The organism is Winogradskyella sp. PG-2 (assembly GCF_000828715.1).
Classification (GTDB): Bacteria; Bacteroidota; Bacteroidia; order Flavobacteriales; family Flavobacteriaceae; genus Winogradskyella.
Window position 1 is genome coordinate 2,986,859 of the sequence record NZ_AP014583.1, and the last position, 115,343, is coordinate 3,102,201.

Below are 115,343 nucleotides of genomic sequence, written 5' to 3' on the forward strand. Positions count from 1 at the left end.
TAACGCATAGGAGTAATATGTAAAAACATTCCAACAATTAAGAAAATAAAAATCATAATATTGAAATTTAAGTCAAAGCCTTTCGTTGAAAAATGATAAACAATATAACTTAAACCCAATACAGCAACACTTATTTGTAACCAGCCTGCATTGTTTAAAGCATCAGAAACAGCTCTGAAAGGTAGCTTGTAGGATAAAGCTTCTTCTTTTACAGAAGTATCTATTTCGCTGTTATCTATTTTTAAATCACTTAATTCTTTGCCTTTAGAAGATTTTGGTATTAACAACCATATAATAAAAGGCGCTATAATAACAAATAGAACAATCATGGATAAGTTTAATGTTGAACCTAAGCTGTAACTTGTGGAAATGGTATCGTTTAAGATACCAGATTTTATTAAAAAATTATTTTCAGTATTTAGAAGTAAAGCGATAGAACTTGATAAGCCGCAGACCCAACCGTTAAAAGAAAAGTAAACACAGGCAATTAAAAAAGGGTAGTGGATACCTTTAATTCTTAAAGCAAGTTCTCTTCCTAAAATAGCAGTTACTACAACCATTCCAAAGCTTATTAAAGATAATAATGCGCCTAATGAGATAATGATTAGATATACTTGAGTTGGGGTTTTAATATATTTTGCAATTTTATCAATTCCCTTTTTTATTGGATTCGATTGCGCAATACAATATGCTGTAATAATAATTAATACGATTTGCATACCAAAAGACAAAAGTTTCCAAAAACCATTATACCAACCCTCTAAAATAGAAATAGGTTTGTTGTCTGTAAGAGTTAGAGCTAAAAGTACTGTTAATAGGGTTAATAATAATGCGAAGACATAAGCACTTGGCATATATTTGGTAAAGGCATCTGTAAATTTTTGTCCGAGTTTAGTTAGCATCTTATCTAGGTTAGTTGAGTCTAAGATAATTTTTTTCTAATTCTTAACAATACGTTAATTAACACAACTCTCAATTTCTTTAACAACTCCCTAACAGACCTGCTTCTTTAATGCTCGTAATATGTGGCTAACTAATCTAAATTCATATAAAAATGAAAACTACAATTACTTCTTTTGTATTGTGTTTTTTGCTTTGTGTTTCTTTCACGGCAAATGCACAATTAGAAACACCACGTGGAAGCCAAAAAGCCGCAGTTATGCAGCGTGTAGGAACAACTGATATTACAATTACGTATTCTAGACCTAGTGTCAATGACAGAGAAATTTGGGGGAAATTAGTGCCTTATGGTATGAATAACCTTGGATTTGGAACATCTAAAGCTGCTCCATGGCGAGCTGGTGCTAATGAAAATACTACAATCACATTTACACACGATGCTAAAATTGAAGGCGAATCCATAGAGGCTGGTACTTATGGGTTACATATTAATGTAAAAGATGCGGATAATGCTACCATAATTTTATCCAAAGATAAAGATGCGTGGGGAAGTTATTTTTATGACGAAGCTAAAGATGCCTTGCGGGCAGATGTAAAATTAACAGATAATGAACATACAGAATTATTGACTTTTGACTTTCATGATGTAAAAGCTAACTCAGCTATAGCATCATTAAAATGGGGAAAGAGAGCGATTCCTTTTAAAGTTGAAGTAGATGTTACGGAAGTGGTTCTTGAAGATATAAGAGCTCAATTTAAAGGACAAAAAGGCTTTACAAGACAGAATTGGGAGCAAGCAGCTAACTTTTCAATGAATAATGGTGGAGATTTAGATGAGGCCTTAGGTTGGATTAACTCAGCATTAGAGGGTCAATTTTTTAGTCAGAAAACTGTAAATGGTTTAGCAATTAAATCTCAAATACTTCAGAAGAAAGGGGACATGAAAGGTTATGGGAAAACTATGGACGAGGCAGCAGCTATGGCAAACCCTAATCAAATCAATCGAATGGGTTATGCTATGATTACTGCTAAAGACTTTGATAGAGCAGTGAAATATTTTAGTATGAATGTAAAAAGTGATCCTAAAAATGCAAATTGGTACGACAGTTTAGGAGAAGCGTATAAGGCAAAGGGTGATAAAAAAACAGCTATCAAACACTTCAAAAAATCATTAACATTAAATCCAGCTGCAAACGTAAAAGCAAATTCTGAAAAAAATTTGAAGGAATTAGGAGCATTATAAGGGTTTCATCAGCAAAACACGTATTGTTCTGTTTTGGAGGGTCTAGTTATAGTTGGTGCTAGGCCCTTTTTTTATTATGCTTTTTTAAAATTTTATAATAATAAGTGTTAACTAATATAATTCCAAATATTGCGATACTTACTCATTTGTCTATAGGTATTTAAAATGACTCTTTGCTCTGGTAAACCTAAACTTGGATCGAGTTTTAAAACACCTTTTGCATAATAACGTGCTTGCTCTAAGATATCTTTATCCTTAACAATATCTGCAATTCTAAGGTTCAATACACCGCTTTGTTGTGTACCCATAATATCACCTGGTCCACGTAGTTTTAAATCAACTTCTGCAATTTCAAAACCATCACTAGAGCGTACCATGGTCTCTAATCTAGTTTTACTATCCTGACTCAATTTGTGACTTGTCATTAGAATACAGTAACTCTGTTCTGCACCGCGACCTACACGCCCTCGTAATTGATGTAATTGCGACAAGCCAAAGCGCTCTGCACTTTCAATAATCATTACTGAAGCATTCGGAACATTAACACCAACTTCAATAACTGTTGTAGCAACCATAATATTAGTTTCTCCTTTAACAAAACGTTGCATTTCGTAATCTTTATCTGCAGGCTTCATTTTTCCATGTACAATAGAAATCTGATAGTTTGGCATCGGAAACTCTCTAGAGATGCTTTCGTAACCATCCATCAAATCTTTATAATCCATTTTTTCACTTTCCTGAATTAAAGGATAGACGATATAAATTTGTCGACCTAAAGCAATTTCATCTTTCATAAATTTGAAAACTTTTAGGCGATTATTGTCATAACGATGAACTGTTTTTATCTGTTTTCTTCCTGCTGGTAATTCATCAATTATAGAGATATCTAAATCTCCATAAACGGACATTGCTAAAGTTCTGGGAATTGGAGTTGCGGTCATCACAAGTACATGTGGAGGAGAGGTGTTCTTGTGCCATAACTTACTTCGTTGGGCTACTCCAAAACGATGTTGTTCGTCAATAATTGCGAGTCCTAAATTTTTGAATTTCACCTTGTCTTCAAGTAAAGCGTGTGTGCCAATTAGCAGTTGTAAACTACCATTTTCTAAATTTTCATGAATTTCTTTACGTGTTGAAGTTTTAGTTGAACCAATAAGTAATGAAATACTGATATTTAATGGTTTACATAATTCATATAATCCATTATAATGCTGTACTGACAAAATAGCAGTTGGAGCCATTAAACAACATTGAAAACCGTTGTCAAGTCCCATTAATATTGACATTAGGGCTACTATTGTTTTTCCAGAACCTACATCTCCTTGTAAAAGTCTATTCATCTGTGCATTACTTCCTAAATCTTGTCTAATTTCTTTTAAAACACGTTTCTGTGCGTTGGTTAATTCAAAAGGTAAATGGTCTTTATAGAAGGTATTAAAATAGTCTCCCACTTTATTAAAAGGAAAGCCTTTAATTTTAGATTTATGAATAAGATTTTTAAGAATTAATTGTAATTGAATATAAAATAATTCTTCGAATTTTAATCGGAATTGAGCTCTAGAAAGTAGTTCCGGAGTCTTCGGGAAATGAACATTAAAAAGTGCGTCTGATTTTGAAATTAATTTCAATTCTCCTTTTACCGAATCAGAAAGTGTCTCAACAAAATTGCCTTTGGTTTCTATAAACAACTGCTGCATTATTTTGGCAACAACACGATTTGTAATGCCTTTATTTGAAAGTTTCTCAGTAGAAGGATAAATTGCTTGCATCGCAGAACGTAAATTATTGTCGTGCTCAGATTGTAATTCTATCTCAGGATGCGGCATACTATATTTTCCACTAAACCAATTTGTTTTTCCAAAAATCACATAAGGTTGATTTATTTTAAGACTTTCTCTTATCCATTTCTGACCACGAAACCATACAAGTTCCATCATTCCGGTATCGTCTTTAAAATCAGCAACAAGTCTTTTTCCTCGTTTTTGGGCAACTTCTCTAAATCCGGTTATCACTCCAATGAGTTGAACTTCTGCGTTGTTCCGTTCAAGTTCTTTTACTTTGTAATACTTAGTACGATTTATATAACGATTCGGGAATAGGTTGATGAGGTCTTGATAGCTTTTAATACCTAACTCAGTACGTAACAAATCAGCACGATTTGGACCTACGCCTTTCAAATAATCTATAGGTGTTTGGAGGTTGGTATTCATTATCGCTAATATAATAATACAGTTTTGATGATTAAAAACTAATTTTTGAATTTCTCTAATCTTGTTATAGAATTTACGGTTTTACCGTAATAGTTTTGTGGTTTAACCACAAGATAATCAATTAATTAAGCTTTATTTTTAAGGGTTGGCTATTAATGATTCTAAAAACACATTTATTATGAGAAGATTATTATTATTGTTTTTTGTAATTCCATTTTTGGGAATTGCGCAAGTGCCATCGTATTACAACGATGTAGATCTATCACTAACTGGATTAGCTCTTAAAGACGAGTTAGCAGTAAAAGTTATTAGTACGCATTCAAATTTTTTGGTTTATACACCAGAAGTTTGGGATGCTTTAAAATTGACGGATTTAGACCCAAACGATGCGTCGAAAGTTTTATTGATTTATGGTTATGATGATAATGACGGTGTACCCAAAACCGATAGATCTCGAGGAGTAAATCAAAATGGTGGTAATGTAGGTGATTGGAATAGAGAACATGTTTATCCTAAATCACTAGGAAATCCAAATCTTGGAACTTCTGGACCAGGTTCAGATGCTCATCATTTACGGCCATGCGATACACAATGGAATTCAACGCGTAATAATAGGAAATTTGCGGATGGTACTGGTAATGCTGCAATTACAGGAGCATTTTGGTATCCAGGGGATGAGTGGAAAGGTGATGTTGCTCGAATGATGATGTATATGTATCTAAGGTACGGAACTCAATGCTTACCAATCAACGTTGGTGAAGGTAACCCAGTTACTATAGATACTGATATGATTGATTTATTCCTGCAGTGGAATGCAGATGATCCAGTATCATTATTAGAGGAGCAACGTAATCCAGTTTTGGAGGGCTTACAAGGAAATAGAAATCCTTTTATTGATAATCCTGCTTTTGCAACTGAAATTTGGGGAGGACCTCAAGCCGAAGATAAATTTGGATCGGCTCCACCAGATACTGAAGTGCCATCAACACCGACCAATTTGCAAGTTTCAAATGCTGTAGTATCGAGTTTAGACTTAAATTGGACAGCATCAACAGATAACGTAGGTGTTGTAAGCTATGATATTTATCAAGATGGAGTATTGATTGATGCTTCAGCTACAACTAATTATACAGCAACTGGTTTAGCTTCTAGTACGTTATATGCATTTACTGTATATGCATTAGATGCGGCTGGTAATATATCATTAGTTAGTAATTCAGCTTCAGGAACGACATTAAATTCAGGTTCTGGAGGTAGTTCGACTGAATTGTTTATTTCAGAATATGTAGAAGGTTCATCATATAATAAAGCTATTGAGATTGCTAATTTTACAGGTTCTTCGGTAGATTTATCGATATACGATTTAAGAAGAAATACAAATGGCGGCTCATCATGGGACACAGCACTTCCATTGTCAGGTAATGTAGTTAGTGGTGATGTTTTTGTGGTATCTCACAGTTCAGCTTCAGCAGCAGTTCTTGCTGAAGCAGATATAGCAACTGCAGCAAGTACTATGACATTTAATGGTAATGACCCTGTTGGCTTATTTAAAAACGGTGTTTTGATTGATGTAGTTGGTACTTTTAATAATGGAACTTCAAACTTTGCAGCAAATACAACATTAAGAAGAATTTCTTCAATTAATGATCCATCGACAATATATACCGCTTCAGACTGGGATAGTTTTTCCTCAGATACATTTGATGATATAGGTACACATACTATAGATGGTGAAAATCAAGGGCCAACGTCTGAAATTATACATGAGGGCTATTTTGAATCTGGTTTGGATGGATGGACTGATGGAGGAGGAGATTGTTATAGATACTCTGGATCTAGATCTTATGAAGGTTCGCGTTCAATGCGCTTAAGGGATAATTCTGGTACAGCGTCTTCAATGACATCTGAGACATTTGATTTGTCAACTTTTGATTCTGTGGATATAGAGTTCTATTTCTATTCTTATAGTATGGAAAACGGAGAAGATTTCTTTGTTAAATTTTATGATGGTAGTAGTTGGTTAGATATAGGTAATTATGCAAGAGGAACAGATTTTGAAAATAATGGTTTTTATAATGTGTCAATTTCTGTCGATACTTCCACTTATAATTTAGCGAGTAATTCACAGTTTAGAATACAATGTGATGCATCTGCTAATGGTGATCATATTTATGTTGATGAAATTATTATTACTGGTAATACCAATAGAGGAAATGAGGCTAGAAGTGTTGCAGCAAAATCCAGAAATTATATTGATTTTATATCTGCATTAAATACTGATTATGAAATAGACGAAACAGATACTGTTAAGTTGTATCCTAATCCAGTCAATTCAATTCTTAATATAGAATTAGATAATGACTATGTTAGTTATAGTATATATAATATGATTGGAAAAGAAATTCTTAAAGGAAACTTAACGAATAGAAAACTCAATGTGAATCAATTAAATTCGGGTGTGTATATAATTAAATTCTCAGATGGAGAAAATATTATAACTGAACGATTTATTAAAAAGTAGAGTTAATTAATCACAAAAAAAGCCGAGCATTGCTCGGCTTTTTTTATTTTGTCTGCTAAATGACTCAATGTCAATTTTTGGCGTTATCCTTGCATAGGTAAAATATATGAAAAGAGTTTTAGATTATTTTTGTCTTTTTTTTATAAGTCTTTCTTTTGGTCAACAAACTAATTTTGTTGACTTTAAGCATGTTGATGCTCTAATTGTATTTAATCAATTAGCAGTTGATAGTACAACTTACAATTCTTATGATATAGATTTTGAGATTTTAAATAAAACAGATTCTATTTATTTAGATGCTGTTAATATGAAATTTAAGCACGTAGCTCTTAATAATATTGCAGCTAAGTTTAAAAATGATGGTAAAAAACTTATTATCTATAATGATTTTGAAAAAGGTGAAAATCATAAATTAAATTTTATCTTTTTTAATGCACCTAAAAAAGCAATGTATTTTTTGGGTTGGGAAAATGAAGGTAGAAATCAAATATGGACTCAAGGACAGGGGAAATATACCAGTAATTGGTTGCCTAGTATAGATGATGTTAATGATAAAATTGAGTTTGATTTAAAGTTTTTAGTACCTAATGGCTATGAAGTTATATCTAATGGCAGGTTAAAATCTAAGTCCGATAATGCTGGGTATTTTCTATGGGAGTACAACATGGAACATTCAATGTCTAGCTATTTGGTGGCTGTAGCAATAGGAAAGTATAATAAGAAAGAAGAAGTTTCAAAAAGCGGAATTCCACTAAAGTATTATTACTATCCCGAAGATTCATTAAAAGTAGAGCCTACATATCGTTACTCTAAGAAGATGTTTGACTTTTTAGAAGCAGAGATTGGTTTTACGTATCCATGGCAAAACTATAAACAAGTTCCTGTGCATGATTTTCTATATGCAGGTATGGAAAATACAAGTGCCACTATTTTTTCAGATGCTTTTGTTGTCGATGCTATTGGTTTTAATGATAAGAACTATGTTAATGTCAATGCACATGAATTAGCACATCAATGGTTTGGTGATTTAGTGACTGCAACATCTAGTGAGCATCACTGGTTACAAGAAGGGTTTGCTACCTATTACGCGTTATTAGCCGAACGCGATATTTTTGGTGATGATTATTTTTATTTCAAGCTTTATGAATCCATGATAGAGCTAAGCAGACAAGATTTGTCAGGGAATGGAACATCGCTTTTAAATCCAAAATCGAGTAGTCTTACGTTTTATCAGCGTGGTGCCTGGGTTTTACATGCATTGCGCAAAAGAGTTGGAGATGTGGTCTTTAAAAAAGCAGTTAAAAATTATCTTGAGCGTTATAAATTTGGCACTGTAGAAACTGACGATTTCATTACTGAGGTAGAACGTGTTTTCGGAAGATCCTTAACAGCTTTTGTGAATTTATGGGTTGTAAAAAAGGCTTTTCCTTATGAGAAGGCATTTGAAATTTTGAAAGCTCAGTCAACTTTTATTAATGAATATGAACAGGTAGATTGCCAGGCAAAAACTTCTAAATGTGCTGATTATCTTAAATATTATGTGTCAGATGAAGCTAAAGTGAAGGTGATTTCTCAAGCACCAGAATTAGTCACTGTAGATGTATTTAAGAATAGTTTAAAAGTACGACAGGCAATTGCACAATATGTAACAAAGATTCCTGAGTCTTTAAAAACTGATTATGAATCATTACTTGATGATAAGTCATACATCACTATTGAAAAAGCTTTATATAATTTATGGGTTAACTTTCCAGAAGAACGTGCCAAATACCTTTCTAAAAGCAGAAACATAGTCGGGTTTAGTGATAAAAATATTAGGTTACTTTGGATAGCTCTAAATTTAAACACACCATTTTATCAAACGGATAATAAACAGGCATTATTTCAAGAACTTGTAGATTATACAAATGAAAAATATAATGCCGATTTGAGACGCAATGCATTTCAATATTTAAGTATGATGCAATCTTGTAATGAAGAATGTCAATCAAACTTAGAGAATGCAAAATCACATCATAACTGGAGATTGGTTAAGTTTGCAAAAGAATTATCTGAAAAACTAAAATAAAATTAATGCGAGCATTAGTAATTTCTGGTGGTGGAAGTAAAGGTGCCTTTGCAGGTGGAGTTGCTCAATATCTTATAGAGCGAGAAAAACGTGAGTATGATATGTTTTTAGGAACTTCTACAGGCAGTTTATTAGTGCCTTATTTAGCTGTAAATGATATTTCTAAGCTTTATGACATATTCACCAATGTTCAGCAGCAAGATATTTTTAGCGTAAGCCCTTTTGTGCAGCGTCAGAAAGGTGATCGTGAGTTTGTTTCTATTGATTTTGTGAATTCTTTATGGCAGTTTATAAAACGAAAGCGAACTTTTGGTGAGAGTAAAGCTCTAAAACGTAATATTCGAAAAAACTTCACTTTTGAAGAGTATCAAAAAATAAAAGCAACTAAGCAAGATGTTGTGGTTACTGTTTCTAACCTCTCTATGAATAGAGTAGAATATAAGTCTATTAACGATTGTAGCTATGAAGAGTTTTGTAATTGGATATGGATTTCATGTAACTATATTCCTTTTATGTCCTTAGCAAAAGTTAATGGTTATGAGTATGCAGATGGTGGTTTAGGTTGTGTAATTCCAATACGAGAAGCCATTGAGAGAGGTGCTACTGAAGTAGATGCTGTGGTTTTAGAATCAGAAAGCCTTAAGAAGCAAAAAATACTAGGGAAAAACCCGTTTTCATTAATGATTAATTTGTTCGGACATTTAATGGATCAGGTTGAGCGTAATGATATTGTTATTGGTAAACTCGCTGCAAAGAATAGAAATGTAAAGTTGAATTTGTATTATACACCAACAACTTTAACTGAAAATTCATTGATTTTCAGTAAACGTCTAATGGAAAAGTGGTGGCAACAAGGTTATGAGCATGCAGAGCAAAAACACGAATAATTAATTACCATATCTCTCCAACTTCTTGTTTTATAAATGATAATGCTGCGTTACTTGGTGATTGTTTATCCATTAACTCAGTTAACACAACTTCACGAAGTTTATCTGCAGAATCTGTTTTTTCAAGCATATTTGCTTTTCTAATGAGTTGGATTGTCGCATTTTTAGCCGCTAAAATTATGTTCCAGCATTCATCGCTTATATAAATTTGTTGTGCCAAATTATGTTCAAACTCTTGCTCTATTGTAGCGATTAGCAAATTTTCGTAATCTTCTTTATTAGATGAGGTAGGATTAATCCTTGTTAATAGTTTAGAAGGTGAAATTCGCTCTAATAAAAGCGACATACGCTCATAAGCTTGGAGTCTTACTGGTAAAGCTTCTTTTTGTAAATCTTTTGTAATTATAAAATTACGACGGTTATTTTCGTTATCTACATGTTCTCTAAAAAACAAATAGGCAATGGCTCCTGTTACTAAAGCAGGAATGGTGTACATTAAAAGATTGATGAGTTGTTGTTCCATAAAAATTAGTTATTCTTTATTCCGCCAAGATACTCACAATCCTTTAAATACTGCAAACTTTCAAATTTTACAGGTGATTTTTTATATCTAAACGTTTGATTAAAATCCTTAGTCAGATTATGGTCATCCACGTTCATTTCAATATCACTCATATTAAATTGACAAGGATGCTCATAGCCAGCTGCATGTGTAATTTCAATTAATTCTTTTCTAAATGTTTTAAAGTATTGCGCTAGGCGTTCAGACTTCAATGGCACATTAATTCCATTTTGTAACCATTTACTTTGGGTTGCTACACCAGCAGGACAGCGATTTGTATGGCATATCTGTGCTTGAATACAGCCAATACTCATCATTGCCTCACGTGCAACATTGATACAGTCTACTCCCATGGCAAAAGCCATCGCAGCTTTAGCTGGAAAACCTAATTTTCCACTTCCAACAAATACGATACGATCTGTTAAGCCACGCTTTTGAAATAACTTATAAATATCACTAAAACCGTAAATCCAAGGTAATGAGACATGATCTGCAAAACTCGGTGGAGCGGCTCCAGTTCCTCCTTCGCCACCATCTACAGCAATAAAATCTGGTCCACGATTTTCAGTTTTCATAATGTCAGCTAGTTCTTCCCATTGCTCTAATTTACCTATAGCTGCTTTGATACCTACAGGTAATCCAGTAGCTTCAGCAATAGCTTCAATAAAATCAACCAATTCAGGTACATTAGAAAATGCTTTGTGATTTGGTGGTGATAATACAGTTTTTCCTACTTTAACACCTCTAATTTTAGCAATTTCTTCGGTAATTTTTGCTCCTGGTAAAACACCACCTTTTCCAGGTTTTGCTCCTTGAGACAACTTTACTTCAATGGCTCTAACGAAAGGATTATCATTGACGAGTTTTATCATTTTTTCCATAGAAAAACCACCATCATCTGCACGCACACCAAAATAACCAGTTCCGAAATGAAAAACCACATCGCCACCATTGCTGTGATATGGTGATAAACCTCCTTCACCTGTATTATGATATGCTCCTGCGATTTTAACACCTTTATTTAAAGATTCTATAGCTTTAGCGGATAAAGATCCAAAGCTCATTGCTGATACGTTTATTATGGATGCAGGTCTATATGGACGCTTTCTTTTATTATAGGCTCCCATAACTTTTGCACAAGGCGCAAAAGTTTTATCTATTGCACTAGGATGATTATCTGCAACCTTGTATGGCATCATTGCATTGTTGATAAAAATATGCTGATGTGCATAGATATCTCTATCTGTACCAAACCCTTCGTAATTATTTTCATTTTTTGCAGAGGCATAAATCCAACCACGCTCAATACGATTAAAAGGCAATTCTTCTCTATTGTTGGCTACAAAATACTGACGCATTTCTGGTCCAATACTCTCAAGCCAATAACGTAGATGTCCTACAATGGGAAAATTATGACTTATAGTATGGCCTTTTTGAAAAAAAACATCTCGAATGGCTACAACTGCAAGAACAATAATAATCCAAAGCCACCACGAAATAGAACTTAAGAATTCTAAAACGGAGTCCATATTAGTTGTTTAAATAATCTAATGTTAGTCTTGTAAAGGCTTTTACACCAAGTAACATTCCACTTTCATCAATCATAAAGTCTGGTGTATGATGGGGAAATGCACCTTTTGTTTCTTCAGTAGGTCTCATGCCACCTAAAAAGAAATATATACCTGGAACTACTTCTTGAAAATAAGAGAAATCTTCACCTCCAGTAGTAGCTTTCATAACATGAACATTTTCTGTACCTGCTACCTTTTGTAATGACGGCAACATTTTATCTGTTAAATCTGGATCATTGAAAGTAATGGACGTTTGATTTCTGAAAGCAATTGTAGCTTCACCACCATAAGCTTTTGCTATAGTTTCTGTCATTTCTTTCATGCGTCGTTCAATCATGGAACGCATAGCTGGATCTAAAGTTCTTACTGTTCCAATTAATTGTGCAGTTTCAGGAATAATATTAAATCGTGTTCCTGCAGATATTTTACCAACGGTAATTACAGCAGCTTCATCCGTTAATTTAGCCTCTCTACTAATAATAGTTTGCAAACCATCAATAATTTTTGCTGAAATCATGATAGGATCAACACCAGACCAAGGTTGTGATCCATGGGTTTGTTTTCCTTTTACATCAATTACAAAACGTTCAACAGAGGCCATAATTCCCCCTTTTTTATATTTTAAAGTTCCTACAGGAGTGCCAGCATTAATATGGAGTCCAAAAATGGCATCAACTTTTGGGTTTTCTAAAACCCCTTCTTTAATCATCAATTTAGCACCTCCTTCTTCACCTGGTGGTGGTCCTTCTTCCGCAGGTTGAAAAATAAATTTTATAGTGCCTTTTATTTTGTCTTTATGTTTTGATAATACTTCTGCAGTGGCCATCAGAATAGCAGTATGCGTATCGTGACCACAAGCATGCATAACACCAGTTTCTGTACCTAAGAACGTGGTTTTAACTCTAGATTTAAATGGTAAATCATTACGTTCCGTAACTGGTAGTGCATCAATATCAGCTCTGAGCGCAACAACTTTTCCTGGTAAGTCCCCTTTTAATATACCAACAACTCCTGTTATTGCAATTCCAGTTTTAACCTCTAAATCTAATGACTTTAAATGTTCTGCAATTTTTTCAGCAGTTTTAAATTCTTGATTTGAAAGTTCTGGATTTTCATGAAAATGACGACGCCATTCAATTAATTTGTCTTCTATATCAATAATATCTTGATCCATAGCGGTTTGAGCGAAAGAAAAAGAGCACGCAAATAAAACTAAGGCTAAAAAGATCTTCATAAGATTTATAATTTGTACTAAGGTATTGAAATTTGGGAAATTTTAAAGCTTAATATATTGTTTATAATTAATGTCAATTCTGTATGGTAAAACCTAGGACAATTCTTAATTTCACATTTCGAAAAAAATAGTCCTTGGAAAAGTATCTCAGTCAACTTAACGATGCACAATTAGCACCAACTATTCAAAAAGACGGCCCAATGATCGTCATTGCTGGTGCTGGCTCTGGTAAAACACGTGTTTTAACCTATCGTATTGCTTATTTAATGAGTCAAGGTGTGGATGCGTTTAATATTTTGGCATTAACCTTTACCAATAAAGCTGCTAAAGAGATGAAAGGTAGAATTGCTGATATCGTTGGTGATGGTGAAGCAAAAAACCTATGGATGGGAACGTTTCATTCCGTTTTTGCTAAAATTCTTCGCTTTGAAGGTCATCATTTAGGTTTTCCAAGCAATTTTACGATTTACGATACTCAAGATTCACAGAAATTAATGGGTTCTATTATAAAAGAAATGGGACTTGATAAAGATATTTATAAAACCAAGCAGATTTATAGTCGTATATCATCTTACAAGAACAGCCTAATCACTGTAAAAGCATATTTAAGAAACCCTGAATTAATGGAAGCTGATGCCATGGCACGTCGTCCAAAAATGGGCGAAATATATAAAGAATATGTAGATCGTTGTTTTAAAGCAGGAGCAATGGATTTTGATGATTTATTGCTAAGAACTAATGAGTTGTTAACACGATTTCCTAATGTCTTAGCGCAATATCAAAACAAGTTTAGATATATTTTAGTGGATGAGTATCAAGATACCAACCATTCGCAATACTTAATTGTAAGAGCTTTGGCTGATCGTTTTCAAAATATTTGTGTTGTTGGTGATGATGCACAAAGTATATATGCCTTCCGTGGTGCTAATATTAATAATATTCTCAATTTTCAGAAAGATTACGATGATGTAAAAATGTATCGACTGGAACAAAATTATCGCTCTACAAAAATGATAGTAGGTGCTGCTAATTCTGTTATAGAACACAATAAAACCAAGCTCGATAAAATTGTATGGACTGCAAATGAGAATGGTGAAAAAGTAAAAGTACACCGTTCCTTAACTGATGGTGATGAAGGGCGTTATGTAGCAAGTACCATTTGGGAAACCAAAATGAATAATCAATTGCATAATAGCGATTTTGCAGTATTGTACCGCACTAATGCGCAATCACGTGCTATAGAAGATGCTTTGCGTAAGCGAGATATTCCTTATCGCATTTATGGTGGATTATCGTTTTACCAACGAAAAGAAATTAAAGATGTTACTGCTTATCTGCGTTTAATATTGAATTCCGCTGATGAAGAAGCATTAAAGCGCGTTATAAATTATCCTGCAAGAGGTATTGGTCAAACCACAGTAGATCGCCTTGTTGTTGCGGCTAATGCAACCGGAAGAACTATTTATGATATTATGAAAGACATTGATAGTGTCAATATAAATATTAATAATGGTACAAAAAATAAACTCAGAGATTTTGTAACGCTTATTGAAAGTTATAAAGTGATGAATCAAAAAGCTAATGCTTTTGATCTAGCTGAGCATGTTACAAAAACTAGTGGTTTAATAAGAGAACTGAATAAAGATGGTACTCCAGAAGGTGTAACTCGAATGGACAATGTTCAAGAACTTTTAAATGGTATTAAGGATTTTGTAGAAGGACAAATTGAACTCGCAGATGCTGGAGACTCACTAGCTGAATTTTTAGAAGATATAGCATTGGCAACAGATTTAGACGCTGATAAAGGTGATCCAGATCATGTTGCTTTAATGACCATTCACTTAGCTAAAGGATTAGAGTTTGGACATGTATTTATCGTTGGTATGGAAGAAGATTTATTTCCAAGTGCAATGAGTATGAATACAAGAAGCGAATTAGAAGAAGAGCGTCGATTATTTTACGTAGCTTTGACAAGAGCAGAAAAACAAGCGTATTTAACATATACGTTATCACGTTATCGATGGGGAAAATTAATTGATGCAGAACCAAGTCGCTTTATTGAAGAGATAGAGGACAAATTTGTAAACATTGTTACACCCCTTAAAGAACAGCGTTTTAACCCGATGTTAGATGAATCTATATTTGGAGATATTGAGCCCAATCGTATTAGATTCGCAAAACCAAAGACAGCAAAAATGCCAAAAAAGAAAGCAAAAGATAAACCTGAAAATTTTGTAATTAGTACACCTAAAAAAATGAAGCCAGTCACAAAATCTGAGAGTGACACTCATGATTATGAAGGGAAACTGCAAGTAGGAACTAGGGTTAATCATCAACGTTTTGGTAGAGGAGAAGTTATAAAGATTGAAGGTAAAGGTGGAGATGCTAAAGCTGAGATTAAATTTCAGAAAGGGGATACTAAAAAATTACTTTTGCGTTTTGCTAAACTTCAAATTCTTTCAAGAAATTAACGCAACCTTTTCTTAATTTTTGCATCTATTTAGAAATAGTCTTTTTTTAATGATTAAAACATTAACATATTTTGGTGTTACATTTCTAATACTTATTTCTTTATTTGGCTGTGCTGAAACTCAAATTGATAATGATATAAGAGTTTTAGTAAAAGGAACTATTGTAAATCAAAGTAATGAAGCCGTTGCAGACGCACATATACAAGTTTATACTGATGCTGATGCACTTGGTGCAGAAAGAGCACTTCTAGGAGAAGGTTTTAGTAATGAAACAGGAAACTTTAATGTTACTTCTCTTTTTGGTCCTAACGCATTATTCTATGTCGAAATTTCTGTTGATAATCTATATAACACCTATCGTTATGAGACAAGCACTGAAGAGTTTACACCCAATAATCTAACGTTCGATTTACAAACGGTTGAATTAGCTTAGTTATCTGTTTTTAATTATAACATTACAAGAGAAAGTGGTTCAGATAATACCTTAGAGTTTAGTTTTAGATATATAGACCCTTATTGTAATGAGGTTTATAATGTAGGTATTTTGAATGAAATTGAGAGCAATTGTTACCAAGATAGACTTAGCTCATTTTTATTGAATAATCTTGCCCCTAATATAGAAGATAGAGCGTTTATGGTTCCATTTCAATCTCAAATTGAGTTTATATATAGTATAAATGGAGAAGAAGTTACAAGTGAAATTATAGATATCAATACTTTAGATTATGCGTTTGACTTCACTTATTAAAATACTTTTTTGTATTGTAGTTTGCATTCAACTACAATCCCAAAATGATAGTATAAACATAGAAAATGATAATTCTAAGTTTAAATTTCTATATGACGAATCGCGACAATATCTAGGTTCAGTTTCATTGAGTTATCAATCTCCTTCGTCTTACGGTGATAACTTTATAGGTAAAGGCTTTGAGGGCAAGGATGGATTTGGCTTTGGTTTTAATGTTTATGTCTATAAGAACTTTTATGTAGGACTTAATTATGGTTTTAATAATTTTGATATTGTAGATAAGGAGTTAATAGGGAATTACAAGCGAACACAAATCGAGGAACGTTATTTTACATTAGGATACGAGCTTTTACCGCTTTCAAAAATAAGGTTAGGAATTTATACCTCCATTGGAGGTGGTGCAACACTTTCTAACACTAGCGATTCAGGTTTTTCAAATAGAGACTCTGGGAGTCTTTGGAGTTATGGTTTACGTCTTGAGTACGAATTTATTGAAAACCTTAATTTTAGTGTGGAGTATAATTGGCGTCAGATAAAAACTAATATTAAAACACCTACAGAGATTTCATCATTTTTCGAAAAAGGGACGTATCGCGTTCTAAACTTCGGCTTAAAATTTAATTTTGGACGAGAAGATTTGGTAGATAAAGTTGTGTTGTAAGCAATACATCACTACATATGAGTTTCTATAAATGTTTTAAGTTTTAAAGAGGTGTCTAATAAATTTAACCCAACCCAACCATGACCTTCATTTGGATATAAGGTAAACTCGTGAGTTACATTAAGATTTTCAAGTTGATCTCTCATAGCAGTACCTTGAGTAGTTGGTATTAAAGGGTCTTGCCCACCGTAAAATAAAATAGTTGGAGGTGCAGAAGCTGTCACTTGATGATATGGACTAACTTCTTCTAAAAAAGATGTTGAGGTGTTTGCACCAAATGCATCTAAAATTTCTTGTAAAACAGGATCAGCATTATTTAAATATGCAGTATCGGTAAAATTTGTTGGTCCAACAACGCTACATACCATTTCGGTTTGATTTTGGTTATCAAATGCGTAACTCCATAATAGTGATAAATGTGCTCCAGCACTTACACCAACAAAACCAATAGTATTAGAAATAGTATAGTTATCTTCATTATTCTCCAAGTAATTAATAACAGAAGTAATGTCATTAATTTGCATTGGATATGGTTGGTTATTTTCATCTGCTAATCTGTAGTTTATATTAACTATAGCGTAAGTTGGCAATTGAGTTTTAATGTAGTCTTTAAATGCATTCATATCTGCTTTATCACCAGAAGTCCAACCACCACCATGAATTAGAATTATAGTTTTTGTCTGTGCTGTTCTATTTGCAGGAAGGTATAAGTCAAAAACCTGATCGCTATCATTTCCATATGAAATATTGAATTGTTCAAAGGTTTGAGTAGCGTCAAGTACATTTGAATCGCCATCATCAGAGCTGTCTGAAGAACAAGAACTGAATATTGAAATCGAGATTATAGTAATGAAAATTAGTTTTAACTGTCTCATAAAACAAATAATGGTTATTTTGTCAACGTATTTGAAAGATACAAATTGTATTTTAGTAGTTTAAGAATACAAAGAGTTTTAATAATAAAATAGTTTAATTAATATAACAATTATGAAAAAGGTGATATTTTTATTTCTGTTTTTGCAAGTTTCAAACGGTTTTGCTCAACGTCCTAATGGAGGTAGAGGAAATCAGAATGGTGGACAACGCTCAACAGGACAAGAAAGACCAAAATTCGAGGCTGCTAAAGTTGCAGGTTTAATTGAGTATTCCTCTAAGAAAGTTCTAAAAAAAGTTAAATTAAAAAAGAATGATTCAATAGTAGAGAAGGTGATTAAATCTATAGAAACTTACAATTCTGAAATTAGTAAAATTAAGAGTAAAAATAAAGATCTATTTGAAGGCTTAGAGATTGTTGTTAATCAAAACATGGAAGCAATAATGAAGAATAGAAATAGAGAGTTAATGCAAGAAACTAGGAAAATGATAGAAGAAAAACTCAACCCTATCAGAAATGAAGTGAAAACACTTCAAGATAATTTAGATGGCTCTATGGAAGCAGTTTTAACTGAAGAGCAAAACACAAAATGGTTAGATTATAAGACCTCTGAACTCGAAAAATTACAACCAAAACGAAGAGGTAATGATGCTAGAAATAGACCTGATGATATGAATGGTCGTTCTGGTAGAAGAAGAGGGTAATCTATGAATATGTATGGCTGAGTTTATAAAGATATATCCTGAAAATCCTAATCCAAAAGCTATCCAGAGAATTGTAGATATACTAAAATCTGGTGGGCTTGTCATTTATCCAACTGATACTGTATATGGATTGGGCTGCGATATTACTAATTTAAAGGCCTTAGAGCGTATCGCTAGAATAAAAGGTGTAAAGCTAGAAAAGTCTAATTTTTCTTTTGTTTGTGAAGATTTAAGTAATCTTAGTGACTATGTAAAACAAATAGACACCTCTACCTTTAAAATACTTAAGCGTGCTTTACCAGGAGCTTATACATTTATTTTACCTGGCTCTAAAAATTTGCCTAATCCTTTTAAAAAACGTAAAACAGTTGGTATAAGAGTACCAGATAATTCTATTGCTTTAGCTTTAGTAAATACTCTAGGAAATCCAATTGTATCAACATCGATAAGAGATGATGATGATGTTTTGGAATATACAACTGACCCAGAACTCATTCATGAAAAATGGGATAATTTAGTTGATGTTGTTATAGATGGAGGTTATGGAGGTAATGAGGCTTCTACAATTATAGATCTTTCCGTTGTACCTCCAGAAATCATTAGAGAGGGAAAAGGTAATTTAGAAATATTTTAAGCCTTTTTCAAAAGCTGTATTCCTTTACTGTTGTTATAATAAAATAAAGCAATTGAAATCACTCCACATACTAAAAATCCAATAAAAAGTGGAGTTACAGAATCAATTACAAACCTACCAATATAATCAGCAATAGGTACAGCCATAACCGTAGAGATAAACCCATTAAGCGCAGAACCAATGCCTGCAATATGACCCATAGGTTCCATAGCAAGAGCACGTAGATTGCCAAATATAAATCCAATGGTAAAAAATTGAAGTGCAAAAAATGTGATTAATATTTCGATATTTGGGTTATTTCCAGAATTATAAAGAGATATATAAACCAAAGAAATAATTATGAAGCTTATAATCGCTACATGTACAATGCGCTTCATTCCATACTTTACAACAAGTTGACTGTTCATAAATGTTGCTAAACCAACAGAAATAGCAAGACTAGCAAATATTAAAGGAAACTCTTCCGCTAGGTCATATTGTTTTTCAAAAATCTGTTGAGATGTACTCAGGTAAACCATAAACGAACCAGTTATAAATCCTGATAAAAGTGTATATATTACAGCAGATTTAATTTTAAAAAACTGGATTGTCCCTGTTTTGAAAATGGAAAGCCGATACGGAATTCTATATTTATCTTTTAAAGTTTCAGGTTGTCTTAACCAAAACCATAGCATTACAATTAATCCAAAAAGAAGTGTAAACGTGAATATAAATTTCCAATCATAATTGTTCATTAAATATTGACCTAATGTTGGTGCAATCACTGGGACTAAAATAAATACCATAACTACAATCGATAAAATTTTGGCCATATAATCACCATCATAAGAATCTCTTACCATAGCAATGCACATGGTCCTTGGTGATGCTAAACCAACACCTTGCAATACACGACCAAAAAGCATTATTTCAAAATTCTTGGTGGTTATGCAGATAATGGATGCAATAACAAAAAGAACAAATCCGGCATATACAATAGGTTTTCTCCCAAAGCTATCGGATAACGGACCAAAAATTAATTGGCCAATACCAAGGCCTAAAAAAATTGTAGTAATAAGTTTCTGATTTTCTAAAGGGTCAGATACGCTCAAATGATCACCGATTAATGGTAATGCAGGTAATACCGCATCTATAGACAAAGCTACTATAGACATTAATGCTGCCATTAAAACTACAAATTCAAATTGTGACCGTTTATGCATGGCGTAAAAGTAAATCAATTATTGCCTATTTTTGATAAGCTATTATACTAATATCAGATAATAATATTTAATAATAACATAGTATGTTAACAGAGACCTTAATAAAGCTTTTCACTAGAGATTTAAATAAACTAAAAGAAGAAATTAATTTATATAAAGACGAATCTAATCTTTGGATTGTGACTGAAGATATTTCTAATTGTGCAGGTAATCTATGTTTACATTTGGTTGGTAATCTAAATCACTTTATTGGGACTAAACTTGGTAATTCAGGATATATTAGGCAACGTGAATTAGAGTTTTCGCTAAAGAATGTTCCTAGAGATAAAATGATAAAACAAGTAGATGATACTATTTTAGTTGTAACAGAGGTACTCAGTAAATTGTCAGATGAAGATTTGAAAAAGGAATATCGTAGAGATTCTATTGAAGACTATATGACAACAGAATATTTTTTATCGCATTTAACAATGCATTTAGCTTACCATTTAGGGCAAATCAATTACCATAGACGGTTATTAGATTAATATGATTTTTTTAATAAATCCATTCCTAAAACTTGTAAGGAAAGGAACTTAGATGAATAGAGAATAAAGATTTTATTATTACCACAATAGTTTCCTTTCTTGGTAAGGGATTAAGGATTGTGTAATAACTCAGATTTCATCTTATTGTTTTTGAATTATGGTGAATTGTAATCGTATCTTTGAGAAAACTTTAATATAAGAATGCAGCATTTTAAGGAACAGCCTAAAAAATCTAAAAAAGACAAACCAAAAGTCACTTTAAAAACAGCCTTCAAAACCATTATTTGGCCAAGACGTAATTTGGTATTTTTAGGTCTAATTCTTATAGTCATTCGTAGTTTAGCAGGATTTGTATTACCGTTAGAAAGTAAAGTTTTACTAGACGAGGTTGTGCCTAATAAAGATTATAGTCAATTATATGCATTGATAGGAATTGTTGTTGGAGCTATATCAATACAAGCGCTTACCTCTTTTTTGCTTACTAAAGTGTTGAGTATACAAGCACAATATTTAATTAGTGAATTAAGAGCTCAAGTACAACGGAAAGTATTGTCATTGCCAATTAGTTTCTTTGATAATACTAAATCTGGAGCTTTGGTATCTCGTATAATGAGTGATGTAGAAGGAGTGAGAAACCTAATTGGTACAGGTTTAGTACAATTGGTTGGAGGTTCATTTACAGCCATTGTAACTTTAGTAATTCTATTAAGAATGAATGTATGGATGACGCTTTTTACATTTATACCATTATCTATTTTTGCGTTTATAGCTTTGAGAGCTTTTAAATACATCCGACCTATTTTTAGAGCTAGAGGAAAAATAAATGCAGAAGTTAAAGGAAGATTAAATGAAACTTTAGCTGGAGTTAGAGTTATTAAAGCGTTTAATGCTGAAGAACAAGAGAATAAGATTTTCGAAAAAGGAGTAGATAATATTTTTCAAAACGTAAAAAAGAGTTTAACTGCAACCGCTATAATGACGAGTTCGTCAACTTTTTTGATTGGTTTAGCAACAACCGGAATTATGGGAATTGGTGGTCATTACATGATTAAAGGAGAGATAACTCCAGGTGATTTTTTGCAATTCACTTTTCTATTAGCATTTATGGTAGCTCCAATAGTACAAATGAGTAATATAGGAAGTCAATTAACTGAAGCTTTAGCAGGATTAGATCGTACAGAAGAATTGATGAATTTAGCTGCTGAAGATGAGCAAGCAGATAGAACGATTCAATTTGAAACTATAAAAGGAGATATAAAATTTAGTAATGTATCTTTTGCTTATGAAAAAGGTAAGCCCGTTTTACATAATATAAATTTTGATGCGCCTTCGGGTTCTGTAATTGCATTGGTTGGTAGTTCGGGTTCTGGTAAATCTACTATTGCAGGTTTGTCTGCAACATTTCTAAACCCTGAATCTGGTACAGTAACTATAGATGGTAAAGATTTATCTAAGGTAAAACTCAGTAGTTTTAGACAACACTTAGGAGTGGTTTTACAAGACGAATTTTTGTTTGAAGGTACCATTAGGGAAAACATAATGTTTCCGAGACCAAACGCTACGGAAGCACAATTACAAAATGCGGTTAAAGCCGCTTATGTTAATGAGTTTACAGATCGTTTTGAAGATGGTTTAGAAACTTTAATTGGAGAACGTGGTGTAAAACTATCAGGTGGACAAAGACAGCGCATTGCTATTGCAAGAGCCATTTTAGCTAATCCTAAGATTATTATCTTAGATGAAGCAACGTCTAATCTAGATACAGAAAGTGAAGGTTTAATTCAAAAGAGTTTATCAGAATTAACTAATAACAGAACAACCATTGTTATTGCTCATAGATTAAGTACTATAAAACGAGCCGATCAAATATTGGTCATTGAAGCAGGTCGAATTATGGAGCGTGGTACACACGATGAACTATTAGCAACTAAAGGGCGTTATTATGATTTATACACGTTCCAAGCGAAGATTTAGTAGTTAATTATTTGAAGATTAGAATTCTATGGACATCACATTTGATAATTATAAAATTGATCTTTTAAGTACTTCGGAAGGTGAAGCTTTTTTTGATTTAATTGATACAAATAGGGCTAGATTAGAAGATTTTTTTGCAGGTACAGTATCAAAAACACGAACACTAAAAGACACTTTAGAGTATTGTGTAGAAATTGAAAATAGAATTAAAGTTAAAAGCTATTTTCCTTATATGATTACTGATGTTTATACTGGTCAATTTGTAGGTCTAGTAGATGTAAAAAATATAGATTGGAATGTCCCTAAAGCTGAGCTCGGTTCATTTATAGATAGCAGATACGAAGGTGAAGGGATTGTGTCAAAAGCTACTAATTTAGTCGTAAATCATATAGTCAAAGAATACAAGTTTATAAAACTACTCTGCAGAGCTAATACCAGAAATAAAGGTAGTATTGCTGTTATTCTAAAAAATGGCTTTGAACTCGAAGGAACTATTCGTAGAGATTATAAAACAACCAAAGGTGAAATCGTCGATTTAAATTATTATGGTAAAGTATTCGATTAAAGCGGTATATTACCATGCTTACGATTAGGTTTTACAACCTCCTTGTTTTCGAGCATACTAAACGCTTTTATAAGTTTGCGTCTTGTATTTTGTGGTAGAATCACTTCATCTACAAATCCACGTTCTGCAGCACTATAAGGATTTGCGAAGAGCTCAGCATATTCAGCTTCTTTTTCTTTCCACTTATCTTCCTTGTCTTCTGCCGAAGAAATTTCACGTTTAAATATGATTTCAGCTGCACCTTTGGCTCCCATTACTGCAATTTCTGCATTAGGCCATGCAAAATTCATATCAGCACCAATGTGTTTAGAGTTCATAACGTCATAAGCACCACCATAAGCCTTTCTAGTAATTACTGTCACTCTTGGTACAGTTGCTTCAGAAAATGCATATAATAGTTTCGCACCATTAGTGATAATGGCATTCCATTCTTGGTCAGTGCCTGGTAAAAAACCTGGTACATCTTCTAAGACTAATAAAGGAATATTAAAACAATCGCAAAAACGCACAAAGCGTGCGGCCTTAGTAGAACTGTCAACATCTAATACTCCAGCTAAAAATATGGGTTGATTGGCAACGATACCAACAGATTTCCCGCCTAAGCGAGCAAAACCAACTATGATATTTTCGGCAAAATCTTTATGGATTTCATAAAAAGAGTCTTTATCAATAATACCATCAATAACCTGATGCATATCGTAAGGTTTATTTGCGTTTTCTGGTACGATGGTATCTAAAACATCTCTAATTTCTTCTTTTAATTCAAAGTGTGAATCCCTAGGTTTTTCTCTATTACTTTGTGGTAAATAACTTAATAGTGTTTTTACATCCTCTAAGCACTCTACATCATTAGCTGAGGTTTTGTGGGCTACACCAGACTTTGTAGAGTGAACACTTGCACCACCTAATTCTTCGCTGGTTACCTCTTCGTTAGTAACTGTTTTTACAACATTAGGTCCAGTAACAAACATATAGCTTGTGTCTTGTACCATTAAGGTAAAGTCTGTCATTGCAGGTGAATACACAGCTCCACCAGCACAAGGTCCCATTATTGCAGAAATCTGAGGAATCACTCCAGAAGCCTGTGCATTTCTGTAAAATATATCAGCATAACCACCTAAAGATCGAACACCTTCTTGAATACGTGCTCCACCAGAATCATTTAAGCCAATTATTGGTGCGCCAACATTAACTGCCATATCCATAATCTTACAGATTTTTTCAGCATGCGTTTCTGATAAAGAGCCACCAAAAACGGTAAAATCTTGCGCAAATACATAAATTAATCTACCGTTCACAGTTCCATAACCTGTCACAACACCATCACCATAAAATTGTTGGTCTCCCATCCCGAAATCTTTAGTTCTATGTGTTATCAAAGCACCAATTTCTTCAAAAGAGCCTTCGTCAAGCAAATACATAACCCGTTCTCTAGCGGTTAGCTTTTTCTTTTGATGCTGTTTGTCTATTCTAGCTTGGCCTCCTCCTAATTTTGCTAAGGCCAATTTATCGTTTAGTGTTTTTATCTTAGAGTCCATGGTATTTTAGTTTGGTAATCTTAATAAATTCTGATCTTCTAAATAACGTTTCAAAGCAATCTTCGCAGCCATCTCAGCTTCAATTTTATGCTGTTCTTCAAGTAGGCTAGGAGAGTAGTACTTTTTTACAAAGTGTGTATCAAAGTTTCCACTTCTAAAAGCCTCATGTTCACACACAAAACGTCCAAAAGCTAAAGTGGTTTGCACACCTTTTATATGGTAATTGTCAATTGCTTTTATCATTAATTCAATTGCTTCTTCTCGAGTATCACCATAAGTAATAAGCTTAGACAACATAGGATCGTAATAAATAGGAATATCCATACCTTCTTCAAATCCGTTATCTATTCGGATATTATCTCCTTTAGGTAATTGATATATTTCAAGATTACCTACACTAGGTAAGAAATCATTCATCGGATCTTCAGCATAAACGCGAAGTTCTAAAGCATGACCATTAATTTTTAAATCCTCTTGTTTAAGATTTAATTGTTCACCTCTCGCAACTTTTATTTGAAGTTCAACTAAATCCACACCAGCTATCCACTCCGAAACAGGATGCTCTACTTGCAATCTTGTATTCATTTCTAGGAAATAGAAATTTAGATTTTCATCTAAAAGAAACTCAACAGTTCCTGCACCTATATAATCACAAGAACGCGCCACGTTGATGGCAGATTGTCCCATTTTTTCTCTTAATTCTGGAGTTAAAACAGCAGAAGGAGCTTCTTCAACCACTTTTTGATGACGTCGTTGTACTGAACATTCACGTTCAAAGAAATGCAAGTAATTACCATGCATATCTGCCATCACTTGTATTTCAATATGTCTTGGGGAGGCTACATACTTTTCAATAAATACAGAACCATCACCAAACGCATTAGTAGCTTCACTAATTGCTCTATCCATTTGCGATTCAAACTCATCCGCATTTTCAACAATTCGCATCCCTTTTCCACCACCTCCTGCAGAGGCTTTTATGAGGATAGGAAAACCAATGTCATTAGCAATTTTTTTAGCTTTAGGAATATTCGTAATTGCTTCTTCTGTTCCAGGTACCATAGGGATATCATAAGCTTTAACTGTTTCTTTTGCAGCTAATTTGCTTCCCATGACTTTAATAGCTTTAGAGCGAGGTCCAATAAATATGATATTATTAGCTTCACATAACTCAGCAAAGTCTGCATTCTCACTTAAGAATCCATAGCCTGGATGTATACCATCTACATGAAGTGATTTTGCAACTTCTATTATTTTATTTCCTTTTAAATAGGATTGATTAGATGGAGCTGGACCAATACAAACAGCTTCGTCTGCATATTTTACATGTAATGCATTTCTATCAACTTCAGAAAATACAGCTACTGTTTTAATTCCCATTTTCTTTGCTGTTCGCATAACACGAATAGCAATTTCACCTCTATTTGCGACTAATATTTTCTTCATACTATTCAAAAGTGATTAAAAGTGAATTTTTATCAACAGTCTCTCCTTGCTTTACACTTATAGATTTTATTATACCATCTCTTGGAGAATTGATTACATTTTCCATTTTCATAGCTTCAAGAATTAATAAAGCCTCATTTTCCTTTACGTCTTGGCCTTCAAGCACATTAATTTCTAATATTAAACCTGGCATTGGAGCTTTAATAGCATTGACTTGCTTTAATGCTCCAATTTCAAAACCTAAAGCTTCAATTTGTTGATCTAGTGCATCATTAATAACAACATTATAGACATTGTTATTTACTTTAACCGCGTAAGATTTTTTATTGAAATCAGAATCTAATACAGAAGCATTTATTGTGTTGTTATCTCGTATAACGTGATAGCTATTATGAGAAGTTTCGATAGCATCGAATGTTTCTATAGTTTCTTTTGAGACATCGAAACTATGAGAATTGTTGACCTTTATTTTGTACATAAACTCTAAGTTATTATCGAATTGCTAATTTAAGACTAAATCATCAAACATAATATGAAAATAACGAGCTTATTTTAAGAATCTTCTAAAGATTTAAAGTTAGAATCTTCTTGATGCTTTTTGATGGCTTTACGAGATAAATATATAGCAATAGCTAATGATATAAAGGCTCCTATAGAAATGCCAGGAATGAATCTAATGAATAAGAAGAAATCATAAGCGCCATGAAAAAGTACTGCTAAGAATAATCCAGCCATATTTAATTTAAATCTATTTTTTGAGAATTTAGCTTTTCCCATAAAATAACCCATTAATATTCCAAATGTTGCATGTGCGGGAACTGCTGTAAATGCCCTGAGAATAGCTGTTCCATAACCACCTTCCATAACGTACATTATATTTTCTGTACAGGCAAAACCCATCGATACCATAACTGCATAAATGATTCCATCGTATGGTTCATTAAAAGCTTTCTTGGGCTGGTTGAAATATTTAACAATTATGTATTTACTAAATTCTTCAGCAAGTGCTACGACTATAAAAGCTTGTATAAATTGTTGCCAGATATTGAATTCATTTGTAATAGGAATAAAGCGACCCGTAAATAAATAAAGTATCGTGACAATGATAATGCTAACGATCGCTCCAAATAAAAAACTAGTTAATAAAAGACCAATAGGTTCTTTTTCATATTTATCTTGAAAATAGATATAAACAATAATTACCATTATTGGAGCTATTGCCATGAGTAATAAATTCATAAGTCTAGTTTTTCTTTTATTTGATCAATTACAAAGCTATAATACGATTTATTTGTGGGAATGAAATGATGATTAATTTCACTTTGGCTTAATAAGGCTTCAAATTCATTAATAGACACCAATTTTAGTGCCTCAACTTCATCTTCTTGTGGTTGAAGCTGATTGACATTAACAGTCAATTCTGCAATATAAACTTGATGGAACTCATTATCCTGAATTTCACCATAATTAGTTTCATGAAGAAAAGTCCCAATTTTTTGAAGATTTTGAGGTTTTAGAGCTAATCCAATCTCTTCTTTAGTTTCTCTCAAAGCTGCTTCTAAGAAAGATTCACCTGCATCTATATGACCTGCAGTAGAAACATCCCAAAGTAAGGGATGGATTATTTTTTTATGAGAGCGTTGTTGCAGTAAAATTTCGCCATTAGTTGTGTAAAGCCATAAATGAATGGTATTGTGATACCAGCCATTTTTATGTGCATCAGACTTTAAAGCCGTTTTTTCAGTGGGATTACCCTCTTTAGTAATTATGTCAATTCTTTCATCCAAATTTTCAATTTTATAAATGAGATGCTAAGCAATTAATCAAAGGTTTAAAGTCTGCTTCCGTATTATATAAATGACAAGAAATTCTAATATAATTCCCTCTAAATGATACAAAGATATTTTTACTAAATAAGTCTTTTTTTAAAGCATCAAAGTCTATATTCTCTGGTAATTTAATACCAAATAGGTGATGAGTTCTATAGTTATCATCTTCTATTTTACAGCCTAGTGCTTTTAATTTGTTTACTGGTTTCTTAGTAATTTGTTTACAATAATCTTGAATAGCTTTCGGTGTCCAATTAATAACTTGTTTGAGTGCTTCAATTTGCATTTTTATATAAATAAAACTCCCACTTTCACCAACACAATATCTATTTGCTTTTGGCTTATATTCTGATCGATAATTTGTTAAGCCAGCAAAATTTTCACTATCAAAACGATTGGTCCAGTTTTCTTCAATTGGTTGACCTTTATCAAAATAAGACCCAAAATAGCCATAAGCACAGCCATAAGGTCCAAATAGCCATTTATAGCCAGCACAAATTAAAGCATCTGGCTGTATGTCTTTTATAGAAAAAGGAAAAGCTCCAATAGTCTGACTTCCATCTATAACTAATAAAGAGTTATATGATTTTGCTTTTGTGCTAATGGTTTTCAAATCAAATAAACTACCATTGGACCAATGAATATTTCCAATAGCAACTAATGCTGTTTTTTCATTAATTGCCTTTAGAATGTCTTCATTCCATTGTTTTACAGTTTTAGGTGCTTTAACAACTATAATTTTCGCACTATATTTTTTAGCGAGCCTTTGCCAAGAATACATGTTACTTGGAAATTGTTCATCAATAACCAAAATTTCATTATTTTCATTTAACACTATATTATTAGCAACTGTAGCCATACCATAAGAAACTGATGGTATAGTGGCTATACGATTATATTCATTTGCATCTATAAGTTTAGCAAACAGCTTTTTAAGTTCTATTACAGGATAAAAGTAATCCGAAGTTTTAATGGTATAAGGCTGATTCTTTTGTTTTAGACCTTCTAAGCCTGCCTCATAAACTGCTTTAAATGATGGCGATTGACTCGCAATGTTTAGGTAGGTGATATCCTCAGGAATATCAAATAAATGTTTTTGATTCTCTAATACCATAAGTGAATTCTATGTTTAGTGATATGTAAAAGCCTCTAAAAAGAGGCTTGAGTTTATTTAAAATATGAAAACGTTTCTCCGTCTTCAATTTTTAATAGTGTTTCGTATATCAATTTAATAACGTTTTCTACATCACTCTTATGTACCATTTCTACAGTGGTATGCATATAACGTAATGGTAAAGAGATAAGAGCAGATGCAACACCACCATTGCTGTAAGCAAAAGCATCAGTATCAGTACCAGTGGCACGAGATAATGCAGCGCGTTGAAATGGAATTTTCTTTTCTTCAGCAGTATCTGTAATTAAATCTCTAAGTTTTTGTTGCACTGCTGGAGCATAAGCTACAACAGGTCCATCTCCAATCTTTGCTAATCCTTGTTTTTTAGGGTCAATCATTGGAGTTGTAGTGTCATGAGTTACATCTGTAACAATGGCAACATTTGGTTTAATGGTTTCAGTTATCATTTCAGCACCTCTAAGACCAATTTCTTCTTGTACAGAATTAGTAATGTACAATCCAAAAGGTAGTTTCTTTTTGTTTTCGTGAAGTAGACGAGCAACTTCAGCAATCATAAAACCTCCCATTCTATTATCTAGAGCACGACAAACAAATTTATCTTTATTTAGAATATGAAATTCATCAGGATAGGTAATGACACAGCCAACATGAACTCCCATTTTTTCGACTTCTTTTTTATCTTTTGCACCTATATCTATGTAAATATTATCTGGTTTGGGTGGCTCTTCTTTAGCTCGACTTCTTGTATGTATTGCTGGCCAACCAAAGACGCCTTTGACAATACCATTTTTGGTATGAATATTCACCACTTTACTTGGTGCAATTTGGTGGTCACTACCACCATTTCTCACTACGTAAAGTAAACCTTTGTCTGAAATATAATTAACATACCATGAAATCTCATCGGCATGCCCCTCTATAACAACTTTGTATTTTGCTTTAGGATTAATTACAGCAACTGCAGTTCCGTAGGTATCTGTGATAAATTCATCTACATAAGGTTTTAAATAATCCATCCATATCTTTTGCCCTTCCCATTCGTATCCTGTAGGTGATGCATTATTTAAGTATTTTTCTAAAAAATCCATTGACTTTTTAGTGAGTAATTGCTTTTTAGCCATTTGTGTAAATTTTTCTTTAAAAATAATAATATTAATAGGAATTTAAGGTTATTGGAAGTATTAATTACTAATTTTGAAACGGCTTAAACAACAATTTTGGAATGATTTTAGTATTATAATAATTAATGAAGTATATAATATACATAGCATTATTTTTTTCGACAGCTATTTTCGCACAAGAAGATCCTGTAAAACAAGATACTACACAAGTTCACTACATGATTATTGAAGGGGATTCTATACCTATTACATCTGTAGAATTGAATGAAGTCTTGGTGTTGCCAAATTTAAAATTTGCAAATCGAGATGCCCGAATTAGATATATTATTCTCAGAAGAAAAACTTTAAAAGTCTATCCTTATGCAAAGCTAGCTGCTGAGCGGTTGGAGGAATTACAAAGACGAATAGGAACACTTAAAAAGAAACGTGAAAAAAAGAAGTATGCCAAGGTCATTCAGAAATATATTGAAGATGAGTTTTCAGCTGAATTAAAAAAATTAACAAAGACTGAAGGACAAATCTTAGTTAAACTTATTCATAGACAAACTGGTAAAACTACTTTTAACTTAATTAAAGAATTGCGGAGTGGTTGGCGTGCTTTTTGGTTTAATAGTACAGCTAGTTTATTTGATATTTCTTTGAAAAAAGAGTTTAGCCCAATAGATGAAGAAGAGGACTATTTAATTGAAGATATATTACAACGTGCTTTCCAGAATGAACAATTGGATCGTCAAAAACCAGCCTTTGAGATTGATTTTTATGCCTGCGTAAATAAATGGGGGAAATCTAAACCTAAGACATTATCTAAGTCTAAAAGTTAAATGCGAGTTCAAACCAAATTAGAGGAACAATTCAATTCATGGACTCATGGTGTTGGTGCTGCATTAGGAATTGCAGCTTTAGTGTTGCTCATTGTATTTTCTGATAATGCTAAACCTTGGAGCTTATTTAGTGTTGTCGTTTATGGAATTTCAATTATTATATTATTTCTAGCATCTACATTTTACCATGCAGTAAAGGGAGAGAAGCGTAAGCATTACTTTAGAATAGTAGATCACATTAGTATCTATTTACTTATTGCTGGGACATATACTCCTGTATTATTAATTTTATTGAATGATAGTTTAGGTTGGCCATTATTTTGCACTGTTTGGGGAATTGCTGCATTTGGTGTTGTTTTAAAATTATTTTTTACTGGTAAGTTCGAAATATTCTCAACACTATTATATCTTGTGATGGGCTGGCTTATTGTTTTCGATTATACAAACACAGCCAACGCATTAGGAACTGATGGTGTATTTTGGCTATTTGCCGGTGGTTTGTTTTACACTGTTGGAATTGTATTCTATGTCATTGAAAAAATACCATATAATCATGTTATATGGCATCTGTTTGTTTTAGGTGGTGCTATTTGTCACTTTTTTATGATTTTTAATTATGTGATTTAAGATTTCTAATTCCTAAAAATTTTAATACTAATGTTCAATTAGGAACAAAGATTAGTATCATATTTTTGGATCTTTAAAAAGTTACTTAGTTTTTGTTAAAGAACAAATAAAGAAATTGAAGATTAGACTATTATTGGTAATAGTATTTTATTCTGTCAATAGAAAGATAAGTTCCGGTCGTATAAACTTCTATTAAACGATTATCCTCATCAAATATGTAATTATAAATTCTGACATTATTGTTCCTTTCTGGTGTAGGGAATATACTATGTACTTTATTTAGATACCTTTTTGTGTTTTCAATTGTACCATAAGTAGCTTGTGAGCCCAATAAAAATAAGTTTAACTTATTTCCATAAGTATTGTCTATTAATGGTTCTCTATTATTTCCATATTCATTGAGAATCTCATACGTTTCGTTACAATTATAGTTATTACCTAGACAATTAATAGCAGTTATGTCATTTTGATTATCATAAATATACATCCAATCATTGTTTGAGTTTATAGAGTCCAGATTTCCATAAGTAATGTAGGTTTTAAGATCTTCCCTAAAATCGTTGTTTAAATGATCAATGGAATAATTTTTTATAGTATCAAGAATATATTCATAATGAATCGTTTTGTTAAATAAAGTACTAGATAAGTTTGAAGTACTAAACTTATTGCTTACAACATTTTGAATATCGTAATTATCATTATAATTATAATCTATTGTACGGTAATGGTTAGTTAAATTAATATCTGTATGGCTTTTTATTCTCGTGAGTAAGTTATCACCATTATGTTCATAGATATTAAAAACACTTATATAAGGATTATTATTACTAGATTTATAGTAGACATCTTTTCTAATAATCTTTTTACTATCATAATATTCAATAATACTATCAGAAATAAAGCTGTTAGACAAGTTTGAATTATAGCTTTCAAGTGTTATTACTCTTTTTTTTATATCATTTGTAGCAGGTGAAGAATCATCATTATTACAACAATAAATAAGTAAAGACGAAATAAAAATAAAAATGATTTTTCTCATCGCAAAATTTTAATCAAATACTGAGGTATATAATTTAGCATAATTTTTTAGTAATAACTATTTGACCTAAGTGATAATGCGTGTGCTCAATAATACCTGTTAAATTCCTATAGTAAGTGCCATATTTTTCCTCTGCTAAAAATGTTTCAAGAACATTATCTTCAAGTGTTTCAATTAAAGCTATAAATTCCTTAGCTTCAATCCATAAGTTATTTTGAAAGTCTTGCCATTCAGCTTCATTTTTAATGTTGGGATGGTCAAAACTGTATTTATCTCTTATGGTTAGTTCTCCATTTTTTAGCGCATCCATTGTACCTTTCAAATAATAATGAATATGAAAGGTCAGTGTTAATATCGTATTTAAATTACCGACTTTTTTTGTCGCTACTTCTAAGGTCACACCTTCTAAAGTATCTTTAAAATTTGAAGCTGTCCAGTTACCACCAAAATAGACTTGGTGTAAGTTCTTGGCGATTAGTTTTGTTGTTTTCATAGCCTTATTCTAATTTAGCTTTAAAATAGCCATTAATTTTTATCTCTCCATTACAATCAGATTCGCATTTTGCAAGATAATTGATATAACCATTAAGTGAATCACTTGTTTTCTTAGGTATAGACTTTAGAATTAATTCTTGTTTAATCGTTTTAATCTTTGGTTCTATTATTGGTCCTGACATATTAAAATCATATAAAACCTTAAAAGTTTTATTTATAATTATAATCTTTAGTTCATGATAATACATAGAATTTGTTTCGTAAATATTAACTTCCAGTGTATCTGAAGATATTTGTTTCAGATCAGTAAACCGAATAGTTCTAAAAGGATCGTCATTAACCAATATGTTGGATTTTATTTGATATTGAGTTGAGTCTTCTAAACCGTCATAGCCATATTTCGTTTTAATAGTCAATGGATTCAGCATTGATTCTGTTGATTTGAATAATGGACTATCTAGATTAGAATCTATTTTTATTTTATCATATCCTGAATGATTTACTTTCTTTTGACAAGAAAATAATGCTAGTGATATACATATAATTAAAATTTGCTTCATCTAATACATTGTATTGTTGTGAGCTGATTCTTTTGGTATTTGCTGCATAGAATCCCAATGCTCAACGATTTTTCCATTATCGTCAAATCTAAAGAAATCCATAGTAACATATTGGTCATCATCAGGCCAAATTTGATGTGTATGCAAAGCTACTAAATTACCTTCAGCAACTGCTCTTACAAAGTCAATTGACTTTTAGGATATTCGCGTTGCATTCTATCAAAGTAATCTATAAAAGGTTGTTTGCCATCACCTACCATAGGATTATGTTTTATATACATATCTCCAACATATTTTTCAACTGCTACTGCTGGGTTCCCTAGAAAAGTAGTTTTATAAAAGGCTATCGCGTTTTTTTTATTTTCTTCTAAGTTCATAGTCTTTTGATTTCTTTAAATATAAAAAATAGCGATAATGATTGAAAATCAAAACCGCTATTAAATTAATATTGTTTGGGTTATTAAAAATGTGGAAGTACATGTTTGCCAAGTTCCTCAATTACTTCATTTACTGGTCGAGAGCCATATTTAAGATTAATAATAACATGATTAACTCCAAAGACTTCTAATCCTTTAAATGTTCAATCACATAATCTGTACCGGACTTAAAACCTAAATGGATACCCTTTGGACTTGCACTTTTTTCTTCTAATAAGATTGCATATAAGGTTTCCAAGGTTGTTTGGTTTTGTCTAAAGCACTTTGCCAATGGTCTATATTGTTTTTTAAGAACGGAAAACTTCGTGGATAAAATATCCAGCCATCAGAATGTTCAGCTATCCAATCCAAAGATTGACCAGAGAAGCCTGTCACAAGCATTGGTGTTTTATCATTATATTTTGGTAACACATCAATGCTTCCATTTGTACTACCATATAATTTAGATTCATATTTTGGAAAATCTGCTTGTAATGCTTTTATATAAGAAAAACTATCTCTAAAGAGTTCACTTTTATTCTCAAGATTTTGATTAAATGCAGGATATTCGATGGCTCTGTCTCCAGAAGCTGTACCAACAATTAGTCTTCCTTTGGACAACACTTGCAAGCTTTGAATGGACTTAACTGTATGTACAGGATGACGTAATGGTAAAATAATACTGCCTGTAGCTAGTGCAATTTTTTTAGTATGATTCATAATATGCGTCATATAGATCCATGGATCATAAATTTGACCTGCATCACCAAAATTAGGATCATTAAATGGTACATCTCTAAACCATAAAGCTTTAAAGCCCAGTTTTTCAGAGCGTTTAGCAAGTTTTTCCTGGTTTTCCATTTTCGGAATTGAACCAGTATAAGATTCTATAGGAAATACAAGGCCTATAGTTAATTTGCCTTTTTTTGCGATAGTTTTAAATGTATTCATTTACGCCTTAAATATAGATTCTGTAACGGCAATTAACTCTGCTATTTTATCTGCATCATAGGCATCAGAGTGTGCAGTAGAAAAAGATCCTTTATCGTTATCAAAGTACTGTCCTGAACTATTTGAATAGACTTCTGAAACAGCTAAATCATAAAGAATATTGGAACCCTTATCAGCAGAAGACCAATATTGACCATAGGCTTCATTGACCATTTTTGTGTTTAGTAAAGAACCAGGATTAACTGCAATAGTATTAATGTCTTTGTGTTTTTTTGCTAAATCAAAACTCCAAATTGTTAATGCTAATTTACTTTGCGCGTAAGCTCCTTGATCAGAAAGTTCTTGTTTGCCTAATAATGCGTCTATACAGACAGTAGATTGTGCTGCAGAACTTAAATTAATAATTCTTGGTGCGTTTCCTTTTTCTATTAAAGGCAAGAGTTCTTTTGTGAGTATGTAAGGAGTTAAATAATTAACGGCGAAACGAATATCAAAGCCGTCATTGCTCTTTGTGATTTGGCTTTTAAAGATACCTGCGTTGTTAATAAGGATGTCAATTTTGGACACTTTTTCTTTTATGGCTAGCGTCATTGATGTTACACTGTTTAAATCAGAGAAATCTTCAATAAAGCTTTCGATAGCACTATTTTTTGTAGCCTCTTTTATTTCTGCGACTGTATCAGCAAGTTTCCTTTCATTTCTACCATGAAGTAGAATTTGATGACCCTCTTTAGCGAGTTGAAATGCGACTAATTTTCCAATACCGTCAGTACTGCCAGTAATTAAAATGGTTTTCATCTTAGTGTTATTTCCAAGTTATAATATCATCTAAATCCCTTCTTGATTTAGCATGTGGTGGTTCAGTTTTTCTATAACCAAAAGCGACCATGAAAGATAAACCATATTTATCAGTATCGATATTGAACTTTTCTTTTAGTAATGCCTCAGATTTTTCTTGATGGAATCCTTCAATCGGACAGCTATCAATACCAACTAAAGCTGCGGATGTCATCATGTTACCTAATGCGATGTAGGTTTGCTTAGATGACCAATCAAATAGTTTTTTATCTGTATCTAAATCGAAATCTTTTTCTTGAAATTCTCTGTAAAATTTTGAATACATTTCAATTACATCCTCAGGGAACTGTTTAACATCTTTCATCATATGCATAATATAATCAGCATCATGTTTTACCATTGGTGCTCTCATGCTTAGACCTAATACAAAATGACTTGCAGTATCTAACTTTAATGGTGCTCCCCAAGCTACTGGCTTTAGCAATTCTCTTAATTCTTTATCTTGAACAACTACAAAGTGCCAAGGTTCAAAACCAAAAGAACTTGGTGATAGATTGGCTGTTTTAAGTATATAATTGATATCATCTTCTGAGACCATTTTAGTTGCATCAAATTCTTTACAAGCATGTCTAAATTTAAAGGCATTTAAAACGTCATTTTTGTCAATATTAAGTGTATTCATATTTTTAAATTTTAATTACTATAATTTTTATAGTAGCAAAATTAAGTATAGTATATTATCTTTGCAATACCTATCCTTTTTGATAGTATTAACTTTTATGAATATTTAACATTATGGAACATAAATTTAATGGTAAATCTTATCCATGTTGTACAAGCGTAACTATGGGAATAATAGGAGGTAAGTGGAAAACTGTAATTCTGGCCTATCTCATGGATGGTCCTCTGCGTTATAGTGAGTTGCGTAAGAAAGCAGGCAGTGTTACAGAACGCACATTAAGTTTACAATTAAAAAGTCTAGAAGAAGATGGTATTGTAAAGCGCAAAGTATATACAACAAAACCACCACTTAAGGTAGAGTATAGTTTAACGCCTTTTGGTGAAACTTTAATACCACTTATAAAATCTATTATAGAATGGGGAGAATATGTTGTTGAAGAATATGGTGAGGTTGTTGAATGACTTAGAAAAATACTACTTGTTTTTACCTAATGATATTTTATAATCATCGACTGTACCTCTTACTTTAAGGTTAAGATACCTCGTTTTTCGTTTACTGTCAACTTTTACAATTTCCTCGACTTTAGTGGAATCAATTTCTTTTTTACCTCCAAAGATTTTCCTTAATGCAGCTTTTTTTACAATTTTCCAAGGTATTCGTAGATAGTAATCTATATTGTGTTCACTATCATGATTACCAGAAATTTCCATATGACCAATTGTAGATTCAATCGTCATATTTGGAATAATGATGGTTCCTTCTTTAATATCTATATGATTTTGTAAGGTGTCGAATCTAATATTTTTTAGATTTTTATCTCCCATATAATCTGATAAAGCTTCCATAGGATCATAATTCTTTAAACTACCATTAATAACCTGTACATCCATTTCTATTTCAGATTGGTCTAGGTCAGGAACTAAATCTGGATATACTCTTATATTACCTTTAATTTGTGTAGTCACTTTGCCTTCGAGATTGTCTGACACTAAATGATCTTGGCCAAAATTTTCAAATTTAAAGAGCAGTTTGTCTATATCTATGTTTCGCATCTTCAAATCTGGTTTCATATAAATATGGTCAGCATCACTGCCATTAAAATATCCGGATAAATCTATGTTACCGCCTGCTGCATTCATATTTAAAGTGTCAATATATATATAGTGGTTAGGTGTTGTTCTTAGATCTGCAGTGATATTTTGAAGATCTATGCGATGGTATATAAAATGGTCAACATCTACATTAAACTTCATGTCTGTAAATGGTAGTTGGTATAAATTAAAGACTTCTTTATGTGCTGCAACATCTTCAATAGTAGCAACTTGGGTTTCGATGATTTCTGGTGCGTTTAAATTAAAATTGAATAGCTCATCATAATCAATGTAATTAGCATTTAAACCTAAATAATTGTCACGTTTCTTTATGGTTTCATCTTTTCCTAAGTAGTAATTTAAATCTATATTAAAATTGGTTTTACCAATTTCTCCATAGAAATCTTTAATCACCACATGCTCATTTTCATAATGTATAAGCCCTTTAAAATTCTTGAAACGTAAAGGGTGTAGCTTCATTTTGGTGTCTAACTTATCGAGATTAACATCAATAGTGTATAATGTAGAATCTTTGTATTGTAATTTAGTTTTGGCATGCAACGAGAGTTTATCAAACTGCTCGTGTTTGTATTCTTCAGGTACATAGTTTTCCCCTTTATAAGAAAATAAATCTTCCAGTTTCAACTGATTCGCTACAAGATTGATATCTAAATCAACAACACCATCTAATTGGTGCTTCATCCAAAATTTGTAATCATGAATAAGCCCATTAAAATGAAAATCAGAATCGTCAATATGACCTGTAAAATCAACAATTTTTAAATCTTCATCATCGACTAAGATATCTGCATGAAAGTTGTGAAACTCATGTGGGTAATGTTTTAGCTGTACATGTAAACTATCGATAAAAAATTCTCCTTTAGGTAAATACTGTGCACTTATAAAATCTTTTGCTGAAGATTTAAATGAAAGCCCTAATTGAAGGTCTTTTATTTGCTCATCTATCCAAATACTATCTTGCGTAGAATGTTTAGTTAACGTTGCTATATTGATTTGTTTTGATAGTATATCAAAATGCGCTTCTATGGGAGTGTCTGTTTGGTGCACAATAGCAGGTAAATCAGATAAAAAGCCTGTAATTGATAAGTCCGATTCATCCATCTGCAGATTAAAGGTATTAAGCTGTAAGGCTTTACCATTCATAACTAAATGCGCGTTTAGAGAATCTAATGGAACAGGAAGATTCTCGGATGTAAGACTTAAGTTATCTATTTTTAACTCAGCAAAATAGGCTCGATTTAATTTTTGCAACGCTAATTCTGGTCGACTTAAATCGATAATGTCGTGAAAGTTCATTTTTAAGGCCACAATACCAGATAAATCTTGAACATTTTTTAGATTTAAAAATTCAGTAATAAAATTGAGATTAAAATTAGAATTGATCTGCATGTCAACTTCTGGGGACTCAAAGTTTCTAATAAACAAATCTCCTACAAAAACACCTTTCTCTAGGTTAGCTTTAAGGTCTGTTAATGAAAATTCCATGGTACTCATATCTCTATTTTCACCATTTGTAAAATGGCCTTTAAAACCCATTTTGTCAATTCGCTTTGTCTTAGCAGTATTTTCTAAAAAAGCTTCTCCTGCTCCAAACTCAACATCAATTAACGGTATATTTCCTGCATTAGCAGGTCCCTTAATACTTGCATTAAAGTAAATATCACCTTCATTTTTATAACTTTCTAAAACCGGAATTAAATCGGTAGGTGCAAAAGCAATAAGCATATCAAAATTAGGTTTAGTACCTTCTATTGAGAGGTCTAAATCCATATCATTTTTTGTGTCTAACGACCCTTTTAGATCAAAGTCACCATGTTCCATGGTTATACCTGAAGGTTTAATGTCTAGAATGCCAGTACGTTCGTTAAAGACTAAATCAGTGTGTACTTCAAAGTGTTTATGACGAATAAAGGTGGTGTCTTTATTTTTTATAACATTAAGTTCAAAGTCTGTATCAACATGCGCTTTTAGGATTTCACTTTCTCTACTAAAACCACCTTCACCTTTGTAAATAAATGTTTCTACATCTGAATTTGTAGCTTCATCTAGTGTATGAAAATCTAGATTTCGCATTTTAATTTTTTGTAGATCTATGTTGATAGAAGCTTCTTCATTAGGATTATTATAGGCTAATGCGTTTTGTATGTTGGTTGTATTATCTCTATGAATAATGATGTTAAAAACCCCTTCTTCTACTAAAATGGATTGAATGTTGTAGTTACCTTTTACAATATCAAGAAGATCAAAACCAATATAAATGTCTTCAACATCCATAATAATTGCTGCATCAGGCGCTTTTGTGTCAAATAGTTTAACATCATCAACTTTGATAGATATGTAAGGGAAATTTCCAAAAAGCGATAATTCACTTTTCCCAATACTAATAGCTCCTTTATACTCTTCGTTTAATTTAGCGACATTATTCTGTATTATATTAGCCTGATTAGCATGTGTATAGATTAGTACTGCACTACAAAGTAATACTGGAATTATTATGGTTATAACTACAAGAGTTTTCCAAAACTTTTTACGTTTTAAGACCTGTAGTTTCATTTTTATAACTGTTGTTTTGGATTAAAATTTGAAGAGTTTGCTTCTCCGAATAAAGTTAATCATTAAAATTGGAGTAGAGAAGTGTTAAAAAGATTAGGCTTTATAGATATTAATGCTTATTTATATTTCAGTCAGACCACTTTATTCCGATTTTGCTTTCAATCCAATCATGAAAGTAAATTATTATTCCGATTATGACATGTAATCCAATTAATGTTTGCCCTAATAATTCAGCTGAACCTTTTGAATACATTCCAAAGAGTGCAGAAATAATATGATAAGCGGCTAATAAAAATAGACCAACGTCTGATTTACATGCTAAAACCCAAATAATTAAAATTAGCTGAATAGTTAATCTCCCGATTTGAAAGGGAAGTCTTTCTGTACCAATTTTATTATAAACTAAAATCATTAAAATCAGTTCAACAATTAAGGTTATAATTATAGCTACAATTAAAACTGGTCTGTTTTTCATTTAGTTAGTAATTATGAGTGGATTAGAATTTAGTCAAAACCTCAGTAATTTCATTTATACACAGTTAGCTGTAGTTTTTTATTTTTTCTCATATAATGTTGTCAGAGTTCCATTTAAACAGATTGGTATTACTGATGAATGTGTTTCATTTCTGTATATACGCCAATTCATATCAACATTGTCATAGTTCCTTTTTTGAAGGAACATACTAAATTTGATCATATTCGATACCATCATTGGACTTTCATTTTCTCCAGTTGATATGAAAACTTTTGTTGGATTAATATCCCAGTTTTGACTATCAGAGAATTTAGAAATTGCTGGTTTAAGAAATATACCTTCATTAAGTTGAAAAGAAGGGCTGTTTATGCCAAATTTAGTAAAGTAGTTATCAGAATTAACGAAACAGTATGCTGTAAATAATCCTCCGAGAGAATGTCCTGAAATTCCTCTTTCAGAATTTGTTTTATAATTTTTGTCAATAAATGGAACTATTTCTTTTTTTAAGCATTCTAAAAATTTGTTCGCTCCACCTGTCTTAATCGTTCCATATTTAAATCCGAATTTTTTCGCAATTCTTTTTTCCGTAATTGTGTCTCGATATGGCGTGTAATCAATAAATCTGTTAATATTGGATTGAATTCCCATTACCTTATGACTAATTCCAACGAGAATTACATCTTCAATTTTTTCAGAATCAATATATTTAGATTCGAAATAGCCAAATGTGCTTTTTCCATCCAAAACATAAAGAACAGGATAAGTTATGCTGTCCTTAATATTATAGTGCTTTGGAAAAGACATATGAATTAAATACTCTTTATCTGTAATTTCTGATTTAATGATATGGTCTGATTTATAGCTATTCCGTCCTTTTGGGTCTAATTTTTGTGCTAGTGATACATTTTGAAAAATCAAAAAAAGGCAATTAAAAATAAGTAGTTTTTTTGATGTTATAAATTTCATTTTTATTTGTACAAGGTTCAAAAATAGACATAACAGCCAATGATATTTTATCTGGCCTGTTGTATGGTTAAGCAACTAAGTTAGCAAACAAATCACAGATAGAAAATTCCTGCGGACACTAGGGTAGCGAACTGGGGCAGCAATTTTCGTAAGTTGGCAGTGACCAAGCAATAAATTATTCACGTTGTTGTAAACAGTGATATTAAATTACTTCGTTAAGCCTCCGGAAATATATGCTAGATATATGATGATTCCATAAACCAATATAAAATTTATTATAACAAAAACAGAACGTTTTAATCTAGTTAATTCAAAAGCTGTAGAATTCCAAATTAGAATTAATAAAGTATATGGTATGAAGAATAGAGCTATAACGGAATTATTTTTTATTAATAGATTTAAAATTATTGATATTGGGACAAAAATGATAGTCCATAAACTCACATTGTAAATGTTGAAAATTAAATGTTCATAAATGTTTTTCTTGAATTTAAAGTATAATAGATAACTTAAAATGGTTGATAAGAAAATAATAAATATTAAAAATACAAATTGAGAGGAAACATTGCTAGTAATTGTAATTCCTAGAAAATTTTTAAAAATCAAATAATTAAGTAGAAGAAATAAAGATGCTATTACAAAAAAATTGCCTGGGCTAAAATAAAATCGCCTAAAACCATTCCAATAATTTGAAACTAAAGTTTTAGGTTGATTTAATCCAATGATAATATTCTTGAAAAAGGATTTTTCTAATGAAAAGGTATTATAAAATAGATCTCCAAAAACTGTTGCTTTTGTAACTCTACTATTTTTATAATATTGACCACAATTCGTGCAATAATTCTCTATAATATCATTAGAGCAAGCGGAACATTTCATATTTATTTTTTGTTCTTAAATTGTTTACAATGTGTTTGTGTATGATTTCGTTGCATGTTTCAGGAACTGAATTACCAAAAATGCAGCGAAACAAAGGGAATTTTGTAAGAATCTCTGGTAAGCAAATACCAAGTACCTCGAATTAATTTTATATATTGTTAAGTGTTAGATTCTATGAATTTTTGCTAATTTTTCAAGAATATTTTAGGTTTTTTTAGTAATTAAATCTGATGTTTTAATTTTAAAAAAAATTAGAAATGAAAAAAATACATTTACTAAGTTTATTATTTATTTTCTTTGCTTGTGTAAAAAGCAATATAAAACCATCTGAGCCTGAACAGCAAGATGTAGAAAATCAAGATATTGTAACAAGTGCAAGTGGAGTACAATATCCTTCTTTGGATCCACCGTCACATCAATATTGTGGGCCAGGTTGGGGAAGAAAGATGTGTCGATTTTTATTTAGGTATGATGGCACAATCTGGGAAGATGCGGAAAATTATTATAGTGACTTTTCAGATATAAAATTATCAAACTTTACTGGTACTGAATATTTTATATCTTTTTTTAATCTTGATAGTATTACTTCTTATTGTGATGGATGGAAATTAGGTGAAACAATTCGCAATGGAATAAAATGGAATATTAAAATCAAAAAAGATGAGTTTGATGTTTTAAAGTTTGATTATGAATATTATGGGTCTAGTGCAGAAATTGAATATACTATAAATTATAAATATGAAGTAATTGATGGTTTACTTCATTTTTCGAGCTCTGACGGTCAAGCATTTATTTTCTCTCCTTCTGAAAAAAATTATACAGAAGAGTTTCTTAACACCCTCGAAATAATTTATTTAGAAGGCTGTATCTTTTTATAATTTTACTCACTCTAATGACACATCATCTTTATGAGACACAGTTTGGATTTAGGTATTATGAAAAGATAATAGTTTAATAAGTAGGTTATAAATAATAATGTACTATAAACGTTTTTTTACACAGGCTTTTTTTATAGATGTTCCAATAGTTTCCTAAAGGTAACAGTATCATATATAATTTTTAGTTTACTAATCTTATTTTGATTATCGAATTCAATGATGTCTACGACATCAAATTCCACTTTTTAATTATTTTTTAAGGTCCATTTATAGGTAAAATAAAGAGCTAGATTACATGAGTCTTTTTCTTCAAAAATTCCTTTTAAATTCAGTTCAGAATTTGAAGTATCTCTATTCAATTCATGATAAAATTCATCTGCTTTTTTGATTCCGTACAATGGTGAATCAACCATTCCATTATGATTGAATAATGTAACTACTTGTCCAATATTTTCATTTTCAAGGTAAGTTATATATTGCTTTGCGATTTTCTTTTTATTCATTTTTAATCTTGCTGTAAATTTTTCCTTTCCAAGATAAGTTTTTAATTACTTCCAAAGTATTTTTAAAATCAAAATTAAATTCGGTTTTTATTATTCCTTTTTCAAATAATGATTTATCGATTAAAATTACCTTATTATAATATCTAGATAGTCGTCAAAAAAACTTCAAACAAAATTATGCTAGCATTAGGATTTTATAATTCGTTAGAGTAAACACTATTTAAAACTGTTTTAAAAAGGTTATTTTGCTAATAAACTGCCGCGTCTGAGTTTGAGGGTCTAATAGATCAGTTTCTATATCATTAAATACCAAATAGATAAATGATAATGGTTGGTATTCCCAACTTAACCTTAAATTTAATCGTCCTTGCTCATTAAAGCTATTTTACTGATAGAAGCTAGAGAGTTGTACTCTTGGATTAAGTGCCAATCTTAAATTTGCAGAATATAAATCGATTTCTAAGTCTTCATTTAATAATCCGAGGCCATTGATATTATTGTGCTCGTATGTTGCAGTAAACGAAATATTTGGTAATGGTGCGTATCGCAAACTACCTGTTAAAGTATTTTGTGTTCCATTATAAAAATTACCAAAATTAAATCTGGTACCTAATGAAAATTTCTTAGACTGATCGGTATTATACCTTAGTAAATACCGAGTATAGCGATGGTTTCCTTGATCAATAGCGACACCTAAAGGTGAAAAATTAAAATTTATATTTTGCCAAGTAGGAGTCAAAGTCGCTTCAAAAAAGCTATTATCCTTAAACCACATAAATATTGGGAAAATGTAAATATTTGCTTGCTTAAAACTTCCGAAGTCCTTTAAATCGCGATAATAGTTAACAAAAGCGCCAGGATCCCAACGTCTAATAAAAGGTAATGATTTGGGTCTTAATATGGCATAACCACCAGGACTATGATACATTACATCTTCTGATAAACAAAACCCATATCTGGAGCATAATTATCGCTTACAAATGAGTTGACGTAACCCATATAATAATCATTGGTGCGCTTACCAGCGAAAATTCGTCCTGCATATCCTAAACCGTTGACTTCACTATCTGAGGATGTAGATAATAAATACGAAATAGAAGTCTCGTCTGTAGGTCGTATAAAACCGTCTACAGTGAGCGTTGTATTATTTTTACTGCCAATATTTAAAGCATTAAAACTATCATCAAGACGATGCGTAACCATAGCACCTATATTATTTTCTTTTCCATAATTTTGAGTATATCTCGCCACACCAAAAGTACTTCCTCCGGCTTCATCTGTATCACTTTGCCTTACAGCTAATGCACCAATGGCTCTTTTATCGTTTCTACTTGTATATCTAGTAGCAATATCGAGAGGTGCTGGTTGTGCATTAAATGTGTTATCTAATCCTATGGTGCGACTAAAAAAGGGTTTAATTTGAAAGTTACTACTACCAGCCCAAATACCTGAATTTTCTAGAAAAAACTGACGTCTTTCTGGAAAAAATATGTTGAATCTTTCTAAGTTATTAACTGCTCTATCAACGTCTGCTTGAGCAAAATCTGTATTAATGGTGAGGTCTAATACTGTTTCTGGGTTAACAACCCATTTAACATCTCCACCAACTTTTGGCTCACTTAACTTATTTGAGATATTACCACCTGATTTTGTGTCATCATACTGATAAAGCGCATAAGGTTCTACTCTGATATTCGCAGAAGGCGCTGGCAATTGCAGCCCAGTTAGTTTTGCCGAATAGATCATTCGGTTTTGAGAAAATGATTGTGGTATTGCAGGAAAAACTGTCTTTTCAAAATCATTTCTTGCCAATCTGTAAAATGTAATTCCCCAAGATATTGGCTTTCCCTCCTGAGGTTTATCGTAACGAATAGATTTAAAAGGGATAGCAAATTCTGCATAATAACCTTTTTCGGTTCTGTTGGTTCTTACAGTCCAAAGCGCATTCTAGTTTGTATCTCTATTTCTGTCATAAAAACTTTGTAAATCGAGTTGATTACCGTGAGGTGTTGTTTGAAAGGAAACTGCATATTACTTGGTGTTTTGAGCGTCTATTTGTATGCCAAAAACATCATTCTCAGAAGTATTAAAGTCACGTCTTAAGTCTTGTATTCTAATTCCTTTTTTGCCAAGTGAATCTTTAGCAAAAACGCCAACATAGAGATACTTATCGTCAAAAAGGATGCGTACTTCAATCGGGTTTTTAATAGTACCTCCTTGCACAGGTTCTACTTTAAAAAACTCTGTAATTACATTTGCATTTTGCCAATCGTTTTCATCTAACTTTCCATCAATAACTATTTTATTATTAGCTTTTGTAGCTTTTATTTCAATAGGTGTTTCTGGTGGTGGAAAATTATCGGTTTCTTTTTCCTGAGCCTTGCCTTCTATAGGAAAATTTAATAAGATTAGTATAAGATAAAATAATTTCATTCTATTATACTTTAAATGTTGACCATGTTATCATATGTGCAAGCACAGCTAAAATAAAATCATTTGAAGTACCATTAACATAATTATGGTGTTCAAAGTTAGCCTAACTATTTTCTTAGATTTTATTACATTATCACTAATCCAAAGAGCTGCAAGAACCATAATAACTATAATTAATTGTGCAATTTCAATCCCTATGTTAAAACCTAGCAACGGAGCTACAATACTTTCTCCTTCAAATAACATAGCTGATAGAAAGTTGGAAAATCCGAGTCCATGAATAAGACCAAAAAAAAGTATTATTACATAAATAAGATTGCCTTTAGGTGTCTGATATTTATTTTCTTTTATAAGAATCCAATAGTTGAGTAAGCAACTTATTATAATTGTAATAGGAATTAATAACTCGATTAAATCTGGATTTATATAAATTTTTTCTAGTGCAGCAAGAGCTAAAGTGATACAGTGTCCTAAAGTGAATGCAGTTACGAGTCCAGCAATTTTACGTAAATTACTTATCGTATACAGAAGGCAGAAAGAAACTATAAAATACAGATGATCTAACCCTTGTGGATCTAAAATATGATTAATCCCAAGTTCTATATAATGTATCATTAATTGATTTCGATTTTTACTTTTGGATTACTTATGCTTAAGATATGATGTTTGTCTAGAAATTTTATATCATTTGTTTGCATTAGCGAGGCATCACATAATATTGTATTAATCAAAAACAGCTCTTCTGAGACATCCAATTTGTTGGTCGTACTCATATTTACTACTAGTGCTAAACGGTTTTTTGAAAGAGAGACACTATTGATATAGAGATTTATTTTTTTTTCACCCTGTTTAAAATATAAGTGATTTTTGAGGTATTGGCGTAATGCCATTGTGCCATTGCTCGTAGTGGTAGAAAAATCCGTTTGCTGCAAATCATATAATTTTTGCATATGCGCAGTTAAATCATCCAAAAAAATGCGTGTCTCTAAATCCACATTGCCATTAGAACTAATAATAAGCTTACTGAATGTCATCTTGAGTGCGTGCTCTTTGGTAAATGCACTTAACGACAATATTATTAATGCAAACATTATACCTTTTAGTCTCATATAATTTAGTTGTTAATTAGAGCAATTGTTTAAACTCTAATTTACTTAACTCACTATTTGATTCAACTTGTTCATTTTCTCTATTAAATCACCAGTAATAGCAACTACAGCAGGTTTGGGAATATTATCACCATCGAAAGGCCATGTACTCGTTGGGTTATTTATATTTTTTGTTTGTTCACCAGGATGCTGAACACTTAAGAATAGTGTTTTTCCATCTGGTGAAAACCATGGACCAGTTAACTCTGCATCCTTTGGCGCTGAAGCTATTCTGATGACTTTTCCAGCATCTTTTCCATATCTTGGTATCACAAATAAACTATTGTTTTTAAATGATATATATGGTTTATTAGCCTTATTCATAGCATTTCCAGACATATCAGAAGTGAACCATAGATTTCCAGCTAAATCAAAGGCTAAATTATCAGGGCAAGAGAATCCATTAGCTTCACCACCTGCTAAATAAGTAGATGATTTAAAGGTTAAGGCATCAAAATCACCATTAGTCTCTTCAATTTTTAGGATGGAACCATGAACATCACCTTTACTTTTATTATTGGTCAATGAGACAAATATATGTCCGGTTATAGGATCAATTTCTATATCTTCAGGACGATTTAATTCAGTAGCGCCTAACAATTTTGCAGCTTCTCGAGCTCTTATTAATACTTCTGTTTGGTCTTTAAATTTCGTTTTTAAAGTTGGTTGTTTCTCCCAGTCTAAAGCTAGCCATTTACCGTTAACAGTGTCCGCAACATAGAGTATCCCTTCCTTTAAAGAGTCTGGTTGAGAGGAAATGAATTTATATAAATGTTCATTATTACTATCATCCCCTGTATAAGCAACAATACGTTTGTCTTCTAGTTGATATAAGGTGCAACACTCATGTGCAAATCGTCCAAGTGCAATATGTTTTTGAGCAGTACCGTCTTTTGGATTTACCTCTACGACCCATCCATAATGTTCTGGTGGATAATCATAAAAGTTCTCCCAACCACTATACCTGCTAGGAATTCTAGAGGCATTATTATTATCGTCATAAACAGTTTCACCATAAAAGCCATCATAGTTTTCTTCACAGGTGAGAAAGGTGTTCCATGGTGTAATTCCGCCAGAACAATTAGCTAGTGTTCCAATAGCCTCTGATTTACCTTTTATTGGACTGTTCCAATTTAATTGAATCTTTGTTTTTGCTGTAATACGTCTATTATGAGGGTCGTTTTTAACAACTTTCCATTTACCGTTTTCTTCTTTAATCCTTACAATACTTCCTCCGACATTATACATCTCTTTATCTACTTGTTCGATAGTACGATGTTCATCAGGATTTTCATAATCTCTGTAATTAAAGTCTGAAACATAAAGCGGATTAACATACTCGTGGTTTACCCAAAGTAAGCCATCTTTGGGGTTGCTTTTATCGAGTGGAATAAAGCACGTAAAGTCATTATTGAATCCAAAAGTGTCTAATTCACTAATCTCATCTCCCCATTTTATAATGGTATGATAATCTAGTCCGTTTACTAATAGTAAGTCATCTTGGTTAGAGGCGCTTAATCCTTCTAAGACTAGATTTTTTAAGTGATTAAGTCTTTCATTAGATAGACTTTCTATGTCAATGGGCTTACTTATATTACCACAACTAAATAAAAATGGAGGAACTATAGCAGCTCCTAAGCTAGCTTTACCTAAAAAGGAAATAAATTTTCTTCTACTGTAGTTCATATTGTACTTAATTGTTTATAATAGTTAATTCGTCTATAATATTTTTAGCATTAGAATAAGTATCAATTAACCAAAGTACGTATCTAATATCTAAGTTTATTGTGCGTTGTAAGTCCTTATCGAATATGACGTCTCCTGCCATCGCTTCAATGTTTCCATCAAAAGCTAAACCTATCAATTCTCCTTTTCCGTTTAGTACTGGTGACCCAGAATTTCCGCCAGTTATGTCATTATCTGTTAAAAAATTTACCGCTAATTCACCATCTTTATTAGCATATCTTCCGTAGTTTTTATTTTCAAAAAACTTGAGCATATCTTTAGGTAAGTCAAATTCGTCATCATTTGGTTTGTATTTATTGATAACACCTTTAAAGGTGGTATAATTATTTATATAAGCATCATTTCGGGTATCTTTAGGTAAAGCTCTTACTTTTCCATAGGATAATCGAAGTGTTGAGTTAGCATCTGGATATTCTATTCTACTGATTCCTGATTCTCTTAAACCTTCAACTAATAACCTGAATGATTTTTGGTAATCATTTAGCGGTTGTTGAAGCATCTCAGGTTGCTCTCTATATTTTGCGAGTATAGCTGACGATAATTTATAAAGTGGGTCATTAGACAATATATCCTTATCTGGATATTTCAAAAATGCTTCAACTCCTTCTTTTGAGCCAAACATACTGAGGTTGAAAATAGCTTCTACATAGTCCGTAAAGTCATTTATTTGTTTAACTTCAGACAGTAGCTCAGGTAAAGAGTAATTAGATTTTGAAGTGTAAAGTTTGAGCTGCTCTGCTAAAATCTCTTTTTCTAGAGGTAAGTGATACTCTTTGTATGAATTACTGATTAATGCGGTTAAACGTGGCACTAATTCTTTACGTTTTGCTTCATTAGCATCTGCATAATTTTCAAGTCCTCTTCCAATTCTGTACGGAAGTATTGAGAATTTACTTGAGCGTAACAACCCTATCAAATAATTATCGTGCTGAGATTTTTCATTAGTAAGCTTATAATAGTTGTTGATGGTACTAATTACATTGCCGTAAGCACTTTTATACTTTGGTTTATTTGCCCATTTATCAAACTTATTTTCTGTCTTACGTTTAGTTTCTGCAGTTCCGTGCTTTGTTAAAGCATCGATCATCCCTTGTCGATTCTTCCAATAGTTTGCTATTCCAGCGTATTGCGAAGCGTACATTAAATTTACAGACTCATCTTTATCCATATATTTTTTCATCACATCCATACTTAGTTTAGAACCTTCAACCCAAGCAGGATATGCGTACTTAACGTTTTGCTCAATCCCTTCGGCAGGCATCCAACGGTTTGTTCGACCTGGATACCCCAAAATCATAGCGAAATCATTCTCTTTAACACCACCAATATTTACAGGAAGATGATAATTAACATTTAAGGGTACGTTATCCTCAGAATATTCCGAAGGTTGTCCATTGGCATCTGCATATACTCTGAATAGCGAGAAATCTCCGGTATGACGAGGCCATTCCCAGTTATCTGTATCACCTCCATATTTCCCAATACTTTCAGATGGAGCTCCAACTAACCTTACATCAGTATAATCTTCATATACAAAGTAGTAATATTCATTTCCCTGATAAAAAGGTCTTACTGATACTGTATATTTTCCACCGTCACTATTTTCCTCTTGAATTTTAGCAATCTCTTTATTAATAATAGCCTCGCGCTCTTTTTCTGACATTGTATTAGTCACTAAGGAAAGAATCCGTTCACTAACATCATCCATACGTACAAAGAATCTAACGTAGAGACTTTGAGGTTTTAATTCTTGGTCTAATGATTTGGCCCAAAAGCCATTTTTTAAATGGTTTTGTTCTGCGGTAGATAATTCGGCTATAGCGTTGTATCCGCAGTGATGATTTGTAAGCACCAATCCATTGCTAGAAATGATACTTGCTGTGCAGCCGCCATTAAATTGCACAATAGCATCTTTTAAACTTTGGTTATTGATACTGTATATTTCTTTAGCCGTTAGCTGTAAACCCATTTTCTGCATATCACGATGATTGAGACGTTCGAGATGCATTAAAAACCACATTCCTTCATTGGCAAATATTGAAGTTGGTAATACAATAAAAAGGGCAATTAGAATTCGGTTTAGCTTTTTCATTTTAAGTAATTAAGATTTGTTTAAAAATATTTTGTGTTTTTGAAATTATATAGATTTCCCAATGTAATCGGTGTACTATTACTAATGCTGCTTATAATAAAAGTAGAACTATTATGAAAACTATGTTGGTTTTAACTAAAAAGGAAATAATTTTTCTTCTATTATAGTTCATATTGACTTAATTTAGACAATGCATTTCCAAACAAATTAGATTAGAATGAATAGCGTTAAAAGTGTTTTTTTGCCCATCATAAATTTTACCATCAATTTTAATAGGATAATCCGTAAAACGATTTAATTCAAGACCTAATTCTTTTATCTTATAATTTAGGTAGTAAGAAATAATAGCGAACTGAAGATTTTCTTTCTCCCATAATGCCTCTGAGTGTTCTTTTTGCCTTACTAATTCACCATAAAACTTTTTTAGACCTCTTATTTTTGAAAACGATTGCTTTCCCAATGCATCCAATACAATTTTGTTGTCGTTGGAAGTTACAAAAGAAATATCTTTGATATCATGCTTTGTTATTAATTCCTTTATGCCCTCTAAAGTTGTAAAATCTAGGGAAAATGAATTCCCTAGAGATGTATAAAAAAAGTTCTCTTGCCTGAACCTATTGTTAATAATAGGTTCTAAGCAATCCGTAGGACATAAAAGAAAAAGTGTTTTATCCATTAGACCACGTCTTCAGGATTTGGAAACGGAAAAGAAGAATGGTGTACATCAATCTTCAACTCATCATTAATTAATTTGTAACCAAACGTATATTCAACCTTCGCTTCATCACCATTTAAATCGGTAAAAAAGTAATTACCCATCGCTATAGCTCTATGGTCTTCTAAAATAAAGCCTGTATTTTCAAACCGTACTTTGGTCCATGGTTGTATGGCAAACCCTTTGTCTTCATCACATGCACGGTCATCACCAGCAATAAAATAGGATAAAGCTTCTGGCTTAGTGGGTCTAAATTGTTCAAAAGCGCATTTAGTTGGCTTAAATAAAACTGTACCTGCTTCAAATGCATAGCGTATGTCAAGAAATTCACTTGCATATGCTTCACATTCTATTCTAGACTCTTTTAGCGACCCAATTTTTACGACTCCGTTTCCCCATTTATTTTGGGCTTCTAATACTTGTTCTTTTGTAATCATTTTTTATGTTTTTATTGTGAGTATTTGAGATATCATATTTCTATTATATTAAAACCTTTTAATGAAATTGCTTAGTCTCATTTTGGTGATAGCGCATATTATAAAGGTGTCCGATTATAATACTTATCGAAAAAAAATACATGGTGTACTCAAAAATTTCCGCATAGTCTTCGAGTAGAATAGATACTACAAAACCAGTAAAAGCAATCCATAAAAGAATACTTAAACCGATAAATAGTCTTCCTTTTGTTGTTTTATAAATAGAAATGAAAGCTACTAATATAAAAAGGAAAGCAATTACTGGATGATGTAGAAAACTAACTCCCATAGTAAGTAATACTGGTGCTGCTAAGCAATGAACAATACATAGAAAGGCACTAATTGCACCTAATTTATCTGCCCAATATATTTTATTTGTATTCGCCATTTATTTTTTTTTAATGCGTTGTAGTTATAAATAGTTATTTTAAAAAGCATAAGCACGTTCAACTGGCCATTCATCTTCAAAGCGGTCTTCTTCTAAATTGATAGATGCAAGTTCGGATTCGGTTAGTAAACAAGCATTGAGTTGTTTTTTAATCAGAGATTCATCTAAATTTTGACCTATAAAAACAATTTCATTTTTTCGATCTCCAAAAGTTATATCCCAATCACTTTCAATATGTGCTTGGTTATCAACAAAAGCCATTTGTTGTATACGCTTTTCAAAAGGCATACTGCTCCACCAAACACCTGCACTATCTGAGCGAAGCGAACCACCGGCTTGTCCCCAAATTAAAGCTTGGTCTGGTCTTGAGGCTAGCCAAAACAGTCCTTTACTTCTTAAAATGTTTTGAGGGAATTGGTGTTGTGCATAATCCCAAAAACGTTCGGGATGAAAAGGTTTTTTGCTTCTAAAAACAAATGAGCCAATGCCATATTCTTCAGTTTCTGGTGTATGTTCGTCTTTTTTTAATTCTTCAATCCAGCCTGCACTTTCTTCAGCTTCTTCGAAATTAAATAGTTTAGTATTGAGAATCTCCTTTGGGTTTACTTTACTAAAAGAGGATTCAATTATTTTCGCCGCTGGATTAAGTTTATGTATTACTGATTTTAAGATGCCTAAATGTTCTTTAGTAACTAAATCGGTTTTGTTTAAAATAATGACATTACAAAATTCTATTTGATCGATTAATAAATTTACAATCGTTCTAAAATCATTTTCTATATCTGTAAGACTGCGATCTACTAACCGCTCTGGGCTTCCAAAATCTTTAAAAAAATTGAATGCATCCACCACAGTAACCATAGTGTCTACATAGCTAAATCGAGATAAATCTATATTATTCTCCTCGTCTATAAATGAGAAGGTTTGTGCTACTGGTATAGGCTCGCTAATTCCTGTACTTTCAATTAGTAAATAATCAAATCGATTTTCCTTTGCAAGTCTTTCTACCTCAATCATTAGATCTTCTCTTAAAGTACAGCATATGCAACCATTACTCATTTCAACGAGTGTTTCTTCGGTACGAGATAATACATTTTCGCTATTTACCAAATTCGCATCAACGTTTACCTCGCTCATGTCATTTACAATAACGGCTACTTTTAAGCCTTCTTTGTTATGTAAAACATGATTTAATAACGTGGTTTTTCCTGCTCCTAAAAAGCCACTTAATACGGTTACGGGTAATTTTTTAAAGTCATTCATTGTTTGAAAATGTGGTATTATATTCTAAATATTTTGCTTTATCAACTTTGACATCATTCCATATATCTAAAACCATGGTTTCTATGCGTATATCTACTGAATGCTGAATTTTGTCTCTATAATTTTGATAATCATCATAATGAGTTTCAGTTAAATGATTCAGTTTATTTTGAAAATAAGTCAACGGATTAAACCAATAGGTTTTTGAAATCAGTTTATTTTTAGTTAGATTATCTTTTTCTATGGATGTCGTTGCTTCTTTCTTAGCCACATTAATTAAGGCTATGTATGAATCACTTCGTGCTTCTTTTATTTTGACCGTGTCTTTTGCTAGTTTGGTTTCTTTTAAACTTGGATATAACTTGAAAAGTTGTCTATCTGTTAATTCATCACCTTGTGCATATATTTCGCCAGTTTTATCTCTCTCTGTATCAATAAGGTCTATCATTAAATTTGTAGGTTTTTCAATACTAATCCATTGTTGAATGGCTGCAGGAATGATAAAGGCAAATAGTAACCATATGCCTATCATTTGTAAGGTATTTGAAATAGTGCTTTTTCCAAGTTTCAGAATTAAAAAATAAATAGCTGTCCAAAATAAAAGATAGAGTGTCATTAAAAGAAAAATATTCCAAAATGCTGTATACGTTTCAAATGCACTGTTAAGTGATGTACCATAAAGCATTAAAACAAATATTACTAGCAGCAGTAGAATGGCGTAAAATGCTGTTCGAGAAAGAATCCACCAGTTTTTTAAACCTGTTTGTACAACAACGAGTGGTAAAAACCCCTGAACTGCTTCAAATCCTTTTATGTTATATAAAAGAACTAATATTAAAAGCGGTAGTAAGTATAAAATTACAAATGCAAAGTCTAATGTACCAGATTGAATACGCTCAGGATTTGCAATTTCTTTGGCCATATCAGCATCATAAGGGTTCGCATACATATTAATTTTTTTATAAAACCCATAGTGTTCTGTTTGCCCAATATTATAAACTAATGTTGGCGACGGTTTTTTGTAGTAGTAAGTTGGTGTGCACCAAATAGCCCAAAAAGGTTCAGTTACATTTACCCAAGGTCTTGCTTCTGGTCCATTTTCGCCTTTTTTGAAATAAGAGAGTATATCTGCTTTGTCCTCTTTTACTTTTTGATTAAGTCGTTCTATTTCATCGTTTTGTTTTTCATATAGATCAGATCCATTATGCAAACCATATATGCTAGCTAATACAAATAATAAAAGCGCCACAATTTTAAAAGGACTACGTAGAAAATGTTTCCACTCATATAAAAATATGCTTAAAGTTCTCATGCGATTTGTATTTTTTTTGTTCCAAAACGAATAAGTATAATAACGATAACTGACCAAAATGTTAGTAATGCCAAGTCTAAGAGGTAATTTGATAATACAGAAGAAAGTCGAGTTGGTTTGTAATCGAAATCAGGTACAGACTTAAAAAAGGCGTTATCCTCTTTCCAACTCCAATCTCCTGTTTTAGATCCTCCATAAGTTTGCTTATCGTTTAACATTTTAATAAAAACGCGTCTATAGTTTTCTACTTGTAATAAAAATTCTTGATGGTGTAAATTATCACTTGCCATAAAACCCATACTTGTGTTTTGTAGAGAAATAAATGGATTGAAAATGCCACCTAATTGAAAGCTTAGCTTTTGTTTTTTTAATATATTACTGTTATTTCCAAAATTTTTATCCCAAACACTATTACCATATTCTTCATCAGCCTGCATGCGCATACCATCAAAATTTATAGGTAGTTGTGATAAACTATCAACACCATATTCTTTAAGTACTTGTTCTTTTAAAGCTAAACCTCTCTCGTCAGAAGGATTATGACCATCTAAGCCTTTTGAACGGTCTTCTTTCATAGCCGATTGAAATTCATTCCTGCTAGGTAATGGATGCCATTTCTCGGCAGAACTCATTAAAATATTAGGTAAAAACATGGTCCATAAAATCCAAATCCCTAACATAGACGTTAAGGCTAGTGTTGCATTTTGCCATCTAGCTGAAAAGAAAACAGTAAGTCCGCTAATAATAAAATAATAAAGCGAGTAGGATAAAAAGAACAATAGCGCTCTAGTTAAAATTTCTAACGTAATGTTTTGAATATTTAAAATACCATAAACAATTACTACAAAAATCAATAATAGCAAACCATAAAACCAGACAGATAGCGTTTTGGATAAAATAACTTGTATTGGCTTTGCACCTTGTAATACCAATAATTTTAGTCGTCCACTTTGTTTTTCACTACTGACCGAATTAAAAGCTAAAAAAATTAATAATAAAGGAACTATATATTGAAGTAGAAGTGAGGACTTTAATTTTCCAAATCTTGAAATCGCTTGCATTTGTGATGCTTCTGAATGTACAATCTCGTTTTGTACATGCCCTTCAACACGAAGCACATTTCCAGTCACGCTGTTAACACCTTCATCAAGACTACTCAATAAGTTAGAAGGTTTAAAGATATAAGTACCATAGTGTGCTGCGCTGTGAGGATTCATTTCGTCAATACTTACCCATTGCTGACGTACATGGTCTTTGGCATTTTTATGCGTTTGTTCTTGCTTTTTAGTTTGATTAAACCCTAGAAAAACCGATACTATTAAAATAGAGACAAACGCAAAAGAAATGCCGAAAAATATTTGACTTCGAACTAAAAACCGCCATTCATTTTTGATGATTTGTAACATAACAGTTGAACTAGTTTTGCATAAATTTTAGATATAAATTTTCTAGCTCATTAGCACTTACGTCTTTGCTATTGAGCTCTTTTACTAAAATTCCATTTTTAAGAATACCAATGCGATTACAAACTTCTCGTACTCTAAAAATATCGTGAGAAGCCATTAGAATAGTAGCACCTTCTTTGGCTAACTTTTTAAGAAGAAGTGAAAGCTCATTACTTGCTAATGGATCTAAACCACTTGCAGGCTCATCTAGGAGATAAACTTTTGCTTTTTTTGCATACGCAATTGCGATACCCACTTTTTGCCGCATGCCTTTAGAATAACCACTTACTCTTTTTGAGTGCGCTTTACTTTCTAAACCACAAGTTGTGAGATAATCTTCTAATTCTGTTTTAGAATATACTAAACCTGCTAGTTTGCAGAAATAATTTAAATTCTCTAAACCAGATAGGTAAGGGTAGAGGTTTACATTTTCAGGAATATAACCAATGAGTTTTCTAGTCTCTTCAGCATTTTTAATAGTATCTAGATCATTGATTTGTACTTTACCGGAATCTGGATTAAGAAACCCTAACAACATATTTATAGTTGTAGATTTACCTGCACCATTTGCACCCAATAATCCTAAAATTTCTCCTTGTTTAACGTTTAAATTTAAGTTTTGTATTGCTATATTACCCTTAAATGATTTGCTAACGTCTTGTATTTGGATCATAAATAGATTCTATTAATGCAACTGAGTCGCAAAATTATAAAATAAAATTTGTTATTGCAACATAGTTGCACTAAATTTGTCTCCGTGGGAATTATTAGAAAGACAAAAGCTGTAACTTCAATATTGAATATTTTTGAAACAGAAAATGATGCTAAATCAGTAGTGCGCCTTATTGAACAAGTAAAAGGGGAGATGAATAAGACTACAGTTTACCGCGTGCTAGATAGACTTGAGCAAGAAGGGGTTATTCACTCTTTTAATGGAAAAGATGGTTTAAAATGGTATGCTAAATGCAGTGGATGTACAACTCACAGTCATTCTGATTCTCATCCCCATTTTCAGTGTACAGAATGTGATAAGGTGGAATGTCTATCTTTAGAAGTTACAATACCAACTTTAAAAAATCATAAAGTACATTCTACAGATATTCTCTTAATGGGGCAATGTGAGGCTTGTAGCGCTTAAATTAATACTTTTTAAAATTAAAGCTGACTAATATTATTCATAGATTATTAAACTTCAAATCAATTATTTCTAAAAATAGAAATGCAGTTAGTATACTTTCATTTTTAATACCAATCTTTTTACTGAACTGCAGTAGTGAAAATGGATGTGATGAGTGCTTAGAGATTACTTCAAAGAGTTTAGATATATAGATTCTAACGGGAATAATGTTTTATTTGGTAGTGAGGCGATTTACAATCCAGATTCTATAATAATTACATCTGGAAGTAATGAAATTATAGATTACGATAAGCAAGAAGATACAGGTGTTATTGTTTTTGATCTCGAAAACGGAGGTACATCTTACCAAATAACTTTATCTAATGTATTAATAGATGCTTTAGAGTTTGAACTGGCCGAACGAAAAAGTGAATTATGCTGTGGAAACGTAACATTCTCTAACAAAACAATTTTGAACGGGCAAGAAATAGAAAACTCAGATCTAATTGTGATTACGATTAATTGAAAACTTTTAAACTAATTTCTTATAAGTTCCTTATATTCTTCAAAGAAAGTTTCAAATAAACTCATATTAATATTAAAGAATTCCATAACAGCTTGCCAAGTATTTTTGTTATGGATAGAGACTTTTTGTTCTAGTGGTAAAAAAATACGAGAAATCTCTTTACCGTTTTTTAAATAGTATTCTTCTTCAAAAATTGCTTTTGGTATATAGTCATTTAAAAAAATGTTTTTTAGCGCTACTAGTTTTTCCCAGCAGTTAATACGATTGTCTAAATCGTCTTCTAAGTCTAGAGCGATTAAAGCCGATTTGGTGTCGAAATGAAATTTAAAAGCCACTCCTTTAATTTTTGTATCGTACAGAATCCATTTCCTTGGGAAGGATTTACCAAAACTAGTCCAGAATTCTTGTCGTAGCGCACGACCTTCCTCTTTAGAGAACATTTTAGATGAAATATGCAATTAGAATACCCAAGCATATTGCAAGGAGCTTCGATAAGTTAAATTTATGACCTTCTCCAGTTTCAAAAAGAATCGTTGTTGAGATATGTAAAAAGATACCTATCACAACTGCATTTATAGCATCTACATATTCTGCAACAAAAGGCATTGTGTTAGAAATAAATGTGCCTAATGGTGTCATTGCACCAAATATGATTAAGAAACCTACAATTTGTAGTCTCGTGTAACTAGACTCTAATAAAAATGCACCTATCAAAGCTGCAATTGGTATTTTATGAATCAATACACCATAGACCATATCGTTATGCTCGTGAATTGGAAAGCCTTCTAAGAAACTATGAATACATAAACTTATAAATAGTAACCACGGAAATGCTGTGTCTTCTTTATGAATATGTACGTGACCATGTTCTGCACCTTTAGATAAAAACTCCAAAATAACTTGCAATAATATACCACACATTATAAAAAGCCCGGTCTGTTTGGCATCATCGATATGGTGATAAACTTCTGGCAACAAATCGAACAGTGTTAGTGCTAATAAAAATGCACCACTAAAAGACAATAATAATTTAGTACTAATAGATTTATCTTTTTTAGTAAAAAAAGCTATGCCAACGCCAATGATTATGGCTATAATAGGAAGTAGGTATTTATTCATGCCACAATTTACTTAAAAATCATAATTAAGCGTTCGGATGTTTTAGAGTGATATGGATGTAGTTTATAATCTCCAAAAACATCTAACAAATAGACTCCTGCTTTTTCAAAAAGGACTTTAAAATCCTCTAAAGTAAAAGCCTTAACGCGTTCTTGAAACTCGTAGGGCTCACCATCAGCTTTAAAACTAATGTCTTTAATTATATAACCATCATTTACACTTCGTTTTAGATAAAAATCAATACCTTCTACTGTTTTTACGTTTTCTTCAACTAGATTTTCAATGATGTAATTCACATTCATAAAGTCAATAACACCAAAACCAAATTCGTTTAGCTCTGCTTTAATAGATGCTATGGTTTTAAGGTTACAGTTTTCATCTTCAAAATATCCAAAACTTGTAAAGAGATTAAAAACAGCGTCAAATGTATCAGGATAGGTTTTACTCATATCATGTACATCGAACTTTAGTGTTTCGTTTTCAAATTGTTTTGCATATGCAATACTTTGTTCTGATAAGTCTACTCCAGTAAGATTGTATCCAAGTTTGTTTAAATACACGGAGTGCCTTCCTTTACCACAAGCTAAATCTAAGATCTTACCACCTTCTGGAATGTTAAGGTAATTTGTGAGATTATCCATAAAGCCTTGGGCTTCTGAGTAGTCTCTATCTTTATATAAAATATGGTAGTAAGGTGTGTCAAACCAAGATGCGTACCATTGTTTTGTTGATTTAGTCATAATGTTAAATGTCCTGCAAAAATAGTGTAAATTTGCATTCTCTCAGACGTAATGTATGGACAATAATTTCAAAATGGTAGCCAAAACTTTATTTGGCTTCGAAGATATTTTAGCAAAAGAACTTACACAGCTTGGTGCCATGGAGGTCACAAAAGGGGTGCGTAACGTAAGTTTTGTGGGTGATAAAGGTTTTATGTACAAGGCTAATATGGGAATTAGAACTGCCATAAAAATCTTAAAACCCATAAAATCATTTAGAGTAGTTAGGGAAGAAGATCTATACAAGAATGTAAAGTATATGAAGTGGGAAAATTATCTAAAACCCACTGGTTCATTAGCTGTTGATGCTACAGTGCATAACAGCGTGTTTACACATTCACAGTACACGGCTTTAAAGACTAAGGATGCCATAGTGGATCGTTTTAGAGAAAATGGTGGTACGCGACCAGATGTTGATTTGCGTTTTCCGGATTTGAAAATCAATGTGCATATTGATAGACAACGTTGCACTATCTCTATAGATACTTCTGGTGAGTCCTTGCATAGACGTGGTTATAAAACGGCTACGAATATTGCACCAATTAATGAAGTGCTTGCGGCTGGATTAATTATGATGAGTGGTTGGGATGGACAAATGGATTTTATGGACCCAATGTGTGGTAGTGGAACAATGCTAGCAGAAGCTGCTATGATTGCATGTAATATTCCACCAAACTTAATGCGAAAAGAATTTGCTTTTGAACGCTGGAATGATTGGGATGTGGATTTGTTTGAAAAAATTGAAGAATCTTTATTAAAGAAAACACGAGATTTTCATCATAAAATATTAGGCTATGATAAGTCGCCTTCTGCAGTTAAAAAGGCTAAGGAGAATATTAAGAATGCGCATTTAGATGAGTTTATTCATATTCAGCATGAAGACTTTTTTAAGACTCAAAAAGCTGGAACTGATAAACTGCATATGGTCTTTAATCCACCTTATGGTGAGCGTTTAGAAAATTTAAATGTTGAAGAATTCTACGGAAATATAGGAACAACTTTGAAGCATGGTTATCCTGGTACTAATGCTTGGTTAATAACCTCTAATCTAGAAGCTTTAAAATTTGTTGGCTTACGACCTTCTCGAAAAATAAAAGTATTTAATGCAAAGCTTGAAGCACGTTTAGTAAAATACGAAATGTATGAAGGGAGTAAGAAGACTAAGAAGCAGAATAAAGACTAGCGTTCTAATTCCTCTAACAGCATTGAGTAATCGTATTGTAAATCTTCGTGCAATACACTAATTTTTTTCTTTATAGATAGGATTTGCCTTTCGTAAAGGTTACTCAACGTTGTATTTCTATGAATAGATGGTTTGACCTCATTTAAACGTTCACAAAAATAGAGTAGGAGTTCAACCTCTGTTGTTTTCTTAAGTGAGTAACGACTATAAATTCTAATTTGTCTTAGAATCTTTCTAATGGTTTTTTTCATGTAGAAGTAACTATCAGGATTAATAACTTCAAATAGTTCATCTAATGTAGACTTAACACTTACGATATAACCATCTTCATCATGAGCTTCAAATAATAAATAAGTGAGTAGTGCTTTATTTTCTTTTTTAAACTTGCCTAAACGTAAGCACAATTCTAGCAAATCTTCTTTTGGTAAGTGCTTTAGCTCTTTTTTTATGGTAACAATAGATTCAATCTTCATTTTACAAATTTAAGGCTTTTAGAACTGTTTTTTTATAGGTTTTACCAATAGGAATTGTATGAGAATCGATTGTGATTTGATTGCCAGAAAGGTGATTCATTTTGTTAAGATTAATACTAAAAGATTTATGAGTTCTAAGAAAGTTACTAGGTAGGCTTTCTATGAATTTAGAAAATGTACTATGAGTTGTAATTGTTTTAATTTCGGTATGTACTTTTACATAATCTCCATAGGCTTCGACATATTGAATATCCTTAAAAACTATTCTGTGTAAAGCCTTGTTTTCTTTTATAATAATAAAATCATCTTCGCTACCAGATTGGTTACTATTAGTATTTAAAACCTTCTTTATAGCCGCTAAAAAGCGTTCATATGAAATAGGTTTTAGTAAATAATCTGTAGCGTTAACCTCGAATCCATCAACCGCATATTGCGGATAAGCTGTAGTAAAAATAACTTTTGGCGGTTTCTGAAGTCCTTTATAAAAGTCTAAACCAGATTGTTGAGGCATATTTATATCTAAAAACAGCAAATTTATATCACCATTGAGTTGTAAATATTTAAAGGCTTCTGCTGTATTGTTGCAAGTTGCTTTTAAATCTAAGACATCCGTTTCTGCTATAAAATGTTGAAGCACACGTTGCGAAGAAAGTTCATCGTCAATTATTAAACATGTTATTAAATTATTAGGCTTCATTGATTATTAGTGTTACTTCAAAAGTATCTTTTGTTTCATTAACTTCAAACTGATGTTGATTTGGATATACTAAGTTCAGATTGTTTTTGAGATTTTCTATACCAACACCAGAATATTTTTCTTCAAGTTGATTTTTAGTATTTAAATTAGCATTGCTTATATTAAACTTAAACTGATTACCATTTTGATAGAGCATTATTTTAATAGGTGTTTTAGTTTGGCCAGCAACGACTCCATGTTTGTAACTATTTTCTAACAGTGGTAATAATAACATAGGATATATCTTAAAGTGCTCTTCTACTATGTTAATTTCAAAATGGGTTGTGTTTGGTATTTCTACCCGATGATTATGGAATGCAATATAATTTTTAAGTAAACTAATTTCATCTTTTATAGAAACACGTTCTGTATCCGAATCGTAAATGACATACCTCAAAATATCAGAAAGTTGTACAATGGCGTTTGTTACACCTTCTTTCTTCTCTAGTGCTAAAGCATAAATAACGTTTAATGAATTAAATAAAAAATGTGGATTTATTTGCGCTCTCAATGTGGATAATTGTGTTTCTATTTGCTGATTTTTGAGACGTAATATTTTGTTCTCATTAGTGTTAAAGTAAAACCAATCTTCTGCTAATTTTAATAAAGTCGTCGCAATTAAAAAAATAATAAAAACTAATATAATATTTGGTTTTGAGAGATAGGAAATAAAAAAGTAACTAGGGAATAGCGTGTCTAATATATGGTTTAAAAACATTGCACCTAACAAGGCAAAAATCAATAGGTTGATAACAAAACTAACAATGTATAAACCGTATTTCTCTTGTTTTAATAATTTGGGAATATAGATATAGAAATTAATACTAACAGGAATAGCCAACAGTATGATAAATACGGAAGTATAAATATAGTCTACTTTAATTGGTGCTTTTCCTTTTGAGAAAACAAAGAGTAAAATTGTAAATGCCAAAACCCACAGAACACCATTAAAAATAAGTGGTCTGTGGTAATTTGTTTTTTTTATAAGTGAATTTAAATTAAGGCTTTGCATTAGCTTTTATTAAATTTAATTTATCTGATGATTTCCATTTTTTATCTTTTTTGTCATATTTATTAAATAACTCTGCTTCGACACATTTTTTTAAAAACGCCTGTAATTCCTCAGAAGATGCTGTTATTAATAAATCTTGTTGAAACCCAACATTCTCATGTTTTAGACGTATTTTTTGATCTTCAAAAAGATCTTTAATGTGCTCTTCACTCAACCATGATAATGAAATTCCTACTTCGGAGTTAGTATCTAATTTTGCAACCGAATGTGTTTTAAGAAGGTGTTCTGCCGCTAAGCTATTAATCTCATCATCTTCAATCTCAATAGGAATAAAGTCCAAAAAATATTGCTCTTTAATTTTGAATGGCATAGCTATAAAACCAGCTTCTTTTTCTTTTTTTGAGTAAGTGATGTGGTAACCTTCTTTGTAGATTTCAAATACTTTTAATTCTTCTTTTGATAATTTGATACCGTTCTCTTCATCTTCTTCCATTTTAGATTTAATGGATTCTACATTCCATTCTCCTTTTTTGTTATCTACCCAATTTCCTAAAAGCTTTTCATTAAAACTTAAACTGCCTTTTGTATAGAACGGTTGAAGCGATTTTACAATACAAGAGCTAAATAATAATGCAACTAATAATAAAATAATTCCTTTGGTTTTCATAATATATCGTTTTTAAAAGTTTTAGCTAAACTCTTAATATTAAATTTTTGCCACAACAAATTTCGATAAACAAGATGCAACTAATGTCAAACAATTTATAACAAAAAAAAGAGAGGGCTTTTACCTTCTCTAATTAATTTTTTTAAGTACTCCTTACAAGTTTTTACAATACTCGTCAACAATTTGTTTTAAGTTACCTAGATTACTTAAATCAAACTCACCTTTACCAATATCTTCAGCTAAACTCTTACAGTTTGAAATATACTTAGATAACTTTGCAGAAACTTTATCATTTTTTCTACTATCTATTATAAATCCTTCTTTTTTATCAGAGAATTTTAAAACATAAGAGCCTTCTTCACCTGGTTTAGATAATACCATTTGGCCATTATTTTCATAAATAATTTCATAGAAGTAAGAATTGTCGAATCCAAAATTTGAAGCGTTCGATAATTTTTTAAGTGCATTCCCTTTTGTTTTCATTCCCATAAAACATTTCTCAGTACCATCATCATCTGCGCAAAATTTTGTATTACTTTTTGCAGTGAACTTTTTGGTACGTTCTCTCTTCTTTTCATTCTTATATTTTACACTTACAAATTTTCCAAACTTATCAATAGAATTCATTTCTGCATAGTCACTTTGCTGTTGTGCAGGATTAAGTTCTAATTTTTCAAAAATGGCATAAACTGTTCCTTTGTATGTCTTACCTTCTTGGTCTGTAACTGTGTCATCAACTCCATAAAGATTAATGCTATTTTCTCTAGCTTCTTTAACTCGTTCTTTGTGCAATTTAGCTTTGTAAGCCTTAGCTTCATACTGTAATTGGTAACCCCTACCTAATAATTCTTCTACAAATATTTGAGCAAAAGATCTCGAAAATCGACCAGTCATCATAGTACGAGAACCATAATCGAATTTAAATTCTTCATCAGTATAAGTTGTTGCGTCTACATCTGTACATATGGAGCATCCTTTAGCGGTACTAACTGTGATACCATCTAAATCAATAACATTTTAGGTGTTTTGCCCATAAGTAACACGACCTGCAATTTTAGTACCTCTAGAACCACCGAATAGAATCGTACCATCGTCTTTTACAAATGGATTATAACGACCAACAGTCTTTTGACGCTCTGCTTCATCTGCCTTAGCAGATACTACAGCTTTGACGTACTTATCACTTAAAATTTCACGCTCTACTGCAAAGAACTCATCCACTTTAGCCATATCTATGCCATCAGTAGTGATTAATTCATACTTAGAGCTTAATAGCTTTATAACAAGTTTAGTAACACTAAATGATGTCATTAAAACTTCATAAGGTATTTCAGTTTTTTTACCACCTGCAGATGTCATTTCTAACCACTGAAAGCCTTCAAGGTTAGAGGTAGACATGCCTTTAAAAGAGACATCGAAAGATTTTTCGCCTTTTAATGTAGAGAATTTCCAAAAATCTCTTGTATCATCATTGACTTTAGCGACTTCTTTTTTATCGAAAGTAATAACCCCTTTTTTTACTTTAATTTTCTGAGCGAAACTAAATAATTGTAATGTAACTAATAGAATAAGAATAGTTTTTTTCATAGTAATTGATTACGTTTAATCTGTTTTAAAAAATACAATAATTGAGCCATTATTAAATATTAAGAAATTATATAAGACCCTTTAAAAGATTAATGCTTACTGTTGCTAATTCGCTGTTAGGGAATTTGGCAAAATGGTTTTCATCTGGTCTTAATCCAACTTTTTCAGCCATAGTTTTAAAAACATCAACTTCGATAATATATTGATCACTATAACCATGTGTAGCATCATAAGCTGTTGCTGCGGTTTTACCAATATTTCTGGACGTTAATTTTGGACTTATAGTATGTAACTCTATAATGAGCAACCCAAATTTTTCAACAAAAGGTTTCCATTTTTGTAAGTGTTCTAGTAATGAAGCTTCAACATTATTGTTAGATAAACGTTTTCCTTCTGAAGCATAAGCACCTGAAGATTGACTTATAAAATCATAACTCATTTTTGGTGCTTCCCAAATGCGATTATGGTCTAAGAAAGTCCTAACGTTTAGAAGGTCGAGTAATTCGATGTTGTAATCCTCTTTTAAATCTGAAGCTAATATATCTGGACGTCCAATATCTCCCCAAATAACTTTAGCCCAAATATCCGCTTTTATAAGATTGGCTCTAGTTACTTTTAATGCGGCTTTATTAAAGTCTGCACCTACTAAGAATAAAGGATATTCGTCTAATAATTTACCACGTAAGGTTTGTTGCTCTATAACATTAAAAATATGTTCTATAAAAGCACCATTACCACAACCCATATCTAAAATACCTTTAGGTTGCTCGTCAATGGGTCTATTAAATAAGTCGATAATAACTTTATCAATGACTTTAAAATAAGTAGTATGTGCACCACCACTTCCCCAAACATTCATTTCTCGATGTACGTGTTTTTCTGTATCACTTGAGGATTCCGTTTTTAATATCAATGGGTTTCCAAAAATAAGCTCATCTAGTTGTAAAAATGTAGGTATGTAAGAGACAGTAACTCCATAAGCGCTTGCGCGTTTGGCAAAGAATAACCCTTTATCTGTAAATTGATAGGTATTCTTCTTTTTTTTAAACCAATCTAAATGAGTAAAAAAATCTAGAATTTTTTTAAAACTCTCAGGGTTTTTATGATACTCTTCAGCCGTAAATGAGGCTTCCATAAAATATTTATGAAATAATCCGTTGACTCCTAATAGTACAATAATTGGACCTGCAATGACTCCTTCAATGTGTTTTAAAATTTGAAATTCAATTGAGTTTTCATCTGAGGCATCTATACCAAAGTTGGTTTCAAATTTTTTAAATATTCTTTCTAAAGCAATAAACGCATCTGTACTAATTGTTTTTTCTTCAGCGAATTTATCCGAGTATTTTAAGAGGTTAACAGCATCTTCATAAAGGTGAGCTAACTCAAACGCTTTAGTACTATTTTTATTTATTTTAAAATATAATGTGTTTGATTTATTGTCTATATGTTGTTCTAACCAACCTTGGGAGCAAAGTACGCGTAGTGCAACATTTAAATAACCTTCGTTTGCGTTAAACTTAGTCGTCAGATCTTCTAACCCAATTTTGCTATTCTCTAAAATAAAGTTTAGAACATTACTTTTATGAAGTGTGTAAGCTGAAGTTGATACAGCAATACCATCTAAATGTCTAAAAATGGTACTTCTTAATTTAGATTTATCGGATTTAGTTAGCATAAAAGGTTTGTTTAGACTTAAAGATAAAAAAACCATCACATGGATGATGGTTTTATAACAAAAATTAACTTTAGAATCAATTGAAAAGTTTTACCGTTCTATCCTTATCTTCTTTCTTAATAGTGATTAGTAATTTTCTGAACCCTAATCTATTTATTTTGTAAACCTTAGTGCCAACTGTCCAGTTCTCTTTTCGAGTTGTAAATGGCATCATAGGAAACCCATATCCAAATTTTGTTCCATCTTGTTTTGGTCCAACAACTTCGAAATGATTGCGGTTACTCGAATTATTCTTAATCTTAAAATTGATATAAACAGCTTCTGGGTTTTTAACTTTTTTCGCATCATTTATACCATAAATACACCCACCTTTTTTTGTTTTTGTCTTTAAGGTTTTCGGTTTTTCTAAATATATGAGTTTACCGTCATTAGCTACATCAGCCCAAAGTAAATTGGTTACATTTACAGTAACTTTTCCCCAGCTCCATAGATTTATATAAGCGTTGTCTGCTATGATTTTTGAAGCATCAATTGTTGCTAATTCTGACCCTATTCTTAATTCTTTGGTTTTTCCTTCAATAATAATATGTCCTAAAGGTGCATTAACCCTAAGTTCGTCGTTATCTACGTTGATGATTTTTGTTGTGTCATGCGTTCCTGACTCTAGACGTTTTAAATTGGGTGCTCCTATTGTGATTATTGCATGCTGTGATGGTGATATCCATTCTTTTTGGTTGAGGTGTAATACTCCATCTACTACTTCCGTATCTATTAAGTCAAATAGGTTAGTATCTGTGGTAATACTCATGTTTTCCTCAGCAGATTGATCGATTGTAACTTTTGCATAAAAATTGATTTTTATGTGCTCTAAACCATCAACATTAAAGTTTCGGGTTTCAATTACTTTATTTCCTTTTGTTTGTGCTATTGCTGTTATCCCAGCAAGAAATAGCACTAGTACTAAATATTTCTTCATGATATTAATTAAGCTTTTGTGAATGTATAGGTGTTTCTTACAAAGCGTTCATTTGAGTTTTTAAACTGTACTTCTTTAGTAACCTTATAATTAGTTTTACTGAACTGACGTGTAATATAAATAGTTGCTTTTTCCCATCATCTCTTCCTTCGTATGTAGTTACAAAAGTTCTTATTCCATTTTCTAAGGTATTGTTAACAATTTTTTCATTACCAAAATAAGTGCCTTCTTTTTTAATTTTTACTGATGATTTATTGTTTTTATTTGGTTCATAAGTGTATTGAATATTAAAAACTATTTTCTCATCTTCAATTTTAATTTGAGTTGTTGCATCAATACTTGTAGGCTTTCCAGATTGATAATCTTTGTATGTTAATTGTCCTACCCAACTCGTGTTATTTAAGATTTCAAAGTCAGCTAATTTTAATGGGTCTTGTGCATTACAGTTAAAAGCGATAACGTAAAGACAAAATGTTGTAAATAGATTTTTCATGATATTTGATTTTAATATTATTTATTTAATTTTTTACTGATGAGATAATCGATTCCGAATCTGCCAGAACCTAATAAAAGATTGTAGATAGCTACCCAAAGAAATCCTAATGCTGGTAACATTGACCATAATCCTTGATTCCATTTTTGCATAAAAATGGCCACTAACATGGTACACATAATTAAGAATGAAGCGATTCGAGTCTTTAGACCGAGTAATAGAAATAAACCTCCAACGGCTTCGCTAAATGCTCCCATCCATGCGAAGAATATTGGTGCTAATGCAAAAACACCACCATAAGTGGCCACATCTTCAGGAAACCAAGCTGCTACTTCTAATAGATTCAAGTTTTGGCTATCGGCTGTCCATGGCATTCCAAACTTGTCTGCTCCAAACATTGCAGTTAACCAAAGACCACATAAAAATCTTGGAATAGCAAACGCTAAATCTATAGACCAATGTTTTTGAGTAATCGGAGCAATTAAAAATTTTAGTATTCTTTTTAAATGTATCATAACAAATAGTTTAAATGTTGTTGATACAAATTTCGAATATAAGTCTTCGACGCACGACTTATTGCGTACTAGAGCGACCCAAATACGATTTGAGACGTCTTAATTTAATTGAGATTTTAAATATTCGGTAGGTGAGTAGTTTGTTAGCTTTTTAAACACACGATTAAATGTTGCTTTACTATTAAAGCCACATTCTTGTGCGATACCAAGTAGAGATAATTGTTTGTGCTTATCTTCTTTTAGCATACTCTTAAAAGCATTCACACGGTATTCATTAACAAAGTCATTAAAGTTTTTATTAAAACCAGAATTAATTGTTTCTGAGAGTTGCCCTCTAGTCATTTTGGCAAGCTGAGCTAAATCAGATAGATTGAGTTCTGGGTTTAAATAGGCTTTATCAGTTTCCATAAGATATTTAACTGTATCAATATCGTTATTAGAAATAGATTTTTCTTCAAAATCATTTGTGTCTTCTGGTATGCCTATAGTTTTAGGCGTAAATGTAAAGTCTAACTTATTAAGCTTAGTGGTATCCGTAAAATAGCCTTTAATACCTACATAGAGCGTAATTATGGCCATAAATAAATTTAACCACCAACGTTGCTGGTACCCAAGATCCATAAAACGAGATCCTATAATATCTTGTATGGTACCATATAAAAATGAAAGACTAAACAATATTAGAAAGCTTAAAATCCAGTTAAGCTCTAGCTTATATGTATTAGAAAAATATTGAATGATCTTCTTTCTATAACTATAGAATAATTGAAATGTAAATGCGAGATATAGAAGCATAAATGGTGTTTCTATATAGCTTAGTATAGATTGGATATAAGCTTCATCTAATTCAATCTTTAAAATACCATTTTGAGTGTCATTAAAACCTGGTTGCAAAGCATCATAAGTGTATATACTAAAACGATACATTATAATTACAAATGCCAATGCAAAGTGCCACCAATATGAGGTTTTAAATCTAAAATTTGAGGTGGTTATAGATTTAATGTAAAGAAAAATCAATGGAGCCAATGCGACTCCAATATTTATGAGAAAGTAATTGATTTTAGTAGTTCTAAACTCATTATACCAGCCCAAAAAACCTAAAGTATAGCATATTTGTGCATAACAAGTAAGGAGTAGAATAAGGCCTAGAAATAAGTCAGAAAGATGCTTTTTTTTGAAGTATCGTGAAAATAATAGAACAACAAAAACTAATCCTTGTATAACAAGAATAAGTAAAGGTAAACTCCAACGATTAAAATCTGGAAACAAAACAGTTAGATTTAGAATCTAAATGTAAAAGAATTATCGCAATTTCGGAAAATCAATAGGGCTCAATTCGTGCATAACTTCATAAATAGCCTCAAAAATATCCTCAGTCGAAGGTTTTGAGAAATAATCACCGTCAGTACCATAAGCTGGTCTATGTGGTTTAGCCGCTAAGGTTTTTGGCTGACTGTCTAAATACTGAAACCCATTCTGTTTGTTAATGATTTCATTGAGTATATAGGCTGAAGCTCCTCCTTCAATATCTTCATCAATAACCATAACGCGGTTGGTTTTAGAGATGCTTTTTACGATGTCGTGATTTAAATCAAAAGGCAGTAAGGACTGTACATCAATAATTTCTGCATCAATACCAACAGTCTGCAATTCTTTGGCAGCTTGTTCTACTAATCGTAAGGTAGATCCATAAGACACTAAGGTAATGTCATCTCCTTCTCTTACTGTTTCAACGACTCCAATAGGTGTTCTAAATTCACCAATATTATTAGGTAATTTTTCTTTTAATCTATAGCCATTCAAGCATTCTACAACTAATGCAGGTTCGTCACTTTCTAATAACGTATTATAGAATCCGGCAGCTTTAGTCATATTTCTTGGAACTAATACATGGATACCTCGTATAAGATTTAAAATACCTCCCATTTGCGATCCAGAATGCCAAATCCCTTCTAAACGATGACCACGTGTTCTTACAATTAAAGGGGCTTTCTGCCTCCCTTTAGTTCTGTAATGAACTGTTGCTAAATCATCGCTCATTATTTGAAGCGCATACATCACATAATCTAAATACTGAATTTCTGCAATAGGGCGTAAGCCTCGCATTGCCATACCTATACCTTGACCAATTATAGTAGCTTCTCTAATGCCTGTATCAGAAACTCTGAGTTCTCCATATTTTTCTTGAAGCCCTTCTAACCCTTGATTAACGTCTCCAATGTAACCAGCATCTTCACCAAAAATTAAAGCTTCAGGATAGTTTTTGAATATAGCATCAAAATTTTCTCTTAAAACAACACGTCCATCGACCTCCTTTACATCTTCATCATATGTTGGTATAACTTCAGATTGATTCAAAACACTTAAACTCGATTCACTATGTAAGTGAGAACTATATTTTGGTTGAATGGTTTCTAAATAGGAGTTAATCCAATTTTGAAGCGTTATTTTAATCGTTGATTCTTCTGATACTACATAGCGGAGTGCTTTTCTAGTTGCAGATAATATATCTCTACGCAGTGGCTCGTCTATGTCTGTTAAATCATTTCTTAGTTTGGTTATAAAAACACCATTAGGACTGCTAGAAGCTAATTGATCTAGAAGGCTTATTGCCTCATTACGTTCAGATATAATTGGTTCTATAAATGAATTCCATGCTGCTTTTTTACCATCTCTTACGGCTTTCTTTATACCTCTATCTATTTCAGTAAGTTCGTCATCAGTAGCAATATTATTGCTAATCATCCAATTACGCATTTGTAAATTACAATCGTATTCCGCTTCCCAAGCCAATCGCTCACTATCTTTATAACGCTCATGAGACCCTGAAGTAGAGTGACCTTGAGGTTGAGTTAACTCTTGCACATGTATCATTACAGGAATATGTTCCTTTCTAGAAACTTGAGCAGCGCGTTGATACGTATCAATTAATTCTGGATAATTCCAGCCGTTAACTCTAAATATTTCGTAACCTTTTTCGTCTTTATTACGTTGAAACCCTTTTAAAATTTCAGATATATTTTCCTTTGTGGTTTGATGTTTGGCGTGTACTGAAATCCCATATTCATCATCCCAAATACTTATAACCATTGGGACTTGTAAAACACCAGCGGCATTAATTGTTTCAAAAAACAAGCCTTCACTTGTACTAGCGTTACCTATTGTTCCCCAAGCTATTTCATTTCCTTTTACAGAAAAATTAGAAGTGTCAATTCCATCAACATGTCTATAAACTTTAGAGGCTTGAGCTAAACCTAATAATCTTGGCATTTGTGCAGCAGTAGGAGAAATGTCAGAACTAGAGTTTTTTTGCTGTGTTAAGTTTTTCCAATGCCCATTCTCATCTAGGCTATGCGTTGTAAAATGACCTCCCATTTGGCGGCCAGCAGACATGGGCTCTTCTTTTAAATCCGTATTAGCATATAAACCAGCAAAGAATTGCTCAATAGTTAATTCGCCAATAGCCATCATAAATGTCTGGTCTCTGTAATAACCAGATCTAAAGTCACCATTTTCAAAAGCTTTTGCCCAAGCGATCTGTGGAATTTCTTTCCCATCTCCAAAAATGCCAAACTTAGCTTTTCCTGTTAAAACTTCCCTGCGACCTAATAAACTACATTCGCGACTTGTAACTGCAAGTTTATAGTCGTTTAAAACTTCAGCTTTAAAATCTTCAAATGTAATTTCAGTTTTGGTGTTAGGGTTGGACTTCATACGTTTATCTGTATTGTTTTTTTATGGACACATGCTGTTCGCTATCAATCTCTATTCTTAATGGATTAAATTCTGAACATGCTCGTTTCATAGGTTCGTTTTACAGTCCTGCAAAATTAGTGATTTTAACACTCTTGTGCAATAGTGTGAAATGTTATATTTTTGAATTATTACCAGTAAATCAAATTTAAAAATACGAATTACATAAAATAATTCAATATTTTAACATATTGATAAGAATTCGTTAATAAGTGAGTTATCTACTTTTTAATACCACTTTCTTCTAAAAAGCCCTAAGAGCACTTGCGGATCTACCGTAAACATAAAGCGTATGCGTTCATCATAATTTGGTTGTGCGACTTCCCATCCACGGTTAGAGTATAAGGGTAAATAGATTTCAAAATAGTCTTCAACTAAATTGAGTCTAATTCCAGAATCGTAAACAAAATTTGCAGAATCAAATTTGTTCTTTACTAATCCAACATCTCCGTAGAATTGAATATATCTCCAAATAGAAGTGCTAAAGTTTCCTGTAGTCATCCATTGATTAGCAAAGGGAGTTTCTAACATAGATTTAAAACCACCTTCAGTAATAATGATTTGTTGACTAAAAATACCTGCGGCTTCAGATCTTCCTAAATAATTTAAATCGAATAAATAATCTGTGGGACGATCTAGAGCAAAACTAAAGTAGTTTGAATTAGGGTTCGTATTATTATCTAAAAACACACCAGCGAATAATCTAAAATTAATATTTCGATTGCTTTTAGTCAATTTTCTGAATTCATAATTGAGTGAAAGCTTGCTAAAGTTATCTGCGACCTGGAAGTCTGTTGCAAAACGCGAAAAGTTAATTATACCAGGATTAGAATGCGTATACCTTAAGTTAAAAACACCATAGTCTGGCTCGTCGACTTCTACAATAGCATTTTCACCAATATCTCTACGGATGCTCACATAACGTGCTGTGATACGATCTAATTGATCCGATCTAAAATCATTGTCATTTCTAAATGTAAATGAAACTGAAGGTCGTATTCTTGTGAAGAACGCGTCTTCGGCAAAAGATCTGTAGCTAGCAGAAACACCATAAGAAATATCAAATAGATTCTGATCTTCCATATTATGAGTATAGAATACAGATGCTGAGCCAGTTAAAGATTTAGATTTAGTAGCATACTGTGGTGAAAACCTGTAATTAAGGCGTTTTCTAAGAATGGTTTTGTTATAAACTTTGGTACCTAAAGTTAATCCGTCATAAATGTTTTTAAACTCAACGAGTGGCATAAAGAAAATCTGATTATAGTCAGGATCCTCTATATCTTTAAAAAGTCTAAATTGTAAAGGCTTGTTGTTAATGAATGAACCATTTACGGATTTATGATTATCCCTTTGGTTAAATTCGGGAACAACATTATCGTAGTCCAATACAAATTTTTCGGTATTATCTTTTGGTAAGCTTATGGTTTTAGTATCTTTAATATCCTCAATCCATAATTGATCTGTTACTGAATCATTCACCAATTTAAAAAGAGATATAGGCATGTTATTCTCTCTTTTATTTTTTAATGTAACTTTAATAGAATCTTCAGTGGTTTCTATGGCTTTTATCTTAAAATCAATTTTCTTTCTTGTATTCACGTAATCTGTAAAAAACCAATTAATGTCTTTACTGGTTTTTGATTTTATAAAGGATTCAAAATCTGAAATGTTAACGGATTTTAAGCTATTAGAATTAAGGAATTCCCTGATGCTTTCATTTAATGACATATCATCAGCAAATTGATCTAAATAATTTAGACCAACACCAGCCTTATATTTTCCAGCGATATTTGCATTAAACTTTATGAGTGAGTCTTTTGATGTTGTTAAAGGCTGATCTCTATTTTTTCGAGCCACCTCCATAGAATATAAAAAGTACTGAAAGTTGAAATCTAAATCCGCAGCATGAAAAGCTCTGATTCCCCAAATATTTGCTAATGTTCCTAAAAGTTTCATATCTGGATAATTCTCTTCAACATATTTTGCCAGAAAATAAATTTGAAGTCCTTCACCTAGCCAATGCTCCTTTCTAGGATTAAGTAGTAATATATTATCAATGTATTTTTTTAGAGAGGTTTTAAGCAATTTTAATTCGTATTGAAACTCATCAGGAAATGGACGTAAAAAATCGGGTAACTGATTTAGACCATACAATGGGTTTTTATTGTATTCAATATTAGATACTAATAATTGTTTATGAGGATATTCACCCAAGTGATCTCTTAAAAAACGCGTAATCTTATCGGTTAATATGGCTTTTTGGGCACCTGGAAGCCCCTTTTCATTAATGTTGGAGATAAGAATTAAATCATCGGTTTGTACAAATCCATATCGCGGGAATTTATTTAATGATAAATAGGTGTCAACTCTGTCTTTTCCGTATAATGTAGTAGTTAGTGTTTTATCACTATTACTATCTGATGAGATAAAATCTAATTCTGATGTCGCTCTGTAGTTTAAAGGGTGCGTTATTTTTATGGTGATATCTGACTTAGGGACAAATAAATCATCTAAGTTTTTATTGCTGTAATAATTCCACTTTCCATCATAGACCGCAGGAGTGATATACCAATATTTAAGTTCAAAATCTTTGCTTTTAGCATAGCCATAATCTGTAAAACTAGCATCAGGAATAACAAGAATATATTCTAAAGTTAGAGTGTAAGACGCTTGAGGCCGTAACGCCGTTTTTAAATCTACTTTTATGACATCGGGATGCGCCTTTAAATTTTCATATTCTAAGCTCGTATTGTCTTTGTCTTTTATAGACGTAACAAGTGTATAACCACGTTGTTCACTTTTAGCTAAGTGAAATTTAGTGCTAAATTCTTCTTCAAAACGTTTGGCGAGTGGAGTGTTTTTAGTAGAGAAACTATTATTCCAATCGTTTAAATAAATCTCCTTTAAAATATCTGATGATTCGTTTTTATATATAACAGTTTGAGAGACTTTAATAGTTTTAGTTTCAACATCTACAATGGCATCAATGCTAATTTCATTTTGAGACCATAATAGATTACTAAAAACTAGTATAACAAACGATATAAATAAGTTTCTAATCAATTAGATATAATGAATTTAAGCGGTTTAACGTTTAGATTTAGAGGCTCAATATAATATAAGCCACTTGCTAAGCCAGAAATATTGAATCGTTGTTTGTTATCTGTATTGGTGCGCAGCGTCTTTATTTTTTGACCTATATTATTGTATATAACGAGGTCTGTGTTTTTTAGTTGAAAATCATTTACATTAATCACCAACTCATTTTTAATGATTGTTTTCTCTAAACTGAAGCTAATAACATTATCAAAATTATTAGCATTAAGTACAGTTGCATCCGTTTCTAAAGACAATGTAACGGGAAGATGATCGCTAAAATTGTGTAAGGCATCTCTAATTTCAAATGAGAATTCAGAACTTGAATTACCACAATTCGTAGAATTAATACGACTATTGTAACAAGAAGATAAACCATTGTTTCCATAAACTTGATAGGAATCAGCGACATAACTAATAGCTGATGTGCTTATCATGTTTTCTGAAGTTAAGATAAAATCAAATCGATCATCAAAACCACCTGTAGAACCACCAAACCCATTCTGCGTGCGTGTAGATTGCGTAAACACATCGACAAAGCTTACATTATTGTTCCAACTACCAATGCGATTGGCAGGATCAGCAAATGTTATATTATTGGTGCTATCTAATAACTCCTGAAAAGCAGATTCTGTAGCTGTATAAATATTTAAATCTCCAGTCAACATCACATTGGTTGTTGCCGGAAGCGTATTTAAATAAGCGTCTAATTCTTGAACCATTTCAAAACGACGTTGTGCATTTACGGTGCCACTTGAAGCTTTGAGGTGACAAACCACAACGTAAAATTCAATTGGGTTTGTAGCTTGGTCGACAGTATTTAATTTGAGTTTATAAACATTAAAATCTCTGAGCTCAGTTGGGACTATAATTTCCTCATCAAGAATAAATTTTGTGCTGTCATAATACAGTAAGTTCTGCAAATCGTTTTGGTTTCCAGAAAGATCGTCTGATGTGTTAGAGACATAGGTAGCCATTTCAAAATTAGCACTTATGGATGATCTTGTAATATTTAAAACCGTGTTTGCACCAGTAATATTATTCAACTCACAAACTAAAAATAAATCGGGTTGATAGTCTGAAAGGATTAGTTCTAAATCGTCTTCACGATTAGCAACAGCAGTTTCGAGCGGATAATTAAGCAAATTATAAAACATCACTTTAAAGGTCTCTTGTGCAGAAACATTTAAACTAAAAACGAAACTAAATAATAAGAAACTTAGGATTTTCTTCTTCATAGCAGTGAATACAAAATTTGGTTTCTTAGAAGTTAGGACTTAATCCAGATTTTTCATAGAAGGCGTTGAGTATTTCTATGACTTCGTCTCCAGAATCTACTAGATGTATTAAATCTAAATCTTTAGCACTAATATTACCAGCATCAAGAAGTGTAGATTTAACCCAATCCATTAATCCGCCCCAAAATTCTTTTCCAACTAAAATTATTGGAAACGTTTCAATTTTGTGGGTTTGTATTAAGGTAATCGCTTCAAACAATTCATCTAAAGTTCCAAAACCTCCTGGCATTACCACAAAGCCTTGCGAGTATTTTACAAACATAACTTTACGCACAAAGAAGTAATCGAAGTCTAAACTCTTATCACCATCTATATAGGGATTATCATGTTGCTCAAAAGGCAATTCAATGTTTAGACCTACGGAAGTACCTCCAGCAATATGTGCACCTTTATTACCAGCTTCCATGATACCTGGTCCACCACCAGTAATCACTCCATAGCCATTATCAACTATTTTCTGAGCGACTTCTACAGCAAGTTTATAATATTTATGATCTGGTTTTGTTCTTGCAGATCCAAATATAGAAACACAAGGACCTATTTTACTTAACTTCTCATAACCGTTAACAAACTCTCCCATGATTTTAAAAATCGCCCAAGAGTCATTGGTCTTAATTTCATTCCACCTTTTATGGTTTTTCTCATTTCTCATATATCAATATCATATTTTAGTATTGCAAACCTACTAATATAATTCTTTTAAATTCACATTAGCAACTGAAGCAATATATTACTAGTTCAATTCTTTTTTCAAAAATTTAGCCGTATAGCTATTTTCATCTTTTATAATTTGTTCTGGTGTGCCTTTAGCAACAACTTGTCCACCAGCTTTTCCGCCTTCAAAACCAATGTCTATAATATAATCAACGGTTTTTATAACATCTAAGTTGTGTTCTATAATTAAAACTGTATTTCCTTTGTCTGCTAATTTGTTCAGTACTTTCATTAAGACTCTAATGTCTTCAAAATGTAAACCCGTCGTAGGTTCATCTAAAATATAAAAGGTATTGCCAGTATCGCGTTTACTTAATTCAGTGGCTAGCTTAATACGTTGTGCTTCTCCACCAGACAGCGTTGTGCTTTGTTGTCCTAAAGTGATATAGCCTAAACCGACATCTTTTATTGTTTTTAGTTTTCTATGGATTTTAGGAATATGCTCAAAGAAACTTACAGCGTCTTCAATCGTCATGTTCAACACATCACTAATAGATTTTCCTTTATATCTAATTTCTAATGTTTCTCTATTAAAGCGTTTACCTTGGCAAGTTTCACACTCTACATAGACATCTGGTAAAAAGTTCATTTCAATAACACGCAATCCACCACCTTGGCAGGTTTCGCAACGTCCACCCTTAACATTAAAGCTAAAACGTCCTGGTTTATAACCACGAATCATAGCTTCAGGTATTTTAGCAAAAAGACTTCGGATTTCGTCAAAGGTCTTTGTGTAGGTTGCTGGATTACTTCTTGGAGTTCGTCCAATAGGTGATTGGTTAATATCTATAACTTTATCTGCATGCTCTAAACCCTTAATGCTTTTGTAAGGCATTGGCTTTTTAACACCATTAAAATAATAGGCATTAAGAATAGGATAGAGTGTTCCGTTAATTAAAGTTGATTTTCCACTGCCTGAAACACCAGTGACACCTATCATTTTACCTAAAGGAATTTCTATATCAACATTCTTTAAGTTATTTCCTGTACAGCCTTTTAAGACTATCTTTTTACCATTCCCTTTTCGTCTGGTTTTAGGAACCTCAATCTCTTTTTCACCATTGAGATAAGCTGCAGTAAGCGTATGTTCTTTTAGTAACGCTTTTGGTGTGCCTTCACTTATTATTTCACCACCATATTTACCAGCAAAAGGACCAATATCAATAACATGGTCTGCACGTTCAATCATGTCTTTATCGTGCTCAACAACAATAACCGAATTCCCAACATCTCTAAGAGCTACTAAAGAATTAATAAGTTTTTCATTATCGCGTTGATGTAAGCCAATACTTGGTTCGTCTAAAATGTAGAGGACACCAACCAATTGAGAGCCTATCTGTGTGGCCAAACGAATACGCTGTGCTTCACCGCCAGACAAAGATTTAGAACTTCTATTTAGTGATAAATAGGTTAAACCTACATCTAATAAAAACTGTGTACGCGCTTTAATTTCCTTAATGATTTCTTCAGCAATTTTTTGTTGGGTTTCGGATAAACGCGCATTTAAACCTTCTAGCCATTCTCCAAGTTCTACCACATCCATTTTTACCAGATCAGCAATACTTTTACCGTCAACTTTAAAGTATAAAGATTCTTTACGTAAACGAGAACCATTACAAACAGAACATTCTACTTTGTCCATATACTCTTTTGCCCAACGCACTAAAGAGGTAGAATTAGATTTGTATTGGTTTTGTATAAAGTTAGCAACACCTTCAAAATCGATATTGTAATCTCTTGCAACACCAAGAATTTTACTTTCAACAGTGAATTTATCTTTTCCTCCATAGAGTATAATCTGTTTCGCCTCTTCAGGAATGGCTTTCCATGGATCGGCTAACGAGAATTCAAAACGTTGTGCTATGGTTTGAAACTGTTTAAAAATCCAACTTTTCTTTTCAGGACCATGAGGAGCCAAGGCACCATTTTTTATAGATAGAGATTCGTCTGGCACCAATTTTTTATCATTAACCACATACAATTCTCCAATTCCGTTACAGTTTTGACAAGCACCTTTTGGTGAATTAAAAGAGAAGTTATTTGGTTCTGGATTTGGGTATGAGATCCCAGAAGACGGACACATTAAATTTCGGCTAAAATAACGCGATTCGTTAGTCTCTTGGTCTATCACCATTAAGACATCATCACCATGATACATGGCCGTATTAATGCTTTCCATTAATCGTTTTTCGTTATCCTGCGACTCATCAATTTTTAAACGATCAATCACAATTTCTATATCGTGCGTCTTGTAACGGTCTAGTTTCATGCCTTTTTCAAGGTCAACGATGTCGCCATCTGTACGCACTTTTACAAAGCCTTGTTTGGCAATTTGTTCAAACAATTCTCTGTAATGTCCTTTACGAGACCGAATCACTGGTGATAGGATGTTAATGCGTTTACCTTTATAAGACGCTAATATTAACGCTTTAATCTGCGCATCGCTATAGCTTACCATTTTTTTACCAGTTTCGTAACTGTAAGCATCTGCAGCTCTGGCATACAATAAGCGCAAGAAATCATAGATTTCTGTAATGGTACCAACTGTAGAACGTGGTGATTTACTTGTGGTTTTTTGCTCTATAGCAATTACAGGAGATAAACCATCAATCTTATCCACATCTGGTCGCTCTAAACTGCCTAAAAACTGACGTGCATAAGCAGAGAAAGTTTCTATATAGCGACGTTGCCCTTCTGCATAAATAGTATCGAAGGCCAAAGATGATTTACCACTACCAGAAAGCCCAGTAATAACTACTAGCTTCTCTCTAGGTATAGTCACATCAATGTTTTTAAGGTTGTGAACACGTGCACCTTTTACTTCAATAGAATCGTCGAATTGGCTCATAGATTTGCAAAAGCGCAAAGGTACAAATTTTGCGGTCAGTGCGAGTACGAAGGACGAAGCAATCTCATTAATTTAAATTAGAATAATTAAGCTAATTCTCTAAATGGTATATCACAAAATTTTATACTGAGAATGAATGTATAGGTAAACCTCATAAATTATTTTTTGATGAAATACATATTTTATCGTTGTATGGATAAATTTTTGTATATTGCGATCGGTAAACCTAAAAACTCTAGTTAATAAAGTAAAATTAAGTATACAATAACCATTATGCCCCTTACATATTGAGATTATTAAAGAATTTAAATTTTTATGAGATCACAAGTTAGAATCATTAACCAAAAAGCTAATATTTCACATTTAATGTTGAAAGACTTAGTTGTTAAGAAAGAACAAATTTATTTTACCGTTGGTGTTATTGGTTTATCAATCTGTTCTATACTATTTGTTATAGTTTGTTATAAAGCTTTAATTAGTTTATTGGCTTAATAGTTAGTGCTAATACTAAACAAAAATTATTTAGTTGTAACTAATTCTCCAGCTTCAATAGATTTGGAGTAATGGGCTTTAACTTTGGTTAAATATCCAAAAAACTTAGAACCGTCTTTTTTTTTAAAATCATATAAGTTGATCCATCAGTTGTAGTAATTACTTCATCTACAACAACCAAGTTACCATATACACTTTTGTAGTTAGCTACTTTCCCACGTTTTGTTAATATATTCAGTTTAGGAAATTTTACATAATTGTAAGTTGATGATTTATTAATTACGAGTTGGTCACCTACTTTTGGTTCGCTTTGTGAAAAGCTTAAAAAATAGAATCCTAAAAATAACAATGTAAAAAATGATTTTTTCATAATCAAAAGGTCAAAAATGCGAATACTGTAAAATTATTAAGAATAAATAAGAATATCAACGATTTTATGCTTTTTAAGTATTAAAAAGCACAAAATAACTTATTGCATTACACATAATTAATTGTCGTTTCATCTAATTAAAAAGGTGAGAAATTATATTTTTTATAACTTACTTTATAATTTACTAATGTACCAATCCTTATGGTATAGAATCACATAATTCTTTGTTGACTGCACGAATAGCATATTTACTCAGTATTGGGTCTAGTTTGATATGGTGCTTACTATTAATTTTAATGATTAACTAAATGACCAACCGGATTATGAAATACTTATTTGCTTTCAGCTTTTTCTTTTTTACAATTATGATTTATGCTCAGGATACATACAAGAGAACATATTATGTTCCCAAGAGTAAGCTTAAGTATTTAAAAGTTAAGAAAAAAGTCAAATTTTCAGATTTGGATTCTGTAAAACAAGATTCTATAAAGAACCGTTTTAAAGATTATAAAAAAATTGAATATACGACTTCGGAGATTATTAACGGGAAGAGTGTAGAGGTGAAGAAAGTAGAATTAGTGAATGACGATTTTTTTGTAAAACAGAAATATCTGATTGCAGAGAGTCCAAACAGGAATGAAGTTATAAAGGCTTTTATTAAGTTTCCAGATGATAAAAATGAAATTATAATAAACCCTTTTTTGAACAAAAAAGATACCATTAATTCCACCTATTATATAACATTAAAAAATCGACAAAAGTTATGGCTTCCATTTACTGAATTTACAATATCTTCTTTAACTATACCTTTAAAATATCGATTTAAAGATGAGGCAAATAATGTAAGTGAAGATTTTACTAGCGGTATTAATTTAAATTTTTTACTAGGTTTCTCTTATGGTAATTCTAGTTTTATGTTTAGAGACAAAGTTGGTAATAAATCTAATAGCTGGAAACTAACAGGAGGTATAATTCTTGGTGCATCTACAGTCGAGTTAAATAGTTCAAACACTTCATCGGCTAATATTCCTATCGAATCAGGAAACACAATCAATCAAGGTTTATTTAGTTTTGGTTTTGGAGCAACGTACGCATTTAATAAATTTAATTTTGGAGTTTTCTATGGATGGGACTACAGTTTAGGTGAAGCCTCAGAAAAATGGAATTATGATAAACTACCTTGGTTAGGAATTGGTGTAGGTTATTCTTTATTTAAGTTTTGATAATTATGGTAAATCTGCCATCCATTGGATTATGGAACGCTACAAAGTAAAAACAGATAAAAATTAAAGATGCATATTCAGATACTTACATACAAAAAATTCAAGATTTATTTCCTTCTATTCAATTGAGTAAAAATGAAATTTATAGGATTCTTTTTGGAACAGAATTAGATACAAAAGATTTTCATAAAAGACCACTAAGCAAGTTTAAGCACGATATATTAAAGAAATTAAAAATAATATAAATGAAAACAAAATTAAATAAAATACAAGTATACAATGAGTACATTTTTAACGGGAAAAGCATTAGAAAGTAAACTCACTGATATTATTTGGAATGCCAAAAAGTACGTGGTGATAGTTTCTCCTTTTATAAAACTAGATGAGCATACTAAAGAAATATTAGAGAAAATAAAAAATACACCAAAAATAGCTTTATACATTGTTTTTGGAGAGAACGAAGATTATAAATACAATAGTTTCAACGAGAATGATTTAGAATATTTTAAGGATTTTAAGAATATTACGATTTTATATAATAAAGATTTGCATGCAAAACATTATTCTAATGAAAATGAAGGTCTAATCACATCATTGAATTTATATGGTTATTCTATGATTCATAATGTAGAGTATGGCGTATATTTTTCTAAAACTATTTTATATCCTTTAGATAAATTGTTTGAAGAAACATACAATTTTACACATCAACTAATTCACGAATCTAGTGAGGTAGTTTATATTAAAAGACCTCAGTATTCTAAAAGTTTATTTGGCTTAAAAAAAGAAAGAGTAGGGTCAAATATTATATTCGATATTTGTGATGACTTTTTTGATAATTGTGGTCATTATGAAAAACGTTACTTTAGCGAATTTGATATGGAAACCGAAACTATCATAGAGAAGAAATACGGAAAGAAACCTGAGCGTGAAAAAGCTGAAACTTTTCAAAATCCAAAAAAAGTAGGTTATTGTATTCGTACTAGAGAAGAAATCCTTTTTAATCCTCAACAACCTTTGTCAAAAGAGGCTTGGAAAGTTTGGAATCGATATGGTGATATATACTTTCCAGAAAAGTATTGTCATGAAACGGGTAAAGCATCTAATGGTAAAACTAGTATGGCTAACCCAATATTAACATAACATAACAAAATTAAATACCTAAAGCTTAAAATTAATTTATGAAACTACTAGGAATATCCTCAAGAATAAACCACCCAGAATTTGGTAAAGGAGTCATTACTAACGTCACGGCAAAACACTATTGGGTCACATTTATAGATAAAGGTTTAGAAACTATAGATTTAGACTCAGACTTTGATGTGATAGAAGCCGCTGAAGATGATGTGGATACCGTCAGTTTTTACGAAGTAGAAAAAAGCTTAAGAGATATACTTAAAAAATGGTCAGATGCCTCTGAGGTCATTACCATTGCAGATAAGTGGAAAGGTGGTAAACTCATAATGCAACCAGGTGATGAGAACTTAAAGGCTAGTGAATTGCCTATAGATAAATTCTTTCATAAGATTACAATGGTGCGCGATCGCTTGCGTGTGATGGAGCAGAAGATTAACTCCAGTAATTTAGAAGCGCAAGAAAAGATAGATCTACAGCAATATATTACCAGAAGTTATGGTAGTTTAACGAGTTTTAATGTGTTGTTTAAGCTAAAGACACAGCAGTTTAAAGGACAAAGTTCTAAATAATTTATAAAATATGATGACATAATATATAATTTACGATATACATGTAAACCACTATATTATGAAAACAAAATTTTTATTACTTATCCTTATAATTTCAGGAGTTTGTGCATGTTCTAAAAGCGATGATTCTTCAGATAACGACATGCCAGATTTAAATTCTCGATTGACTGCTAAAATTAATGGTGAACAGTTTAATTCTAGTCAAGTATATGTTAGCATTCAAGAAGGTGCTAACAGCAAAGACTTAACAATAAGTGGAAATGACGTTTCTGCTAAGATTCTGTTGATTAGTCTTTTTGGGTTGCAAGACGTAGGTACTTATGAATTAAATTCAGGCTTTAGTTCTGTTAGATATTTTAATGAAAACGATGAAGAATATAAATGCAGTGGTACAAGCGATACGAATTGTGGCGCAATAACCGTATTATCTGATGATGGCGAAGAAATTAAAGGGACTTTTACCGCTGAGTTAACCTCTTTAACCGATCCAAATGAGACTATAAGTATTACTGATGGAGAATTCACAGCTGAATATTATACACCTAATTAAATGAAAGTCCTTTAACATCACCCATCTCCAAATCCAAAAACAACAACTTATGAAAGCTAGGCAATTGCGCACCACTTTCTGTTGTGATCCAATTGTCCCAAGTGGCTTCTAAACCGTCAATAGGTAGAATTGAAGTCCACATTTGGTAGCTTTTAGGTTTGCCTGTGTCGTCTAAATGCCACAAGTAAGAATCACCAGGCGTTGTGCCACCAGAAGTAAATGTGACTAAAAGTGCATTTTTATTAGCATCAGTTTTAACTAATCGACGCTCTACATTGGCTTCAAAAGATTTATAGGGTGCTACTAACCAAAACGAGTCATTGTTAAAGTAGGTTTCTGCTTTATGAATGTAATCGTGTTTTTCTACTCCGTCATACTCTTGTTTCGCAACAAATACTTTAGAATTATCGTGGTTTTTTAAATCTAAAATCACCGTAAAATCATCCCAAGAGACTTCACAAGTTTTATCAGTTTTATACCATTTGTAGTGGTGACGCCCTTTAAAGGTCCATTCTAAATAATCTGTGTTTATATAAGCTTCTTCATTTAAGGTTTGTAGCATTTGAGTGGCTAAGGCATCTGCTTCTGCTCCTTGTTGTCCTTCTGGTAAATCTTCATTGTATTTTAAGTACATGAAGCCAAAGAGTAGGAGTGTTGGTAAGGTGAAGAATATGATGATACCTCCAATTATTTTTAGAATGCGTTTAGGTGTTAGTTTTTTTGCCAAAATATATTAGTGTTTAGAACAAAGTTAACTTTTCTTTTGTTGCCTTAGCCAAAACATTAGCGGCATTAGGATGATTCCTAAACCATAATTCGGGTTCAATAAGCTCTAGTTCCGAAACCGCTAGGGTTTCATCATTATCGAGAAAAATATCTACACGTGCATGCAATGGTAATTCTGGGCAACCTGTTACGGCATGTTCTGCAAACTTAATCTCAGCTTCAGTTGGTGAGTAGTCATATACAGAACCTCCAAAATCGTCTTGTACTCTAAAATCGCCAGCTTTGGCCTTTTTTAAAATAGCATGTGTAAATTGGCCATTAAAAACCATCATAGAAATTTCACCTTGGCTCACAATGTTATGTTGAAAAGGCTGTAGCATCATGGCTTCACTTTTAATTAACTCAGCAAAAATAGTCTCATGTTCAGAGAGATTGCTGGGATTTAGCTTATACGTATGTCTTGCGGCAGCAGAAACACAGGGTTTTAATACGGTATCACACCAATTAAGTTTGTTGTGTAGTTCTTTAAGCGTAATCTCAGTGCCAGTTTCAATAAACTCAGTTTCTGGAATATGAACTTTATTGGCTTTTAAATCGTTGAGGTAGTGCTTGTCTATATTCCAACGAATCAATCGTTCAGAATTCAAAAGCTTTGTTTGCTTTGCTACAAAACGCAGCCATTCTGAGAATTCATTAAAGCGATCAAAATAATCCCATGTTGTCCGAAACATAATAGCCTTTGTTGTTGACCAATCAAATTCTAAATCATCCCAAGCTTTTCTATCTACGATTAAGCCTTCAGATTTAAGAGCGTTAACTACAAGTTCGTCTTCGTAAAAGACATTATGCTTATACGGATCATCACTATCTTTTAAATAGCGATGATCCGTTAAGACAATGACATCGAATTTTGCCATATATTAATTATCAGATTTGTAACCAGCTGGTCGTTTCCAACGCACAGGAGCTTTTGGTTCTGGTTTCATTTTAAATTCATTACCCTTTAATAATCTTAAGGCTTCTTGTACAGCACGCTCTAATTGCGGATCTATACCTTTAGACGTTAACTTTGGCTCTTGTATCACTTCAATATCTGGTGCAACACCTTCACCTTCAACAGCCCATTCTCCATTGACATCATAAAAACCACCTCTTGGTGCAACCATACGACCTCCATCAATAAAACGTGGTGTATCCCAAGTTCCTACTAAGCCTCCCCAAGTTTTTGTTCCGATTAATGGACCCATATTTTTCATTTTAAACATATAAGGCAATAAATCACCACCTGATCCTGCACGTTCGTTTATTAGCATCACTTTTGGTCCCCAAATACCAGCAATTGGAGTAGTCCATGGTCTATTATCTCCTGCTTTACTATTAAAATAACCGAATAGCTCACGACCCATAATATCAATCATATAATCTGCGGCAGAACCACCACCATTATTACGCTCGTCTATAACTGCTCCTTTCTTATCTTGTTGAGAGAAATAGTAACGATTAAATGAGGTAAAACCACCACCTCCAGTGTTAGGAACATAGACATAGGCTAACTTACCTTTAGATAACTCATCTACTTTTCTGCGATTACCTTCTACCCAATCAATAGTTCTTAAACCACGTTCGCTACCAACAGGTTTAACTAAAACCGTTCTAGCACCTGTCATTGATGGTTGAGAGTTTACTGTAATATTGATTTCGCGCCCAGAAGTTTGTTCTAATAAACTGTAAGGGTTTTGTCCTGCAGAAAGTTGAGTGCCATTAATTGCTAAAATATAATCACCTACATTAACTTTAATTCCTGGTTGTGCTAAAGGGGCTTTTAAATTCGGATTCCAACGTTCTCCATTAAAGATTTTTGAAATTCTGAAGTTGCCATTCACCACTTCAATATCACAACCTAATAAGCCAATAGGCACACGATCTACATTAGGGAAATCACCACCAGACACATACGAATGTCCTACGGCAACTTCACCACTCATAATATCCACAACGTAGTTTAAGTCTGTTCTGTGTCGTACATGATCAATCCAAGGTGCATACCATTTGTAAACATCATCCCAAGGTGCTCCATGCACATTATCTACATATAAGAAGTCTCTCATATATCTCCAACCTTCTTTAAAGATTTGATGTGCCTCAGCTTTTGGATCGAGCTTTATTTTAAGATTCGTTTTTAAATTATCTTTTCCAGGTTTTGGTGGAGCAGTTGCACTTGCTAAAACCCAACTTCTATTTTGAAAGAGTAAAATTGATTTTCTATCTTCTGAGGCTACCATTTGGTTAACACCATCTGCATAATCCGTTGCTTTCTCTTTTTCGACATCATAAGAATGCACTTTTAATCCATTAGCATTAGGTATAGCTTCAGCAATAAAGACTTTATTCTTAGGACCTTTTAATAAGGCTATATAATTTCTTGCAGGTAAGTCTAAAGCAACAGCACGATCGAAAATACCGTTTTCATCAATAGTTACTGTAACTCCATCTGAAGACTTTTTATCATCTTTCTTGTCATCCGATTTATCTTCGTCTGCTTCTTTTTTCTTTATGGCTTCCATATCACTCTTCGGAAGATTTGGTGCGTCATCATTAGCATTTAGTACTACAGCATATAAACTTCTTGTTAAATTAGCAGCAGGATCGTAATTACTCATATCTAACCAACCCGATTGTAAGCCATAATTGGTACTTGCTAATGTGTATAAATAATTACCTGAAGCATCCCAAACAGGTGTAATAGCATCAGCTATTGGATCTGTAAGTTGTATCGTTTTCTTTGAATTTACGTTATAAGCAAAGATGGATTTAAAATGACTATCTTGTTGTTTTGGGAACGCAATCCATTTACTATCTGGCGACCAAACCGGATTCATAGTTCTATTAGGATGTGCATAGCGATCTGTTGCTACCTTAATCGTTTTTTTGGTTTCTAAATTAAGAATCCAGACATTATAATGCGTATCTGAATAGGCAATGTATTTGCCATCTGGTGACCAATCTGGTTGAAAGTAGAAGGTAGGATTTGGTAACTTAATAGCTTCTGCGTTTTGCCCATCTTGATCGGCTAACATTAATTGGTATTCACCTCCTTTATCAGAAAACCAAGCTATTTTATCACCTTTAGGTGACCAAATAGGATTACGGTCAGCAACATCTGGTGAGTTGGTTATATTCATCCAAGTCCCATTTTCTTTAGGTACTGTGAAGATTTCACCACGATGTTCAAAAATAGCACGCTTACCTTTTGGAGATACATTTGGATTAGATAATTGAAATGCTGATACATTATCCCATTTTGTTCTATAGAAATTTAAATCTGCTTTAACGTCTATATTTAGTTGTTTTGTATTATTAGAACTTGGACTATAAACATGAAGATAACCTCCTTGTTCATACACAATTTTGTCTTTACTTGCATCTAGACTTTTAACGTCGAATTTTTTATGAAATGTGATTTGTTTTTCTTCTTTTGTATTTGGATTAAATGACCAAATATTCATCGTATAGTCACGCTCAGACATAAAGTAAACGTTACCATTTAACCAAACAGGGTCTAAATGACGCTCACCTGTTGGTTGTGATGTTCTTACTAAGTCCTTTGTTTTCATATCTACAACCCAAATAGGCATGGCTTGACCACCTCTATAATTTCTCCATTCTGCATCCCAACCCGTAATTGGAGTATAGGCAATATGCTTTCCATCTGATGATAGTTCTCCATAAGCAGCTCGAGGAATATCTAAAGCTTCTGGAAGTCCGCCTTTGGTAGAAACTGTAAAAAACTTATTAGTCATTGTCGGCTGAGATTCTCTACCAGAACGAAACAAGACTTTTCCATCTGGAGTCCAGCCTTGTACAAAATCACCTCCTGGATGATAGGTGAGACGTTTTGGTTCTCCACCATCAGAAGGCATTACAAAAACATCTACATTACCATCGTATTGTGCTGTAAACGCAATCATCTTCCCATCGTTAGAAAAATGAGGGCTAGATTCGTAACCGTCATCACTTGTAAGTCTAATTGCTGTTCCGCCATTAATGGATGATTTCCACAGGTCGTTAGCGTAAACAAAGACGACATCGTCTCCATGTAATGTTGGTTGTCTTAATAGTTGTGTGCCTTGAGAGAAGCTGAATAATGAATAGCATAATGCTATTGCAATGATAAATTGTCGCATTTTTTGATTGGTTTTAAGAAGTAAATATGTCTAGTAGATTCGGTGAGTATAAATATACAATTTAGAGTATTTGAAAATTCTAAAACAATGTTAAAACCTAAAAACCTACAGCAGTATCGTCTCCACGTTTATCTGCACCACCTTCTAGTGTACCATCCTCTAACATTAAAATGCCATCTACTTTTCCAATGATTGGTGTACGTTCTAAATTTACGATGTAACCTTTAGTTTCTAATTGTTTAATTAAATCAGGACTAAAAGAATTTGGTTCCATACGAATCTCGTCTGGTAACCATTGATTATGAAAACGAGGTGCATCAACAGCTTCTTGCATGGTCAATTCAAAATCATGGACGTTGAGTATGGTTTGTAAAACTGAGGTTATAATAGTGGATCCACCTGGTGTACCAACAGACATATAAAGCTCTCCATCTTTTTCTACAATTGTTGGTGTCATAGAACTTAACATTCTTTTTTCTGGTGCAATGCTATTGGCTTCTGCACCTATTAAACCATAATAATTTGGCTCTCCTGGTTTACTACTAAAATCATCCATTTCGTTATTTAAAAAGAAACCGAGATCATCTACATAAAGTTTAGATCCGTAACCTCCGTTTAGTGTTGTAGTTACTGCAATAGCATTCCCAAATTGATCAACAATAGAGTAGTGGGTAGTTTCATCACTTTCATAACCGACAATAGCTCCATGAGAAATCGAATCTACTGGAGTTGGGTTTTCAAAAGAGAAATCTTTCATCCGTTCACTAAGATAAACGTCGCTCGTTAATGTTGAATTTGGAATGTCTACAAAATCTGGATCACCTAAATAAAAGCTACGGTCTGCATAAGCTCGTTTTTCGGCTTCAACAATCACTTGAATTGATTTTAAGGAATTGTGTCCAAAATCATGTAAGTCAAAAGGTTCTACCATTTTCATAATTTGATTCAAACAAATGCCACCAGAGGATGGAGGAGACATGGATGTAATTGTTAAGTCATCATACTGAAATTGTACAGGATCTCTCCATTTGGCTTCATATTTTTCTAAATCTTCAAGTGTAATAATACTTCCTCTTGCTTGAAGGTAATTTACCAGACGTTTAGCAGTTTCACCTTTATAAAACTCATCTCTACCGTTTTTAGAGATGCGTTCTAGAGTCTGAGCTAATGGTAAGTTTATGACTTTATCATTAGCTTTTAGGTTATTATTGTAGAGTATTTCTTTTCCGTTGACAGCTCTAATCATACTATCGTAATGCGCAATACGCTTTTCTTGTTTATCAGTCACAGTATAACCATTTTTTGCTAAGGCTATCACTGGTTTTAAGATGGTTTCTATATCGAGTTTGCCAAAGCGTTTTTGAGCTTCAAAAATTCCAGCAATAGTTCCAGGAACTCCGACAGCCATACTGCCAACAGTACTTAAATCTTTAATCACATCTCCATTCTCATCCAAATACATGTTTTTTGTAGATGCTAATGGAGCTTTCTCTCTATAATCTAATGCGCCTTTGGTGCCATCTGCCATTCTATATACTAAAAAACCACCTCCACCAAGATTGCCTGCATAGGGATATGCAACAGCTAAAGCCATTTCGGTTGCCATCATAGCGTCAAAAGCATTTCCATTAAGTTTAAGAATTTCTACGCCAATTTTTGAAGCTTCTTTTCTTGCACTAACAACCATAGCTTCTTTTGCAATTAAGCCTCTTTTATTGATTGGATTTGCCTGTGTTTTTTCTTCATTTTTACAATTTGTAACAAGAACAAATACTAGTAGACAAAGTGAAAGTAAGCGATTCATATATTATATTGTTTTTCTATTTCTTTTCGTTTTTTAGTACTAAATGTAATTAGCTCTTTAAAGAAGAGCGTAAATTCATTTTCAAAATCAGTATAATGAGCTCTTAATTCTTTTGTGGCTTCATTCATTTTTGATTTTCCTTTAGTTCTCCTGTTCATTCCATCTAAAACCAATTGAATACCATCAATTCTAGCATAGCTTAATAACCAATTTCCTTTTATCATTATAGGTACAAACTTTTTAAATCGGTCTGGTAGATGATCAAAATGTTTATTTAAACTTAAATAAAAAGCATCGATATAATCTTCTAATGGAGTAACTGAATACTGTTGCCAATTCTTTGCTAGAAAATGATCGCAAAAAATATCTACAATGACACCACTGTAATGGCTGTAGTTTTTATGTAAGCGTTTTTTACTTTGTTTTATTATGGGATGTGCATCAGTAAAGGTGTCAATTTCACGATGTAATTGAATACCTGCTTGCATGGCTACAGGGAAACTTGTGTAATTTCCACCTCTTACACCATCTCCTGCAAAATTGCCGATCCTTAGTAATTCATTATCGCTAGAGAGATATATGTGGGCTAAAAAATTCATAGTATTTCCCGTGAAAACAGGAATCTTATAGTTATAGATATTTCTAATTGGAAATTTACAAATTCACGTTAACATAATCGACATATCTATTTATATTTGCTAAAAATGAAACATATATGACATTAATAAAATCTATTTCAGGAATTCGAGGTACTATAGGTGGTGCAGTTGAAGAAAATTTGACTCCAATTGATGCTGTAAAATTTGCAGCGGCTTATGGGACTTGGTTAAAACAACAACGCAACAAAGAGAACTATCGCGTTGTGGTTGGAAGAGATGCTCGTATTTCTGGTGAAATGATTCAGAATTTAGTTATGAACACATTGGTAGGTCTTGGTATTAACGTTGTTGATGTAGGATTATCTACAACGCCTACTGTTGAAATTGCTGTGCCTTTAGAACATGCAGATGGTGGAATTATTTTAACGGCAAGCCATAATCCTAAACAATGGAATGCTTTAAAGTTATTAAATGCAAAAGGCGAATTTTTGAATGGAGCAGAAGGACTAAAGATATTAGAAATCGCAGAATCTAACAATATGAATTTTGCAGAAGTTGACGATTTAGGAAAGATAACAAAGAATGAAGCTTATATTGATATTCATATTGATGAGGTTTTAGAATTGCCACTAGTAAATAAAAAAGCTATAGAAGCTGCAAATTTTAAAGTGGTAGTCGATGGTGTAAATTCTACTGGAGGAATTGCAATCCCATTGCTTTTAGAGCGTTTAGGTGTGCACCCATTGAAATTATATTGTGATCCAACAGGTCATTTTCCACATAATCCGGAGCCACTCAAAGAGCATTTAGGTGATTTGGCCAATGCTGTAGTAAAAGAGCGTGCTGATTTTGGAATTGTAGTAGATCCAGATGTAGATCGTTTAGCATTTATGGATGAAACTGGTGAGATGTTTGGAGAAGAATATACACTTGTTGCATGTGCAGATTATGTACTAAGTAAAAACCCAGGAAATACTGTAAGTAATATGAGTTCTACAAGAGCGTTGAGAGATGTTACTGAAAAGCACGGAGGTATGTATGAAGCAAGTGCTGTAGGTGAAGTAAATGTAGTCACCTTAATGAAAAAGAATAATGTTGTTATTGGAGGTGAAGGTAATGGTGGTATTATTTATCCAGATTCACATTATGGTCGTGATGCTTTAGTTGGCGTAGCGCTTTTTTTAAGTTTATTAGCTGAAAAGAAAATGAAGGTAAGCGAACTCAGAGCGTCTTATCCAAATTACTTTATGAGCAAGAAGAAAATACAGTTAACACCAGGACTAGATGTTGATGGTATTTTGAATACTATGGAATCTAATTATAGTCAAGAAAAGTTAACAACTGTTGATGGTGTAAAAATTGATTTTTCTGATAGTTGGGTACATTTACGTAAAAGTAATACCGAACCAATTATTAGAATATATACTGAAGCTCCATCGCAAGATGCAGCAGATACTTTAGCTGATAGGTTTATTGGTGAAATTAAAGCCATCGCTAATATTTAGTACCTTTGAAATAAATATAAGAATCTTGTTATGACTTTGATTTCTGATACTATAACAACCAAAATTACTGATTTAGAGTTATACTTTAATCAGTTTAGGGAACATATTATAGGGCAAAATCAGACTTTTATGTCACCTTATGGTGAGCAAAAAATCATCTATACAGATTGGACAGCTTCAGGTCGTTTATACAGACCAATCGAGGAAAAAATATCTAACGAATTCGGTCCATTTGTTGCCAATACACATACAGAAACAACTGTTTCTGGTACTGCAATGACCAAAGCGTATCATAAAGCCAAACAAATCATTAAGGACCATGTAAATTGTAATGAAGATGATGTCTTAATTGTTTCTGGTAATGGTATGACTGGCGTGGTGAATAAATTTCAGCGCATATTAGGACTCAAAGTTCCTGAGAATTTAAAAGATTACACATCGATTCCAGATGAAATGAGGCCTGTTGTATTTGTGTCACATATGGAGCACCATTCTAATCAGACGTCTTGGTTAGAAACCATAGCTTCGGTTGAGGTTGTCCCACCAGATGAAAATGGACTATTCTGTTTAGAGAATTTAGAAAAATTACTTTTAGAATACAAAGACTGTACCATTAAGATTGCTTCAATTATTGGTGGCTCTAATGTTACAGGTATCCAAACACCACATCACGATGTTGCTAAATTAATGCATAAACATGGAGGTGTTTGTTTTGTGGATTTTGCATGTTCAGCCCCTTATGTAGAAATTAATATGCATCCTAATGATAAAGATGCTCAGCTAGATGCTGTTTTCTTTTCTCCTCATAAATTTCTAGGTGGACCAGGAACTTCGGGTGTTTTAGTTTTTAATAAAAAATTATATAAAAATATGGTTCCAGATTGCCCTGGAGGTGGTACAGTAAGTTGGACCAATCCTTGGGGAGAGCATAAGTATATTGACAATATTGAAGATAGAGAAGATGGTGGAACACCAGGATTCCTTCAGACTATAAAAACGGCGCTTTCAGTAAAGCTAAAGGAGCAAATGGGAATTGATAATATGTTGAAGCGAGAACATGAGTTAGTAGATATCATTTTCAAAAAATTAGATCCAATTCCTAATATTAATATTCTGGCTGGTCAGCATAAAGATCGCTTAGGCGTGATTTCATTTTATATAGACGACTTACACTTTAACTTAGGAGTGAAATTATTGAATGATAAATTTGGTATACAAACTAGAGGTGGTTGCAGTTGTGCAGGTACATATGGCCATTTTTTATTACATGTAGATCAAAAAATGTCTAACGAATTAACTAACGAAATCTCTATTGGAGATTTGATCCGCAAACCTGGTTGGATTCGTATGTCTATACATCCTACAACAACAAATGCCGAGATAGAATTTGTTTGCGATAGTATTATTAACTTAGCGAAGCATCATGAAACTTGGGCTAAAGACTATGAATATTCGAAATGTAATAACGAGTTTATTCATAAATCATTAGTTGATCAACCTTGTAACGCTACTAAAGTGGATACTTGGTTTGATTTGTAATTAATTGAATTTTGGACTCAAAACCAATAAATGATTTAGATAAAGTCTTAAAAAGAAGATATATTGATGGTAAGAGCTTTAAGTATCTTCAAAAGCATTTGTCATTGCAAGGTTTAAATAAAAATGAGTCTATACTGAAACTCAAGTCGTTTAATGAACAATTTGAACCTTTGAGATTAAAAAGAGCGAAAAAGGACTTATTAATCGCTGTTATTTTAATGTCTATTCCTCTAGTAAATTTTCTGATATACTATTTAGAAATTATAAATAATTTTCGTTATAAAATAGGTCTCTTACAACTATGCTGCTTGCTCGCATCGAAAGTTTTTTTTCTGTCTTATTATAGAGTTGTGAGAGATAAAAATAAATTTTAGTATTTATTGAAATTCTGTCGGAACCTTATCTCGATGTTTCCAGCGTTTATGTGTCCAAAGATAATATTGAGGTGCTTCTATAATTTGTTTTTCTACAAGCTTAAAGAAGATATCCGTAATTTCATAATCCTTATAATCTTTGGGATGTTCACAAATAGTTTTAAAAGTAGTTTCATAATAGCCGCGTTTTAGACGCTTTACACTAAAGAAAACAACCGCCATATCTAATTTTTTTGCTAACATTTCAGCACCTGTATACATCGGTACTTTTATCCCCATGAATTCATTCCAATGAAAGGCCTTGGTTGCTTTTGGTGATTGATCAGATACAAATCCATTGATAGTTAATTCACCTTTCTTTTTTGAGGAATTAAGTACACTTAATGTTTCTTTTGTTGTAATTAGATAGGTGTCATGTCTAGCTCTAATACGTCTGATTAGTTTATCAAAATATTTATTTGTTAAACGTTTGTATACAGCGTAGCCCTTGAGATTAATATATTTTTGTAAAATGAATATCCATTCCCAACTCCCATAATGAGCACACATTAAAATGATGCTTCTTTCTTTGCTTTCGAGATTTTTTATTAATTCTATGTTAGAAAATGTGTAACGTTTCTTTAATTCAGCTTCTGAAATAGTCATCGATTTAATAGATTCTAACATCATATCGCATAAGTGATGATAAAATTGACCAGTGATTTTAGAAATTTCTTTTTCGGATTTATCAGGAAAAACTAATCTTAAATTTTCTTTTACAGTTGATTTTCTATATCCAAAAACGCTGTATAAAAAAAAGCAGAGTATATCAGAAATTCCATAAAGCAATTTAAAGGGCAAAATAGAAACAAGCCACAGTACTGGATAAATTAAAATGTAAGCAATAAGTTGCATTAAAATATGTTAGCAATTAAGGGCAAATATATGTTATATTTGATTTATAAGATTACAGTTTATGTACAATTTAAGTTTAGTTACTATTGCTATTATTGCTGCGAATGTTATCTTTTCTATGAAAGGATTTGATGATCGTTTGTTTTTTGAAAAATATAAGTTCAATATTGGTAATATTAGACGTGGAGAACAAATAAGAATGTTTAGTTCTGGTTTCTTACATGTAGATACTCAACATTTATTATTTAATATGTTGACGCTTTATTTCTTTGCTGATGCTGTAATTATTGAACTTGGGGAAATAAATTTTGTAATTATTTATTTAGCGAGCTTAGTTTTTGGAAATTTACTATCTCTATATTTTCATAAAGAAGAATATTGGTACAGTGCTGTAGGTGCAAGTGGAGCAGTAACTGGCATTCTGTATGCTGCAATCCTATTGCGTCCAGATATGAGTTTATATATGTTCTTTGTACCTATTCCAATTCCTGGTTATATTTTCGGGATAGGCTACTTAGCGTATTCCATATATGGTATGAAAAACAGAATAGGTAATATTGGACACGATGCTCATTTCGGTGGAGCTGTAGGTGGTTATGTAGTTACATTACTACTCATGCCCAGTTTATTTAAAACAGATTTAGGCCATATAGGCCTTTTAGCAATCCCAATCGTTGCGTTATTTGTACTTTATAAAACTGGGAAACTCAATAAGAATAAATGATTTACTGAGCTAAAAGCTCTTCTACTTTTAACTCCAATGCTTTTCCTCTAAGGTTTTTATAAGCAATCTTACCATCTTTATCTAATATAAATGTTGCAGGAATAGCACTGATATTATATAATTTAGCTACAGGATCATCAAAATATTTTAAATGTGATAACTGAGTCCATGTTAATTTATCGTTAGCAATCGCATCTAACCATGCTTTCTTTGGGTCTTGTTGTCTGCGTTCACCATCTAAAGAGATTCCAATAATTTCTAAACCTTGATCATGGTATTTCTCATATATTCTAACCACATTAGGATTTTCTCTTCTACATGGTCCACACCAAGCTGCCCAAAAATCAATTATTGTTACTTTACCTTTAAGATCATTTAAACTAACTAAAGTACCATCTGGTTTTGGTGCTTCAAAATTGGGAGCAACTTTACCAATTTCTAAGTGCGCTATTTTTTCATATTCTACAAAGAGTTCATCTAATCTCTTTTTAACTTCTTTACCTTTTTTCGTTTCTTTTAATCTAGGTGTTAGATTTTCAAAAGCTTTCATAAAACCTGGTACATCAAGTTTAGGTTTGTTCGCTTCTAATCCAATTAAGTTAAGACTAAAATAACTATCGTTATTTTCTAAAATAAAATTCAATGGGTGGCCTGTAAGACGTAATCCAAGTTTTTCTATTTCCTTGGTAAGGGAATCCTTTTTAGCAGCTTCTTCGGGTAGTTTTAACTGTCTGTAGGCAGTCATGACTCCTTGTCCTTCTTCTCTAATTTTATTCATACCATCTTGAAAAGCAATAAAACCCTCGTTACTTTCAGATCCAGTTACCTTAGATTCCATTAGGTTTTGTTTATTGATTTCTATGTCTATTTCACTATTCTCTAGCATTAACATAGCATTACCATCAACACTATTTACAGAAATAAAATGCATTGTTGGCTCTTCGACTTTTCCGTCCATATTAAACTTTTCGTCAAAAACTATAGCAGTATCGCTTACAATTTCTTTACCCTTTTCATCTATATACTTTAAATAAATACGCACACCATTGTAAACACCTGGTGCAGTTCCATTGATTACAAAGTCTGTTCTATTTTCTTTCTTGCAGCTCACTATTAACAAGCCAACAATAATAATTGTAAATATTCTTTTCATTTTGATTCTATTTATAGCCCTACAAATATATAAACAATGCTGAAAAAAAATGAAGACGCGATGTGAATTAAATCTTAAAATAGTAGGTCTTGTATTTATAACAATTATATATTTTACAATACTTTTGCATCAAAGTACTTAATTATGCATGATGATACTATTGTAGCTTTAGCAACTCCTTCTGGAAGTGGAGCAATTGCTATTATAAGATTATCTGGTAATGCTGCGATAGAAATTGCCTCACGAAATTTCAAGTCGGTCTCAAATAAAGTATTAAGTCAACAATCTACGCATACAATTCATTTAGGTCATATTATTGACCAAACCAGAACAATTGACGAGGTTTTAATTTCAATTTTTAAAAATCCGAATTCTTATACAGGTGAAAATGTTGTTGAGATTTCTTGTCATGGATCATCATATATTCAGCAAGAAATTATTCAGTTGTTTTTGCGACAAGGATGCCGAATGGCTACAGCAGGGGAATTTACCTTACGTGCTTTTTTAAATGGTAAGTTAGATTTGAGTCAGGCTGAAGCTGTGGCGGACTTAATTTCTAGTGATAACGAAGCATCGCATCAAATCGCTATCCAACAAATGCGTGGAGGGTTTTCATCTGAAATAGCCAAACTACGTGAAGAACTCTTAAATTTTGCATCCTTAATAGAGTTAGAACTCGATTTTGCAGAAGAAGATGTTGAGTTTGCAGATAGAACACAATTTAAAGAATTGATAGAACGCATCAATTTTGTTCTAAAGCGATTAATAGATTCTTTTGCTGTTGGTAATGTAATTAAAAACGGAATTCCTGTGGCTATTGTTGGTGAGCCTAATGTTGGAAAATCAACACTTTTAAATGCCTTATTAAATGAGGATAGAGCTATAGTGTCTGAAATTGCAGGAACAACAAGAGACACTATCGAAGACGAAATTTCAATAGGAGGAATAGGATTTCGGTTTATAGATACAGCTGGTATTAGAGATACTGAAGATGTTGTAGAAAGTATTGGAATTAAAAAGACCTTTGAAAAAATCGAACAATCTCAAGTGGTAATTTATTTATTTGATAGTAAGTCGAGTATCAACAACTTAGAAACTGTTAAACTAGAAATTGAAAAGATTAAAAATAAGCATCCACAAAAGCCATTATTAATTATTGCAAATAAGATTGATCAGCTAGAAGATATACAATTAGCAAAATTGAGCACAGAAATCGATAATATTCAGTTATTATCTGCTAAGACAGGTTTTGGTGTGGAGCAATTAACAGATTCATTACTTAATCTTATAAATACTGGTGCGCTTAGAAATAATGAAACGATTGTCACTAACTCGCGTCATTATGATGCGCTTTTAAAAGCATTTGAAGAAATTCAAAAAGTACAACATGGATTAGAAACTGGTTTATCCGGAGACTTATTGGCGATAGATATTAGACAGGCATTATATCACTTTGGTGAAATTACAGGAGAGATTACTAATGATGATCTTTTGGGTAATATTTTTGCTAACTTTTGTATTGGGAAGTAGTGTTTATCAAAAATGTGTTACAAAAGCAGACTTTTTTTGACATGTAAATGTTTGAAAATCAGTATTTAAAAAATGTTTTTATTGATATAGGATATTTTTTAGAAATATTAAGTTGTGTAGATTTGACTGTGCAATAATCGTACTTCTTTTTTATAGGCGGTATGTTTTAGTATGGGACTACATGCACAATAATTATTATATAGTAAAAAAGAGCACAAAATTTGTGCTCTTTTTTTGTAACATATTTAAATTCTCCACGTCATATAGTTGTAAAACAAATATTCATGGAATCAAATTATCACACACTTAAACGTACGGACAATCAATTGTTAGTTATTACACATTTAGCGCAATTACTGACTTACATTACAGGTTTTGGTGGTTTAATTGTGCCATTAGTAATTTGGGCGACACAAAAAGATCGTGTAGACCAAATGGATGCTCATGGTAAAGCGATATTAAATTTTCAGTTAAGTATTATAGTCTATTTTATTTTGAGTATTCCTTTAATGCTTATAGGAATTGGATTTTTAACCTTAATATTAATCGGAATCATGGCATTTGTAATGCCAATTATAAACGCCATAAAAGCTAGTAATGGTGAATTACCTAGCTATCCATTATCTCTTAATTTTGTTAGTTAGTATTAAAGAAATGGAATTAAAAAGGCTCATCATTTGATGAGCCTTTTTTTATTATTGAGTCTAAATTATTTTAGTTGTTAAGCATTACTGGCATAACAAGCATTGTAACTTGTTCGCCTTCATCTAAACCGTCAATTGGTGTTAAAATACCTGCTCTGTTCGGCAAACTCATTTCTAATTGAACATTATCAGAACTTAAGTTATTAATCATTTCTGTTAAGAAACGTGAGTTAAAACCGATTTGCATATCATCACCTTGGTAATCACATGTTAATCGTTCTTCAGCCTTATTACTGTAATCTATATCTTCTGCAGATATGTTTAATTCTGCTCCAGCAATTTTTAAACGAATTTGATGAGTTGTTTTATTAGAGAAAATACTAACACGACGCACAGAGTTTAAAAACTGAGTTCTGTCTATAACCAATTTATTTGGATTTTCTTTAGGAATTACCGCTTCGTAATTTGGATACTTACCGTCAATTAAACGGCAAATTAAAACAGAGTTTTCAAAAGTAAACTTTGCATTAGATTCATTGTATTCTACTAATACATCATCATCACTTCCTGCTAAGATTCCTTTTAAAAGATTTAAAGGTTTCTTTGGCATAATGAATTCAGCTGTTTCAGTAGCACTAACATCGTCTCTTGTATATTTAACTAATTTGTGAGCATCAGTAGCAACAAAAGTTAAATTGTCTTGAGAAAATTGAAAGAATACTCCGCTCATTACAGGTCTTAAATCATCGTTGCCAGCAGCAAAAATAGTTTTACTAATCGCAGTTGCTAAGATATCACCTTTAATGTTTGTTGTACTAGCATCTTCAATAGAAACAGCATTTGGAAACTCAGCTCCATCTGCATAAGCTAAAGCATATTTACCATGATTAGAACTAATCTCAACCGTGTTATTTTCTTCAACAACAAATGTTAATGGCTGTTCAGGAAATGTCTTTAAAGTATCTAATAATAGACGTGCTGGTAATGCAATACTACCTTCAGAATCACTTTCTACGTCAATTGTAGAAGACATAGTTGTTTCTAAGTCACTAGCTGAAATAGTCAGTTTAGATTGACTTAGCTCAAATAAGAAATTATCTAAAATTGGTAACGTATTACTATTATTAATAACACCCCCTAGTACTTGAAGTTGTTTTAATAAATAAGTGCTTGAAACAATAAATTTCATGTGTTGTATTTTATTTGTTTTCTATTGTCACATGGAACATCTTAAGATAAAATCCAACCTGAAAGGTTAGATGTTTCATATGTAATATATGTGTTTTTAACTTTGAATTTGTCTTACAAATATATCCTAATCAAAGGGTTTTATAAAACAAACTTATTAACAAATGTTAGGTGTATTTTTTCTTTCTAAAGTAGTTAAACGCAAAACCGAAAAGACCAAGTAGAGCCAGTGGTAAAACAATATTAATCAATTGCCATTTACCATTGCTATCTTTTATTTTTTCTGAATCTAAAAAAGCAATACTAATTTCTTTAGCTCTAATGTTTATAAGTCCTGTATCGTCCAAAAGGTAATTGATAGTATTGATGAGAAATTCTTTATTTCCAAAAGCTTTTCCTGTGAGTTGATCAAAACCTAATTCTTGAGGTCTATTTCTAACAACTTTATTTTTAATTACATCACCATCAGAGATTACAACCATTTTCGTTTCGGTACTCTTAGATTTAAAATCTTTCACTTCAAAAGGTAATACACGCTTGTCGTATACAGAAGTAAATTCCCCTTCTAATAATACGGCAAGATTCTGCGGCCCTAAATTATAAGTGGTTTCATCTGGTGTTTCCATAACGTTAGCTAATGAAATACTTTTTGGTACACCTTCGAGTTTAGAACGCGGAGAACTTTGTAAGAGTATAGATTTTTCTATACCATTTTTTAAAGTGTCAATTGGGCTTGCAAAATCAAATCTCACTAAGTTTAAGTTTTTAGTAATTGAGTGATTAGGATTCGATGCTGCAAGCGGAGAATACTGCCATTGCAAAGGTTGTAATTGGGCTTGACTACCTTCACCAATTGCTAACATAATTGGTGCAGAGTACAAATCTTTTACTAAACTTGGGTTTATTCTAATACCATATTTAAAGAAAAAATCATTCAGTTTCAAGTCGCGCATAATGGAAACTCCTGTTCCTGTAGCATTGTGCAGGCTATCCTCATCCATAATAACAGATTCTGTTAGCCATAAACTTTTACCACCATGCATAGAGTATTGATCTAAAACTAATTTTTCATTTTCTGTAAAGGCTTCACTAGGTTTTGCTGCAACAATTAAATCGTATTGCTTTAAATCATTTAATGTTTTTTGAGGATTAGATGCGACACTATCTAATGTAAAAGGAGCAACTCTATAATATTGTTGCATTGTTTTTAGAAAATCTGCAAGGTATACATCATCTAATTCACCATTGCCTTTTAAAATTGCTATAGTCTTAGACTTAGGATTAACTAATTGACTAAAACCATCTGAAAATGCATATTCTAAGGATTGCACAGAGTTATTAACTTGTTCTTGTAAACCTTGTGTAATACTTCTTTTTAATAAAGGAATTTTAACTATCTCATCTTTATAACTTGCAAAAGCCCAGGGGAAAATAATCTCTTTTGTAACTTTTCCAGTGCTATTATCTGTGTTAATATATGGTTCTAGTCCAGATTTAGTAAGCTCATCAATATTTCTCTCGCGAGTTGTTTCATCTTCTATAGGATTGATATAGTTAATGAATATTTGATTAGTTTCAAGTTGAAACTCTTCAATGATTTGTTTTGTTTCAGTTTGAAGTAATCTAAATTCAGAAGGAAAATTACCTTCTAGAAATACATCAATTATCAACGGAGAATCTAAATCGCTTACTAATGCTTTTGAAGCATTAGATAATGTATAACGATTATCTTTAGTTAAATCGAAGCGCTGATAAAACTTACTCGCAATAAAATTTACAAGAAGTAACCCAACAATAACAGTTATAATTGATATAAGCGTTTTATTCTTTTTCATTTTCGAACGTAATTTCTTCTTGATATGGTTTTATAACACTGACTTTATTTTGCTGAAATGTAATTTCTACACATTCTTTTTTGTCATTAAAAGCGCCAGGTTCAATACCCAAAGCATAATTCCATTTATTAATGTCTTGTGCTTTTGTTACATCATTCCATGTTAACCATTCGTGTTTTCCTAAAGCTAATTCTATTTCTGATTTTGAAAAGCCAATTAAGGTATCAGATTCAATAGTATTATCGATCATTTCATAGCGTAAACTTGGTTTTTCAATCCATGCTTCACTATTAAAATATTTTAAATGGTGGTAATTACTTATAATATTTACAAACGGGTAAAACATATAGAAATAGACAAATGGAGTAAGAACCAAACTGATTATAGCTGATAACCATTTACGCTTATCAACTGTATTCATAAACAAGAATAGTAGTATAAAAACTACGATCATAAAAATGACTAAAAAAGGCGTTATAATCATTATTAATGTTTTTGAATTCTAAATTTTGTAAATATTAAAAAGGCCAGAGCTATACTTATAAAATAGACTAAATCTCTTGTGTCAATCACTCCACGACTCATGCTATTATAATGTGCCGACATACCTAGGTTTTCCATATATACTAAATCACCTAATAAATTATAGTTTGAAAGCCCTTCAAAACCAAAATAAATAAAGAAACAAATAAAGACTGCAATTATAAAAGCGACGATCTGATTATCTGAGAGGGTAGAGGCAAACAAACCAATAGCAGTATATGCCGCTATTAAAAAGAGTAACCCAAAATAAGAACCAATGGTACTTCCCAAATCTATATTTCCTTCTGGGTTTCCTAGTTGTGAGATACTATAAACATAAAGTAATGTTGGGATTAATGCTATAAGTATTAAGGCTAGAGCACCAAAATATTTTCCTAAAACAATCTGAAAATGATAAATAGGCTTGGTCACCAATAATTCTAAAGTCCCTTGCTTTTTTTCATCACTAAAACTTCGCATTGTAACTGCCGGCACTAAAAAAATAAGAATCCAAGGAGCTAAAAGGAAGAAAGATGATAAACTAGCTAGGCCATTATCTAAAAGGTTGAACTCCCCTTTAAAAACCCAAAGAAACAAACCGTTAAGTAATAAAAAAACGCCAATAACTAAATAACCTATTGGTGAGGCGAAGAAGGTGTTTATTTCTTTTTTAAGTATTGCTAACATTGGTCTTTTACTTTAAACTATGTAGTTTGTTTACACTCCAAGCTTCAGGTTTTGCGTTAAATAAAGGTTTTGTATTAGCCCAAACACCTTTAAATAAGTCTGAATGCCTATAATTATTTAAATCTACTTCAGAATCCCAATAACTATAAGTAAAAAAGATATTGGTATTGTTCTGGTCTCGGTATAATTCTAAAAAGTTGCAACCATTAAAATTGCGAATCTTAGTTTTAACGGTTCCAAAATTAGCTAAGAATTCTTGAATCTTAGACGGTTCAAAGCTCATTTTTACAATTCTTACTAACAATAGCTTAGGTTTTAGAGAAATTTACGGTTACAGTATCCATAGTTTTTAAACCCATTAAAGTCGAGGCACTACCAACAGTGCTACTATTACTCTTATAAACTGCAATTTCTAAATAGCCTGAAGAATTGAAAACAACTAACCCTCTTCCTTCATCATTACGTTTAGATTCTTCAATTTCAAAATTTACAATATCGCTGTACTTGCTATGTACGGTTTTAAATTTATGATTTCGAGCTGAAATTTCATACCCTCTTGTTTTTTGAATATCCTCAAAAAATTTACGTGTAATATTTGTGATCACATTTCCATAATTATCAACGTAAATTACAGAACCAATTATTTGATTTTTTTCATCATTTACAAACGGAATTAAATTTTTAATTGGTTTGATAGTGTTAATAACTTTTCCTATTATTTCTAATGTACCACCTCTTGCAATATGGCAAGCTACTTTCACAAAGACATCTAAAACAGGAAAACTCGTTTCAATTTTATCATGAATATTAATTTCTACAATTTTTTCTGGTGCAATTTCAGAACAAATCATACTCATAATACCATTATTAGCGCATATAAAGTAATGGTCATCCAGTTTAATCGCAATATGCTTATTTTCAGGGCTTAACTCAGAATCAATTCCTATGATATGAATCGTTCCTTTTGGGAAACTACTATAAGCGTTTAAAATAATATATGCTGCTTCAGAAATATCAAATGGAGATATAGAATGTGATACATCCACAATTCTAATATCAGATAATTCACTGTAAATCGCACCTTTTATAGCACCAGCAAAGTGATCTTTTTCACCAAAATCAGTCGTTAAAGTGATTATTGCCATGGATTGATTGTTGATATTTTTTTGAAATTTTTGAAAGTAAAATTGCTAGCTTTGTAAGTATACAAAACTAAGAAAAGAAAACAGATTAACACACTAAATTTAGTAGCCTTTTGAACGAACTTATTCTAGAACTCGAAGAAATTACACCAAAAGAATTCTTCGGTGCACAAAATGCCAATATTGAACTTCTGAAAAAATACTTTCCAAAACTTAAAATTGTTGCCAGAGGTAATAAAATTAAGGCGTATGGTGATGAAGAATTACTCGAAGAGTTTGATCATAGAATGACTATGTTAATGAAGCATTTTGGCAAGTATAACAAACTTGATGAAAATGTGATTGAACGTGTTCTAACAAGTGTTAGTAGTGAAGATTACAACACATCTGCTAGAAGTGGTGAAGTTCTTGTACATGGTGTTGGTGGTAAACTCATTAAAGCACAAACAGCAAATCAGCGAAAGTTGGTAGAGAGTATGCGAAAAAATGATATGGTGTTTGCTATTGGACCTGCTGGTACTGGTAAAACCTATACAGGAGTTGCTTTAGCTGTACAAGCTTTGAAGAGTAAAGAGGTAAAGCGAATTATATTAACTCGTCCTGCAGTTGAAGCAGGTGAGAATCTTGGGTTTTTACCAGGTGATTTAAAAGAGAAATTAGATCCTTATATGCAACCATTGTATGATGCCTTGCGAGATATGATTCCTCATGAGAAATTAGAAAGTTACATTGAGAAAGGTGTTATTCAAATTGCTCCATTGGCCTTTATGCGTGGACGCACCTTAGATAATGCCTTTGTGATTTTAGATGAAGGTCAGAACACAACTCATGCACAAATGAAGATGTTCTTAACACGTATGGGAAAAAACGCTAAGTTTTTATTAACTGGTGATCCTGGTCAGGTAGATTTACCACGTCGCACAATTTCTGGATTAAAAGAAGCGCTTTTAGTTTTAAAGAATATTGAAGGTATTGGTATTATTTATCTCGATGATAAGGATGTGATTCGTCATAAATTAGTTAAGAAAGTTATTTCTGCATACAAGAGCATTGAGAATCGAGATTAAAATACTACTGTCATTGCGAGAAAAGCGTGACAAATACGTAGTATTCATTAATACCTTAAAAATCAATAAGAAGAGAATGAATAATCTTTTAAATTATAACTAAAAACATACAGATTACTGCGTCGCAAAGGCGACTCGTAATGACATTACATTAGAAAATGAGTAACACAATCATAGATACCAATTTCAACTTTCCAAACCAAAAAAGTGTTTACAAAGGAAAAGTTAGAGAAGTTTATAATATTAACGATGATCAGTTAGTAATGATTGCAACAGATCGTTTAAGTGCTTTTGATGTGGTAATGCCAAAGGGTATTCCTTATAAAGGGCAGATCTTAAATCAGATAGCAACAAAGATGATGACGGAAACTGAAGATTTAGTACCTAATTGGTTGGTCGCTACACCAGATCCTAATGTAGCTGTAGGTCATTTATGTGATCCTTTTAAAGTCGAAATGGTGATACGTGGCTATATGTCTGGTCATGCAGCACGAGAGTATAAAGCCGGTAGGCGAATACTTTGTGGTGTTTCAATGCCAGAAGGTATGAAAGAGAATGACAAATTTCCTGAGCCGATTATAACTCCAGCAACTAAGGCTGAAATGGGAGACCACGATGAAGATATTTCTCGTGAAGACATTTTAGCAAAAGGTATCGTTTCTAAGGAAGATTATATTATTCTTGAAGATTACACTAGAAAATTATTTAACCGTGGGACAGAAATCGCAGCAGATCGTGGTTTAATCTTAGTAGATACCAAATACGAATTCGGAAAAACTAAAGACGGTAAAATAGTTCTGATTGATGAAATACATACACCAGATTCTTCACGTTATTTCTATGCAGACGGTTACCAAGAGCGTCAAGATAGAGGTGAAACTCAAAAGCAATTATCTAAAGAGTTTGTGCGTCAATGGTTAATTTCTAATGACTTTCAAGGATTAGAAGGGCAAACAGTTCCTTTTATGAGTGATGATTATGTTGAAACCGTTAGCGAGCGTTATATTGAATTGTATGAAAATATTACAGGTGACACTTTTGTGAAAGGTGACGTCAGTGATATTCAGAGTCGGATAGAGGCAAATGTAAATGACTATTTAAAATCGTAGCTATTCTTTTTCTAGCTTTTCTAGTTTTTCACGAGAATACGGATTTTCTTGTAATGCTAGCGCTTTTATAAAATTTTCCTTTGCTTTATTCTTGTTCTCTACAGCCAAATAATAATCACCTAGAGAATCATAAACGTTAGAGCTTTTTGGGTGATACTCTACATTCATCTCAAAAAATTGTTTTGCTAAGTCATGCTTATTCATTTGCATGAGTTGGTAACCCATTCCATTAATCGTTCCCTCATCTGGCTTGTTATCATAACCCAAAGTATTACTTACTTTAGTGAAATGAGTTTTCATTCTGTCCACTATATCTGTATTAGGAGTCATGACATCTGAAAATTTAATGTCAAATTTATAGAAGTCAAAAAGAAACCTTAAGCCATCATAGGTAGTTATTAAAGGAGCTGAACCATGGTCATCATTTTCGTAATATTTATAACTAAAATCCACAGCACTTTCGTTAGTGTTTCTGAATAAATCTCTAGTTTCAAAAATTGAATTAATAGGTTCCACCATTGGTCCTTTGGCTTTTCTAACGGAAGTTGTATCCATACCTGCTTCAAGAGTATTTGCTATACCTAAATAAAGCGATTTGTTTTTATACTTTTCATCTTTAAGGTTTGACTCGTTAAAGGCATTTAATAATTTTTTGTTATCCCAACACATCGAAGGATCAATAGAGATATAACTTGTAAATAAATCTGGTCTATTGTTTAGAGCATCCATTACTAATAACCCTCCAAATGAATGACCAATAAACATTCTATAAGGAGATGTTGGATAATTTTTTTCAATATGCGGGAATAATTCTTTTTCCATAAACCTTAAGAAGTCTCTTCCACCTCCAGATTGAGCAACTAAGCCTTGTGGAGCCATTGGAGGGTTAGGTTCTGATTTTGTTGGTGTCAAATCTCGAGTTCTGTTAGTATTTGGTATGGCAACAACCATCAAATTTGGTATAATATTATTAGAACCTAATTGCTCAACCATACCAACAACTGAGGTAAAATGTGCATCACCATCTAATAAGTAGATTACTGGGTAGTTTTTTACTCCTAATGGTGGTATATACACCATTATTTTTCTTTCTTCATTAAGAATTTTTGATTGAATACTATCCATTTTACCAATAACAACTTCATTTTGACTATCAGTTAAATTTGGAGTTGCAAACAAGAGAATTATAAATAAGTACTTAAAAGTTTTCATATTTGATTTAGTTTATATCTATGAATTAGTTGTTTTTGAAAAATAAATGACATCGAAGTCAATTAATTCTACAATAACGTTGGTTATTTAATATTTAGCCTTCAAAGTCTCAGTATGATGCTCAACATGGTGTGCTGTCCACATTATAATTTCTCGCACAGGCATTTTTCCCATTAAAGGATGAGGTAAAATCAGTGTGTCTAAATTCTTATAACTAATGGTTTTTGTTTTGTGTTGCAGCTTCTTTTGTTCTGTTTGTATCCTGTTGAGAATATATTCTTTTTCACTAAAAGCAGGTACTTTCATATTTTCAGAACCTTTGAAAGTTCTGCCTTTTGCATCTTCTAAACGTTCTTGGTAACGTTGTACTATCGCCTCATAATTTCTGACTGGTCTGTTCGCTTTCCCAAACTTGTAACGCAATAAAAACTTAGGCATACTCAGGGCATTGCTGAGTGGTTTAATGCTTTATAATAAATGAAGTGCTTGCTGTCCTGATGTCCATTTACCTTCAGGTCCTTGTGTCCAAGCATCTTCTGGTTGGTTTTTTAACCAAGTGATTAATTCGTTGTGTTTGGATTCAATTAAATCTACAATGTCTTCTTTATTCATAACGCTTAGTTTGATAAAGTAAGATACGAATTTTAATGAGGAGTTTCTAAATTACGTATTTACAAGCTATTATTCCACTTCTTTCTCTTGTAGTACAACTTTATCTTTTTTGAAGATAGGAACTAAGTAAGATAAATTAAATCCAAAACCACCACCAATAGCTCCACTATCATAAGTTCTATTAAAACCAGGAATATAGAGATTTTCATAACCACTAGGTTTTGTTTCTGAAACAAGAAACTTAAGTTGAACATTTATACCAGCAAAGAAATTATTAAAAAGTTCAGCTTTTAATCCTACTTGTATTTCTCCCCAAATTGCAGTTAAACCTTTAAATTCTTGACCTTCTTCTACTGAGAATAACCCATTATTCCAGTATTGGTTATTTATATCATAAACTTTATAATTATTTAAAGTTTGACTAAATGTACTCGCACCTACACGGAAACCACCATAAAGCATATTCTCCATATCGAGCCAATTTTTGTAGAAATTAATATCTATACCAGCTTTAAAATAGCTTCCTTTAGACGTATTGTTTAAAACTTCGTTTTCTAAAGTACGTTCTTCATTTCCAATTTCACCAGCTAAGTACATACGTTTTGTAAGGCGATAATCTCCCAAAACTTCAAAGCCTGTGTAATTATCATCTAAAAATGTACGTGCTAGTTTACTTATATCTGTACCTAGACGTAATCCATACTTTTGTTTAAAGACTAAGGTGTCTGTGACAGTTTTCTTTTCGTTTTGCGCAAAAGCTATTGTTGTAAACAACAGCAAAATTATAGCACTTCTAATGGAAGATACGTACATGTACTGTGTTTTCATTTTCAACTGTTGATTCTACAATTTCAATATTATTACTAATCCAATTATCTGTATCTGTGACTCTTGTTACGGTTAGGGCGGTAAATATACTTTTATATCCACATGCTCTAGATACATAAATAAATTCTGGTACATATGAGATTTCTAGAATGTCTATATTAGAGTCTCCTGTGCCATCTATTCTTAAGTTACTATCTTTTTCTGCAATAAAACGAGACGTAGTGACAGTACCTTCTGTATTAATTTGTAAAGGCAAATCTGCAGCATTTACATTTTCGTTGAAGGCTATAGTAGCATCTGAACTTACTTCTGGGTTTGTAACTAAATCTTCGCCATATAATGTTAGTCTCGGAACACTCTTTAAATCATCAGTATTTGATACATCATAAAACTCAATAAGTAATCTTGGAGTTGTTACTGTCGTTTCAGCACAAATGTCATCGCGCTCGCAGCTAATCAATGCTATGGTAACAAATAGAATAAGGAATTTTAGTTTTTTCATTTACTATTTTTCGAATAGGACTACCGTTTCAATATGTGCAGTATGCGGAAATTGATCCACTAAACTCAGTTTTTTAATATCATAACCAGCTTCCATTAACTGCTCAGTATCTCTAGCTTGTGTAGCAGGATTACAAGATACATAAACCAAACGGTCTGCATTAAGGTTTATTATTTTTTTAAGGGTTTTAGGAGCAATGCCAGCTCTAGCTGGATCTAAAATAATAGTTCTTATCTTATTAGTGAATTCTGGATGTTCGTTTAAAAATTTCCCAACATCCGCGGCGTAAAACTCTAAGCCTTTTATGTTGTTTCTTTTGGCATTTTCTTTAGCATCCTCAATAGCTGAAGCCACAATATCTACACCTACAATTTTTGTGTTTATCGCTCTACTGGCAATGATTTGACCAATAGTTCCGGTGCCACAAAATAAATCTAAAACTATTGTATTATCTATTGCATCTTTGTTTTCTAAAGCATAATCAACGACTTTAGAATATAGCTTCTCTGCACATTTTGGGTTGGTCTGAAAAAAGCTTTTCATGCTTATTTCGAAATTTAATCCTAGTAGTTCTTCAACAATTTTGTCTTCACCATAAACGAGATTAATACTTCCAGTTGTGGCAATGGTTCTATCTCCAACTTCATCATTTATAGTATGTAATAAACCTGCAACACGGTCACCAAATAATTCAACTAAGTAATTAGCAAATTTATCTAAGTCAAATTTAGGTAAATCATATGAAGTTGTTACTAAGTTGAATAATAATTTATTTGTTTTATATGATTTACGCACTACAAAATACCTAAAGAAACCTTCTCTTTTTGGTGCATGCCAAGGATCTAATTCTGTAGCCTCACAATAAGCCTTGATGTCTTTGATTTTGTTTTCAAACTCGGCATCAAACAGACCAGAATCTTTTTTAAGGTTATCTCCACACCACCAAGTGCCTCGCCTTTTAAAGCCAAGTGTAAATTCATCCACATCTGTTTTTAATTCTCTATTATAACCAATTGCTGAAAAGCCATATTCCATCTTATTACGATAGTGAAAGGTGTTTGGAGAATCTACGAATTCATCGAATTTATCTTCAATATCAGCAACTTTGCCAATGCGTTTGAATAGCTCAAGTGTACTTTGTTTTTTATAGATATGCTGCTTTTCAATTGGCAACTGTATATATGGAGCACCAGGAATATCTTGATAAGGCATTTCAATTTCATCCTCTGATGATTTTAAAACATCAAAAAGTTTTGCCTCTGCATATTTTTTGCTGCTTTTTTTAACCTGTGCCTTTACCAATTGACCAGGTAATGTATTAGGAACAAAAACCACAAACTCACCGTGTTCATTACGAATTCGTCCAATGCCTTTTCCGCCATAAGCATAGTCTTCGATTAAAAGTTCTATGACTTGTCCGCGTTTTACAAATTTGTTTCGTTCTCTTCTTGGCATTTACAAAAAATTAGAGTGCAAATATAGGTGCAATTTTATAAATAGTAGAAGATAAAAGTATCGACATAAATTAGATTATCTTTAAAAAGATTTCGAAATAATTGAACCTTTTTAAATATGCTTCGTCTTTAGAGTATGCGAGTCATAAATATCCATAAGCGAATAATTAATCAATCTGAGAAAGAGGTGAGTCAATTGTTTAAAACATTAGCTACCTCTAATGATTTAGTTTGGCCTTATGAAAATTGGCCGGCTATTCGGTTTAGAGACGGATTGCAAGTTGGTAGTAAAGGTGGTCATGGTCGTATTCGATATACTATTATAGAACTTACGTCTGGCAATCATATTAAGTTTCAATTTTCTAAACCTGAAGGTTTTGTTGGTACGCACCAGTTAAGAATAGTTGCTGTTAATGATAACAAGACCGAAATCAGTCACCATATAGAAGCGAAATCATCATTAAAAGCTACTTTCTTTTGGGTATTTGTTATTCGCTGGTTGCATGATGCATTAATAGAAGATGCTTTTGATAAGGTTGAAAATTATTATTTAGCAACAAAAAAAGTAACTAGATATAACCTTTGGGTAAAACTGCTTAGAGAAGTTTATAAAAGAAAACCATTTCAAATTAAACATGCTTAATTGAAAATAGATCATAGCATAGATAAAAAATTAATCGAGGATTATAAGGCTGGTGATAAAAGAGCGCTGACCTTGTTAGTTAAACGTTGGCATAAATCATTTTGTGATAAGGCCTATTGGATGGTTAAGGATAAAGATGTTGCTAAGGATATTGCTCAAGATAGTTGGACGACCATTATTAATAATTTAGAAAAATTAATAGAGCCAAAACAATTCAAATATTGGGCATATAGAATTGTTTGTAATAAGTCCACTGATTGGTTACGAATAAAATCCAAAAATCAAAAACAATCTATCGGCTATGAGTTTGAAATTGAAAATGATGACAATAAATATACTGATAATGAGCAGTTAAAACTTGAATTGTTAAAAGCAGTCAGCACGTTATCAGCTAATCAAAAAGTTATAGTTAGACTTTTTTATACCGAAGCTTATAGTCTAAAACAAATAAGTGATTTGTTAGATATTTCAGTTGGAACAGCTAAATCGAGATTGTTTCATGCTAGAGAAAAATTAAAAATAATACTCAAAAACAAGAATTATGAAAACTA

At 32.2% G+C, this 115,343-nt stretch carries 112 protein-coding genes and 1 pseudogene (3 of these 113 only partly in view); 35 read left to right on the plus strand and 78 right to left on the minus strand.

Annotated elements, in window-relative coordinates; translation table 11 throughout:
- Positions 1 to 902, minus strand: partial view of a short-chain fatty acid transporter gene (locus WPG_RS13420; RefSeq protein ID WP_045473611.1) — the 5' portion only. Its footprint begins 493 nt before the window's first position; only the first 902 of its 1,395 coding nucleotides appear in the window; the start codon lies at positions 900 to 902; its stop codon lies off the left edge, out of view.
- A gap of 152 nt (positions 903 to 1,054) precedes the next feature.
- Between WPG_RS13420 and WPG_RS13425 the strand changes: the two genes are divergently transcribed.
- Complete coding sequence (locus WPG_RS13425; protein WP_045473612.1) at positions 1,055 to 2,143, plus strand: DUF2911 domain-containing protein; 1,089 nt, start codon at positions 1,055 to 1,057, stop codon at positions 2,141 to 2,143.
- A 107-nt stretch (positions 2,144 to 2,250) separates the two neighbouring features.
- Here the strand turns inward: WPG_RS13425 and recG are convergent, their stop codons facing one another.
- The gene (recG, locus tag WPG_RS13430; protein ID WP_045473613.1) at positions 2,251 to 4,353 is read right to left on the minus strand and encodes an ATP-dependent DNA helicase RecG; all 2,103 of its coding nucleotides are present in this window, start codon (positions 4,351 to 4,353) and stop codon (positions 2,251 to 2,253) included.
- Positions 4,354 to 4,531: 178 nt separating this feature from the next.
- Here recG and WPG_RS17590 point away from each other — a divergent pair, with 178 nt between their 5' ends.
- The 3 genes from WPG_RS17590 to WPG_RS13445 all read left to right on the plus strand — a co-directional run bounded on the left by WPG_RS17590 (position 4,532) and on the right by WPG_RS13445 (position 9,829).
- Positions 4,532 to 6,874, plus strand: a complete 2,343-nt coding sequence (locus WPG_RS17590) for an endonuclease (protein ID WP_144374479.1) — start codon at positions 4,532 to 4,534, stop codon at positions 6,872 to 6,874.
- A 106-nt stretch (positions 6,875 to 6,980) separates the two neighbouring features.
- The gene (locus WPG_RS13440) at positions 6,981 to 8,942 is read left to right on the plus strand and encodes a M1 family metallopeptidase (protein WP_045473614.1); all 1,962 of its coding nucleotides are present in this window, start codon (positions 6,981 to 6,983) and stop codon (positions 8,940 to 8,942) included.
- 5 nt (positions 8,943 to 8,947) lie between these two features.
- On the plus strand, positions 8,948 to 9,829 hold the full coding sequence (locus WPG_RS13445; protein WP_045473615.1) for a patatin family protein: 882 nt from the start codon (positions 8,948 to 8,950) through the stop codon (positions 9,827 to 9,829).
- Between the two features lie 4 nt (positions 9,830 to 9,833).
- Here WPG_RS13445 and WPG_RS13450 read toward each other — a convergent pair whose 3' ends face one another.
- The 3 genes from WPG_RS13450 to WPG_RS13460 are packed head-to-tail and all read right to left on the minus strand — an operon-like array spanning position 9,834 to position 13,196.
- Positions 9,834 to 10,352, minus strand: a complete 519-nt coding sequence (locus WPG_RS13450) for a hypothetical protein (RefSeq protein ID WP_045473617.1) — start codon at positions 10,350 to 10,352, stop codon at positions 9,834 to 9,836.
- A 5-nt stretch (positions 10,353 to 10,357) separates the two neighbouring features.
- The gene (locus WPG_RS13455) at positions 10,358 to 11,920 is read right to left on the minus strand and encodes an FMN-binding glutamate synthase family protein (RefSeq protein ID WP_045473618.1); all 1,563 of its coding nucleotides are present in this window, start codon (positions 11,918 to 11,920) and stop codon (positions 10,358 to 10,360) included.
- A gap of 1 nt (position 11,921) precedes the next feature.
- Positions 11,922 to 13,196, minus strand: a complete 1,275-nt coding sequence (locus WPG_RS13460; RefSeq protein WP_045473619.1) for a M20 family metallopeptidase — start codon at positions 13,194 to 13,196, stop codon at positions 11,922 to 11,924.
- Positions 13,197 to 13,330: 134 nt separating this feature from the next.
- Between WPG_RS13460 and WPG_RS13465 the strand changes: the two genes are divergently transcribed.
- From WPG_RS13465 to WPG_RS13480, 4 genes are all read left to right on the plus strand, one after another.
- Positions 13,331 to 15,667 (plus strand): ATP-dependent helicase, encoded by a 2,337-nt coding sequence (locus WPG_RS13465; protein ID WP_045473621.1) that lies wholly within the window; start codon positions 13,331 to 13,333, stop codon positions 15,665 to 15,667.
- Positions 15,668 to 15,716: 49 nt separating this feature from the next.
- Positions 15,717 to 16,100: a hypothetical protein gene (locus WPG_RS13470; RefSeq protein WP_045473623.1), complete on the plus strand. Its 384-nt coding sequence runs from the start codon at positions 15,717 to 15,719 to the stop codon at positions 16,098 to 16,100.
- 162 nt (positions 16,101 to 16,262) lie between these two features.
- Entirely contained in the window at positions 16,263 to 16,415 is a 153-nt protein-coding gene (locus WPG_RS18240; protein WP_171817187.1) for a hypothetical protein, read from the plus strand.
- Positions 16,393 to 17,076, plus strand: a complete 684-nt coding sequence (locus tag WPG_RS13480) for an outer membrane beta-barrel protein (protein WP_045473627.1) — start codon at positions 16,393 to 16,395, stop codon at positions 17,074 to 17,076. Before WPG_RS18240 ends, WPG_RS13480 begins: the two co-directional genes overlap by 23 nt.
- Before the next feature lie 11 nt (positions 17,077 to 17,087).
- Here the strand turns inward: WPG_RS13480 and WPG_RS13485 are convergent, their stop codons facing one another.
- Entirely contained in the window at positions 17,088 to 17,951 is an 864-nt protein-coding gene (locus tag WPG_RS13485) for an alpha/beta hydrolase (RefSeq protein ID WP_045473629.1), read from the minus strand.
- 112 nt (positions 17,952 to 18,063) lie between these two features.
- On the opposite strand from WPG_RS13485, the gene WPG_RS13490 reads away from it, so the two are divergent.
- Together WPG_RS13490 and WPG_RS13495 are read left to right on the plus strand one after the other, a co-directional pair.
- Entirely contained in the window at positions 18,064 to 18,654 is a 591-nt protein-coding gene (locus WPG_RS13490; RefSeq protein ID WP_045473631.1) for a hypothetical protein, read from the plus strand.
- Between the two features lie 13 nt (positions 18,655 to 18,667).
- Positions 18,668 to 19,288: an L-threonylcarbamoyladenylate synthase gene (locus WPG_RS13495; RefSeq protein ID WP_045473633.1), complete on the plus strand. Its 621-nt coding sequence runs from the start codon at positions 18,668 to 18,670 to the stop codon at positions 19,286 to 19,288.
- On the opposite strand, the gene WPG_RS13500 is transcribed toward WPG_RS13495, so the two are convergent.
- A complete protein-coding gene (locus tag WPG_RS13500) occupies positions 19,285 to 20,490 on the minus strand; it encodes a multidrug effflux MFS transporter (RefSeq protein WP_045473635.1) in 1,206 nt (401 codons plus the stop codon). The genes WPG_RS13495 and WPG_RS13500 overlap by 4 nt on opposite strands.
- An 83-nt stretch (positions 20,491 to 20,573) precedes the next feature.
- Here WPG_RS13500 and WPG_RS13505 point away from each other — a divergent pair, with 83 nt between their 5' ends.
- The 3 genes from WPG_RS13505 (at position 20,574) to WPG_RS13515 (ending at position 23,556) form a co-directional block, all read left to right on the plus strand.
- Positions 20,574 to 21,017: a DUF1572 family protein gene (locus WPG_RS13505; RefSeq protein ID WP_045473637.1), complete on the plus strand. Its 444-nt coding sequence runs from the start codon at positions 20,574 to 20,576 to the stop codon at positions 21,015 to 21,017.
- Between the two features lie 201 nt (positions 21,018 to 21,218).
- Positions 21,219 to 22,991 carry an ABC transporter ATP-binding protein gene (locus WPG_RS13510; RefSeq protein WP_045473639.1) on the plus strand — a complete coding sequence of 591 codons (1,773 nt, stop codon included), beginning with the start codon at positions 21,219 to 21,221 and terminating at the stop codon, positions 22,989 to 22,991.
- 28 nt (positions 22,992 to 23,019) lie between these two features.
- Positions 23,020 to 23,556 carry a GNAT family N-acetyltransferase gene (locus WPG_RS13515; protein WP_045473640.1) on the plus strand — a complete coding sequence of 179 codons (537 nt, stop codon included), beginning with the start codon at positions 23,020 to 23,022 and terminating at the stop codon, positions 23,554 to 23,556.
- On the opposite strand, the gene WPG_RS13520 is transcribed toward WPG_RS13515, so the two are convergent.
- The 7 genes from WPG_RS13520 to WPG_RS13550 form a co-directional block, all read right to left on the minus strand.
- Positions 23,553 to 25,094, minus strand: a complete 1,542-nt coding sequence (locus WPG_RS13520; protein WP_045473642.1) for an acyl-CoA carboxylase subunit beta — start codon at positions 25,092 to 25,094, stop codon at positions 23,553 to 23,555. The genes WPG_RS13515 and WPG_RS13520 overlap by 4 nt on opposite strands.
- Positions 25,095 to 25,100: 6 nt before the next feature.
- Positions 25,101 to 26,540 carry an acetyl-CoA carboxylase biotin carboxylase subunit gene (gene accC / locus WPG_RS13525; RefSeq protein WP_045473644.1) on the minus strand — a complete coding sequence of 480 codons (1,440 nt, stop codon included), beginning with the start codon at positions 26,538 to 26,540 and terminating at the stop codon, positions 25,101 to 25,103.
- 1 nt (position 26,541) lies between these two features.
- Positions 26,542 to 27,018, minus strand: coding sequence for an acetyl-CoA carboxylase biotin carboxyl carrier protein subunit (locus tag WPG_RS13530; RefSeq protein ID WP_045473646.1), 477 nt, complete (start codon positions 27,016 to 27,018; stop codon positions 26,542 to 26,544).
- A 74-nt stretch (positions 27,019 to 27,092) separates the two neighbouring features.
- Positions 27,093 to 27,779, minus strand: a complete 687-nt coding sequence (locus WPG_RS13535) for a PrsW family intramembrane metalloprotease (RefSeq protein ID WP_045473648.1) — start codon at positions 27,777 to 27,779, stop codon at positions 27,093 to 27,095.
- The gene (locus WPG_RS13540; RefSeq protein ID WP_045473650.1) at positions 27,776 to 28,327 is read right to left on the minus strand and encodes an NUDIX hydrolase; all 552 of its coding nucleotides are present in this window, start codon (positions 28,325 to 28,327) and stop codon (positions 27,776 to 27,778) included. The genes WPG_RS13535 and WPG_RS13540 overlap by 4 nt, the downstream gene beginning before the upstream one ends.
- Positions 28,328 to 28,337: 10 nt before the next feature.
- Positions 28,338 to 29,483, minus strand: coding sequence for an aminotransferase class V-fold PLP-dependent enzyme (locus WPG_RS13545; RefSeq protein WP_045473652.1), 1,146 nt, complete (start codon positions 29,481 to 29,483; stop codon positions 28,338 to 28,340).
- Between the two features lie 53 nt (positions 29,484 to 29,536).
- Positions 29,537 to 30,625, minus strand: a complete 1,089-nt coding sequence (locus WPG_RS13550; protein WP_045473653.1) for a M42 family metallopeptidase — start codon at positions 30,623 to 30,625, stop codon at positions 29,537 to 29,539.
- Positions 30,626 to 30,750: 125 nt separating this feature from the next.
- Here WPG_RS13550 and WPG_RS13555 point away from each other — a divergent pair, with 125 nt between their 5' ends.
- Both WPG_RS13555 and trhA read left to right on the plus strand, forming a co-directional pair.
- Entirely contained in the window at positions 30,751 to 31,446 is a 696-nt protein-coding gene (locus tag WPG_RS13555; protein WP_045473655.1) for a DUF4294 domain-containing protein, read from the plus strand.
- On the plus strand, positions 31,447 to 32,073 hold the full coding sequence (trhA, locus tag WPG_RS13560; protein WP_045473657.1) for a PAQR family membrane homeostasis protein TrhA: 627 nt from the start codon (positions 31,447 to 31,449) through the stop codon (positions 32,071 to 32,073).
- 130 nt (positions 32,074 to 32,203) lie between these two features.
- On the opposite strand, the gene WPG_RS13565 is transcribed toward trhA, so the two are convergent.
- The 7 genes and pseudogenes from WPG_RS13565 to WPG_RS13595 form a co-directional block, all read right to left on the minus strand.
- Positions 32,204 to 33,112, minus strand: a complete 909-nt coding sequence (locus WPG_RS13565) for a hypothetical protein (protein ID WP_045473658.1) — start codon at positions 33,110 to 33,112, stop codon at positions 32,204 to 32,206.
- A 34-nt stretch (positions 33,113 to 33,146) separates the two neighbouring features.
- Positions 33,147 to 33,605, minus strand: coding sequence for a hypothetical protein (locus WPG_RS13570; RefSeq protein ID WP_045473660.1), 459 nt, complete (start codon positions 33,603 to 33,605; stop codon positions 33,147 to 33,149).
- Between the two features lie 4 nt (positions 33,606 to 33,609).
- Entirely contained in the window at positions 33,610 to 34,167 is a 558-nt protein-coding gene (locus tag WPG_RS13575; protein ID WP_045473662.1) for a hypothetical protein, read from the minus strand.
- Positions 34,168 to 34,544: pseudogene (locus tag WPG_RS13580) on the minus strand (nuclear transport factor 2 family protein).
- A 270-nt stretch (positions 34,545 to 34,814) separates the two neighbouring features.
- Positions 34,815 to 35,534, minus strand: a complete 720-nt coding sequence (locus WPG_RS18085) for an LLM class flavin-dependent oxidoreductase (protein WP_231850193.1) — start codon at positions 35,532 to 35,534, stop codon at positions 34,815 to 34,817.
- The gene (locus WPG_RS18090) at positions 35,535 to 36,332 is read right to left on the minus strand and encodes an SDR family NAD(P)-dependent oxidoreductase (protein WP_045473663.1); all 798 of its coding nucleotides are present in this window, start codon (positions 36,330 to 36,332) and stop codon (positions 35,535 to 35,537) included.
- 7 nt (positions 36,333 to 36,339) lie between these two features.
- The gene (locus tag WPG_RS13595) at positions 36,340 to 37,014 is read right to left on the minus strand and encodes an NAD(P)H-dependent oxidoreductase (RefSeq protein WP_045473664.1); all 675 of its coding nucleotides are present in this window, start codon (positions 37,012 to 37,014) and stop codon (positions 36,340 to 36,342) included.
- 113 nt (positions 37,015 to 37,127) lie between these two features.
- On the opposite strand from WPG_RS13595, the gene WPG_RS13600 reads away from it, so the two are divergent.
- On the plus strand, positions 37,128 to 37,475 hold the full coding sequence (locus WPG_RS13600) for a winged helix-turn-helix transcriptional regulator (RefSeq protein ID WP_045473666.1): 348 nt from the start codon (positions 37,128 to 37,130) through the stop codon (positions 37,473 to 37,475).
- A 12-nt stretch (positions 37,476 to 37,487) separates the two neighbouring features.
- Here the strand turns inward: WPG_RS13600 and WPG_RS13605 are convergent, their stop codons facing one another.
- The 3 genes from WPG_RS13605 to WPG_RS13615 all read right to left on the minus strand — a co-directional run bounded on the left by WPG_RS13605 (position 37,488) and on the right by WPG_RS13615 (position 42,120).
- Positions 37,488 to 40,679: an AsmA family protein gene (locus WPG_RS13605; RefSeq protein ID WP_045473668.1), complete on the minus strand. Its 3,192-nt coding sequence runs from the start codon at positions 40,677 to 40,679 to the stop codon at positions 37,488 to 37,490.
- Positions 40,680 to 40,806: 127 nt separating this feature from the next.
- Positions 40,807 to 41,154: a hypothetical protein gene (locus WPG_RS13610; RefSeq protein WP_045473670.1), complete on the minus strand. Its 348-nt coding sequence runs from the start codon at positions 41,152 to 41,154 to the stop codon at positions 40,807 to 40,809.
- Between the two features lie 78 nt (positions 41,155 to 41,232).
- Positions 41,233 to 42,120, minus strand: a complete 888-nt coding sequence (locus WPG_RS13615; protein ID WP_045473672.1) for an alpha/beta hydrolase — start codon at positions 42,118 to 42,120, stop codon at positions 41,233 to 41,235.
- Between the two features lie 1,136 nt (positions 42,121 to 43,256).
- Between WPG_RS13615 and WPG_RS13625 the strand changes: the two genes are divergently transcribed.
- Positions 43,257 to 43,877, plus strand: coding sequence for a hypothetical protein (locus tag WPG_RS13625; protein WP_045473676.1), 621 nt, complete (start codon positions 43,257 to 43,259; stop codon positions 43,875 to 43,877).
- 245 nt (positions 43,878 to 44,122) lie between these two features.
- Here the strand turns inward: WPG_RS13625 and WPG_RS13630 are convergent, their stop codons facing one another.
- From WPG_RS13630 to WPG_RS13690, 15 genes are all read right to left on the minus strand, one after another.
- The gene (locus tag WPG_RS13630) at positions 44,123 to 44,380 is read right to left on the minus strand and encodes a hypothetical protein (protein ID WP_231850194.1); all 258 of its coding nucleotides are present in this window, start codon (positions 44,378 to 44,380) and stop codon (positions 44,123 to 44,125) included.
- 385 nt (positions 44,381 to 44,765) lie between these two features.
- Positions 44,766 to 45,308 carry a hypothetical protein gene (locus WPG_RS18415; protein WP_197539919.1) on the minus strand — a complete coding sequence of 181 codons (543 nt, stop codon included), beginning with the start codon at positions 45,306 to 45,308 and terminating at the stop codon, positions 44,766 to 44,768.
- A complete protein-coding gene (locus WPG_RS18420) occupies positions 45,308 to 46,192 on the minus strand; it encodes a DUF5916 domain-containing protein (protein WP_197539920.1) in 885 nt (294 codons plus the stop codon). Before WPG_RS18420 ends, WPG_RS18415 begins: the two co-directional genes overlap by 1 nt.
- A 219-nt stretch (positions 46,193 to 46,411) precedes the next feature.
- The gene (locus WPG_RS18425) at positions 46,412 to 46,813 is read right to left on the minus strand and encodes a hypothetical protein (protein ID WP_197539921.1); all 402 of its coding nucleotides are present in this window, start codon (positions 46,811 to 46,813) and stop codon (positions 46,412 to 46,414) included.
- A 48-nt stretch (positions 46,814 to 46,861) separates the two neighbouring features.
- Positions 46,862 to 47,428 carry a HupE/UreJ family protein gene (locus WPG_RS13640; RefSeq protein WP_045473678.1) on the minus strand — a complete coding sequence of 189 codons (567 nt, stop codon included), beginning with the start codon at positions 47,426 to 47,428 and terminating at the stop codon, positions 46,862 to 46,864.
- Positions 47,428 to 47,922 (minus strand): DUF6702 family protein, encoded by a 495-nt coding sequence (locus WPG_RS13645; RefSeq protein ID WP_045473680.1) that lies wholly within the window; start codon positions 47,920 to 47,922, stop codon positions 47,428 to 47,430. Before WPG_RS13645 ends, WPG_RS13640 begins: the two co-directional genes overlap by 1 nt.
- 45 nt (positions 47,923 to 47,967) lie before the next feature.
- Positions 47,968 to 49,647: a PhoX family protein gene (locus WPG_RS13650; RefSeq protein ID WP_045473688.1), complete on the minus strand. Its 1,680-nt coding sequence runs from the start codon at positions 49,645 to 49,647 to the stop codon at positions 47,968 to 47,970.
- Between the two features lie 7 nt (positions 49,648 to 49,654).
- Entirely contained in the window at positions 49,655 to 51,799 is a 2,145-nt protein-coding gene (locus tag WPG_RS13655; RefSeq protein ID WP_045473690.1) for a S46 family peptidase, read from the minus strand.
- Positions 51,800 to 51,977: 178 nt separating this feature from the next.
- Positions 51,978 to 52,475 carry a hypothetical protein gene (locus WPG_RS13660; protein WP_045473696.1) on the minus strand — a complete coding sequence of 166 codons (498 nt, stop codon included), beginning with the start codon at positions 52,473 to 52,475 and terminating at the stop codon, positions 51,978 to 51,980.
- Positions 52,475 to 52,951 (minus strand): hypothetical protein, encoded by a 477-nt coding sequence (locus tag WPG_RS13665; protein ID WP_045473698.1) that lies wholly within the window; start codon positions 52,949 to 52,951, stop codon positions 52,475 to 52,477. Before WPG_RS13665 ends, WPG_RS13660 begins: the two co-directional genes overlap by 1 nt.
- Positions 52,952 to 53,009: 58 nt before the next feature.
- On the minus strand, positions 53,010 to 53,378 hold the full coding sequence (locus WPG_RS13670) for a MerC domain-containing protein (protein WP_045473700.1): 369 nt from the start codon (positions 53,376 to 53,378) through the stop codon (positions 53,010 to 53,012).
- A 39-nt stretch (positions 53,379 to 53,417) separates the two neighbouring features.
- Positions 53,418 to 54,641 carry a GTP-binding protein gene (locus tag WPG_RS13675; RefSeq protein WP_045473702.1) on the minus strand — a complete coding sequence of 408 codons (1,224 nt, stop codon included), beginning with the start codon at positions 54,639 to 54,641 and terminating at the stop codon, positions 53,418 to 53,420.
- Positions 54,634 to 55,953 carry a hypothetical protein gene (locus WPG_RS13680; protein ID WP_045473704.1) on the minus strand — a complete coding sequence of 440 codons (1,320 nt, stop codon included), beginning with the start codon at positions 55,951 to 55,953 and terminating at the stop codon, positions 54,634 to 54,636. Before WPG_RS13680 ends, WPG_RS13675 begins: the two co-directional genes overlap by 8 nt.
- Positions 55,950 to 57,359, minus strand: coding sequence for a DUF3526 domain-containing protein (locus WPG_RS13685; RefSeq protein WP_045473706.1), 1,410 nt, complete (start codon positions 57,357 to 57,359; stop codon positions 55,950 to 55,952). Before WPG_RS13685 ends, WPG_RS13680 begins: the two co-directional genes overlap by 4 nt.
- Before the next feature lie 10 nt (positions 57,360 to 57,369).
- Positions 57,370 to 58,071, minus strand: a complete 702-nt coding sequence (locus WPG_RS13690; RefSeq protein ID WP_045473708.1) for an ABC transporter ATP-binding protein — start codon at positions 58,069 to 58,071, stop codon at positions 57,370 to 57,372.
- Positions 58,072 to 58,155: 84 nt separating this feature from the next.
- Between WPG_RS13690 and WPG_RS13695 the strand changes: the two genes are divergently transcribed.
- Both WPG_RS13695 and WPG_RS13700 read left to right on the plus strand, forming a co-directional pair.
- The gene (locus WPG_RS13695; protein WP_045473710.1) at positions 58,156 to 58,536 is read left to right on the plus strand and encodes a Fur family transcriptional regulator; all 381 of its coding nucleotides are present in this window, start codon (positions 58,156 to 58,158) and stop codon (positions 58,534 to 58,536) included.
- A gap of 154 nt (positions 58,537 to 58,690) precedes the next feature.
- Positions 58,691 to 59,041, plus strand: a complete 351-nt coding sequence (locus tag WPG_RS13700; protein ID WP_045473712.1) for a hypothetical protein — start codon at positions 58,691 to 58,693, stop codon at positions 59,039 to 59,041.
- A gap of 11 nt (positions 59,042 to 59,052) precedes the next feature.
- On the opposite strand, the gene WPG_RS13705 is transcribed toward WPG_RS13700, so the two are convergent.
- Genes WPG_RS13705 through WPG_RS13715 form a run of 3 tightly spaced genes read right to left on the minus strand, consistent with a single transcriptional unit; the run spans position 59,053 to position 60,900 of the window.
- A complete protein-coding gene (locus tag WPG_RS13705; RefSeq protein WP_045473713.1) occupies positions 59,053 to 59,481 on the minus strand; it encodes a DUF4268 domain-containing protein in 429 nt (142 codons plus the stop codon).
- A gap of 1 nt (position 59,482) precedes the next feature.
- Entirely contained in the window at positions 59,483 to 60,160 is a 678-nt protein-coding gene (locus WPG_RS13710; RefSeq protein ID WP_045473714.1) for a ZIP family metal transporter, read from the minus strand.
- 8 nt (positions 60,161 to 60,168) lie between these two features.
- Positions 60,169 to 60,900 carry a methyltransferase domain-containing protein gene (locus WPG_RS13715; RefSeq protein WP_045473715.1) on the minus strand — a complete coding sequence of 244 codons (732 nt, stop codon included), beginning with the start codon at positions 60,898 to 60,900 and terminating at the stop codon, positions 60,169 to 60,171.
- 55 nt (positions 60,901 to 60,955) lie between these two features.
- Between WPG_RS13715 and WPG_RS13720 the strand changes: the two genes are divergently transcribed.
- Positions 60,956 to 62,122, plus strand: a complete 1,167-nt coding sequence (locus tag WPG_RS13720; RefSeq protein ID WP_045473716.1) for a class I SAM-dependent RNA methyltransferase — start codon at positions 60,956 to 60,958, stop codon at positions 62,120 to 62,122.
- Here the strand turns inward: WPG_RS13720 and WPG_RS13725 are convergent.
- The 16 genes from WPG_RS13725 to uvrA all read right to left on the minus strand — a co-directional run bounded on the left by WPG_RS13725 (position 62,119) and on the right by uvrA (position 81,974).
- Complete coding sequence (locus tag WPG_RS13725) at positions 62,119 to 62,595, minus strand: hypothetical protein (protein WP_045473718.1); 477 nt, start codon at positions 62,593 to 62,595, stop codon at positions 62,119 to 62,121. The two genes, WPG_RS13720 and WPG_RS13725, sit on opposite strands and share 4 nt — an antisense overlap.
- Position 62,596: 1 nt before the next feature.
- A complete protein-coding gene (locus WPG_RS13730; RefSeq protein ID WP_045473720.1) occupies positions 62,597 to 63,292 on the minus strand; it encodes a LytR/AlgR family response regulator transcription factor in 696 nt (231 codons plus the stop codon).
- Positions 63,282 to 64,343, minus strand: coding sequence for a sensor histidine kinase (locus WPG_RS13735; RefSeq protein ID WP_045473722.1), 1,062 nt, complete (start codon positions 64,341 to 64,343; stop codon positions 63,282 to 63,284). The genes WPG_RS13730 and WPG_RS13735 overlap by 11 nt, the downstream gene beginning before the upstream one ends.
- Positions 64,330 to 65,010 (minus strand): hypothetical protein, encoded by a 681-nt coding sequence (locus WPG_RS13740; protein ID WP_045473724.1) that lies wholly within the window; start codon positions 65,008 to 65,010, stop codon positions 64,330 to 64,332. The genes WPG_RS13735 and WPG_RS13740 overlap by 14 nt, the downstream gene beginning before the upstream one ends.
- Positions 65,011 to 65,163: 153 nt before the next feature.
- A complete protein-coding gene (locus tag WPG_RS13745) occupies positions 65,164 to 65,907 on the minus strand; it encodes a hypothetical protein (RefSeq protein WP_144374480.1) in 744 nt (247 codons plus the stop codon).
- Positions 65,908 to 66,027: 120 nt separating this feature from the next.
- Positions 66,028 to 66,597 (minus strand): hypothetical protein, encoded by a 570-nt coding sequence (locus WPG_RS13750; protein WP_045473728.1) that lies wholly within the window; start codon positions 66,595 to 66,597, stop codon positions 66,028 to 66,030.
- A 67-nt stretch (positions 66,598 to 66,664) separates the two neighbouring features.
- Entirely contained in the window at positions 66,665 to 68,275 is a 1,611-nt protein-coding gene (locus tag WPG_RS13755; RefSeq protein WP_045475597.1) for a class I SAM-dependent methyltransferase, read from the minus strand.
- A 76-nt stretch (positions 68,276 to 68,351) separates the two neighbouring features.
- Positions 68,352 to 69,251, minus strand: a complete 900-nt coding sequence (locus WPG_RS13760; protein WP_045473730.1) for a GIN domain-containing protein — start codon at positions 69,249 to 69,251, stop codon at positions 68,352 to 68,354.
- Between the two features lie 37 nt (positions 69,252 to 69,288).
- Positions 69,289 to 69,744, minus strand: coding sequence for a hypothetical protein (locus WPG_RS13765; protein WP_045473732.1), 456 nt, complete (start codon positions 69,742 to 69,744; stop codon positions 69,289 to 69,291).
- A 17-nt stretch (positions 69,745 to 69,761) separates the two neighbouring features.
- A complete protein-coding gene (locus WPG_RS13770) occupies positions 69,762 to 70,259 on the minus strand; it encodes a DoxX family protein (RefSeq protein ID WP_045473734.1) in 498 nt (165 codons plus the stop codon).
- A gap of 99 nt (positions 70,260 to 70,358) precedes the next feature.
- The gene (locus WPG_RS13775; protein WP_231850195.1) at positions 70,359 to 71,531 is read right to left on the minus strand and encodes a helix-turn-helix domain-containing protein; all 1,173 of its coding nucleotides are present in this window, start codon (positions 71,529 to 71,531) and stop codon (positions 70,359 to 70,361) included.
- 33 nt (positions 71,532 to 71,564) lie between these two features.
- The gene (locus WPG_RS13780) at positions 71,565 to 73,976 is read right to left on the minus strand and encodes a thiamine pyrophosphate-dependent enzyme (RefSeq protein ID WP_045473736.1); all 2,412 of its coding nucleotides are present in this window, start codon (positions 73,974 to 73,976) and stop codon (positions 71,565 to 71,567) included.
- A 267-nt stretch (positions 73,977 to 74,243) separates the two neighbouring features.
- Complete coding sequence (locus WPG_RS13785) at positions 74,244 to 77,081, minus strand: metalloprotease (protein ID WP_045473738.1); 2,838 nt, start codon at positions 77,079 to 77,081, stop codon at positions 74,244 to 74,246.
- Entirely contained in the window at positions 77,078 to 78,352 is a 1,275-nt protein-coding gene (locus tag WPG_RS13790) for a hypothetical protein (protein ID WP_045473740.1), read from the minus strand. The genes WPG_RS13785 and WPG_RS13790 overlap by 4 nt, the downstream gene beginning before the upstream one ends.
- Before the next feature lie 25 nt (positions 78,353 to 78,377).
- The gene (locus WPG_RS13795) at positions 78,378 to 79,064 is read right to left on the minus strand and encodes a TIGR00730 family Rossman fold protein (RefSeq protein WP_045473742.1); all 687 of its coding nucleotides are present in this window, start codon (positions 79,062 to 79,064) and stop codon (positions 78,378 to 78,380) included.
- 81 nt (positions 79,065 to 79,145) lie between these two features.
- Complete coding sequence (uvrA, locus tag WPG_RS13800; RefSeq protein ID WP_045473744.1) at positions 79,146 to 81,974, minus strand: excinuclease ABC subunit UvrA; 2,829 nt, start codon at positions 81,972 to 81,974, stop codon at positions 79,146 to 79,148.
- 315 nt (positions 81,975 to 82,289) lie between these two features.
- On the opposite strand from uvrA, the gene WPG_RS18245 reads away from it, so the two are divergent.
- Positions 82,290 to 82,466 (plus strand): hypothetical protein, encoded by a 177-nt coding sequence (locus WPG_RS18245; protein ID WP_171817188.1) that lies wholly within the window; start codon positions 82,290 to 82,292, stop codon positions 82,464 to 82,466.
- Positions 82,467 to 82,554: 88 nt separating this feature from the next.
- Here WPG_RS18245 and WPG_RS13805 read toward each other — a convergent pair whose 3' ends face one another.
- Positions 82,555 to 82,836 (minus strand): hypothetical protein, encoded by a 282-nt coding sequence (locus WPG_RS13805; protein ID WP_045473746.1) that lies wholly within the window; start codon positions 82,834 to 82,836, stop codon positions 82,555 to 82,557.
- A 323-nt stretch (positions 82,837 to 83,159) separates the two neighbouring features.
- Here WPG_RS13805 and WPG_RS13810 point away from each other — a divergent pair, with 323 nt between their 5' ends.
- From WPG_RS13810 to WPG_RS13825, 4 genes are all read left to right on the plus strand, one after another.
- Positions 83,160 to 84,059 carry a porin gene (locus WPG_RS13810; RefSeq protein WP_144374481.1) on the plus strand — a complete coding sequence of 300 codons (900 nt, stop codon included), beginning with the start codon at positions 83,160 to 83,162 and terminating at the stop codon, positions 84,057 to 84,059.
- A gap of 279 nt (positions 84,060 to 84,338) precedes the next feature.
- Complete coding sequence (locus WPG_RS13815; RefSeq protein ID WP_045473749.1) at positions 84,339 to 85,202, plus strand: hypothetical protein; 864 nt, start codon at positions 84,339 to 84,341, stop codon at positions 85,200 to 85,202.
- 38 nt (positions 85,203 to 85,240) lie between these two features.
- Entirely contained in the window at positions 85,241 to 85,765 is a 525-nt protein-coding gene (locus WPG_RS13820; protein WP_045473750.1) for a hypothetical protein, read from the plus strand.
- 58 nt (positions 85,766 to 85,823) lie between these two features.
- Positions 85,824 to 86,315 (plus strand): DUF6252 family protein, encoded by a 492-nt coding sequence (locus tag WPG_RS13825; RefSeq protein WP_045473751.1) that lies wholly within the window; start codon positions 85,824 to 85,826, stop codon positions 86,313 to 86,315.
- On the opposite strand, the gene WPG_RS13830 is transcribed toward WPG_RS13825, so the two are convergent.
- The 5 genes from WPG_RS13830 to WPG_RS13850 form a co-directional block, all read right to left on the minus strand.
- The gene (locus WPG_RS13830) at positions 86,308 to 87,042 is read right to left on the minus strand and encodes a hypothetical protein (RefSeq protein WP_045473752.1); all 735 of its coding nucleotides are present in this window, start codon (positions 87,040 to 87,042) and stop codon (positions 86,308 to 86,310) included. The two genes, WPG_RS13825 and WPG_RS13830, sit on opposite strands and share 8 nt — an antisense overlap.
- A 13-nt stretch (positions 87,043 to 87,055) precedes the next feature.
- Positions 87,056 to 87,958: a RimK family alpha-L-glutamate ligase gene (locus WPG_RS13835; protein ID WP_045473753.1), complete on the minus strand. Its 903-nt coding sequence runs from the start codon at positions 87,956 to 87,958 to the stop codon at positions 87,056 to 87,058.
- 3 nt (positions 87,959 to 87,961) lie between these two features.
- The gene (locus WPG_RS13840) at positions 87,962 to 91,225 is read right to left on the minus strand and encodes a S41 family peptidase (protein ID WP_045473755.1); all 3,264 of its coding nucleotides are present in this window, start codon (positions 91,223 to 91,225) and stop codon (positions 87,962 to 87,964) included.
- Positions 91,226 to 91,322: 97 nt separating this feature from the next.
- Complete coding sequence (gene ggt / locus WPG_RS13845) at positions 91,323 to 93,029, minus strand: gamma-glutamyltransferase (protein ID WP_045473757.1); 1,707 nt, start codon at positions 93,027 to 93,029, stop codon at positions 91,323 to 91,325.
- Positions 93,026 to 93,628, minus strand: coding sequence for an ACP phosphodiesterase (locus tag WPG_RS13850; RefSeq protein WP_045473759.1), 603 nt, complete (start codon positions 93,626 to 93,628; stop codon positions 93,026 to 93,028). The genes ggt and WPG_RS13850 overlap by 4 nt, the downstream gene beginning before the upstream one ends.
- 116 nt (positions 93,629 to 93,744) lie before the next feature.
- Between WPG_RS13850 and glmM the strand changes: the two genes are divergently transcribed.
- A complete protein-coding gene (glmM, locus tag WPG_RS13855) occupies positions 93,745 to 95,133 on the plus strand; it encodes a phosphoglucosamine mutase (protein WP_045473760.1) in 1,389 nt (462 codons plus the stop codon).
- A 30-nt stretch (positions 95,134 to 95,163) separates the two neighbouring features.
- Positions 95,164 to 96,672, plus strand: coding sequence for an aminotransferase class V-fold PLP-dependent enzyme (locus WPG_RS13860; RefSeq protein WP_045473763.1), 1,509 nt, complete (start codon positions 95,164 to 95,166; stop codon positions 96,670 to 96,672).
- A gap of 377 nt (positions 96,673 to 97,049) precedes the next feature.
- On the opposite strand, the gene WPG_RS13870 is transcribed toward WPG_RS13860, so the two are convergent.
- Complete coding sequence (locus tag WPG_RS13870) at positions 97,050 to 97,940, minus strand: lysophospholipid acyltransferase family protein (RefSeq protein WP_045473767.1); 891 nt, start codon at positions 97,938 to 97,940, stop codon at positions 97,050 to 97,052.
- 61 nt (positions 97,941 to 98,001) lie between these two features.
- Here WPG_RS13870 and WPG_RS13875 point away from each other — a divergent pair, with 61 nt between their 5' ends.
- Positions 98,002 to 98,664, plus strand: coding sequence for a rhomboid family intramembrane serine protease (locus tag WPG_RS13875; protein WP_045473769.1), 663 nt, complete (start codon positions 98,002 to 98,004; stop codon positions 98,662 to 98,664).
- A 1-nt stretch (position 98,665) separates the two neighbouring features.
- Here WPG_RS13875 and WPG_RS13880 read toward each other — a convergent pair whose 3' ends face one another.
- Entirely contained in the window at positions 98,666 to 99,817 is a 1,152-nt protein-coding gene (locus WPG_RS13880; protein WP_045473770.1) for a TlpA disulfide reductase family protein, read from the minus strand.
- Positions 99,818 to 99,958: 141 nt separating this feature from the next.
- On the opposite strand from WPG_RS13880, the gene mnmE reads away from it, so the two are divergent.
- Together mnmE and WPG_RS13890 are read left to right on the plus strand one after the other, a co-directional pair.
- Complete coding sequence (gene mnmE / locus WPG_RS13885) at positions 99,959 to 101,347, plus strand: tRNA uridine-5-carboxymethylaminomethyl(34) synthesis GTPase MnmE (protein WP_045473771.1); 1,389 nt, start codon at positions 99,959 to 99,961, stop codon at positions 101,345 to 101,347.
- A gap of 284 nt (positions 101,348 to 101,631) precedes the next feature.
- Complete coding sequence (locus WPG_RS13890) at positions 101,632 to 101,991, plus strand: DUF4870 domain-containing protein (protein WP_045473773.1); 360 nt, start codon at positions 101,632 to 101,634, stop codon at positions 101,989 to 101,991.
- A gap of 70 nt (positions 101,992 to 102,061) precedes the next feature.
- On the opposite strand, the gene dnaN is transcribed toward WPG_RS13890, so the two are convergent.
- The 6 genes from dnaN to WPG_RS13920 all read right to left on the minus strand — a co-directional run bounded on the left by dnaN (position 102,062) and on the right by WPG_RS13920 (position 107,368).
- The gene (gene dnaN / locus WPG_RS13895) at positions 102,062 to 103,180 is read right to left on the minus strand and encodes a DNA polymerase III subunit beta (protein ID WP_045473775.1); all 1,119 of its coding nucleotides are present in this window, start codon (positions 103,178 to 103,180) and stop codon (positions 102,062 to 102,064) included.
- A 166-nt stretch (positions 103,181 to 103,346) separates the two neighbouring features.
- Entirely contained in the window at positions 103,347 to 105,014 is a 1,668-nt protein-coding gene (gene gldG, locus WPG_RS13900; protein WP_045473777.1) for a gliding motility-associated ABC transporter substrate-binding protein GldG, read from the minus strand.
- Positions 105,001 to 105,498 (minus strand): hypothetical protein, encoded by a 498-nt coding sequence (locus WPG_RS13905; protein ID WP_045473778.1) that lies wholly within the window; start codon positions 105,496 to 105,498, stop codon positions 105,001 to 105,003. Before WPG_RS13905 ends, gldG begins: the two co-directional genes overlap by 14 nt.
- Positions 105,499 to 105,500: 2 nt before the next feature.
- Positions 105,501 to 106,223 carry a gliding motility-associated ABC transporter permease subunit GldF gene (gene gldF, locus WPG_RS13910; protein WP_045473780.1) on the minus strand — a complete coding sequence of 241 codons (723 nt, stop codon included), beginning with the start codon at positions 106,221 to 106,223 and terminating at the stop codon, positions 105,501 to 105,503.
- A gap of 7 nt (positions 106,224 to 106,230) precedes the next feature.
- The gene (locus WPG_RS13915) at positions 106,231 to 106,527 is read right to left on the minus strand and encodes a putative quinol monooxygenase (RefSeq protein WP_045473782.1); all 297 of its coding nucleotides are present in this window, start codon (positions 106,525 to 106,527) and stop codon (positions 106,231 to 106,233) included.
- 4 nt (positions 106,528 to 106,531) lie between these two features.
- Positions 106,532 to 107,368 (minus strand): S-adenosyl-l-methionine hydroxide adenosyltransferase family protein, encoded by an 837-nt coding sequence (locus WPG_RS13920; RefSeq protein WP_045473784.1) that lies wholly within the window; start codon positions 107,366 to 107,368, stop codon positions 106,532 to 106,534.
- Between the two features lie 110 nt (positions 107,369 to 107,478).
- Between WPG_RS13920 and WPG_RS13925 the strand changes: the two genes are divergently transcribed.
- The gene (locus tag WPG_RS13925; RefSeq protein ID WP_045473786.1) at positions 107,479 to 108,432 is read left to right on the plus strand and encodes a PhoH family protein; all 954 of its coding nucleotides are present in this window, start codon (positions 107,479 to 107,481) and stop codon (positions 108,430 to 108,432) included.
- A gap of 158 nt (positions 108,433 to 108,590) precedes the next feature.
- Positions 108,591 to 109,541, plus strand: coding sequence for a phosphoribosylaminoimidazolesuccinocarboxamide synthase (locus tag WPG_RS13930; RefSeq protein WP_045473787.1), 951 nt, complete (start codon positions 108,591 to 108,593; stop codon positions 109,539 to 109,541).
- Here the strand turns inward: WPG_RS13930 and WPG_RS13935 are convergent, their stop codons facing one another.
- The 6 genes from WPG_RS13935 to rlmD all read right to left on the minus strand — a co-directional run bounded on the left by WPG_RS13935 (position 109,542) and on the right by rlmD (position 114,150).
- Positions 109,542 to 110,753, minus strand: coding sequence for an alpha/beta hydrolase-fold protein (locus tag WPG_RS13935; protein ID WP_045473788.1), 1,212 nt, complete (start codon positions 110,751 to 110,753; stop codon positions 109,542 to 109,544).
- A gap of 87 nt (positions 110,754 to 110,840) precedes the next feature.
- Positions 110,841 to 111,191 carry a DinB family protein gene (locus WPG_RS13940; RefSeq protein ID WP_231850196.1) on the minus strand — a complete coding sequence of 117 codons (351 nt, stop codon included), beginning with the start codon at positions 111,189 to 111,191 and terminating at the stop codon, positions 110,841 to 110,843.
- Between the two features lie 30 nt (positions 111,192 to 111,221).
- A complete protein-coding gene (locus tag WPG_RS18685; RefSeq protein ID WP_231850197.1) occupies positions 111,222 to 111,365 on the minus strand; it encodes a hypothetical protein in 144 nt (47 codons plus the stop codon).
- A gap of 69 nt (positions 111,366 to 111,434) precedes the next feature.
- Positions 111,435 to 112,178 (minus strand): DUF6048 family protein, encoded by a 744-nt coding sequence (locus WPG_RS13945; RefSeq protein ID WP_045473789.1) that lies wholly within the window; start codon positions 112,176 to 112,178, stop codon positions 111,435 to 111,437.
- Complete coding sequence (locus WPG_RS13950; protein WP_144374482.1) at positions 112,159 to 112,695, minus strand: DUF6452 family protein; 537 nt, start codon at positions 112,693 to 112,695, stop codon at positions 112,159 to 112,161. The genes WPG_RS13945 and WPG_RS13950 overlap by 20 nt, the downstream gene beginning before the upstream one ends.
- 3 nt (positions 112,696 to 112,698) lie before the next feature.
- Positions 112,699 to 114,150: a 23S rRNA (uracil(1939)-C(5))-methyltransferase RlmD gene (rlmD, locus tag WPG_RS13955; protein ID WP_045473791.1), complete on the minus strand. Its 1,452-nt coding sequence runs from the start codon at positions 114,148 to 114,150 to the stop codon at positions 112,699 to 112,701.
- Between the two features lie 135 nt (positions 114,151 to 114,285).
- On the opposite strand from rlmD, the gene WPG_RS13960 reads away from it, so the two are divergent.
- Positions 114,286 to 114,792, plus strand: a complete 507-nt coding sequence (locus tag WPG_RS13960; protein ID WP_045473793.1) for a hypothetical protein — start codon at positions 114,286 to 114,288, stop codon at positions 114,790 to 114,792.
- Positions 114,793 to 115,343, plus strand: the 5' portion of a protein-coding gene (locus WPG_RS13965) for an RNA polymerase sigma factor (RefSeq protein ID WP_045473795.1). 1 nt of this gene lie beyond the right edge of the window; the window shows 551 of its 552 coding nt (coding positions 1-551); it begins with the start codon at positions 114,793 to 114,795; the stop codon is cut by the window's right edge — 2 of its three bases fall inside, at positions 115,342 to 115,343.
- Positions 115,334 to 115,343, plus strand: the start of a protein-coding gene (locus tag WPG_RS13970; RefSeq protein WP_045473801.1) for a DUF6768 family protein. The gene runs 377 nt beyond the window's last position; the window shows 10 of its 387 coding nt (coding positions 1-10); the start codon lies at positions 115,334 to 115,336; its stop codon lies beyond the right edge, outside the window. The genes WPG_RS13965 and WPG_RS13970 overlap by 11 nt, the downstream gene beginning before the upstream one ends.

Excerpts from the sequence above, each read along its gene's own strand:
- WPG_RS13425 (WP_045473612.1), top strand. The coding sequence starts at position 1,055 with ATGAAAACTACAATTACTTCTTTTGTATTGTGTTTTTTGCTTTGTGTT.
- recG (WP_045473613.1), bottom strand. The coding sequence starts at position 4,353 with ATGAATACCAACCTCCAAACACCTATAGATTATTTGAAAGGCGTAGGT.
- WPG_RS17590 (WP_144374479.1), top strand. The coding sequence starts at position 4,532 with ATGAGAAGATTATTATTATTGTTTTTTGTAATTCCATTTTTGGGAATT.
- WPG_RS13440 (WP_045473614.1), top strand. The coding sequence starts at position 6,981 with ATGAAAAGAGTTTTAGATTATTTTTGTCTTTTTTTTATAAGTCTTTCT.
- WPG_RS13445 (WP_045473615.1), top strand. The coding sequence starts at position 8,948 with ATGCGAGCATTAGTAATTTCTGGTGGTGGAAGTAAAGGTGCCTTTGCA.
- WPG_RS13450 (WP_045473617.1), bottom strand. The coding sequence starts at position 10,352 with ATGGAACAACAACTCATCAATCTTTTAATGTACACCATTCCTGCTTTA.
- WPG_RS13455 (WP_045473618.1), bottom strand. The coding sequence starts at position 11,920 with ATGGACTCCGTTTTAGAATTCTTAAGTTCTATTTCGTGGTGGCTTTGG.
- WPG_RS13460 (WP_045473619.1), bottom strand. The coding sequence starts at position 13,196 with ATGAAGATCTTTTTAGCCTTAGTTTTATTTGCGTGCTCTTTTTCTTTC.
- WPG_RS13470 (WP_045473623.1), top strand. The coding sequence starts at position 15,717 with ATGATTAAAACATTAACATATTTTGGTGTTACATTTCTAATACTTATT.
- WPG_RS13480 (WP_045473627.1), top strand. The coding sequence starts at position 16,393 with ATGCGTTTGACTTCACTTATTAAAATACTTTTTTGTATTGTAGTTTGC.
- WPG_RS13485 (WP_045473629.1), bottom strand. The coding sequence starts at position 17,951 with ATGAGACAGTTAAAACTAATTTTCATTACTATAATCTCGATTTCAATA.
- WPG_RS13490 (WP_045473631.1), top strand. The coding sequence starts at position 18,064 with ATGAAAAAGGTGATATTTTTATTTCTGTTTTTGCAAGTTTCAAACGGT.
- WPG_RS13495 (WP_045473633.1), top strand. The coding sequence starts at position 18,668 with ATGGCTGAGTTTATAAAGATATATCCTGAAAATCCTAATCCAAAAGCT.
- WPG_RS13500 (WP_045473635.1), bottom strand. The coding sequence starts at position 20,490 with ATGCATAAACGGTCACAATTTGAATTTGTAGTTTTAATGGCAGCATTA.
- WPG_RS13505 (WP_045473637.1), top strand. The coding sequence starts at position 20,574 with ATGTTAACAGAGACCTTAATAAAGCTTTTCACTAGAGATTTAAATAAA.
- WPG_RS13510 (WP_045473639.1), top strand. The coding sequence starts at position 21,219 with ATGCAGCATTTTAAGGAACAGCCTAAAAAATCTAAAAAAGACAAACCA.
- WPG_RS13515 (WP_045473640.1), top strand. The coding sequence starts at position 23,020 with ATGGACATCACATTTGATAATTATAAAATTGATCTTTTAAGTACTTCG.
- WPG_RS13520 (WP_045473642.1), bottom strand. The coding sequence starts at position 25,094 with ATGGACTCTAAGATAAAAACACTAAACGATAAATTGGCCTTAGCAAAA.
- accC (WP_045473644.1), bottom strand. The coding sequence starts at position 26,540 with ATGAAGAAAATATTAGTCGCAAATAGAGGTGAAATTGCTATTCGTGTT.
- WPG_RS13530 (WP_045473646.1), bottom strand. The coding sequence starts at position 27,018 with ATGTACAAAATAAAGGTCAACAATTCTCATAGTTTCGATGTCTCAAAA.
- WPG_RS13535 (WP_045473648.1), bottom strand. The coding sequence starts at position 27,779 with ATGAATTTATTACTCATGGCAATAGCTCCAATAATGGTAATTATTGTT.
- WPG_RS13545 (WP_045473652.1), bottom strand. The coding sequence starts at position 29,483 with ATGGTATTAGAGAATCAAAAACATTTATTTGATATTCCTGAGGATATC.
- WPG_RS13550 (WP_045473653.1), bottom strand. The coding sequence starts at position 30,625 with ATGGCTAAAAAGCAATTACTCACTAAAAAGTCAATGGATTTTTTAGAA.
- WPG_RS13555 (WP_045473655.1), top strand. The coding sequence starts at position 30,751 with ATGAAGTATATAATATACATAGCATTATTTTTTTCGACAGCTATTTTC.
- trhA (WP_045473657.1), top strand. The coding sequence starts at position 31,447 with ATGCGAGTTCAAACCAAATTAGAGGAACAATTCAATTCATGGACTCAT.
- WPG_RS13565 (WP_045473658.1), bottom strand. The coding sequence starts at position 33,112 with ATGAGAAAAATCATTTTTATTTTTATTTCGTCTTTACTTATTTATTGT.
- WPG_RS13570 (WP_045473660.1), bottom strand. The coding sequence starts at position 33,605 with ATGAAAACAACAAAACTAATCGCCAAGAACTTACACCAAGTCTATTTT.
- WPG_RS13575 (WP_045473662.1), bottom strand. The coding sequence starts at position 34,167 with ATGAAGCAAATTTTAATTATATGTATATCACTAGCATTATTTTCTTGT.
- WPG_RS18085 (WP_231850193.1), bottom strand. The coding sequence starts at position 35,534 with ATGAATACATTTAAAACTATCGCAAAAAAAGGCAAATTAACTATAGGC.
- WPG_RS18090 (WP_045473663.1), bottom strand. The coding sequence starts at position 36,332 with ATGAAAACCATTTTAATTACTGGCAGTACTGACGGTATTGGAAAATTA.
- WPG_RS13595 (WP_045473664.1), bottom strand. The coding sequence starts at position 37,014 with ATGAATACACTTAATATTGACAAAAATGACGTTTTAAATGCCTTTAAA.
- WPG_RS13600 (WP_045473666.1), top strand. The coding sequence starts at position 37,128 with ATGGAACATAAATTTAATGGTAAATCTTATCCATGTTGTACAAGCGTA.
- WPG_RS13605 (WP_045473668.1), bottom strand. The coding sequence starts at position 40,679 with ATGAAACTACAGGTCTTAAAACGTAAAAAGTTTTGGAAAACTCTTGTA.
- WPG_RS13610 (WP_045473670.1), bottom strand. The coding sequence starts at position 41,154 with ATGAAAAACAGACCAGTTTTAATTGTAGCTATAATTATAACCTTAATT.
- WPG_RS13615 (WP_045473672.1), bottom strand. The coding sequence starts at position 42,120 with ATGAAATTTATAACATCAAAAAAACTACTTATTTTTAATTGCCTTTTT.
- WPG_RS13625 (WP_045473676.1), top strand. The coding sequence starts at position 43,257 with ATGAAAAAAATACATTTACTAAGTTTATTATTTATTTTCTTTGCTTGT.
- WPG_RS13630 (WP_231850194.1), bottom strand. The coding sequence starts at position 44,380 with ATGAATAAAAAGAAAATCGCAAAGCAATATATAACTTACCTTGAAAAT.
- WPG_RS18415 (WP_197539919.1), bottom strand. The coding sequence starts at position 45,308 with ATGTATCATAGTCCTGGTGGTTATGCCATATTAAGACCCAAATCATTA.
- WPG_RS18425 (WP_197539921.1), bottom strand. The coding sequence starts at position 46,813 with ATGAAATTATTTTATCTTATACTAATCTTATTAAATTTTCCTATAGAA.
- WPG_RS13640 (WP_045473678.1), bottom strand. The coding sequence starts at position 47,428 with ATGATACATTATATAGAACTTGGGATTAATCATATTTTAGATCCACAA.
- WPG_RS13645 (WP_045473680.1), bottom strand. The coding sequence starts at position 47,922 with ATGAGACTAAAAGGTATAATGTTTGCATTAATAATATTGTCGTTAAGT.
- WPG_RS13650 (WP_045473688.1), bottom strand. The coding sequence starts at position 49,647 with ATGAACTACAGTAGAAGAAAATTTATTTCCTTTTTAGGTAAAGCTAGC.
- WPG_RS13655 (WP_045473690.1), bottom strand. The coding sequence starts at position 51,799 with ATGAAAAAGCTAAACCGAATTCTAATTGCCCTTTTTATTGTATTACCA.
- WPG_RS13660 (WP_045473696.1), bottom strand. The coding sequence starts at position 52,475 with ATGGATAAAACACTTTTTCTTTTATGTCCTACGGATTGCTTAGAACCT.
- WPG_RS13665 (WP_045473698.1), bottom strand. The coding sequence starts at position 52,951 with ATGATTACAAAAGAACAAGTATTAGAAGCCCAAAATAAATGGGGAAAC.
- WPG_RS13670 (WP_045473700.1), bottom strand. The coding sequence starts at position 53,378 with ATGGCGAATACAAATAAAATATATTGGGCAGATAAATTAGGTGCAATT.
- WPG_RS13675 (WP_045473702.1), bottom strand. The coding sequence starts at position 54,641 with ATGAATGACTTTAAAAAATTACCCGTAACCGTATTAAGTGGCTTTTTA.
- WPG_RS13680 (WP_045473704.1), bottom strand. The coding sequence starts at position 55,953 with ATGAGAACTTTAAGCATATTTTTATATGAGTGGAAACATTTTCTACGT.
- WPG_RS13685 (WP_045473706.1), bottom strand. The coding sequence starts at position 57,359 with ATGTTACAAATCATCAAAAATGAATGGCGGTTTTTAGTTCGAAGTCAA.
- WPG_RS13690 (WP_045473708.1), bottom strand. The coding sequence starts at position 58,071 with ATGATCCAAATACAAGACGTTAGCAAATCATTTAAGGGTAATATAGCA.
- WPG_RS13705 (WP_045473713.1), bottom strand. The coding sequence starts at position 59,481 with ATGTTCTCTAAAGAGGAAGGTCGTGCGCTACGACAAGAATTCTGGACT.
- WPG_RS13710 (WP_045473714.1), bottom strand. The coding sequence starts at position 60,160 with ATGAATAAATACCTACTTCCTATTATAGCCATAATCATTGGCGTTGGC.
- WPG_RS13715 (WP_045473715.1), bottom strand. The coding sequence starts at position 60,900 with ATGACTAAATCAACAAAACAATGGTACGCATCTTGGTTTGACACACCT.
- WPG_RS13720 (WP_045473716.1), top strand. The coding sequence starts at position 60,956 with ATGGACAATAATTTCAAAATGGTAGCCAAAACTTTATTTGGCTTCGAA.
- WPG_RS13725 (WP_045473718.1), bottom strand. The coding sequence starts at position 62,595 with ATGAAGATTGAATCTATTGTTACCATAAAAAAAGAGCTAAAGCACTTA.
- WPG_RS13730 (WP_045473720.1), bottom strand. The coding sequence starts at position 63,292 with ATGAAGCCTAATAATTTAATAACATGTTTAATAATTGACGATGAACTT.
- WPG_RS13735 (WP_045473722.1), bottom strand. The coding sequence starts at position 64,343 with ATGCAAAGCCTTAATTTAAATTCACTTATAAAAAAAACAAATTACCAC.
- WPG_RS13740 (WP_045473724.1), bottom strand. The coding sequence starts at position 65,010 with ATGAAAACCAAAGGAATTATTTTATTATTAGTTGCATTATTATTTAGC.
- WPG_RS13745 (WP_144374480.1), bottom strand. The coding sequence starts at position 65,907 with ATGATGACTGGTCGATTTTCGAGATCTTTTGCTCAAATATTTGTAGAA.
- WPG_RS13750 (WP_045473728.1), bottom strand. The coding sequence starts at position 66,597 with ATGAAAAAAACTATTCTTATTCTATTAGTTACATTACAATTATTTAGT.
- WPG_RS13755 (WP_045475597.1), bottom strand. The coding sequence starts at position 68,275 with ATGCTAACTAAATCCGATAAATCTAAATTAAGAAGTACCATTTTTAGA.
- WPG_RS13760 (WP_045473730.1), bottom strand. The coding sequence starts at position 69,251 with ATGAAGAAATATTTAGTACTAGTGCTATTTCTTGCTGGGATAACAGCA.
- WPG_RS13765 (WP_045473732.1), bottom strand. The coding sequence starts at position 69,744 with ATGAAAAATCTATTTACAACATTTTGTCTTTACGTTATCGCTTTTAAC.
- WPG_RS13770 (WP_045473734.1), bottom strand. The coding sequence starts at position 70,259 with ATGATACATTTAAAAAGAATACTAAAATTTTTAATTGCTCCGATTACT.
- WPG_RS13780 (WP_045473736.1), bottom strand. The coding sequence starts at position 73,976 with ATGAAGTCCAACCCTAACACCAAAACTGAAATTACATTTGAAGATTTT.
- WPG_RS13790 (WP_045473740.1), bottom strand. The coding sequence starts at position 78,352 with ATGAAGAAGAAAATCCTAAGTTTCTTATTATTTAGTTTCGTTTTTAGT.
- WPG_RS13795 (WP_045473742.1), bottom strand. The coding sequence starts at position 79,064 with ATGAGAAATGAGAAAAACCATAAAAGGTGGAATGAAATTAAGACCAAT.
- uvrA (WP_045473744.1), bottom strand. The coding sequence starts at position 81,974 with ATGAGCCAATTCGACGATTCTATTGAAGTAAAAGGTGCACGTGTTCAC.
- WPG_RS18245 (WP_171817188.1), top strand. The coding sequence starts at position 82,290 with ATGAGATCACAAGTTAGAATCATTAACCAAAAAGCTAATATTTCACAT.
- WPG_RS13805 (WP_045473746.1), bottom strand. The coding sequence starts at position 82,836 with ATGAAAAAATCATTTTTTACATTGTTATTTTTAGGATTCTATTTTTTA.
- WPG_RS13810 (WP_144374481.1), top strand. The coding sequence starts at position 83,160 with ATGAAATACTTATTTGCTTTCAGCTTTTTCTTTTTTACAATTATGATT.
- WPG_RS13815 (WP_045473749.1), top strand. The coding sequence starts at position 84,339 with ATGAGTACATTTTTAACGGGAAAAGCATTAGAAAGTAAACTCACTGAT.
- WPG_RS13820 (WP_045473750.1), top strand. The coding sequence starts at position 85,241 with ATGAAACTACTAGGAATATCCTCAAGAATAAACCACCCAGAATTTGGT.
- WPG_RS13825 (WP_045473751.1), top strand. The coding sequence starts at position 85,824 with ATGAAAACAAAATTTTTATTACTTATCCTTATAATTTCAGGAGTTTGT.
- WPG_RS13835 (WP_045473753.1), bottom strand. The coding sequence starts at position 87,958 with ATGGCAAAATTCGATGTCATTGTCTTAACGGATCATCGCTATTTAAAA.
- WPG_RS13840 (WP_045473755.1), bottom strand. The coding sequence starts at position 91,225 with ATGCGACAATTTATCATTGCAATAGCATTATGCTATTCATTATTCAGC.
- ggt (WP_045473757.1), bottom strand. The coding sequence starts at position 93,029 with ATGAATCGCTTACTTTCACTTTGTCTACTAGTATTTGTTCTTGTTACA.
- WPG_RS13850 (WP_045473759.1), bottom strand. The coding sequence starts at position 93,628 with ATGAATTTTTTAGCCCACATATATCTCTCTAGCGATAATGAATTACTA.
- glmM (WP_045473760.1), top strand. The coding sequence starts at position 93,745 with ATGACATTAATAAAATCTATTTCAGGAATTCGAGGTACTATAGGTGGT.
- WPG_RS13860 (WP_045473763.1), top strand. The coding sequence starts at position 95,164 with ATGACTTTGATTTCTGATACTATAACAACCAAAATTACTGATTTAGAG.
- WPG_RS13870 (WP_045473767.1), bottom strand. The coding sequence starts at position 97,940 with ATGCAACTTATTGCTTACATTTTAATTTATCCAGTACTGTGGCTTGTT.
- WPG_RS13875 (WP_045473769.1), top strand. The coding sequence starts at position 98,002 with ATGTACAATTTAAGTTTAGTTACTATTGCTATTATTGCTGCGAATGTT.
- WPG_RS13880 (WP_045473770.1), bottom strand. The coding sequence starts at position 99,817 with ATGAAAAGAATATTTACAATTATTATTGTTGGCTTGTTAATAGTGAGC.
- WPG_RS13890 (WP_045473773.1), top strand. The coding sequence starts at position 101,632 with ATGGAATCAAATTATCACACACTTAAACGTACGGACAATCAATTGTTA.
- dnaN (WP_045473775.1), bottom strand. The coding sequence starts at position 103,180 with ATGAAATTTATTGTTTCAAGCACTTATTTATTAAAACAACTTCAAGTA.
- gldG (WP_045473777.1), bottom strand. The coding sequence starts at position 105,014 with ATGAAAAAGAATAAAACGCTTATATCAATTATAACTGTTATTGTTGGG.
- WPG_RS13905 (WP_045473778.1), bottom strand. The coding sequence starts at position 105,498 with ATGATTATAACGCCTTTTTTAGTCATTTTTATGATCGTAGTTTTTATA.
- gldF (WP_045473780.1), bottom strand. The coding sequence starts at position 106,223 with ATGTTAGCAATACTTAAAAAAGAAATAAACACCTTCTTCGCCTCACCA.
- WPG_RS13920 (WP_045473784.1), bottom strand. The coding sequence starts at position 107,368 with ATGGCAATAATCACTTTAACGACTGATTTTGGTGAAAAAGATCACTTT.
- WPG_RS13930 (WP_045473787.1), top strand. The coding sequence starts at position 108,591 with ATGAGTAACACAATCATAGATACCAATTTCAACTTTCCAAACCAAAAA.
- WPG_RS13935 (WP_045473788.1), bottom strand. The coding sequence starts at position 110,753 with ATGAAAACTTTTAAGTACTTATTTATAATTCTCTTGTTTGCAACTCCA.
- WPG_RS13940 (WP_231850196.1), bottom strand. The coding sequence starts at position 111,191 with ATGCCTAAGTTTTTATTGCGTTACAAGTTTGGGAAAGCGAACAGACCA.
- WPG_RS18685 (WP_231850197.1), bottom strand. The coding sequence starts at position 111,365 with ATGAATAAAGAAGACATTGTAGATTTAATTGAATCCAAACACAACGAA.
- WPG_RS13945 (WP_045473789.1), bottom strand. The coding sequence starts at position 112,178 with ATGTACGTATCTTCCATTAGAAGTGCTATAATTTTGCTGTTGTTTACA.
- WPG_RS13950 (WP_144374482.1), bottom strand. The coding sequence starts at position 112,695 with ATGAAAAAACTAAAATTCCTTATTCTATTTGTTACCATAGCATTGATT.
- rlmD (WP_045473791.1), bottom strand. The coding sequence starts at position 114,150 with ATGCCAAGAAGAGAACGAAACAAATTTGTAAAACGCGGACAAGTCATA.
- WPG_RS13960 (WP_045473793.1), top strand. The coding sequence starts at position 114,286 with ATGCGAGTCATAAATATCCATAAGCGAATAATTAATCAATCTGAGAAA.